Annotated in this window: 89 protein-coding genes, 5 tRNA genes and 1 riboswitch (1 of these 95 cut by a window edge); of the genes, 55 read left to right on the top strand and 39 right to left on the bottom strand. The window is 42.0% G+C overall.

Annotation, left to right across the window (positions count from 1 at the left end; genetic code table 11):
• The first annotated feature begins 191 nt into the window (after positions 1-191).
• The 10 genes from AC19MV_RS13455 (at position 192) to AC19MV_RS13410 (ending at position 7,963) form a co-directional block, all read left to right on the top strand.
• Positions 192-267 (top strand) — tRNA-Glu (locus AC19MV_RS13455).
• Positions 268-575: 308 nt separating this feature from the next.
• Positions 576-651 (top strand) — tRNA-Glu (locus AC19MV_RS13450).
• A 131-nt stretch (positions 652-782) separates the two neighbouring features.
• A tRNA-Glu gene (locus tag AC19MV_RS13445) sits at positions 783-858 on the top strand.
• 130 nt (positions 859-988) lie between these two features.
• Positions 989-1,064, top strand: a tRNA-Glu gene (locus AC19MV_RS13440).
• A gap of 36 nt (positions 1,065-1,100) precedes the next feature.
• Positions 1,101-1,176, top strand: a tRNA-Ala gene (locus tag AC19MV_RS13435).
• Positions 1,177-1,549: 373 nt separating this feature from the next.
• Positions 1,550-2,569, top strand: a complete 1,020-nt coding sequence (locus AC19MV_RS13430) for a TRAP transporter substrate-binding protein (protein WP_432401727.1) — start codon at positions 1,550-1,552, stop codon at positions 2,567-2,569.
• A 72-nt stretch (positions 2,570-2,641) separates the two neighbouring features.
• Positions 2,642-3,295: a TRAP transporter small permease gene (locus AC19MV_RS13425; protein ID WP_432401725.1), complete on the top strand. Its 654-nt coding sequence runs from the start codon at positions 2,642-2,644 to the stop codon at positions 3,293-3,295.
• Complete coding sequence (locus AC19MV_RS13420) at positions 3,295-4,692, top strand: TRAP transporter large permease (protein ID WP_160056885.1); 1,398 nt, start codon at positions 3,295-3,297, stop codon at positions 4,690-4,692. The genes AC19MV_RS13425 and AC19MV_RS13420 overlap by 1 nt, the downstream gene beginning before the upstream one ends.
• A 98-nt stretch (positions 4,693-4,790) precedes the next feature.
• Entirely contained in the window at positions 4,791-6,587 is a 1,797-nt protein-coding gene (locus tag AC19MV_RS13415; RefSeq protein WP_498308162.1) for a sensor histidine kinase, read from the top strand.
• Positions 6,588-6,589: 2 nt separating this feature from the next.
• On the top strand, positions 6,590-7,963 hold the full coding sequence (locus AC19MV_RS13410; protein WP_498308160.1) for a sigma-54-dependent transcriptional regulator: 1,374 nt from the start codon (positions 6,590-6,592) through the stop codon (positions 7,961-7,963).
• On the opposite strand, the gene AC19MV_RS13405 is transcribed toward AC19MV_RS13410, so the two are convergent.
• The 3 genes from AC19MV_RS13405 to tesB all read right to left on the bottom strand — a co-directional run bounded on the left by AC19MV_RS13405 (position 7,960) and on the right by tesB (position 10,586).
• Entirely contained in the window at positions 7,960-9,195 is a 1,236-nt protein-coding gene (locus tag AC19MV_RS13405) for an MFS transporter (protein WP_498308159.1), read from the bottom strand. The genes AC19MV_RS13410 and AC19MV_RS13405 overlap by 4 nt on opposite strands.
• Positions 9,196-9,298: 103 nt before the next feature.
• Entirely contained in the window at positions 9,299-9,700 is a 402-nt protein-coding gene (locus AC19MV_RS13400; protein WP_432401715.1) for a YbaY family lipoprotein, read from the bottom strand.
• A 10-nt stretch (positions 9,701-9,710) separates the two neighbouring features.
• Positions 9,711-10,586, bottom strand: coding sequence for an acyl-CoA thioesterase II (gene tesB, locus AC19MV_RS13395; protein ID WP_498299023.1), 876 nt, complete (start codon positions 10,584-10,586; stop codon positions 9,711-9,713).
• A gap of 210 nt (positions 10,587-10,796) precedes the next feature.
• Between tesB and AC19MV_RS13390 the strand changes: the two genes are divergently transcribed.
• The gene (locus AC19MV_RS13390) at positions 10,797-11,690 is read left to right on the top strand and encodes a 1,4-dihydroxy-2-naphthoate polyprenyltransferase (RefSeq protein ID WP_432401711.1); all 894 of its coding nucleotides are present in this window, start codon (positions 10,797-10,799) and stop codon (positions 11,688-11,690) included.
• 100 nt (positions 11,691-11,790) lie between these two features.
• Here AC19MV_RS13390 and gnd read toward each other — a convergent pair whose 3' ends face one another.
• Together gnd and AC19MV_RS13380 are read right to left on the bottom strand one after the other, a co-directional pair.
• Positions 11,791-13,320, bottom strand: coding sequence for an NADP-dependent phosphogluconate dehydrogenase (gene gnd / locus AC19MV_RS13385; protein ID WP_498308158.1), 1,530 nt, complete (start codon positions 13,318-13,320; stop codon positions 11,791-11,793).
• 245 nt (positions 13,321-13,565) lie between these two features.
• Positions 13,566-15,488 (bottom strand): propionyl-CoA synthetase, encoded by a 1,923-nt coding sequence (locus tag AC19MV_RS13380; protein WP_498308157.1) that lies wholly within the window; start codon positions 15,486-15,488, stop codon positions 13,566-13,568.
• 318 nt (positions 15,489-15,806) lie between these two features.
• On the opposite strand from AC19MV_RS13380, the gene AC19MV_RS13375 reads away from it, so the two are divergent.
• The 8 genes from AC19MV_RS13375 to AC19MV_RS13340 all read left to right on the top strand — a co-directional run bounded on the left by AC19MV_RS13375 (position 15,807) and on the right by AC19MV_RS13340 (position 24,423).
• On the top strand, positions 15,807-16,217 hold the full coding sequence (locus AC19MV_RS13375; RefSeq protein WP_432401869.1) for a MerR family transcriptional regulator: 411 nt from the start codon (positions 15,807-15,809) through the stop codon (positions 16,215-16,217).
• Between the two features lie 123 nt (positions 16,218-16,340).
• The gene (locus tag AC19MV_RS13370; RefSeq protein ID WP_498308156.1) at positions 16,341-17,510 is read left to right on the top strand and encodes an isovaleryl-CoA dehydrogenase; all 1,170 of its coding nucleotides are present in this window, start codon (positions 16,341-16,343) and stop codon (positions 17,508-17,510) included.
• An 88-nt stretch (positions 17,511-17,598) separates the two neighbouring features.
• Positions 17,599-19,206 carry a carboxyl transferase domain-containing protein gene (locus AC19MV_RS13365; RefSeq protein ID WP_498308155.1) on the top strand — a complete coding sequence of 536 codons (1,608 nt, stop codon included), beginning with the start codon at positions 17,599-17,601 and terminating at the stop codon, positions 19,204-19,206.
• Positions 19,207-19,243: 37 nt separating this feature from the next.
• Positions 19,244-20,056, top strand: coding sequence for an enoyl-CoA hydratase-related protein (locus tag AC19MV_RS13360; RefSeq protein WP_498308153.1), 813 nt, complete (start codon positions 19,244-19,246; stop codon positions 20,054-20,056).
• A gap of 2 nt (positions 20,057-20,058) precedes the next feature.
• Positions 20,059-22,089: an acetyl/propionyl/methylcrotonyl-CoA carboxylase subunit alpha gene (locus AC19MV_RS13355; protein ID WP_498308151.1), complete on the top strand. Its 2,031-nt coding sequence runs from the start codon at positions 20,059-20,061 to the stop codon at positions 22,087-22,089.
• Positions 22,090-22,980 carry a hydroxymethylglutaryl-CoA lyase gene (locus tag AC19MV_RS13350; RefSeq protein WP_498308150.1) on the top strand — a complete coding sequence of 297 codons (891 nt, stop codon included), beginning with the start codon at positions 22,090-22,092 and terminating at the stop codon, positions 22,978-22,980.
• 68 nt (positions 22,981-23,048) lie between these two features.
• Positions 23,049-23,753, top strand: coding sequence for a CoA transferase subunit A (locus tag AC19MV_RS13345; RefSeq protein ID WP_160056821.1), 705 nt, complete (start codon positions 23,049-23,051; stop codon positions 23,751-23,753).
• A 13-nt stretch (positions 23,754-23,766) separates the two neighbouring features.
• Positions 23,767-24,423, top strand: a complete 657-nt coding sequence (locus tag AC19MV_RS13340; RefSeq protein ID WP_160056823.1) for a 3-oxoacid CoA-transferase subunit B — start codon at positions 23,767-23,769, stop codon at positions 24,421-24,423.
• 64 nt (positions 24,424-24,487) lie between these two features.
• On the opposite strand, the gene AC19MV_RS13335 is transcribed toward AC19MV_RS13340, so the two are convergent.
• Positions 24,488-25,345: a universal stress protein gene (locus tag AC19MV_RS13335; RefSeq protein WP_498308148.1), complete on the bottom strand. Its 858-nt coding sequence runs from the start codon at positions 25,343-25,345 to the stop codon at positions 24,488-24,490.
• A gap of 332 nt (positions 25,346-25,677) precedes the next feature.
• Here AC19MV_RS13335 and AC19MV_RS13330 point away from each other — a divergent pair, with 332 nt between their 5' ends.
• Complete coding sequence (locus AC19MV_RS13330; protein WP_498308146.1) at positions 25,678-26,871, top strand: cation:proton antiporter; 1,194 nt, start codon at positions 25,678-25,680, stop codon at positions 26,869-26,871.
• Positions 26,872-26,880: 9 nt separating this feature from the next.
• Here the strand turns inward: AC19MV_RS13330 and AC19MV_RS13325 are convergent, their stop codons facing one another.
• Positions 26,881-27,378 carry a TlpA family protein disulfide reductase gene (locus AC19MV_RS13325; RefSeq protein WP_498308144.1) on the bottom strand — a complete coding sequence of 166 codons (498 nt, stop codon included), beginning with the start codon at positions 27,376-27,378 and terminating at the stop codon, positions 26,881-26,883.
• A gap of 327 nt (positions 27,379-27,705) precedes the next feature.
• On the opposite strand from AC19MV_RS13325, the gene AC19MV_RS13320 reads away from it, so the two are divergent.
• On the top strand, positions 27,706-29,496 hold the full coding sequence (locus tag AC19MV_RS13320; protein ID WP_498308143.1) for an acyl-CoA dehydrogenase C-terminal domain-containing protein: 1,791 nt from the start codon (positions 27,706-27,708) through the stop codon (positions 29,494-29,496).
• 96 nt (positions 29,497-29,592) lie between these two features.
• On the opposite strand, the gene AC19MV_RS13315 is transcribed toward AC19MV_RS13320, so the two are convergent.
• From AC19MV_RS13315 to AC19MV_RS13300, 4 genes are all read right to left on the bottom strand, one after another.
• On the bottom strand, positions 29,593-30,171 hold the full coding sequence (locus AC19MV_RS13315; protein WP_498308141.1) for a thymidine kinase: 579 nt from the start codon (positions 30,169-30,171) through the stop codon (positions 29,593-29,595).
• Between the two features lie 154 nt (positions 30,172-30,325).
• Positions 30,326-31,885: a Na+/H+ antiporter NhaC family protein gene (locus AC19MV_RS13310; protein ID WP_498308170.1), complete on the bottom strand. Its 1,560-nt coding sequence runs from the start codon at positions 31,883-31,885 to the stop codon at positions 30,326-30,328.
• A 79-nt stretch (positions 31,886-31,964) separates the two neighbouring features.
• Positions 31,965-32,180, bottom strand: a riboswitch (Lysine riboswitch).
• A gap of 451 nt (positions 32,181-32,631) precedes the next feature.
• Positions 32,632-33,555, bottom strand: a complete 924-nt coding sequence (locus tag AC19MV_RS13305) for an electron transfer flavoprotein subunit alpha/FixB family protein (protein WP_432401683.1) — start codon at positions 33,553-33,555, stop codon at positions 32,632-32,634.
• Between the two features lies 1 nt (position 33,556).
• Positions 33,557-34,306 (bottom strand): electron transfer flavoprotein subunit beta/FixA family protein, encoded by a 750-nt coding sequence (locus AC19MV_RS13300; protein WP_432401681.1) that lies wholly within the window; start codon positions 34,304-34,306, stop codon positions 33,557-33,559.
• Positions 34,307-34,741: 435 nt separating this feature from the next.
• Between AC19MV_RS13300 and AC19MV_RS13295 the strand changes: the two genes are divergently transcribed.
• The 12 genes from AC19MV_RS13295 to AC19MV_RS13240 all read left to right on the top strand — a co-directional run bounded on the left by AC19MV_RS13295 (position 34,742) and on the right by AC19MV_RS13240 (position 44,731).
• Positions 34,742-35,152 (top strand): H-NS histone family protein, encoded by a 411-nt coding sequence (locus AC19MV_RS13295; protein WP_432401679.1) that lies wholly within the window; start codon positions 34,742-34,744, stop codon positions 35,150-35,152.
• A 140-nt stretch (positions 35,153-35,292) separates the two neighbouring features.
• The gene (gene rcsF, locus AC19MV_RS13290) at positions 35,293-35,688 is read left to right on the top strand and encodes an Rcs stress response system protein RcsF (RefSeq protein WP_498299000.1); all 396 of its coding nucleotides are present in this window, start codon (positions 35,293-35,295) and stop codon (positions 35,686-35,688) included.
• A 117-nt stretch (positions 35,689-35,805) separates the two neighbouring features.
• Positions 35,806-36,585 (top strand): tRNA (N6-threonylcarbamoyladenosine(37)-N6)-methyltransferase TrmO, encoded by a 780-nt coding sequence (gene tsaA, locus AC19MV_RS13285; RefSeq protein ID WP_498308138.1) that lies wholly within the window; start codon positions 35,806-35,808, stop codon positions 36,583-36,585.
• Positions 36,586-36,589: 4 nt separating this feature from the next.
• Positions 36,590-37,201 carry an acyltransferase gene (locus AC19MV_RS13280; RefSeq protein WP_498308136.1) on the top strand — a complete coding sequence of 204 codons (612 nt, stop codon included), beginning with the start codon at positions 36,590-36,592 and terminating at the stop codon, positions 37,199-37,201.
• Between the two features lie 117 nt (positions 37,202-37,318).
• Complete coding sequence (locus AC19MV_RS13275; RefSeq protein WP_498308134.1) at positions 37,319-39,034, top strand: proline--tRNA ligase; 1,716 nt, start codon at positions 37,319-37,321, stop codon at positions 39,032-39,034.
• Positions 39,035-39,205: 171 nt separating this feature from the next.
• Positions 39,206-40,339, top strand: a complete 1,134-nt coding sequence (locus tag AC19MV_RS13270) for a patatin-like phospholipase family protein (protein WP_498308132.1) — start codon at positions 39,206-39,208, stop codon at positions 40,337-40,339.
• 189 nt (positions 40,340-40,528) lie between these two features.
• Entirely contained in the window at positions 40,529-40,948 is a 420-nt protein-coding gene (locus tag AC19MV_RS13265) for a copper resistance protein NlpE (protein WP_498308131.1), read from the top strand.
• A gap of 94 nt (positions 40,949-41,042) precedes the next feature.
• The gene (rfbA, locus tag AC19MV_RS13260) at positions 41,043-41,930 is read left to right on the top strand and encodes a glucose-1-phosphate thymidylyltransferase RfbA (RefSeq protein ID WP_498308130.1); all 888 of its coding nucleotides are present in this window, start codon (positions 41,043-41,045) and stop codon (positions 41,928-41,930) included.
• Complete coding sequence (gene rfbC, locus AC19MV_RS13255; protein WP_498298992.1) at positions 41,917-42,480, top strand: dTDP-4-dehydrorhamnose 3,5-epimerase; 564 nt, start codon at positions 41,917-41,919, stop codon at positions 42,478-42,480. The genes rfbA and rfbC overlap by 14 nt, the downstream gene beginning before the upstream one ends.
• 4 nt (positions 42,481-42,484) lie before the next feature.
• Complete coding sequence (gene rfbB / locus AC19MV_RS13250) at positions 42,485-43,513, top strand: dTDP-glucose 4,6-dehydratase (protein WP_498308128.1); 1,029 nt, start codon at positions 42,485-42,487, stop codon at positions 43,511-43,513.
• Positions 43,513-44,415 (top strand): dTDP-4-dehydrorhamnose reductase, encoded by a 903-nt coding sequence (gene rfbD, locus AC19MV_RS13245; RefSeq protein WP_498308126.1) that lies wholly within the window; start codon positions 43,513-43,515, stop codon positions 44,413-44,415. The genes rfbB and rfbD overlap by 1 nt, the downstream gene beginning before the upstream one ends.
• 154 nt (positions 44,416-44,569) lie before the next feature.
• A complete protein-coding gene (locus tag AC19MV_RS13240; protein ID WP_041413129.1) occupies positions 44,570-44,731 on the top strand; it encodes a hypothetical protein in 162 nt (53 codons plus the stop codon).
• A gap of 142 nt (positions 44,732-44,873) precedes the next feature.
• On the opposite strand, the gene AC19MV_RS13235 is transcribed toward AC19MV_RS13240, so the two are convergent.
• Positions 44,874-46,271, bottom strand: coding sequence for a magnesium transporter (locus tag AC19MV_RS13235; protein ID WP_432401657.1), 1,398 nt, complete (start codon positions 46,269-46,271; stop codon positions 44,874-44,876).
• A 151-nt stretch (positions 46,272-46,422) separates the two neighbouring features.
• Between AC19MV_RS13235 and AC19MV_RS13230 the strand changes: the two genes are divergently transcribed.
• Positions 46,423-46,908: a glutathione peroxidase gene (locus AC19MV_RS13230; protein ID WP_432401654.1), complete on the top strand. Its 486-nt coding sequence runs from the start codon at positions 46,423-46,425 to the stop codon at positions 46,906-46,908.
• A 2,076-nt stretch (positions 46,909-48,984) separates the two neighbouring features.
• Here AC19MV_RS13230 and AC19MV_RS13225 read toward each other — a convergent pair.
• The 3 genes from AC19MV_RS13225 to phoR all read right to left on the bottom strand — a co-directional run bounded on the left by AC19MV_RS13225 (position 48,985) and on the right by phoR (position 53,812).
• On the bottom strand, positions 48,985-50,808 hold the full coding sequence (locus tag AC19MV_RS13225; protein WP_498308124.1) for a M1 family metallopeptidase: 1,824 nt from the start codon (positions 50,806-50,808) through the stop codon (positions 48,985-48,987).
• A 398-nt stretch (positions 50,809-51,206) separates the two neighbouring features.
• Positions 51,207-52,178 (bottom strand): PstS family phosphate ABC transporter substrate-binding protein, encoded by a 972-nt coding sequence (locus tag AC19MV_RS13220; RefSeq protein ID WP_432401649.1) that lies wholly within the window; start codon positions 52,176-52,178, stop codon positions 51,207-51,209.
• Positions 52,179-52,516: 338 nt separating this feature from the next.
• On the bottom strand, positions 52,517-53,812 hold the full coding sequence (gene phoR, locus AC19MV_RS13215; protein ID WP_432401647.1) for a phosphate regulon sensor histidine kinase PhoR: 1,296 nt from the start codon (positions 53,810-53,812) through the stop codon (positions 52,517-52,519).
• A 10-nt stretch (positions 53,813-53,822) separates the two neighbouring features.
• On the opposite strand from phoR, the gene AC19MV_RS13210 reads away from it, so the two are divergent.
• Positions 53,823-53,999 (top strand): hypothetical protein, encoded by a 177-nt coding sequence (locus AC19MV_RS13210; protein WP_498308122.1) that lies wholly within the window; start codon positions 53,823-53,825, stop codon positions 53,997-53,999.
• Here the strand turns inward: AC19MV_RS13210 and phoB are convergent.
• Together phoB and AC19MV_RS13200 are read right to left on the bottom strand one after the other, a co-directional pair.
• Positions 53,985-54,674 carry a phosphate regulon transcriptional regulator PhoB gene (phoB, locus tag AC19MV_RS13205; RefSeq protein WP_432401645.1) on the bottom strand — a complete coding sequence of 230 codons (690 nt, stop codon included), beginning with the start codon at positions 54,672-54,674 and terminating at the stop codon, positions 53,985-53,987. The two genes, AC19MV_RS13210 and phoB, sit on opposite strands and share 15 nt — an antisense overlap.
• Before the next feature lie 177 nt (positions 54,675-54,851).
• On the bottom strand, positions 54,852-55,796 hold the full coding sequence (locus AC19MV_RS13200; protein ID WP_498308120.1) for a porin: 945 nt from the start codon (positions 55,794-55,796) through the stop codon (positions 54,852-54,854).
• Positions 55,797-56,122: 326 nt separating this feature from the next.
• On the opposite strand from AC19MV_RS13200, the gene rdgC reads away from it, so the two are divergent.
• Positions 56,123-57,034, top strand: a complete 912-nt coding sequence (rdgC, locus tag AC19MV_RS13195; protein WP_498308118.1) for a recombination-associated protein RdgC — start codon at positions 56,123-56,125, stop codon at positions 57,032-57,034.
• Between the two features lie 15 nt (positions 57,035-57,049).
• Complete coding sequence (locus tag AC19MV_RS13190) at positions 57,050-57,607, top strand: glutathione S-transferase family protein (protein ID WP_498308117.1); 558 nt, start codon at positions 57,050-57,052, stop codon at positions 57,605-57,607.
• A gap of 67 nt (positions 57,608-57,674) precedes the next feature.
• Here the strand turns inward: AC19MV_RS13190 and AC19MV_RS13185 are convergent, their stop codons facing one another.
• Complete coding sequence (locus AC19MV_RS13185) at positions 57,675-59,507, bottom strand: M61 family metallopeptidase (protein WP_498308115.1); 1,833 nt, start codon at positions 59,505-59,507, stop codon at positions 57,675-57,677.
• A 200-nt stretch (positions 59,508-59,707) separates the two neighbouring features.
• On the opposite strand from AC19MV_RS13185, the gene AC19MV_RS13180 reads away from it, so the two are divergent.
• The 4 genes from AC19MV_RS13180 to xni all read left to right on the top strand — a co-directional run bounded on the left by AC19MV_RS13180 (position 59,708) and on the right by xni (position 65,795).
• Positions 59,708-61,864, top strand: a complete 2,157-nt coding sequence (locus AC19MV_RS13180; protein WP_498308113.1) for a tetratricopeptide repeat protein — start codon at positions 59,708-59,710, stop codon at positions 61,862-61,864.
• Between the two features lie 190 nt (positions 61,865-62,054).
• Positions 62,055-63,611 (top strand): sensor domain-containing diguanylate cyclase, encoded by a 1,557-nt coding sequence (locus AC19MV_RS13175; RefSeq protein ID WP_498308111.1) that lies wholly within the window; start codon positions 62,055-62,057, stop codon positions 63,609-63,611.
• Between the two features lie 62 nt (positions 63,612-63,673).
• Positions 63,674-65,038, top strand: a complete 1,365-nt coding sequence (ppnN, locus tag AC19MV_RS13170) for a nucleotide 5'-monophosphate nucleosidase PpnN (RefSeq protein WP_498308109.1) — start codon at positions 63,674-63,676, stop codon at positions 65,036-65,038.
• Entirely contained in the window at positions 65,031-65,795 is a 765-nt protein-coding gene (gene xni, locus AC19MV_RS13165; protein WP_498308107.1) for a flap endonuclease Xni, read from the top strand. Before ppnN ends, xni begins: the two co-directional genes overlap by 8 nt.
• A 124-nt stretch (positions 65,796-65,919) precedes the next feature.
• Here xni and AC19MV_RS13160 read toward each other — a convergent pair whose 3' ends face one another.
• The gene (locus AC19MV_RS13160) at positions 65,920-68,724 is read right to left on the bottom strand and encodes a S9 family peptidase (protein ID WP_498308105.1); all 2,805 of its coding nucleotides are present in this window, start codon (positions 68,722-68,724) and stop codon (positions 65,920-65,922) included.
• 397 nt (positions 68,725-69,121) lie between these two features.
• Between AC19MV_RS13160 and AC19MV_RS13155 the strand changes: the two genes are divergently transcribed.
• A complete protein-coding gene (locus tag AC19MV_RS13155) occupies positions 69,122-70,132 on the top strand; it encodes an isocitrate dehydrogenase (RefSeq protein ID WP_498308103.1) in 1,011 nt (336 codons plus the stop codon).
• 371 nt (positions 70,133-70,503) lie between these two features.
• Here AC19MV_RS13155 and rlmM read toward each other — a convergent pair whose 3' ends face one another.
• The 4 genes from rlmM to AC19MV_RS13135 form a co-directional block, all read right to left on the bottom strand.
• Positions 70,504-71,592, bottom strand: coding sequence for a 23S rRNA (cytidine(2498)-2'-O)-methyltransferase RlmM (gene rlmM, locus AC19MV_RS13150; protein ID WP_432401623.1), 1,089 nt, complete (start codon positions 71,590-71,592; stop codon positions 70,504-70,506).
• A 98-nt stretch (positions 71,593-71,690) separates the two neighbouring features.
• The gene (locus AC19MV_RS13145) at positions 71,691-72,071 is read right to left on the bottom strand and encodes a DUF423 domain-containing protein (protein ID WP_498308101.1); all 381 of its coding nucleotides are present in this window, start codon (positions 72,069-72,071) and stop codon (positions 71,691-71,693) included.
• Between the two features lie 31 nt (positions 72,072-72,102).
• The gene (locus AC19MV_RS13140; RefSeq protein WP_432401619.1) at positions 72,103-72,813 is read right to left on the bottom strand and encodes an alpha/beta family hydrolase; all 711 of its coding nucleotides are present in this window, start codon (positions 72,811-72,813) and stop codon (positions 72,103-72,105) included.
• Positions 72,794-73,705, bottom strand: a complete 912-nt coding sequence (locus tag AC19MV_RS13135) for a transcriptional regulator GcvA (RefSeq protein ID WP_432401617.1) — start codon at positions 73,703-73,705, stop codon at positions 72,794-72,796. Before AC19MV_RS13135 ends, AC19MV_RS13140 begins: the two co-directional genes overlap by 20 nt.
• A gap of 177 nt (positions 73,706-73,882) precedes the next feature.
• Here AC19MV_RS13135 and AC19MV_RS13130 point away from each other — a divergent pair, with 177 nt between their 5' ends.
• Positions 73,883-74,107: a hypothetical protein gene (locus AC19MV_RS13130; RefSeq protein WP_432401615.1), complete on the top strand. Its 225-nt coding sequence runs from the start codon at positions 73,883-73,885 to the stop codon at positions 74,105-74,107.
• A gap of 127 nt (positions 74,108-74,234) precedes the next feature.
• Here AC19MV_RS13130 and thiI read toward each other — a convergent pair whose 3' ends face one another.
• From thiI to pomA, 3 genes are all read right to left on the bottom strand, one after another.
• Positions 74,235-75,689 (bottom strand): tRNA uracil 4-sulfurtransferase ThiI, encoded by a 1,455-nt coding sequence (thiI, locus tag AC19MV_RS13125; protein WP_432401613.1) that lies wholly within the window; start codon positions 75,687-75,689, stop codon positions 74,235-74,237.
• 300 nt (positions 75,690-75,989) lie between these two features.
• Entirely contained in the window at positions 75,990-76,916 is a 927-nt protein-coding gene (locus AC19MV_RS13120; protein WP_498308098.1) for a flagellar motor protein MotB, read from the bottom strand.
• Positions 76,917-76,918: 2 nt separating this feature from the next.
• Positions 76,919-77,686 (bottom strand): flagellar motor protein PomA, encoded by a 768-nt coding sequence (pomA, locus tag AC19MV_RS13115; RefSeq protein ID WP_432401609.1) that lies wholly within the window; start codon positions 77,684-77,686, stop codon positions 76,919-76,921.
• A 387-nt stretch (positions 77,687-78,073) separates the two neighbouring features.
• Here pomA and xseB point away from each other — a divergent pair, with 387 nt between their 5' ends.
• From xseB to dxs, 3 genes are read left to right on the top strand one after another with little or no spacing between them, the layout of a single operon-like run.
• Complete coding sequence (xseB, locus tag AC19MV_RS13110; protein ID WP_432401607.1) at positions 78,074-78,310, top strand: exodeoxyribonuclease VII small subunit; 237 nt, start codon at positions 78,074-78,076, stop codon at positions 78,308-78,310.
• 37 nt (positions 78,311-78,347) lie between these two features.
• Positions 78,348-79,229: a (2E,6E)-farnesyl diphosphate synthase gene (ispA, locus tag AC19MV_RS13105; RefSeq protein ID WP_498298964.1), complete on the top strand. Its 882-nt coding sequence runs from the start codon at positions 78,348-78,350 to the stop codon at positions 79,227-79,229.
• A gap of 21 nt (positions 79,230-79,250) precedes the next feature.
• A complete protein-coding gene (gene dxs / locus AC19MV_RS13100; protein WP_432401603.1) occupies positions 79,251-81,116 on the top strand; it encodes a 1-deoxy-D-xylulose-5-phosphate synthase in 1,866 nt (621 codons plus the stop codon).
• Positions 81,117-81,207: 91 nt separating this feature from the next.
• Here the strand turns inward: dxs and grpE are convergent, their stop codons facing one another.
• Complete coding sequence (gene grpE / locus AC19MV_RS13095) at positions 81,208-81,813, bottom strand: nucleotide exchange factor GrpE (RefSeq protein WP_432401601.1); 606 nt, start codon at positions 81,811-81,813, stop codon at positions 81,208-81,210.
• Positions 81,814-81,967: 154 nt separating this feature from the next.
• Between grpE and nadK the strand changes: the two genes are divergently transcribed.
• From nadK to AC19MV_RS13080, 3 genes are all read left to right on the top strand, one after another.
• On the top strand, positions 81,968-82,846 hold the full coding sequence (gene nadK / locus AC19MV_RS13090) for an NAD(+) kinase (protein ID WP_432401599.1): 879 nt from the start codon (positions 81,968-81,970) through the stop codon (positions 82,844-82,846).
• Positions 82,847-83,177: 331 nt separating this feature from the next.
• Complete coding sequence (locus tag AC19MV_RS13085) at positions 83,178-84,830, top strand: L-lactate permease (RefSeq protein WP_498308097.1); 1,653 nt, start codon at positions 83,178-83,180, stop codon at positions 84,828-84,830.
• Positions 84,831-84,967: 137 nt separating this feature from the next.
• Positions 84,968-87,772: an FAD-binding and (Fe-S)-binding domain-containing protein gene (locus AC19MV_RS13080; protein ID WP_498308095.1), complete on the top strand. Its 2,805-nt coding sequence runs from the start codon at positions 84,968-84,970 to the stop codon at positions 87,770-87,772.
• Between the two features lie 347 nt (positions 87,773-88,119).
• Here the strand turns inward: AC19MV_RS13080 and AC19MV_RS13075 are convergent, their stop codons facing one another.
• From AC19MV_RS13075 to AC19MV_RS13065, 3 genes are all read right to left on the bottom strand, one after another.
• A complete protein-coding gene (locus tag AC19MV_RS13075; RefSeq protein ID WP_498308094.1) occupies positions 88,120-89,196 on the bottom strand; it encodes a CobW family GTP-binding protein in 1,077 nt (358 codons plus the stop codon).
• Positions 89,193-90,467: a DEAD/DEAH box helicase gene (locus AC19MV_RS13070; RefSeq protein ID WP_498308092.1), complete on the bottom strand. Its 1,275-nt coding sequence runs from the start codon at positions 90,465-90,467 to the stop codon at positions 89,193-89,195. Before AC19MV_RS13070 ends, AC19MV_RS13075 begins: the two co-directional genes overlap by 4 nt.
• Before the next feature lie 171 nt (positions 90,468-90,638).
• Positions 90,639-93,707: an EAL domain-containing protein gene (locus tag AC19MV_RS13065; protein WP_498308091.1), complete on the bottom strand. Its 3,069-nt coding sequence runs from the start codon at positions 93,705-93,707 to the stop codon at positions 90,639-90,641.
• 414 nt (positions 93,708-94,121) lie between these two features.
• Between AC19MV_RS13065 and yiaY the strand changes: the two genes are divergently transcribed.
• Positions 94,122-95,270, top strand: a complete 1,149-nt coding sequence (yiaY, locus tag AC19MV_RS13060) for an L-threonine dehydrogenase (protein ID WP_498298952.1) — start codon at positions 94,122-94,124, stop codon at positions 95,268-95,270.
• A gap of 227 nt (positions 95,271-95,497) precedes the next feature.
• Positions 95,498-95,863: a cytoplasmic protein gene (locus AC19MV_RS13055; protein ID WP_498298950.1), complete on the top strand. Its 366-nt coding sequence runs from the start codon at positions 95,498-95,500 to the stop codon at positions 95,861-95,863.
• 94 nt (positions 95,864-95,957) lie between these two features.
• Here AC19MV_RS13055 and AC19MV_RS13050 read toward each other — a convergent pair whose 3' ends face one another.
• The 5 genes from AC19MV_RS13050 to AC19MV_RS13030 form a co-directional block, all read right to left on the bottom strand.
• Entirely contained in the window at positions 95,958-96,326 is a 369-nt protein-coding gene (locus tag AC19MV_RS13050; RefSeq protein WP_160053957.1) for an acyl-CoA thioesterase, read from the bottom strand.
• A 215-nt stretch (positions 96,327-96,541) separates the two neighbouring features.
• Entirely contained in the window at positions 96,542-97,561 is a 1,020-nt protein-coding gene (gene ltaE, locus AC19MV_RS13045; RefSeq protein ID WP_498308090.1) for a low-specificity L-threonine aldolase, read from the bottom strand.
• A 47-nt stretch (positions 97,562-97,608) separates the two neighbouring features.
• The gene (gene tpx / locus AC19MV_RS13040; protein ID WP_498308088.1) at positions 97,609-98,199 is read right to left on the bottom strand and encodes a thiol peroxidase; all 591 of its coding nucleotides are present in this window, start codon (positions 98,197-98,199) and stop codon (positions 97,609-97,611) included.
• A 66-nt stretch (positions 98,200-98,265) separates the two neighbouring features.
• Positions 98,266-99,108 carry a mechanosensitive ion channel family protein gene (locus tag AC19MV_RS13035; RefSeq protein WP_498308087.1) on the bottom strand — a complete coding sequence of 281 codons (843 nt, stop codon included), beginning with the start codon at positions 99,106-99,108 and terminating at the stop codon, positions 98,266-98,268.
• Between the two features lie 25 nt (positions 99,109-99,133).
• The gene (locus AC19MV_RS13030; RefSeq protein ID WP_498308085.1) at positions 99,134-99,781 is read right to left on the bottom strand and encodes an OmpA family protein; all 648 of its coding nucleotides are present in this window, start codon (positions 99,779-99,781) and stop codon (positions 99,134-99,136) included.
• Between the two features lie 547 nt (positions 99,782-100,328).
• On the opposite strand from AC19MV_RS13030, the gene AC19MV_RS13025 reads away from it, so the two are divergent.
• Positions 100,329-101,798 carry a peptide MFS transporter gene (locus tag AC19MV_RS13025; RefSeq protein ID WP_498308083.1) on the top strand — a complete coding sequence of 490 codons (1,470 nt, stop codon included), beginning with the start codon at positions 100,329-100,331 and terminating at the stop codon, positions 101,796-101,798.
• 236 nt (positions 101,799-102,034) lie between these two features.
• Here AC19MV_RS13025 and AC19MV_RS13020 read toward each other — a convergent pair whose 3' ends face one another.
• Together AC19MV_RS13020 and AC19MV_RS13015 are read right to left on the bottom strand one after the other, a co-directional pair.
• Positions 102,035-103,156 (bottom strand): response regulator, encoded by a 1,122-nt coding sequence (locus AC19MV_RS13020; RefSeq protein WP_498308081.1) that lies wholly within the window; start codon positions 103,154-103,156, stop codon positions 102,035-102,037.
• Positions 103,157-103,202: 46 nt separating this feature from the next.
• Positions 103,203-103,982 carry an MlaA family lipoprotein gene (locus tag AC19MV_RS13015; protein WP_498308079.1) on the bottom strand — a complete coding sequence of 260 codons (780 nt, stop codon included), beginning with the start codon at positions 103,980-103,982 and terminating at the stop codon, positions 103,203-103,205.
• Positions 103,983-104,324: 342 nt separating this feature from the next.
• Here AC19MV_RS13015 and AC19MV_RS13010 point away from each other — a divergent pair, with 342 nt between their 5' ends.
• Positions 104,325-106,478 carry a flagellar hook-length control protein FliK gene (locus tag AC19MV_RS13010; protein ID WP_498308077.1) on the top strand — a complete coding sequence of 718 codons (2,154 nt, stop codon included), beginning with the start codon at positions 104,325-104,327 and terminating at the stop codon, positions 106,476-106,478.
• A gap of 51 nt (positions 106,479-106,529) precedes the next feature.
• Positions 106,530-106,841: an EscU/YscU/HrcU family type III secretion system export apparatus switch protein gene (locus AC19MV_RS13005; RefSeq protein ID WP_498308075.1), complete on the top strand. Its 312-nt coding sequence runs from the start codon at positions 106,530-106,532 to the stop codon at positions 106,839-106,841.
• Between the two features lie 31 nt (positions 106,842-106,872).
• On the opposite strand, the gene AC19MV_RS13000 is transcribed toward AC19MV_RS13005, so the two are convergent.
• Positions 106,873-107,211, bottom strand: coding sequence for a hypothetical protein (locus AC19MV_RS13000; protein ID WP_432401583.1), 339 nt, complete (start codon positions 107,209-107,211; stop codon positions 106,873-106,875).
• A gap of 601 nt (positions 107,212-107,812) precedes the next feature.
• On the opposite strand from AC19MV_RS13000, the gene AC19MV_RS12995 reads away from it, so the two are divergent.
• Entirely contained in the window at positions 107,813-108,778 is a 966-nt protein-coding gene (locus AC19MV_RS12995; protein ID WP_498308074.1) for a DUF3187 family protein, read from the top strand.
• Between the two features lie 33 nt (positions 108,779-108,811).
• Here AC19MV_RS12995 and AC19MV_RS12990 read toward each other — a convergent pair whose 3' ends face one another.
• Positions 108,812-109,731, bottom strand: the 3' portion of a protein-coding gene (locus AC19MV_RS12990; protein WP_498308072.1) for a diguanylate cyclase. Its footprint extends 40 nt past the window's final position; only the last 920 of its 960 coding nucleotides appear in the window; its start codon lies beyond the right edge, outside the window; its stop codon occupies positions 108,812-108,814.

The raw sequence follows: 109,731 nt of genomic DNA, 5'->3' as shown, positions 1-109,731 counted from the left end.
ACGTATCAAATGTGTCCCATTCGTCTAGAAATAGAGATTAGGACATCGCCCACTTGGTTTATAAAGAGTCGGCGGTAACAGGGGTTCGAATCCTTAGGGTTTTGTGCTTCATTATAGGTGATTAGCACTGGTGTTTAGCCTACAGACACCAATGAGTATTCACTCGATACAGAGTATAACGTATCAAATGTGTCCCATTCGTCTAGAGGCCTAGGACACCGCCCTTTCACGGCGGTAACAGGGGTTCGAATCCCCTATGGGATACCATATTTAAGATGGTTGAACATAATTCGAAACTATTGTTTTAGAAAAACGTTTAACAATCTAAAAGCACCAATGTTTAGCCTACAGACATTAGTGAGTATTCACTCGATACAGAGTATAACGTGTCAAATGTGTCCCATTCGTCTAGAAATAGAGATTAGGACATCGCCCACTTGGTTTATAAAGAGTCGGCGGTAACAGGGGTTCGAATCCTTAGGGTTTTGTGCTTCATTATAGGTAATTAGCACCAATGTTTAGCCTACAGACATTAGTGAGTATTCACTCGATACAGAGTATAACGTGTCAAATGTGTCCCATTCGTCTAGAGGCCTAGGACACCGCCCTTTCACGGCGGTAACAGGGGTTCGAATCCCCTATGGGATACCATATTTAAGATGGTTGAACATAATTCGAAACTATTGTTTTAGAAAAAGCGTTTAACAGTCTAAAAGCACCAATGTTTAGCCTACAGACATTAGTGAGTATTCACTCGATACAGAGTATAACGTATCAAATGTGTCCCATTCGTCTAGAGGCCTAGGACACCGCCCTTTCACGGCGGTAACAGGGGTTCGAATCCCCTATGGGATACCATATTTAAGATGGTTGAACATAATTCGAAACTATTGTTTTAGAAAAACGTTTAACAATCTAAAAGCACCAATGTTTAGCCTACAGACATTAGTGAGTATTCACTCGATACAGAGTATAACGTATCAAATGTGTCCCATTCGTCTAGAGGCCTAGGACACCGCCCTTTCACGGCGGTAACAGGGGTTCGAATCCCCTATGGGATACCATATTATTCAAATTTTAGTTTAGTAATACTAGAATTTGGGGCTATAGCTCAGCTGGGAGAGCGCTTCGCTGGCAGTGAAGAGGTCCACGGTTCGATCCCGTGTAGCTCCACCATTTAATTGGTACCTAATGCATGTATGTGCATAATAAATTAACCACCGAAAGGTGGTTTTTTTATCTCTTTTATTTATATCCTTACTTTAATGACTCATATCAATCCTAACCTGCATATCACATCCTAATTAAATGTGTGACTTTCCACCCATTAAAATAGGTCTACTGTGTGACAATCCACACACAAAATAGCTTCCGCATAACTCACATTAAATTAAAACTAACAAATTCATAAAGATACAAATAATTAACATTGTGGCCCACTGCTTGCTATGTTTTATACATCCTCATAACGCGTTTATGGTTCACTTGTTCTGGGAACATGTGCCCTCCGTGAGGAATATATAACACTAAAAAAAGGAAGCTAAACCTCATGAAAAAATCGACAAGTACTTTTACACACCCATTAAAATCAATAGCAAAACTGGCAACTATCGCCTCAATTCTTGCGGCGAGCTTTAATGTATTTGCAGAGCCAATAGAAATTAAATTTTCACATGTTGTGGCAGAAAATACGCCTAAAGGGCAAATGGCACTCAAGTTTAAAGAATTAATCGAACAACGTTTACCTGGTGAATATGTTGTTAACGTATTCCCTAACTCACAGTTATTTGGTGACAATAATGAATTAGCCGCGTTGTTATTGAATGACGTACAGTTTGTAGCCCCTTCATTATCTAAATTTGAACGCTATACCAAAAAACTGCAAATCTTTGACTTGCCATTTTTGTTTGAAGATATGGCAGCCGTTGACCGTTTTCAACAATCTGAATCTGGCCAAAAGCTACTCAACTCAATGAACCGCAAAGGAGTCGTTGGCTTAGGTTACCTTCATAACGGTATGAAGCAATTTTCAGCTAACGACCCACTTACGCTACCCAAAGATGCTAATGGTAAAAAATTCCGCATTATGGCATCCGATGTTATTGCCGCTCAGTTTGACGCTGTAGGTGCCATTCCAGTTAAAAAACCTTTCTCTGAAGTCTTTACCTTACTACAAACTCGTGCAATTGATGGTCAGGAAAATACTTGGTCAAATACGTATTCAATGAAGTTTTATGAAGTACAAAGCCACATTACTGAAAGTAATCATGCCGTACTCGATTATATGGTCGTTTCATCAAATACATTTTGGAAAGGCCTTTCAGCTGATAAACGAGCTGTATTTAAAACCTCTCTTGATGAAGCCATTGCTCTTGGTAATAAAATTGCAGCAGAAAAGGACAATGAAGACAGACAGGCAATCATTGATTCTAAGCGCTCTAAGTTAGTGACGTTAACCCAGGCTGAGCGTCAGCAATGGGTTAATGCTATGAAGCCAGTTTGGGCTAAATTTGAAGGCCAAATCGGTAAAGACATGATTGATGCGGCCGTAGCTGCAAACACGAAATAGTCTTAATACTTAACGTGGTACTGAAATCCAGTATGTTTCAGTACCATCCTTTTCTATTCGAGGAGTATAACCGTGATATCGAGACTATTTGGTTATTTTGAAGAGGGTTTTCTCAACCTGCTCATCACTTTGATGACCCTACTTGTATTTGGTGAAGTGATAGCTCGCTTTTTCTTTAATACCGGTTTTTTATGGATCCAAGAACTGACGCTGACCTTATGCGGTTGGTTTGTGTTATTCGGGATGTCTTATGGCGTAAAAGTGGGGGCACACATTGGGGTCGATGCATTTGTTTCCAAGCTATCTGGCAAACCTCAAAAAATTGTGGCCATTTTTGCGTGCTTATGTTGCGTTGTATATTGTGCAATGTTTTTAAAGGGCTCATGGGATTACTTAAGCCAAATGTATCAAATTGGTATTCCAATGGAAGATATCGATTTTCCAGCTTGGTTTATTCATCAATTAGATCCTGATTATGCATGGGAAACATTGCGTATTGATGTAGAAGATGGCGCGGTGCCAATCTGGTTGTCTCAAAGCATCTTATTAATTGGTTTTTCAATGTTAACCTGGCGTTTTGTTGAGTTATTTATTGCCATTTTGAAAAATCAGGCTGTGGGCTTTCAACTGGCAGATGAAGCAAAAGATAGCATGCACCTCATCGACGAAGCAGCGATTTCGGCATCATTAGCACAACAAGAAAAAAATGATAAGGACGCGACATAATGACTATCGCAACGTTATTTATCACTCTGCTTATCTGCATGATGATTGGTATGCCTATTGCGATTGCATTAGGCTTCTCAAGCATGCTGACGATTTTATTATTCTCTAATGACTCACTTGCCTCTATTGTTTTAAAACTTTACGAATCCACATCTGAGCATTACACCTTACTGGCAATTCCATTCTTTATTTTGTCATCAGCGTTTCTGTCAACCGGTGGTGTTGCACGGCGGATCATTGACTTTGCAATGGACAGTGTTGGCCACATTCGTGGTGGTTTAGCCATGGCATCCGTTATGGCTTGTATGCTCTTTGCTGCAGTGTCTGGTTCATCTCCTGCAACCGTAGCCGCCATCGGTTCTATTGTGATTGTCGGGATGGTGCGTGCTGGTTACCCAGAAAAATTTGCTGCGGGTGTTATCACAACCTCAGGCACATTGGGTATTTTAATTCCCCCTTCTATTGTGATGCTCGTGTACGCCGCAGCAACTGAAGTGTCAGCCGCCAGAATGTTCATGGCTGGGCTCATTCCAGGGCTAATGATGGGCTGTATTTTAATGATCGCCATCTATATTGTGGCCCGCATTAAAAAACTGCCTTCACGCCCTTTCCCTGGTGTTAAAGCACTCGCAATATCAAGTGCTAAAGCAATGGGCGGATTAGCGCTCATTCTTATTGTGCTCGGTTCTATTTACGGTGGCGTTGCCAGTCCAACTGAGGCGGCCGCGGTAGCCTGTGTATATGCATACTTTATCGCAGTATTTGGTTATCGCGATATTGGGCCGCTTAAAAATGTGGCGTGGCGAAATCCGCGCGAATCTATCATTGGTGCTTCGCTACGTAATATGGGTTATATGTTACTTGCGGTAATCAAAACCCCGGCAGATAAAGAGATCCGTCATGTAGTGCGTGATGGCGCTAAAGTCAGCATTATGTTGTTGTTTATTATTGCCAACGCCATGTTGTTCGCTCATGTTCTGACAACAGAACGTATCCCACACATTATTGCTGAAGCCATTGTCGGCCTTGGTTTACCCGCATGGGGCTTTTTAATCATTGTTAACTTATTGCTGTTGGCTGCGGGTAACTTTATGGAGCCATCTGCTATTTTGCTCATCATGGCGCCAATTTTGTTCCCTATTGCAACTCAGTTAGGCATTGACCCGATCCATTTAGGGATCATCATGGTGGTTAACATGGAGATAGGTATGCTGACACCGCCGGTGGGGCTCAACCTGTTTGTCACAGCAGGGATAACGGGCAAAAGTATGGGATGGGTTATTCAGTCATGTTTGCCATGGTTAGTTTTACTCCTTGGTTTCTTGATATTAATTACTTACATTCCACAAATTTCATTATTTTTACCTGAATACATCGACAAATTAAACGGCTACTAACTTGATAATTGTCGTATCATAGACGAGCCTTAGGTCACTAAGGCTCGTTTTTATTTAACCCCATTTATAATAATCTGAATCGCCACTTGGGAATTTGCATGTTTTCATTCTCGACTATCAAAAAGCGTAATGTTCTGATGAGCATCTTGTTGATCATTGGATTATTGCTGACCCTGAAAATCACTCATTGGTATTTGCTCGATCAAGGCACAAGAAACATTGCGCAACAGTCCGAAAAACAAATAAATGAATTGGTTATCTTTATCGATAATGCGTTGGCACATTACGAGAACATTCCAGCAGTTTTAGCCAAAAACCCCATTTTAGAGCAAGGCTTACTTGACCAACAAAACTCTAAGACTATAGATGCACTCAATGCCTATTTGTCTGAGCTGCAATTAGTCACAGAATCGTCTGATATTTATTTAACAGATGCATTAGGTGTTGCCATTGCGGCGAGTAATTGGGATCAACCAAACTCGTTTATTAATCACGATTATTCTTTCAGGCCTTATTTTATTGAGGCTATTTCAGGTAAGTCAGGCCGCTATTACGCCGTAGGGACATCATCGAACAAACGCGGATTTTATTTTGCTAACCCGGTTTATCACAAGGGCGTGGTATTAGGCGTTATTGTTGTCAAAGTCGATATTAGTTTGATTGAGCAACAAAGCAGCGGCATTGCTATTGCAAGCCAATATGAATTTATGATCAGCGACCCTGACAATATCGTGTTTTTGTCTAGTGTCAGCGGATGGCGCTTTAATTCTCTAACGCCATTATCACAAGCTAAACGTTTCGCACTAAACTCGTCAAAACGCTATGCTAATCGCCCTATTGGTGAACTGAGCTTTATGCCTGATTTTGCATTAGGCGGATCAAATACCACGCAGGTCTACCAAATATCTTCCTATGAAGGAAAAGAAAAATACTTAGAACGCCATCAATTGATGCCAAACGCCAATTGGAATGTACACATATTAGCGCCAATGAAGCCGTTATATGAATCATTGCCTCCTATTATGCTGCTTGGGGCCACCCTGTACTTGTTGTTTGCCTTATTTGTTATTTACAGTTTAGAGCGCAGAAAAAACCTTCTCAGAATGCGCCAAGCACAGAATCAACTAGAGCAGCGTGTCAAAGAGCGCACGCTTGAATTAGAACAAGCCAATACTCAACTAAAAGACACACAAGATGAACTCATACAGGCCGCTAAACTCACTGTCATTGGCAGTTTGTCTGCCAGTATTAACCACGAGCTAAATCAACCGCTGGCAGCATTGAGAAGTTATGCGCAAAACACCCAAACGTTTATTGGCCGTAATATGATTGATGATGCCAGCAGTAATATCAAAATAATGATAGAACTAACTGACAGGTTAGCCGATATCATTGGTCAATTTAAAAGCTTTACTCGCAAGTCTCAAGGTAAAGACAATGCCACTGAGATCAGTCAATCAATTGAGCAAGCTATTACGATTGTGCAACCAGAAATGGACAAACAAGGTATTAAGTTATCGTTAACACTGTTGAAAGGAAAATGCCAAATATGGGGCGACAGTGTCAGATTACAACAAGTGTTAGTTAACTTAATGAGTAATGCTATTGTTGCCATGCAGCAATCTAAAGACAAGCATTTACACATTGAGGTGTACTGCGACACCAAAGTGAACATTAGCATTCAAGACAGCGGTCCTGGTGTGAGAGAAAGCCAAATGAGTAAAATTTTTGAACCTTACTACACCACAAGTGAGCGCCAAGGGCTTGGATTAGGCTTGTCAATTTCTCAGCGAATCATTGAATCAATGCAAGGTTCAATCACGGTCGAAAATGCACAACAAGGCGGTGCAATTTTTCATATCATCTTACCGCTTTATTTACGTGAGGAAGTGTAAACGTGACCCAAATACAAGACATCAACGACTACCAGGTCATTATTGTTGATGATGAACCCCATATCGGTACCGTATTACAGCAGTTATTTAAACTTGAAAATATCAGTGCACTTGCCATTACCGACCCACAAACCATTGCAAGCTACATTACCCCTAACTGGGCCGGTATTGTTATCTCAGACGTTAATATGCCGCAACTCGATGGTTTAAGCCTGCTTCAACAACTAAAAAAGCAAGATAATGACCTTCCTGTTGTATTGTTAACTGGCTTTGGCGACATTGCTATGGCGGTTGATGCATTAAAAAAAGGCGCCTACGACTTTATTGAAAAACCCTTTAACAATGAACATATTCTTGATGTCACCAAGCGCGCATTAGACAAGCGATCGTTAACCTTAGAAAACCGTAAATTAAAACGAGAGCTTGAATCTCATATCGCTCCTGGGCCACGCATTTTAGGCAGCAGCCCAGGCGTAATGAAAATGCGTCACCTCATCGACCAGGTGCTCGACACACCAGCCGACATCATGCTCGAGGGTGAAACCGGTGCAGGCAAAGAGTTGGTTGCTCGTTATTTACATGACCATAGCTATCGAAACAAGGCCAATTTTGTCGCCATTAATTGCGGTGCAATACCAGAAAACCTAATAGAAAGTGAACTCTTTGGCGCCGAATCTGGAGCATTCACCGGTATCGATAAACGTCGAATTGGGAAATTTGAATACGCCAATGGTGGCACATTATTTTTAGATGAAATAGAAAGCACACCGATGTCTTTGCAGGTTAAATTGCTCAGAGTATTGGAAGACCGCAAAGTCGAACGCTTAGGCTCTAACACACCAATCGATTTAGACATTCGCGTCATTGCCGCCACCAAGTTAAACCTGCAACAGTTATGTGAACAAGGGCAATTTAGACAAGATTTACTCTATCGTCTTAACCTTGTCACGATTGTTATCCCGCCACTGCGAGAGCGCCTAGAAGACATTCCGTTATTGTTTTTACATTTTGCTCGCATTGCATCCGCGCGATACCACAAAGCGTTAATCGCCTTAACACCACAACAAACCATGGTGCTGACTTCGCATGACTGGCCGGGAAATGTTCGCGAGCTACGCAACCTAGCTGAACGTTATGTGCTTTTGGGTGCTGAGGCTGCTTTTGCTGGCAATTTAGATAGTCACACCACAATGCATACCAGTATGTCATTACAGCAACGAGTTGAGTTTTTTGAGCGCCTCTTGATTGAAGAAGCCCTCAGTCACAATAAAGGCAGTATAAAATTAACGATGGAACAACTCGAATTACCGCGTAAAACCTTATATGACAAAATGCGTAAGTTTGATCTTGACCGTAAACAATTTATCGAGAGTTAACTGGCTTTGGATACATCAATAACCTGTTGTTGATGTATCCCTAAACGCCAGATAGCCACTAGAAGCAGTGCTAAAAGACTCATCGATCCGACAACCACTCCATTCCATTCAGCTTCATGCCAAAATAGCATTAAATAAGGCCCTCCCAGAGATGCACCAAGATAGTAGCAACATAAATATAGCGATGTTGCCTTAGCTCGATGGCTGGTTGCACGGATTGCCACAAACGAATTACAACAACTATGAGTTAAGAAAAATCCGCAAGCACTGATCAAAAAGCCCACCACAATTGCAGCCAACGTATCAACCAGAGTCAACAATGTACCCGCGACCATCAAACATAACGCCACTCTAAATAATGGCATAGAGCCATAGCGCATAATCCATTTTGCAGATAAGTATGAAGCAAAGGTGCCACTTGAATAACATAAAAAAATCAATGTCGCATTAAAGCGACTTAACCCATAGGGTTCAGCCATGATGTGCAGCTGAATAAAGCTAAATTGATTCACCATCATCATAAATGCTAAGCCACCAATGGCATAAGCAAGCCGCATCTGAGAGTCTGACAGATGAAACATAAAGCCATTTATGTCTTGCTTTATTTTATGCATCAAAGTGACTTTTTGCTTTACCACTGGAGGCTTTATTTCTTTACGCGGCAATAAATACGTTACCAATGCCACCCCCATTAATGTCACCAAAAACACCAAGCCCATAGACGATTGCCACGATAAATTTTGTGCCATTAGGCCACCAAAAATCCGCCCGACAATGCCGCCCATACTATTGGCCATAATATAAACAGCTGCCGCTTTTAGCATAAAGTTAGGGGCTAATTGCTCTTTGAAATACGCCATCGAAATCGCAGGGACCGCGGCCAACAACACTCCTTGCAGTAACCGCACCCACACTAATTCATCGAATGTTTCGGCAAAAATCAATAATATATTCGACGCAGCAAGTAGCCACAAGCTCACCACGATAGGTGCTAAGCGGCCTATCCGATCAGACAACACAGCATAAAACAATAACGAAAAGGCAAGTGTAAAACTGGTTACTGACAACACTAATGTCGCCTTGGCGCCAGACACGTCAAAATGCTCAGCAATAGAGGGCAGCATGCCTTGCACTGTGTACAAATTAATGTAAATCACTACAGAAGCAATACACAATGCCCAAATTAAGCGGGTTTGTGCATGTGAACGATAAGTTGGCGCTAACTCTGTCATAAGCAACCTAAACAGCACATTAGGAGAGAAAACAGATTATTACCCGTCACAGATAGAGATCAATGACGGATAGGTAAGTTTGTGAAGTCGGTAATTTAATATGCTATTTAACGCGCTTCATCAATACTTCGGTGGTGTACTTATCGTTATTGATCACACGATACTTATCATAGGTTTGAAAAATGGCTTTTCCATTGTAAGTAATCATCGCCACCACGCCATAATCTACGCCGCTACTGATGAGCTCAGCAGGCAAAATAAATTTAAACGGCACTGGCGCCCTGGCCACATCAAAGTTTTTCTGAGAAATAATCACCCCAGGGCGATTAAAATCAATTATCGCGATATTAATTTTACAACCTTGTGGCAAGGCAATTTTTTCTAAATAACCAGCATAGCCATTCACGATTACAGGTTTAGGAGGCTCTACAGTCACACACGCACTCAGCATCACACTCAGTAGCGCAAAAATGCTCAACTTAAGCCATGGAATTAATTTCAGCATAACAGTGTCCTTACTCGTCATTTTGCTTAGTCGTCATTCTTAATAAACCTTCTTGTGTGGCCGAAGCAACAAGACGCCCTTGCCTATCAAAAAACTGGCCTGTCACAAAGCCTCGTCCGCCGCCCGCATTAGGACTTTCAATGCTATAGAGCAACCACTCCCCCATATTAAATGGCCGATGGAACCACATAGCATGATCGATTGTCGCTAAGCGCATTCCAGGTGTTAACACTGACACACTGTGAGGCTGAGCCGCGGTCACTAAAAAATTAAAGTCTGATGCATACGCCAACAGATATTCTTGAATATTATGATTACTCGGCACTTGTCCATTTGCCCGTAACCACACATAACGTTTAGGTTCATTCGTACCAGGTGCTAGCGGGTTAATCGGGTTCACAAGGCGCATTTCAATGGGTGAATCCGCCATAAACTTTTCAAGCATTTGTTTCGGCACTTTATCACGCATGGTCATGGCCAGCTCTTGCTGGTTCAACAATCCTTCTGGGCCGGGAACATCAGGCATTTGAGCTTGATGCTCAAAACCTTCTTCATACTTTTGAAACGAACAGGTCATGTAAAATATTGGCCGACCTTTTTGGATTGCTTTAACCCGGCGAGCACTAAAACTGCCGCCGTCGCGCATATTCTCAACGTCATAAACGATAGGTTGCTTTTCATCGCCTGCGCGCAAAAAGTAAGAATGTAAAGAATGTACATGTCGGTCTGCGCTAACAGTCTGTTTTGCCGCACTTAACGCTTGCCCCATCACCTGGCCACCAAAAACATGGCCAAACCCTAAATCTTGGCTTTGGCCGCGAAACAAACCATCTTCAAGTTTTTCTAGTGATAATAATGACAATAAATCGTTTAATACCTGACTCATAATACCTTCTATACAACAAAAATTAACGCGTTAAGGTTACCTTAGTTAAGCTTACGTTTTCTAGCTTATTTGTTGTTAAACAGTTGAATAAACGTCATCTGAAAGCAATTGGTAAAATAGTGATATAACGCAAAGATTCATATCAGCACCCTAATTGAATATTTGATATGATATTAGACAAGGCTAATCGACTCTGTGTATCACAATATTATGCAATCTAGTTCTATGCAATCATGGTTTATGGCTATTCGCCCACGCACATTACCCGCCGCTATTGGTCCATTACTCGTGGGAAATATGCTCGCTATTGGCTTGAGTCAATTTAGCTTACTCATCGCATTTACCTCAATGTTATGCGCTGTTTTACTGCAAATATCGGTTAATTTAGCCAACGATTACTTCGACTTTAAAAATGGCATCGATACCGAAGAGCGTATTGGGCCTGTTCGTGTCACCCAAAGCGGCATGATAGCACCACATCATGTCCGAAATGCCATGATAGGCTGCTTGTTAACGGCATTAATTGTTGGTTCTCTATTGATTGTGCATGGCGGCTGGCCGATTGCTATCTTAGCTGCTGCCTCTATTTTGGGTGCACTTTGTTACAGTGGTGGCCCTTACCCGCTAGCCTCTCACGGATTAGGCGAAATAGCCGCATTTGTCTTTTTTGGTCTAGTCGCTGTTGTAGGAAGTTATTATTTACAAGCAGGCACAACCACGATGACATCTTGGTTACTCGGCTGTGCTATCGGCTTTTTTAATGCTGCTATCATGCTGGTGAATAACACCCGAGATATTACAACCGACACCAAAGCGGGTAAAAATACCCTTGCGGTGCGCATTGGCGAAGCACAAGCAAAGGTTTTATATCAAAGCTTTGTATACTTACCCTTTGGGATCATTATTGCGGGTTTTTTGTTAGGCTCACTTGATGGTTTACCGGTATTACTGGCTGGCGTGTCCTTAGTCATTGCCCGCAATTTAAGCCGAGAGTTCCATAACAACTCGGGTGAAGCACTTAATCCAATACTTGGGCAAACAGCCAAGCTAACGATGATATTCAGTGTACTGTTTAGTGTGGGTTTATTCTTTTCTTTGCGTTGATAGCGTTAACCCTAGGGCCAGTTATTAACAAACACCATAAACAGCAGAAAGAAAAAAGGCGCCTCATACAATGAGACGCCTTTTTTATTGCTTAATCAGCCTATACTTTAGCTAATGTGCGCTGTTTGGCGCTCCAATCTAAATGGTATTTCTCACCTGCTGGCTTATCGGTACGCTCAAACGTGTGCGATCCAAAAAAGTCACGCTGACCTTGTAACAAGCTTGCCGGTAATGTCTCGCAGCGGTAACTGTCATAATAAGCAATTGCAGAACTAATACACGGTGCAGGAATACCCTGCATAACCGATGCTGCAACAGTTTTACGCCAATTAAGGTGTTTTTGCGACAATGTTTGGCTAAAAGTTTCAGCCATCAACAAGTTAGCAAGGTTTGCATCTTCTTGATAAGCCTGTGTGATTGACTGTAAGAAGGTCGCTCTAATAATACAACCCGCACGCCAAATCTTAGCAATTTCAGCAAAATCTAACGTCCAACTTTGCTCTTTTGCTGCCATCGCCATCAGCTGGAAGCCTTGGGCATAGCAACACACTTTAGCGCAATATAAAGCATCTTCAAGGTTAGCAATAAACTCTGCTTTTTCGGCATCATTAAATGCCACAGGTGCTGGGCCGGCTAACTTGGAACTTAACTGCATGCGCAAGGTTTTCTGGGTGCTAACAGCACGAGCATAAACAGCTTCTGCAATCGTTGGCGCTGGGCAACCAATTTGCAAGCTGCTCACTGCAGTCCATAAACCAGTACCTTTTTGGCCTGCTTTATCTAAAATCATTTCAACTAACGGCTTGCCGGTTAGCGGGTCATCTTGTTGTAAGACTTCAGCACTAATCCCCATAAGGTAACTGTTAAGAATACCTTTATTCCAACCATTGAACACATCACCGATGTCATGGGCAGACATGCCTAAGCCGTCACTGAGTAACTGGTAGGCTTCGCAAATAAGTTGCATATCCGCATATTCAATGCCGTTATGAACCATTTTAACGTAATGACCAGAACCAGCAGGACCAATATAAGTCGTACATGGCTCACCTTCAGTGACTGGATTGCCTGGCTCAAAACGCTCAATCGGTAAACCTGTTACAGGATCCACTTTAGCAGCAATGGCTTTCCAAATAGGTTCGACATAACGCCAAGCTTTTTCATCTCCACTAGGCATTAGCGATGGACCAAAACGTGCACCAACTTCACCTCCAGAAACGGCTGAACTAAAAAAGGTAAACTGACCTTTATACTGCGCTTCACGCGCAACAGTATCAGTCCATAAACTGTTACCCGTATCAATTACAATATCTTTCGCTTCAATACCTGCTTCAATTAATGATTTACAGACACCATCAACTGGCGCGCCAGCTGGAACAGATAAGACGATAACGCGTGGTTCAACCAGATTTTCGAGCATTTCTGAAAGATTATTACAGGCTTGCATACGTACCGCTACGCCCGCTTTTCGTTCACTTTCTTCTTGTGAGATTGCGGCATTGACTTTTTGGGTATCTAAATCAAAAACAGCAACATGATAGCCGTTATCCGCGATGTTTAGTGCAAGGTTCTTGCCCATCACACCAAGGCCAATAACGCCGACGTGAGATTGTTGGGTGTGGTTATTCATAGTGTATGTTTCCACAGGTCACAGAGATTAATCGCGTAGTGCGAATCCATTTGGGTGGCAATTATAGCGATTCTTGTAACTAAATTACCAGTCACAAAACGCGGAAACGCTGTTTTTTACAATGTATGCTCAATCTGTTTATTAGGAGATAACATCTTGTCACAATAGAAAAAACCATAAAAACACTCGGCTTTTATGGTTTTACTTTTAGCATAAAAAGTGGCTTTTTTGTGTTACAAAATGATTTATACCTTGGTTAACTCAGACGTTAACGCATTGGCATAGCCCATTTTTGTCAGCGCATTACGAACAATATCCAAGGTTTGCGGATCTTCAATCGTGGCTGGCATGGTGTATTCTTGGTTATCAGCAATCTTACGCATGGTCGCTCGCAAAATTTTACCCGAACGCGTTTTAGGCAGCTTTTGTACTGCACTGACTAATCTAAACGACGCGACGGGGCCAATTTCATGACGTACTAATGCAAGCAACTCTTTATAAAGCATATCATCGGATAACGTCACGCCATTTTTAAGCACCACTAAACCCAGAGGCACTTGGCCTTTAAGCTTATCTTGCACGCCAATTACCGCAGCCTCAGCAACGGCAGGATGTTGACACAATACTTCTTCAAAACGGCCCGTCGATAAACGGTGTCCGGCAACATTAATGATGTCATCAATACGGCTCATAATGTATAAATAGCCATCTTCATCAATATAACCCGCATCTCCAGTTAAGTAATAACCTGGGTACATCGACAAGTAACTGTCAATATAACGTTTATCATTTTGCCATAATGTCGTAAGCGTACCCGGTGGTAGGGGCTGTTTAATCACCACATTTCCGCTTTCGTTAGTGGCCACTTGTTCTCCCATTGCATCAAGAATTTCTACTTGATACCCAGGAACCGCTCTAGCGGGTGATCCCGCTTTAATCTCAATGGGATCGGTACCCATTAAGTTGGCGGCAACTGGCCAGCCTGTTTCTGTTTGCCACCAATGGTCAACAACAGGTTTGCCCAAATGTTGCTGACTCCAATTTAATGTTTCAGGATCGCAGCGCTCGCCAGCTAAGTACATCTGCTTCAGGCAAGATAAGTCAAACTGTTTAATAAATTCACCGTCTGGATCTTCTCGCTTAATTGCACGAATAGCCGTCGGCGCGGTAAAAAAGCTTCGCACTTGCTTTTGTTCGATAATACGCCAAAAAGCACCAGCATCGGGAGTACCAATAGGCTTCCCTTCGTACATTATGGTCGTCGCACCCACCAGCAATGGCCCATAAACAATATATGAATGCCCTACCACCCAACCCACATCCGATGCAGCCCAAAACACATCACCGACACCAACGTCATAGATGTGCTTCATTGACCATGCTAAGGCAACAGCATGACCACCATTATCACGAACAACGCCTTTAGGTTGCCCTGTTGTTCCCGAGGTATAGAGCACGTACAGAGGGTCTGTAGCATCAAGGGCGACACAATCGGCATCTGGCGCATCTATTAATGCTTCATACCAATCGACATCACGGGGTGCGTTGAGCTCAGCCTGATATTCAGTTCGATTTAAAATAATGCAATGTTTTACTTTATGCTTTGCTTGAGACAAAGCGTCATCTAATAAAGGCTTATAAGGCACTACGCCAGAAGGCTCAATGCCACACGAGGCAGATAAAATTAATGTCGGTTTAGCATCGTTAATACGAGTCGATAATTCATTCGCGGCAAAACCACCAAACACCACAGAATGAATCGCACCAATTCGCGCACACGCCAGCATGGCATAAGCGGTTTCTGGCACCATAGGCATGTAAATGACAACGCGATCGCCCTTAGTCACACCCAATGATGTCATTAATCCCGCAAGGCGTTTAACTTGAGCCAATACAGAGTTATAGCTAATAGAATATTCGTTTTGGGTAACAGGACTAATATAATGAATCGCTGTTTGTTCACCTCGGCCAGCAAGTACATGGCGGTCAACGGCATTAAAACAGGTATTCATTTTGCCATCGGCAAACCAGCGATAAAAAGGCTTGTTACTGTCGTCTAACACTGTCTTGGGTGCGACGTCCCAACTAATAGCCTCTGCAGCTTGTTGCCAAAAGACATCGGGCTCGGCTATCGATTGTGCGTGCATTGATAGTCCTAAATCAGCCATATTGCTCTCCATTAATTAGCTTGTATTGTAATGATTATGAGCAGAATTCATTAAATAGCCCTATTAGACAAAGGGATAATAGCCAAGTCAATCCTTGAAAAAACCTTTAGTTTCAATCAAGTGTTTAACATTCAACAGCAAACTTCACCCCGAGATAAAAACCACAATATAACAGATACTTAATGTATAATACGTTCGTAACTGGCAAGCAAATTTAACACTATTGAACGCCACAAACAGCCAAAAAACACCCCGCAAACTTTACCTTTACGTAAACTTCATATATCTTGCATCAAAAGAAACACTTTTGGTGACATGATGAGCACAACCCACATTCCTCAATCAACATATTCAATCAGTGACTTATCAAAAGAATTTGATATCACCACCCGCAGTATTCGTTTTTACGAAGACCAAGGCTTGATTAAACCTAAGCGTCGCGGGCAAACCCGAATTTATAGCCTGAAAGACCGAGTTCGTTTAAAACTTATTTTACGCGGCAAACGCCTTGGATTTTCGTTAGCAGAAACACGACGTTTATTTGAACTTTACGACGCCGATAAAAGCAGCTCAACTCAACTACAAACTATGCTTGATTTGGTTAACGAGAAAAAATCGTCTCTACAGCAGCAAATGGACGACATTAAAGTCGTGTTAATGGAGCTCAATTCAGCTGAACAGCAATGTAAAGCGGCATTAGAAGATAATTCAGCTAAGAAAAACAAATAATCAAACAATAACAAATGGCTGACTCAATTCGGCCAACGTTTAACCACTGCCAAAAACGCATCCATAACGCGTTGGCAGCCAATATTTTGCAGACAATAATAAAATTCAACAGGACACAAGCAAATGAGCGACTTATATACCAGCTTAAACTTTGGCTTAGGTGAAGATGTAGATATGTTACGTGATGCCGTACGTGGTTTTGCCGCTAACGAAATCGCCCCTATGGCTGCCCAAGTCGATATCGACAATGCCTTTCCTAATCAATTGTGGCCAGTACTTGGCGATATGGGTTTATTAGGTGTCACTGTTGCTGAGCAATATGGCGGCGCTAACATGGGCTATCTTGCTCACGTTGTCGCAATGGAAGAAATCTCCCGCGCATCAGCCTCTATTGGGTTAAGTTATGGTGCTCACTCAAACTTATGTGTCAACCAAATTAACCGTAATGGTAATGACGCGCAAAAAGCTAAATATTTACCCAAGCTTGTCAGTGGCGAACACATTGGTGCCCTTGCCATGAGCGAACCCAACGCGGGTTCGGATGTAGTGTCAATGAAGCTAAACGCACGCAAACAAGGCGATCGTTACATCCTTAACGGCAATAAAATGTGGATCACTAACGGCCCTGATGCCCACACTTATGTGATTTACGCCAAAACCGACATAGAAAAAGGCGCACATGGCATTACCGCGTTTATCGTTGAGCGTGGATCGAAAGGATTTAGCCAGGCGCAAAAACTCGACAAGTTAGGTATGCGCGGATCGAACACTTGTGAATTGGTGTTTGAAGACTGTGAAGTGCCAGAAGAAAACATCTTAGGCGGCCTCAACAATGGCGTAAAAGTGCTGATGAGCGGCCTTGATTATGAACGCGTCGTCTTATCGGGCGGTCCATTAGGCATTATGTCTGCCTGTATGGACATCGTGGTGCCTTACGTTCATGAACGTGAACAGTTTGGTCAATCAATTGGTCAATTCCAACTAGTGCAAGGCAAGTTAGCCGATATGTACACAGGTATGAATGCTGCACGCTCATATGTTTACAGTGTGGCTAAATCTTGTGACCGTGGTGAAACCACTCGCAAAGATGCCGCTGGCGCGATTTTATACAGTGCAGAACTTGCCACTAAAATGGCTTTAGATGCGATTCAATTGCTGGGCGGCAATGGCTATGTTAACGAATACGCCACAGGCCGTTTATTGCGCGACGCTAAGCTTTACGAAATTGGTGCAGGCACCTCAGAAATTCGCCGCATGTTAATTGGTCGCGAATTGTTTAACGAGTCAAAGTAACCAACATTTCAGTACGAAGGCGGCATATCAAGCGTGTCATGTCGCCTTAATCAAGCCCCCTATTTTTTGCTTCATTAAGGATATAGAAATGACGCAACTGAGCAGCCGTATCAATCCTCGCAGTGACGAATTTAAAGCCAAGTCAGACAGCATGGCGTTATTGGTCGATGATCTTCAACAAAAACTAAAAAAAATCGAACAAGGTGGCGGCCCTGTGGCATTAGAACGCCATTTATCTCGTGGTAAATTATTACCGCGCCAGCGGGTTGAAAAACTACTCGACCCAGGTTCACCTTTCTTAGAAATATCGCAATTTGCAGCTTACGAAGTCTATGACGAAGAAGTTCCAGCCGCTGGCGTGATTGCCGGTATTGGCCGCGTCAGCGGTGTTGAGTGCATGATTATCGCTAACGATGCCACCGTAAAAGGCGGCACTTACTACCCTATTACCGTTAAAAAGCATTTGCGTGCGCAAGATATTGCTAGCCGTTGCCACTTACCATGTATCTACCTAGTCGATTCAGGCGGCGCGAATTTACCGCGCCAAGATGAAGTGTTTCCAGACCGCGATCATTTCGGCCGAATTTTCTATAACCAAGCGCAAATGTCAGCCAAAGGCATTCCACAAATTGCCGTGGTGATGGGCTTGTGTACCGCAGGCGGTGCTTATGTGCCTGCAATGGCCGATGAGTCTATTATTGTTAAAGATCAAGGCACCATCTTTTTAGCTGGTCCTCCTTTAGTGAAAGCCGCGACAGGTGAAGAAGTCAGTGCAGAAGAACTTGGCGGTGCAGAAGTTCACACTAAAATATCGGGTGTTGCCGATCATTTAGCCCAAAATGACGACCACGCGCTTGAGCTTGCTCGCCGTGCAGTACTGCATCTAAACCATCAAAAAGAAATCAAAAGCTTATTAAGCCCAGTCAAACCACCTAAGTTCGACATCCATGAATTGTACGGCATTGTCGGTACCGATCTTAAAAAGCCGTTTGATGTAAAAGAAGTGATTGCCCGCGTGGTTGATGACTCTGACTTTGACGAATTTAAAGCCAACTACGGCGCAACTCTCGTATGCGGTTTTGCGCGTATTCACGGTTACCCAGTTGGTATTGTCGCCAATAACGGCATTTTGTTTTCTGAGTCTGCGCAAAAAGGCGCTCACTTCATAGAACTGTGTTGCCAACGTAAAATCCCGCTGTTATTCCTGCAAAATATTACCGGCTTTATGGTGGGTAAAAAGTACGAACACGAAGGCATTGCCAAACATGGCGCCAAAATGGTGACTGCAGTGTCTTGTGCCAATGTGCCTAAATTTACCGTGATTATCGGTGGCAGTTATGGCGCGGGTAACTACGGTATGTGTGGACGCGCATTTGAACCGACCATGATGTGGATGTGGCCAAACGCGCGTATTTCGGTTATGGGTGGCGAACAAGCTGCTGGCGTATTAGCCACAGTGCGCCGTGATGGTTTAGCCCGCAAAGGGGTTGAATGGTCGGCAGAAGATGAGCAAGCCTTCCGTAAACCAATTGTTGATCAATACGAAAAAGAAGGTCATCCGTATCATGCCAGTGCGCGACTTTGGGATGATGGCATTATTGATCCAGCACAAACCCGCGATGTTGTTGGCTTAGCCTTATCGGCAGCATTAAATGCTCCTATTGAAGACACCCGCTTTGGGGTGTTCCGCATGTAATTGTGCGGTTAATTCTGCTAATAAGGAGTAATAAATAATGTTATCAAACCAATATAATTTCATTGAATGCCGCTTAGAACAAGGGGTAGCAGAGCTCATTTTAAACCGAGTTGAAGTGCATAATGCCTTTGATGAAGTGATGATTAGCGAGATGATCCAGGCTATCGAACACTTTGCCAAAGACAGTCAATGCAATATGTTGATATTGCGTGCTAATGGCAAAAATTTCAGTGCTGGCGCCGACCTTAATTGGATGCGCAAACAAGCACAGATGGATTTTGAGCAAAACCTTACGGATGCCCACGAGCTTGCCAAGCTGATGCATGTACTCGACAAGTTTCCTAAACCCACCATTGCCTTGGTACAAGGCGCAGCCTTTGGTGGTGCATTAGGGCTGATTTGCTGCTGCGATATTGCCATTGCTAACACTCGCGCCAGTTTTTGTTTAAGCGAAGTCAAACTCGGGCTTATCCCTGCTGTGATAAGCCCGTATGTGGTTCGTGCTATGGGTAATCGCCAATCACGCCGCTTTATGCTGACCGCTGAACGCTTTAGTGCTGATGTTGCTTTAACACATCAAGTTATTCACGAAATTAACGATGACTTAGATGCTGCGGCGACCCCTTTTATCGCCGCATTTAATGCCAACAGCCCTCAGGGCATGGCATGGGCAAAAAATCTCGTATCGTATTTAGAAAACGGCGTGATAGACGACGCTACGCTCAATTTTACCAGCGAGCAGATTGCTCGTATTCGTGTGTCAGATGAAGGTCAAGAAGGCCTTAATGCTTTCTTTGAAAAACGTACGCCTATATGGCAAGCCGCTAAATCTGATCCACAAGGAGCCTAATAATGTTTACCAAATTACTGATTGCTAATCGTGGTGAAATTGCTTGCCGTATTATTAAAACCGCGCAAACCATGGGTGTTCGCACCATCGCCCTTTATTCCGATGCCGACAAAGATGCCCGCCATGTGGCCATGGCAGATGAATCGTTTTACTTAGGTGGCAGCGCCCCAGCCGACTCATATTTAAAAGCTGATTTAATTATTGAGATAGCTAAAAAATCGGGCGCGGAAGCCATTCATCCTGGTTATGGCTTTTTATCTGAAAATGCTGAATTTGCCCGTAAGTGCGAACAAAACGGTATTGCTTTTGTTGGCCCAGGTAGCGATGCGATTGATGCCATGGGCAGCAAAAGTGCCGCCAAAGACATCATGTCAAAAGCCAATGTGCCCTTAGTGCCGGGTTATCATGGCGACGATCAAACCGATGCCACCTTAATCGCCGAAGCAAAAGCTGTTGGCTTCCCGTTACTGATTAAAGCGGCCTACGGCGGCGGTGGTAAAGGAATGCGCATCGTTGAAAACGACGGTGAAATTCTTGAAGCCATAAAATCTGCACGCCGTGAAGCCAGCTCGTCATTTGGCAATGACAAACTGTTAATGGAGCGCTACTTACGTCAACCTCGTCATGTTGAAGTACAAGTGTTTGCTGACACTCAAGGCAATGCAATTTACTTATCAGACCGTGACTGTTCTATCCAACGTCGCCATCAAAAAGTGGTTGAGGAAGCACCAGCCCCCGGTTTGTCTGATGAGCTTCGTGCACAAATGGGTAATGCTGCAGTGGCTGCAGCTAAAGCCATTGATTATGTTGGCGCGGGCACCGTTGAGTTTTTACTCGATACCGACAACAGCTTTTATTTCATGGAAATGAACACTCGTTTGCAAGTAGAGCATCCGGTTACCGAAATGGTGACAGGCCAAGACTTAGTAAAATGGCAGCTCGTTGTCGCCAGTGGTGGTGAATTACCACTGCGCCAGGATGAAGTGCGTATACATGGGCATTCATTTGAAGTCCGCATTTACGCAGAAGATCCGCAAAACGAATTTTTACCTGCCAGCGGCAAGCTCAACTTTTTACGTGAACCAGAACAAAACCGCCATGTACGGATTGATTCCGGTATTCGTGAAAACGATGTCATCAGTAACTTTTACGACCCGATGATCGCCAAGTTGATTGTGTGGGACGAGTCACGCCCGCGCGCGCTGCAACGTTTAGTCCATGCGCTTGAGTCATACCAAATCAGTGGCCTTAAACATAACATCGAGTTTTTAGCCAACATTGCAGAGCACCCAGCCTTTGCTGCGGTAGACTTCTGTACTGACTTTATTGAGCGCTATGGCGACACCTTAATTGGTGATGCTGCTATTGAAGCAGATACCGCGTTAGCACTAGCAGGACTTTTTCAAGTGCTGTCACGCAAGCAAGCGGCAAAAGCGTTGGCCATAAATAGCGCCGACCCGTATTCACCTTGGGGCCAAGTCAGCGGCTTTAGACTCAACAGTTCAAGCGTACATCATGTGTCATTATTAACAGACGCTGCTAGCGATGTTCAACAACATGATTTGTTACTGACCGCCGTTGGTGAGCAATATCATTTGTGTTTACACGACCAAGTGTTGAGCTTAGCGGGAGAGCTAAAAGCCGATTTACTGCTTGCAGAAATAAACGGTCATAAAAGCAAAATCCCTGTGAGCCATCAAGGCGATGACTTTACGTTATTTTTACCTTCTGGCAGTTATCACTTTAAAGCCATTTTGGCTCAAGTGGTCGAGGAAGTGGTAAACCATGCAGATAAGCTTAAAGCACCAATGAATGGCACGGTTGTGACGCACTTAGTAGAAGTTGGCGAGCAAGTTAAAGCAGGCCAAGGCTTATTAGTGATGGAAGCGATGAAAATGGAATACACCATCGAGGCGCCATTTGATGGCGTGGTCAGTGAGTTTTATTTCCAAAGCGGTGAGCTTGTTAGCGATGGCGCACAACTGTTAAACGTTGAACCATTAGCCTCTGAAGCTAACGTCGAGGAAGCATAAATGTTACCGACTAAAGTGAGCATTTTCGAAGTCGGCGCGCGTGACGGTTTACAAAACGAAGTGCCGGTGACCACTGCAGACAAACTCACGCTAATCACACAACTTGCCGATGCTGGTGTTAAACGTATTGAAGCAGGCAGTTTTGTGTCACCTAAATGGGTGCCACAAATGGCAGACTCGAATGATGTATTGCGTCAAATAAAGCGTAAACCAGGTGTCGTTTACAGTGCATTAACACCTAATCTAAAAGGGTTTGAATTAGCCCTTGCTGCAGGTGCGGATGAAGTGGCTATTTTTGGCGCAGCATCAGAAAGTTTTAGTCAGAAAAATATCAATTGCTCTATCGATGAGTCAATTGCGCGCTTTGCACCACTTATCGAAGCGGCACAAAAGCACAACATCCGGGTTCGTGGTTATGTATCTTGTGTGCTGGGTTGCCCATACGAAGGCGACATTGCTGTTAGTGAGGTTGCGAGAGTCTCTGAGATCCTTTACCAAATGGGTTGTTACGAAATCTCATTAGGCGACACCATCGGCGTGGGTACGCCCATTAAAGCGCGGCAAATGGTAGAAGCTGTCGCCAAATTGGTGCCAATTGACAAATTAGCTCTGCATTTTCATGACACCTACGGTCAAGCGTTAGCCAACATACTTGCCTGCCTTGAAACCGGTGTCAGCGTGTTTGATGCCTCGGTGGCCGGCCTTGGTGGTTGTCCATACGCAAAAGGCGCATCGGGCAATTTAGCCACTGAAGATTTAGTCTACATGCTCCATGGCATGGGGATCGATACCGGCATTGATCTCGCTAAGCTTGCGCTGGCGGGCGACAACATTAGCCGTGCATTAGGGCGTGTTAGTGGGTCTAAAGTGGCAAATGCAATCAGAACATAATCACATATACTCACACTGGTTAGCAGAAAAATACTCACCGTTGTGAACATAACAATAAGGACAACAAGATGGCAGGATTCAATAAAGTCGTCCACAGCTATGAAGAAGCACTAGCAGGACTGAATGACGACATGACCATTATGGTCGGCGGGTTTGGTTTGTGTGGTATTCCAGAAGGCTTAATTAACCACATGGTTAAATTGGGTGTAAAAGGCTTAACCGCGATTTCAAACAATGCTGGGGTTGATGATTTTGGTTTAGGTTTATTGCTAAAACAACATCAAATTTCGACCATGATAGCCTCTTATGTTGGCGAAAATGCCACCTTTGAACAACAAATGTTGTCAGGTGAGCTCAATGTCATACTCACGCCGCAAGGCACATTGGCCGAGAAAATTCGGGCTGGCGGCGCCGGTATTCCGGCATTTTTCACCGCAACTGGTTACGGCACGCCGATAGCTGACGGTAAAGAAACCCGTGAAATTAAAGGTCGTCATTACGTATTAGAAGAATCATTGACGGCAGATTTTGCCTTAGTTCGCGCGTGGAAAGCCGACACTATGGGTAATTTAGTGTTTCGTAAAACCGCCGCTAACTTTAATCCAATGATGGCCACTGCGGGTAAAATTACCGTAGTCGAAGCGGAAGAGATTGTAGAACCAGGCGAGCTCGATCCAGACCATATCCATACACCCGGTATTTATGTTGACCGCGTCATCAAAGCCAGCTTTGAAAAACGTATTGAGCAACGTACCGTCAAAGCTGCGAAATAAGGGAGATAACACCATGGCACTGACCAGAGAACAACTCGCCCAGCGCGTAGCAAAAGAATTACAAGACGGCTTTTACGTTAATTTAGGTATTGGGATCCCTACCCTTGTGGCTAACTATATTCCGCAAGGCATGCAAGTGATGCTGCAATCTGAAAATGGTTTACTCGGCATGGGCGAGTTTCCGACAGAAGAAAACATTGATGCCGACCTTATCAACGCCGGCAAACAAACGGTTACCGCAGTGGCTGGCGCGTCATTCTTTTCATCAGCAGAAAGCTTTGCGATGATCCGTGGCGGTCACGTTGACTTAACGGTACTAGGTGCATTTGAAGTGGATGTTAATGGCTCTATCGCCTCATGGATGATCCCAGGCAAGCTGATTAAAGGCATGGGCGGCGCAATGGATTTAGTCGCTGGTGCTGATAATATTATTGTCACCATGATGCATGCCGACAAACACGGTAATTCGAAATTATTATCTACATGTGAATTGCCATTAACGGGCTACGGTTGCATTAAACGCGTCATTACCGATTTAGCCTTTATGGAAATTAAAGACGGTGCATTCCATCTTTTAGAGCGCGCACCAGGCGTGTCGGTTGAAGAAATTGTCACAAAAACAGCAGGTAAGCTAGTGGTACCAGAGCATGTCCCAGAAATGACGTTTTAAAATTTAAGTGTTATTTGCAATAAGCCCGGTTTTTACCGGGCTTTTTTTTATCGGTCGTTAAACATTATTCTTCGGTTGGGATAACCAATACATTACTGCGCATACGACTTAAAATCTCTTCTGCTGTATTGCCAATAATTCGTCCTAACAACCCTTGGCGCTGCCTTGCTCCTACTACAAAATATTGGCTTTTTAAGCGACAGGCTAATTCAAACAAACACAATTCTGGCTCACCGGTAATGATGTGCATGCAATCAGCATCAACACCTATTTCAGCAATTTTTTGTTTATGCTCGGCATACGCTTTTTTCACCAAAGCATTAATATCAAGCAAATCCATATCGCGCACAATTTGTGGAATTCTGAGTACGTAAGCGACATGTAGCATTGTCCCCGTCGCTTTAGCAAACTGCTTTCCATGGGCAATCACGGCATCATTAAGGCGTTGTTTGGCAGGGTTACTGGTGCCTAAGTCGATTGAGATTAAGGTCGTTTGTCCATTATTGAGTGGATTGTTGGTGAGCAATAATAAAGGCACTGTCGTATGGCGAATAAGCTGCCAGTCGGTAGGTAAATAATGGTCGGCATGGTGAACGGCTTTAACCATTAAATCAAAACCATGACGCTGAGCATGGCTGCAAGCATGTTCAAAAAGGTATTTACTCCAAATCACATGTAATGGCACATCTTCAGCATCAAGCGTATCTAAATGGGCTTGTAATTGTTTTTCTCGTTGAGTCATCAAAGCTTTTTGGGCCACTCCGGCCAACCTTGGGTTGTCACGGTCGGCACCACTTAAATAAGCATAAGTATAAGCAAACACTTCGGCTTGTTTATTTAATTGTTTCGCTAACGCCAACCCATGCGCAACAGCATCTGTGTGCGCGCTTTCCATTTGAGCAATCACAAACATTTTGTTCATTTAAATCTCCTTTATGGGACGTGTTAATGACTCATTTGCATCCTAAACACATTGGCTGATACTGATATCGCTGCGGTGCTATCTCAGTAAAAGTCTGCTCATCATCTAATCAAAATCTGACCGGCTCAATTGTTCAATCACTGAATCAAAAGCCAAGTAAAAATAGCGGCTACATAGACAAAAAACATTCTCAATAAACGTGAGCTAGTAACTATCTTTAGCTTAGCTAATAGCGTAAGTTTGTGCATAAGTATCGGTGTAAAAATTGATCAACATCAACTTTGTTAGACCAAAACTATCAAATACATATTGCCCAACTTAAGGAAAATGAGATGGCAATAGACAGCTTTGTAATGGCACTTTTTCTCATTCTAGTTGGCGGCCGCTTATTTGGTGAGTTGAGTGCACGATTTGGGTTTCCTAGCGTGGTGGGAGAAGTCACCGCTGGGATCATTATTGGCCCGTCACTGCTCAATTGGGTTACCCCACACAGCACTTTAGCCATCATTGCCGAGTTAGGTGTGATATTGCTGTTATTCGATATCGGCTGCGAAACCTCAATCAAACATCTGGCTAATTCTGGCCACAAAGCAATGCGTGTCGCGCTACTCGGCATTGCGATGCCGTTATTGGCTTGTGGTATTGCCAGCATGTATTGGCTTTCGATTCCTCCTTTTACCGCATTATTTTTTGGTTGCGCCCTCACAGCCACCAGCATTGGTATTTCAATGCGGGTATTAAGCTTAAATAATCAAACTCAAAGTGTGGCAGGGCACATTATTCTTGGTGCGGCGGTTATCGACGATATCGTTGGGGTGATTTTATTAAGCGTATTGTTTAACTTTGCCTCATCAGGCGAGTTTGCTATTGGCTCAACTCTAGTGCTATTTGCCATGATTGCAGCGTTTATCATTCTTAGCCCACCGTTAGTGAGAACCATCATTTATTTAACCCGCTGGTTGCATCTTAAAGCCAGTATTCCGGGGTATGAAGTCATGGTCGTTATGGCATTAATTTGCCTCTTCGCTTGGTTAGCCCACTGGTTTGGCACACCCGCCATTTTGGGCGGCTTTGCCGTAGGTATGGGCTTATCGAGACAATTCACCTCCCCCTTTAATCGGTATCTTAAAAACCCTTTTGCTTTTACTCATAAACTCGAAGAGTCTGCCAAACCATTGGTGCAATTATTTAGCCCGGTCTTTTTTGTGTACGTGGGGATTAGCCTTGATCTTAGTCAGCTTGATTTGAGCTTAATGGGAATACTGCTGTTACTTGGATTAACCTTAATTGCAGTCGCAGCCAAGTTTGTTGCAGGTCTAACAGCGAGTTCCGATTGGCGAGAACGGTGTATTGTCGGCTCGGCGATGGTTCCCCGTGGTGAAGTCGGGTTAGTGTTTGCTGAAATGGGCCGACAGCTTGGAGTCATTCACGCTAAAGAATTCGCGATTTTAGTTATGGTGATTGCCTTAACGACCCTTGTTGGACCGCTAATGTTAAAATTGACGTTACGTCGAAAAGCCAAATAAACCGCGCCGTTATTGCAGTATATATTGCAGTGCTTTGTCTAAATTCACATCGTTTGGATCGGCGGTATGCGTAATCCATACAATATGGCCACTACGATCAATAAACACTGTAGTGGGCGTACCTTTGACTTCGTATAGCTCGGCCACTTTATCACCCTTGACTAACGTTATCATCCCGACACCACGGTCAAGCAAACTTTGGGCTGGATTTGCATCAGCATCTTCGTTAAAACTGATGCCTATCATCTGTAAATCGGTATGTTGATATTTAAGTCGAAGTTTTTCTAAACCGGGCTGTAATTTTTTACAATAAGGGCACCAAGTTGCCCAAAAGTGAATGACGACAGGCTTGCCAGCATAGTCACTCAAACTGACGTGCTCGCCATCGGCGGTCGATAACGTAAAGTTAGCGGCAACCGACTCATTAAGCTGCGCCGCGGCATGAGTAACATGCAACGGCAACATTAACAAGATTAACATCCCCAATATTGACCCAAATACCTTCATATCTCGCCCTGTGTTATGCGTTAACTTGCACACTGACTTTATGTCGCATTCAAGTTATTTATTGATTACATCAATAGACCCGACTTAAGCCATTTAGTATTCGCTGACATATGATCTTTTACAGATGAATATGGGTATTAATATTCACAGTCAACAAATCGTGACGTTAACACCCTACAAATAAGTTTACGCTTACGTAAAAATAATACTGAGTTTTTACTCGAAATTGGGTATGTTATATACACTGACACCATCTGATTGGACCAGTAACAATTAACAAGCTAGTTACTGGCAACATTGCGTTAACCATAACCAAGGAATGATCTTATGCCTATTTACCAAGCTCCTCTGCGTGATTATCAATTCATATTGTCTGAATTGCTGAATATCTATCAACAAACTGATTTACGCGGTTTTGATGAAATAGATGCGGATCTCACTGATGCGATTTTGCAAGGTGTTGCCGACTTTACCACCGACATTATGCTGCCACTCAATGCCAGCGGTGACTTAGAAGGCTGTAAACTGGTTGACGGCAAGGTCATTACACCAAAAGGGTTTAAGCAAGCTTACAAACAATATGTAGAAGATGGTTGGGCGACGTTAACTTGCGATCCTGAATTTGGCGGCCAAGGCTTACCTGAAGTGATTGGCACCTTTGCGACTGAAATGAAAACCGCGACGAATATGGCCTTTGCTATGTATCCAGGGTTAACCCATGGCGCTTATTCGGCGATTCATGTGCACGGTAGCGATGCGCTGAAACAAAAGTACTTAGCCAAATTGGTCAGCGGCGAATGGACTGGCACCATGAACTTAACCGAGTCTCATGCCGGTACAGATTTAGCATTATTACGCACAAAAGCGGTGCCTGCGGGTGATGAGTTATTTGCCATTAGTGGTGAGAAAATCTTTATTTCATCGGGCGATCACGATCTTGCCGACAATATTATTCATTTAGTATTAGCTCGCCTACCCGATGCGCCAGAGGGCGTTAAAGGCATTTCGTTGTTTGCAGTGCCTAAATTTTTAGTCAATGCAGATGGCAGCCTAGGCGCAGCAAACACATTAAGTGCTACCGGTTTAGAACATAAAATGGGCATTCACGGTAATTCAACGTGTGTGATGCATTTTGACGGCGCAATCGGTGAGCTCGTTGGCGCGCCACATCAAGGTCTAAAAGCCATGTTTACCATGATGAACCAGGCACGTTTAGGCGTGGGGATTCAAGGTTTAGGCGTATCAGATATTGCGTACCAAAATGCTCTTGTTTATGCCAAAGAGCGTATTCAAGGCCGTGCATTAAGCGGTGTTAAGCAGCCTGAGCAAGCTGCTGATTCATTACTCGTACACGGTGATGTTCGCCGTATGCTGTTATCACAAAAGTCGTTCAATGAAGGTACACGCGCATTAATGGGCCAACAAGCATTATGGCTGGACCAAGCTGAGCGTCATACCGATCCTGCACAAGCAAAACAAGCCTCCGCCCTTGCTGCGCTATTCACTCCCATTGTTAAAGGGTTTGTCACCGATCAAGGCTTTAAAGCTTGTGTTGATGCCCAGCAAGTTTATGGCGGCCATGGTTATATTAATGAATGGGGCATGGAGCAGTTTGTCCGTGATATCCGTATCGCGATGATTTATGAAGGCACTAACGGTGTACAGGCGCTTGATTTAGTCGGTCGTAAATTATTGGCAGACAAAGGTGCGGCATTAACGCTATGGTCTGGCATGGTCAAAGAGCTCGTGCAGCAATATGCCACTAATGATGCAATGAAACCTTATCTTGCAGGGTTAATGGATGCGGCAGGCGATCTTGAAAAAGCCACCGGCTTTATTGTGCAGTCAGCCAGCAAGAACCCTGATTTAATTGGCGCAGCATCAATGGCTTATATGCAGTTGTTTGGTATTACAGCACTAGCGTGGATGTGGACTCGCATTGCAGCAACATCATTAGCCGCATTAGAAGCAGGTACAGAAGAGGCTAGCTTTTACCAAGCTAAACTTAAAACGGCACAATTCTTTATGAGCTATTGGGGTAGCCAAACCCGCAGTTTACGCAAACAAATTGAATCAAGCAGTGCTGATATTGTTGATTTCGCAGAAGCCGATTTTTAATATTCGCCGAAGCCGATTTTAATAAATAGTGACACACAAAAAAGCCGCATCAATTAACTTGAAGCGGCTTTTTTATTTGGTTAAGTTAGGTTTAATTTAATCCCACAAAAACTCACGAAAATGCTTACGACAAACCGACTCGTAACTCTCGTTACCGCCAATGGCAACTTGCTCGCCTTCACGCATTGGTTTACCGTCATGATCAAGACGCACGACCATGTTAGCTTTACGACCACAATGACAAATCGTTTTAAGCTCAACTAATTTGTCGGCCCAGGCTAATAAATATTGGCTACCAGGAAATAATTCTCCTTGGAAGTCATTACGAAGACCGTAACACAATACAGGAATATCCATATTATCGACCACATGGGTAATCTGCCTCACCTGTTCTTTACTTAAAAACTGGCTTTCATCAATCAATACGCAATGAATTTTTTGTTCATTATGAGACGTCGAAATTAACTCTATTAAATTATCAGTACTACCAAATATCTGCGCATCTGTTTCGATACCAATACGTGATGATACTTTGCCAACACCATAACGATTGTCTATCGATGCCGTCATCACTAAAGTATGCATCCCGCGCTCGCGGTAATTATAAGAAGACTGTAGTAATGAAGTCGATTTACCGGCATTCATTGCCGAATAATAAAAGTACAGTTGTGCCAAAATTATGCGTCCTAATAGTTGGTCTGTTTATGTTGCATATAGTAACTGTTTTAACATGACAACGACAAACAAAAATGCCGTATTCGTTATGAGTACGGCATTTTTAACGACAGCAACACAGGCTGTATTTATCGATTAATCTTAGGGCTAACGATTATTTTTTTGCCCAAAAGTGCAATATTACGATGCTAATAACAAACAACACACTACAACTAATTAAACCTGCCACCAATGAGCCCGTAAAACCTAAAACGGTATAACCGACTAAGCTAATAAACGCAGTAATGAGTGCGTAAGGTAATTGAGTCACCACATGGTCAATATGATGGCAACTGGCGCCTGTCGATGACAAGATAGTGGTATCCGATATCGGTGAGCAATGATCGCCAAATACCGCGCCAGACAACACCGCAGCCAACATTGGCAACATCATGGTACTGTCACTTCCCATCGCCATGTCTGCGGCAATAGGCAACATAATGCCAAACGTGCCCCAACTTGTACCCGTCGAAAATGCAGTAATACCCGCTAACAAGAATAACACTGCTGGAAGTAAGGCAAATGGAATATTGTCAGTGGCTAAACTTGCCATGTATTTACCGGTTTCAAGCTGACCAATCACACTCGCAATCGTCCATGCAAACAGTAAGATATAAATAGCCGGCAACATTGAGCGTGCGCCCACTGTCATGCCTTTGACTAACATCGACCATTCGACTTTCTGCTGAATGGCAAGTCCTACGGTAGCAATAAAGCCAACAAGCGAGCCCAAAAATAGTGATGAACTGACATCGGTATTTTCAAATGCACCTAATACGCTAAAGGGTAACTCGCTTGCGGCGAGTGAGTCTGCGCCACTTGATACCATAAAATACACGGTAGCAAACACTAAGATCGCAATCGGTAAAAATAGGCCAATCACTTTACCGGTATCGGCTTCAGGTAAATCCGTTGCCGCGCCAGGAGGTTGGCCTTTAGTTTCGTCAAATAAGTTACCACGAAGCGCATTGAGCTCATGCTGGCGCATCGGGCCAACATCTAGACTAAAAGCGGCAACGCATAGCAATAATAGCAACGAGAACACCGCATAAAAGTTCATTGGGATCATTTGCACAAAGACACTTAAATGACCCGCATCAGCAAAACCGTGTGCCGTTAAAATACCGCCAATGAGTGCAATAATGTATGCGCCCCAGCTTGAGACCGGTGAAATCACACAAACAGGCGCGGCAGTAGAATCGAGAATATAGGCCAATTTAGCGCGCGAAATATGATAACGGTCAGTAATAGGACGTGAAATAGAACCGACAACTAAGCTGTTAAAGTAATCGTCAATAAACACCACGCAGCCCAAAAACATGGTCATTAACTTGGCGTCACGCTTATTACGAATGTGCCGTTTAGCCCAATCAGCAAACGCCCTCGCTGAACCACTTACCGTGATTAATGCTGTGATCATCCCCAATACAATTAAGAAACCAAGGATATACACATTCCAACTATTTAGGGCTGCGTCTTTCCACACTAACTGACTGACTGTATTGGCAAGATATTCACCACTGCCAATCATGGAAAAATCGGTTAGCAATAGCGCACCTAAGAGAATACCTACCCCTAATGACAGCAGCACTTTACGGGTAAAAATAGCCAAGGTAATTGCCACAAGTGGAGGCAAAACTGACAGTGCCGAATCGGCATAACTTATTATCATAATTTAATTATTTCTTCGTTGAATACGAATAAGGAAAAACTAGAAATAAGGCTAAACATACACAGAAAGTATATGCGTTAACGTTACTAGTAGCACTCCACAGTCATACCCATTTAATATGAATATCATTTTTTTATCATGTCGATAAAAACACTATGACAGTGCAGCCCCTTTCGAGAACGGCACCAACAAATGAGGGCGATCAACTCATTTATTTCGGCATGGCATCCTTTTATGCTGAATTATTGGCATCACCCAATTCAACATGACTCTTATGCAATGCACCTCTACTTTTGCTGCTTGTAAAAACACACATTACAAATAGCGCCGACATACAATCATAAATGGCACATTGTGCGCCAGCAATAAGCGCTAAACTGCAGCACAAGCAACAATAACGTTAACTTTCCCTACAATCTAACAGCATTAGTTTAACGTTTTTAAATCAAATGCACACTAGTGTAATGGATACAAAAACAGCAACCAATACCAATCCGCATTAAATAAGTGACTACTCAGAATACGTCAAGCGGTTTTAGATTAAGGTGTCGCTATTGCGCCACGGTTGTCCCCTTTCAAATAGCGAGACCGCAGAACAAAAGCTGATGGGGCATTCTTTATTAATACCAACTCCATGGCAGCATAAAACGGTCAATAAAAAAGGTTTCTACCGATTAAGTAGAAACCTTTTATTATCGAAAGCACACTATCAAGCGATAAGTGACTCTAACTGGAGCAAACTGCCCTGATTAAACTAAATTGTTTAATGCAGGCACAGCCTCAAATAAGTCAGCCACTAGACCATAGTCAGCCACCTGGAATATCGGTGCTTCAGGATCTTTGTTAATGGCCACAATCACTTTTGAATCTTTCATACCGGCAAGATGTTGAATCGCGCCAGAAATACCAACAGCAATGTACAAGTCAGGGGCCACAATTTTACCCGTTTGACCTACCTGTAAATCGTTAGGAACAAAACCAGCATCGACTGCGGCACGTGATGCACCAACAGCGGCGCCTAACTTATCGGCAAGTTGTTCAAGAATACCAAAGTTTTCGCCACTGCCCATGCCACGACCGCCAGAAACGATAATGCCAGCATTACCTAGCTCTGGACGAGCAGATTCTGTTAGGGCTTGCGATACAAATTCAGTCCGAGCGGCAATCACTTGGCTTACGTTGACGGTATCAGCACTGCCTGTAGCAGCAACGGCATCAAACGCACTTGAACGCACTGTCATGACTTTCTTAGCATCTAAACTTTGTACTGTCGCCAATGCATTACCGGCATAAATTGGACGGACAAATGTGTCACTACTGACCACTTCTATCACTTCAGAAATTTGTGCCACATCTAACAGCGCCGCAACGCGAGGTAAAGTATCTTTACCGATACTGGTTGCCGCAGCTAAAACATGTTCGTAATCTGCAGCAAGTTCAACCACGAGTTTCGATACGTTTTCTGCCAGTTGCGCGCTATATTCAACACTGTCTGCAACCAATACTTTACTCACACCAGCAAGGCTTTGTGCTGCAGTAACCGCTGCGCCACAATCTGCGCCAGCAACAAGCACATGAATATCACCACCAATGGCCGCTGCAGCACTCACTACTTTTGCCGTATCTGATTTTAAACTGACGTTATCGTGTTCCGCTAATACTAAAATGGCCATGTTAGATCACCTTCGCTTCGTTTTTTAACTTTTCGACTAACTCTTCAACTGAAGACACCATAATTCCGGCTTTACGGTCCACCGGCGGGGTCACTTTAATGACAGTTTGATGAGCTTTGAGGCTAACACCTAAATCAGCAACCGATAAGGTTTCTAATGGCTTACGTTTAGCTTTCATGATGTTAGGCAATGAAGCATAACGAGGTTCATTTAAACGAAGGTCAACGGTGACAATAGCGGGCAAAGGCATTTTTAAGGTTTGTAAGCCGCCATCAATTTCACGGGTTACTGTAACCATGTCGCCATCAAGCTTAACTTCAGACGCAAATGTTGCTTGAGGCATGTCCGTTAATGCAGCAAGCATTTGACCGGTTTGGTTGTTGTCGCCATCGATAGACTGCTTACCAAATATGATCAATTGAGCTTGTTCTTTTTCTTGTACCGCTTTTAACAGCTTAGCAATTGATAATGGCACCAGCTCTTCATCAGTTTCAATATGAATCGCTCTGTCTGCGCCCAGTGCCATTGCCGTTCTTAACTGCTCTTGAACCACTTTGGCTCCTACACTTACCACAATCACTTCAGTGGCAATGCCAGCTTCTTTTAAACGAACGGCTTCTTCTACTGCAATTTCGCAAAATGGGTTTAACGCCATTTTAAGGTTGGTCGTATCAACATTTGTGTTGTCAGCTTTTACCCTGACTTTCACATTGGCATCGACTACGCGTTTAACAGGCACCAATATTTTCATAGGTTTTCCTTACTACACCTTCAATGTATGTGGACAACACACTGGCGTTTGCCAATGCAAGATGGGATTACTTTACGTCCTGTTAACGTTAACGTCAACAAAAGTCAAACGCTTGTTTAGATTTATTTACCTTCAAGCTGGCAACCAAACTAAACAACATTTAAACAATAGAGGGTTAACAATTAAGATTAAATAAAAAATATTAGACATTAAAGGTAATTTAATTTGATCCTATAACGAATAGTTTCTATTATTACGCTAATATTCAGTATTATTAAACAGTGTATCGGTAACGTTGTGGGATTTAATCTCATCAATATTAATAAAAACGGCCTAAATAAACCATATGCGATACTGAAATTTACCTTGTAAGTTGAACAACTTGTCTTTTAAACATTTTATTTTTAATAATAAATCATTAGGAAACTAAACAACATGAGTGACTTTCTAGATATTTTAACCCACGGTCGTCGTTTTAAAGCAGCAGTAAAAGAATTGTCTCTTGATGATTTACGTGACACTGCAGTTAAGTTAGAAAAAATTATTGCTGACCGCGAAGATGAAGAGAAATTAGAACTTGAAGCCAATGCAGAACGTAATGCACGCATTGCTGAAATTTTAGCGCAAATTGAAAACAGCGGTTTATCAATTGAAGACTTAGGTGATGTGACTTCTGCACCTAAAGCGGCAAAAGCCAAACGCGCTCCACGTCCAGCAAAATATCAAATCACTGTTGACGGTGAATTAGTTCAATGGACTGGTCAAGGCCGTATGCCAACCGTGTTCAAAACCCAAATTGAAAGCGGTAAAGATATCAAAGAATTCTTAATTCCTGGTATGGAATAAGTTTTTCAATAAGCTATTTATTGATTAACCAAAAAAAGGGCTTACTTAGGTAAGCCCTTTTTATTTGACAGCTTTATCATCACCAGAAGACAAGGTAAACTTAGTAGTTGATTCCTACTCTTTCATTAAAGGCTACGGCTATGAATTTTTCTGTTAAACACGCATTGGTTTTTTCGGGCTTCGCACTTTTATTGACTGCCTGTGCAAGTGATTATGTATTCAAAAGTAATTTAGACGGTAAGGCTATTAACGAATATTTTAAAGTGGGTGATGTAGTTTTATATGACGGTGAAGTTCAACCTAAAGGTCATTTTGAAGTATTAGGTTTAGTTGAAGGCGAAGCTTGCCAAGAAACCGCCAAAGATACTCCACCACAGATTTCTGATGCACGCAGTAACGCAAGACGAGCGGCGGCTGACTTAGGAGCCAATGGTTTTGTGGTTAAAAGCTGCTTTGTGATCAACGAACCTGATAATAGCTGCTACAGTCGCGCGCTTTGTGTTGGCCAGGCAATCAAAACAGCTGACGTTAAATAACCCACAACAGGGTAATATCACCTAGCCGCTAGACCATAAATAACATGATTTATCACAATATTACTCATCATGTTATTTATGGACTTTACTCCTACATCAGCTTATTTCAGGTATTGCATGACCCAAGATGCCGAACGCACTCATAAAGACAAATCTCAAACCAATGCTTCTTTTAGCAACCAAATCAGTGCTGTTGCTATTTGCCGGACGCCATATAAACAAAAGTTTGGAATTCCACGTCAACCCGGTTTAGTTAATGCGACAGGGTACATTGAGTTTGAACCCGCGTTTAATCATGTCGATGCGGTTCGAGGAATAGAGCAATATTCTCATTTGTGGTTATTGTTTTGCTTTCATGAGAATTTAGCTCAAGGCTGGAAAACCACAGTGCGCCCTCCTCGCCTTGGCGGTAATGAAAAACTAGGTGTATTTGCTACACGCTCTACATTTAGACCTAATGGCATCGGTCAATCCGTTGTTAAGCTTCACGGCATCGTCACTCGCAAGGGCAAAGTGTGTTTGGCTATCTCTGGCATGGACTTATTAGACGGCACCCCCATTATTGACATTAAGCCCTACATCCCTTTTTCTGATGCCATTTTAGATGCCAAAGGCGGGATAGCCCAGGACGCACCGTTACTGATACCGGTCAGCTATACCGATATTGCAACGACACAAATTGCGCACTATGCAGCGCAAGAGCAATACCTGGGCTTACATGAGCTCATTGAAGGTGTGTTGTCTCAAGATCCTCGCCCTGCCTACAAAAAAGCCAAAGACGACCCTAAGTTATACCAAGTGGCTTTATATGATTTAGATATTTTTTGGCATATCACACCTCATGGAATTGAAGTGTTAGAGCTGAAACCGACTCAAGTTGAACTGCTTAAGGATTAACGTCATGGCAGAGATTGACTATCAAAGTCAGCACAAAAAGCGTTTATCTTGGATGCCTTGGCTGTATTTTTCATTAAAACCTAAACACTTGTTGTGGGCCAAGCCCTGGCAAGATGAAATTCAACAGCAACTGAGTCAACTCGAAACCGTTCATATAGGCGAACATTGTTTTATCGCACCACAGGCACAACTTTTTGCTGAGCCTGGTCGTGATATCACCATTGGTAATCGATGCATGATTGCTGCAGATGTGTTCATGCACGGGCCAATAGTCCTAGGTAATGAGGTAGCGATTAATCATGGTTGTAGCTTAGATGGCGGGCGAAATGGCATTAAAATAGGTCATCAAACGCGTATTGCCAATAATGTCACTGTTTATGCATTCAATCATGGCATGTCTCCTGATACTCCAATATATCAACAACCCGCAAACTCTAAAGGTGTGATTATCGGCGAAGATGTTTGGATTGGTGCCCAAGCAGGCATTGTCGATGGGGTAACCATTGGTCATCATGCCGTAATAGGTATGGGCAGTATTGTCACAAAAAATGTAGCAGACTACGCCATTGTGGCCGGCAATCCCGCTCGAGTGATTGGTGATAGGCGAGATAAATAATCACCTAATACTCATAAAGCACCATAAAGCCTTATTTTGAGTCGAATTAGCAGGTGACATCATTGATGCAGGTGCTAAAATGACGATCATTCATAGCTACTATTTTGGACATCGGTAATGCGAGTTAGTAAGTACCTGCTTTCAACACAAAAAGAAACCCCTGCTAATGCAGAGGTGATTAGTCATCAGTTAATGCTTCGCGCCGGTATGATCCGTCGTAACGCATCAGGTCTTTACAGCTGGTTACCCTCTGGTTTACGTGTTTTGCGTAAAGTAGAAGCCATTGTTCGTGAAGAAATGAACAAAACAGGTGCCATTGAAATCTTAATGCCGCTAGTTCAGCCAGCTGACTTATGGGTTGAAACCGGTCGCTGGGAAAAGTTTGGCCCAGAATTACTGCGTTTTCAAGACCGTCACAACCGTGATTTCGTACTGGGGCCAACCCACGAAGAAGTGATCACTGACTTAGTGCGCAAAGAACTCAGTTCATATAAACAATTACCGCTGACGCTTTATCAAGTACAAACTAAATTCCGTGATGAAGTTCGTCCACGTTTTGGTGTGATGCGTGCTCGTGAGTTCTTAATGAAAGATGCTTATTCTTTCCATTTAGATCAAGAAACCATGGACAGCACGTACCATGCAATGCATACCGCATATTGCAATATCCTTACCCGCATGGGCTTAGAGTTCCGTCCTGTATTAGCTGACACAGGCTCTATCGGTGGCAGCATGTCCCATGAGTTCCATGTGCTTGCAAACAGCGGCGAAGACTTAATTGCTTACTCAACAGGCAGCGATTACGCGGCTAACATTGAAAAGGCTGAATCGCCAATCCCAACTGAAGCTCGTCCAGAACCAACTCAAGCAATGACATTAGTGGATACGCCTAATGCTAAAACTATCGCTGAGCTTGTTGAACAATTCAGTTTAGTGATTACCAAGACAGTCAAAACATTAATCGTTAAAGGTGCAACAGAAGAAGCACCGTTAGTCGCATTGGTTATTCGTGGCGATCACGAACTGAACGAAATCAAAGCGGACAAACTTGAATTAGTTGCTTCGCCATTTGAGTTCGCATCAGAAGCCGAAATTCGTGATGCCGTTGGCGCAGGCCCAGGTTCTATCGGACCTGTTGGGTTAACGATGCCAATTATTATTGATCATAGTGTCACCATCATGAGCGACTTTGCTGCTGGCGCTAATGCAGAAGATAAGCATTATTTTGGTATTAACTGGGAGCGTGACTTACCGCTCGCAACGGTTGCCGATATCCGCAATGTTGTTGAAGGTGAACCGACACCAGATGGCCTTGGCACTTATGCGATGGCTCGTGGTATTGAAGTGGGCCATATTTTCCAACTTGGTACTAACTACTCTAAAGCCATGAATGCCACAGTGTTAGACGAAAATGGTAAGGCACAGGTGTTATTGATGGGTTGTTACGGCGTCGGCGTAAGCCGTATAGTCGCTGCTGCCATTGAGCAAAATTACGATGACCGCGGCATCATTTGGCCAGAAGCCCTTGCCCCGTTCACCGTGGGTATCTTACCGATGAACATGCATAAGTCTCATCGCGTAGCTGACATTGCAGAAAAACTTTACCAAGACCTAGCAGACGCGGGTGTTGAAGTATTAATGGATGACCGTAAGGAGCGTCCAGGCGTGATGTTTGCTGATATGGAATTAATAGGCTTACCTCATGTTGTCGTAATTGGTGATCGCAATATCGATGCGGGTGTATTTGAATACAAAAACCGTCGCACCGGTGAGAAACAAGATATTCCATTCGACCAAATTGTTGAATTTTTGACAAATGCTGCTAAAGGTTAATCGCCGCTAGCCTCATTATCAAACTCAAAAAAACGCACTTTTTAGTGCGTTTTTTTATTGGGCTTGATATAAACTTTCGATGGAATACCGTATTGTACTTTGCTAGCTGGTATGTAATAACAAAAGAATTCATACTAATATCTTCTCCTATTACTCTATTAAGGATATCGATTGGCAGTCTCTACAGCGATAGTTTTAGGTGGCGGTGGCGCTAGAGCGGCATATCAAATTGGTGTGCTTAAAGCGTTAGTGCAATTTTATCCGCGTAATCATCATGTGCCATTTGATATTATTTGCGGTACCTCTGCTGGCGCCATTAACGCCATCTCTTTAGCCACGCATGCATCTTGCTTTCATCTTGCGGTCAAAAAACTCGACTGGGTTTGGCGTCACTTTGAAACAAAACAAGTCTATCGCACCAGTATTGCACAAGTGCTCCGGCATTTAGGGCGAATGGCCATTAAAGGGTTACAAGACGACAAAGTTAACACTGACGCCGGCAGTTTATTAGATAACCAACCACTGCGTGAACTCCTCAATAATCTTATCGACTTTAAACGCATAGACCGAAATATAAGTAATAAAGCGCTAACAGCGATTAGTGTCGATGCCTCTTGCTACAACAACTCGCGCTCGTACAGTTTTTATCAAGGTAACGACAACATTGAAGATTGGCAACGAGCAAGGCGGATAGGATTACGCAGTTTATTGAATACGGAACATTTATTGGCAAGTTCAGCCATTCCTATGGTATTCCCATCAATTAAACTTAATCAGGCTTATTATGGCGATGGCTCGGTACACCAATTATCCCCTCTTTCAAGCCCAATCCATCTAGGCGCCAATAAAATATTTGTGATTAATCTAGACAGCCCGCACAAACATTTTCCTATCGAGTTTGAATACCACCCCAAAACAGCCACTATCGCCGGCCATTTATTAGATACCATTTTCTCCGATACACTCAACAGTGATTTAGAACGCTTACAGCGAGTTAACAACACATTAGCGATGATATCGCCACAAGACAAAGAGGTATTAAATCTTCGGCATATTGACACATTAGTGATAAAGCCAAGTCAAGATCTCAGTCGAATAGCGGCGCGTTTTTATGATGACATGCCATTCGCCATTAGGACGCTGTTAAAGTTTTTTGGGATTAATAGGCAATCAGACTCGAGTATTGTGTCTTATTTATTATTCGAAAAAAGCTACACAACCACGTTAATCGATTTAGGGTATCAAGATGCTATGGATCAAATTGATGAGATAAAACAGTTTTTTGAAATCACAACTAAAGTATAAGGCTGTAAAATTAAAAACTATGGTATAAAAAGTGTAGTTCATTCGCCTAGTTCAGGATTAAGGGATATTAAAACAACCTATATCGGAACGATACACAATAGAACACTGGTGCGTTGTTAACTAAAATCATTAAAAATTCATCCCGACAGTAATAGCAACGCGTCAATACAATGTCTAAAAGGACTTTAGATGAAAAATGCATGGTTAATACTTAGCTTAGTATTGTTTGGATGTGGTCAACAAACTCCCACCGTTGACGATTTAGCAAACAGCAGTATGAATAAAATCCAATGGCAAGGGGTTTATCATGGCGTTTTTCCTTGTCCTAGCTGTGACGGCATGGATACCACCATCGAACTGCTTCCCCCCAATTATTACATTATCCATACTGTAAGATTAGGCAGTGACCCCTATCCATTCCAAGGTCGCGGTACATTTGAGTGGGATAAAACGGGTAACATTATCATATTAGACCGTGGCCATATTTATCAGGTATTGCCAGACCATCTCTATCTACTGGACGTAGAACATAAAAGAATTACTGGACCCGATTCAGAGCGCTATCGGGTTGATAAAATAAAAGGCTTAGATCACCCCATCGGCAGTTAATTACCCCGAACACAGGTTTATTGCACGAATGTGCCATGCTTTATTGACTTTAGCTGTGTTAAAATTATCAGATTAGACACTTGAAGACAGTTAAATGAGAAAAGGTATTTTATTAGCGGGTGGTTCAGGCACACGACTTTATCCCATCACACAAGTTGTCTGTAAACAGTTATTACCCATATACGACAAGCCGATGATTTATTATCCTCTTTGCACCTTAATGCAAGCAGGTATCACTGAAATTTTGGTTATTTGTACTGAAACAGATTTACCTCTTTTTAAATCACTCTTAAAAAATGGTCATCAATGGGGCATCAGTATTGATTATACCATTCAAGCTAAACCAGAAGGCTTAGCTCAAGCACTCATTCTTGCTGAACCTTTTCTTGATGGTAGTCCTAGCGCGCTGATTTTAGGGGATAACCTTTTTTATGGTCATCAGCTGCAAACAACATTACAAGCAGCGAATAACATGACTGGCGCAGCCATATTTGGTTATCATGTTGCTAATCCGCAAGCCTATGGGGTTATTGAGTTTGATCAACAAAGCAAAGTCATATCCATTACAGAAAAGCCCGCAATACCAAAATCAAATTTCGCCATGCCTGGATTATACTTTTTTGATCATAAAGCATGTCAATACGCTAAAAAGGTATTGCCTTCACAAAGAGGTGAACTTGAGATTGTCGATGTTATTCAGCAATATTTAGACAATAACGACCTTAATGTGAGTATTTTAGGCCGTGGCACAGCATGGTTAGATACAGGTACACCTGATGCGATGGCTGAAGCAACTCAATATATCGCTGCAATTGAAAAGCGACAGGGATTAAAAATATCTTGCCCAGAGGAAGTGGCTTTTTCAATGGGGTTAATCGATCAACAACAGTTAACTTTACTTGCGAACCAACTCATCAAAAGTGGCTATGGCCAGTATTTACTGTCATTACTCAATAAGAATTTTCCCAATGAAATGCATTAATACCGAGCTTGATGAAGTCTTCTTGTTTAGCCCACAAAAGTTCGTCGATGAACGTGGATTTTTTATGGAGACATTACGTCAAAATGTGTTTGATGATGCCTTCACTCAAAGAAATCTGAAAATTCCTCAATTAGTACAAGAAAATCAGTCTCGCTCAATGAACAATGTATTAAGAGGGCTTCATTTTCAACAACGTTTCCCTCAAGGTAAGTTAATCCGAGTATCGAGCGGCTGCATATTCGATGTTGCGGTAGATTTAAGACTAGGATCGTCCACCTATGGCAAATGGATAGGTCAACAACTCTCAGATGAAAACGGTTATCAAATGTGGATCCCTGCGGGGTTCGCACATGGCTTTTACGTATTATCAGAGGTCGCTGACATTATCTATAAATGTTCAGAATATTACCGACCGGACGACGAGCACACCATGGCATGGAATGACCCAACACTGAATATTCAATGGCCAATAAAGACTCATATTGCTCCCATTGTGTCCAATAAAGATAACCCTGAAATAAACCCTCACATTATTGCATTTGGTGCTTAACGTAATGACAGAACAAAACGGACACGCACTAAAAATACTCATTTCAGGAGGAAGTGGTTTTATTGGTTCGACGTTGGTACGCCATATCATGGCCCAAACACCGCACAGTGTTATCAATCTCGATAAACTCACCTATGCAGCCAATCCTCTGAGCTTATCTTCAATCAAAGATAGCCAACGATATCATTTTATTAAAGGTGACATCTGCGATGATAAGTTAGTTCAATCCGTGTTTGAACGTCATCAACCCGATGTCGTAATGCATCTAGCGGCTGAAAGTCATGTTGATAGGTCAATAGCAGGCCCAGCATCCTTTATTCAAACCAATATTGTTGGCACGTTCAACTTGCTCGAAGCGAGTCGAACCTTTTTTAATGATTTACCATCACATAAAGCAAAACGTTTTCGATTTCATCATATTTCCACAGACGAAGTCTTTGGCGACTTACCTCAAACCGGTTACTTTAATGAACAAAGTGCTTATGCACCAAGCTCGCCTTATTCTGCGAGTAAAGCGTCGAGCGATCACCTCGTAAAAGCTTGGCATAGAACATATGGACTCCCTACGTTAATCAGTTATTGTTCAAATAATTATGGGCCGTATCAACACCCAGAAAAACTGATCCCGTTAACCATTAATCGTGCAATATTAGGTGAACACATACCGATTTACGGTCATGGTCAACAAATCCGTGATTGGTTGCATGTTGAAGACCATGTCGACGCGCTATTAGCAGTATTAACCCGAGGGCGTATCGGTGAGACCTACACTATTGGTGGCAATAATGAACACACTAACCTTCAAGTTGTTCAGTCAATTTGCAAACATTTGAGTACCTTAATGCCTGAGCATCATCTCGCTACCAATAACGGATTCAAGCTATTAATCCGTCATGTAGAGGATAGATTAGGACATGATCAACGTTATGCTATCGATGCGAGTAAAATAACAACTGAACTCAACTGGACACCGAAACAATCTTTTGAAGATGGTTTACGTAACACCGTGCAATGGTATTTGGCTAATAGCTAATGAGAATACTTACATTTGGCCAAACAGGTCAGTTGGCTAAAGCGTTAAAACGCACCCAACCGGGATATTTTGAGCTGATTCAATTAACTCATCAGCAAGTTAATATCACTCAACCTCAACTCATTGATGAGGCGTTAGCCCGTTATAGGCCAGACATTATTATCAATTGCGCAGCCTATACTGATGTAGAACGTGCTGAATCAAACGTCACGCAAGTCATGCAAACTAATGTTGATGCCGTTAGGTTTATGGCTAAAGCGGCTCGTCAATATGGTATTAGGTTCATCCAATTATCTACAGATTATGTATTTGATGGACTGTCATCACTTCCTTATACCGTTAACCAAACGCCATCTGCCATTAATGTATATGGTCAATCAAAATTACTTGCCGAAAACATTATTTTACAACAGCAATCGAGTCAGTTTTGCATTGTTCGCACTTCTTGGCTCTATCATCATAGCGGCAAAAATTTTGTCACCACGATGTTGAAACTTTTATCGCAAGCACACCATAGCGCAATGTTAACCCAAGGTCTTATTCCCAATATTAATGTGGTAAATGACCAAACAGGTAGCCCGACGATGGTTGATGATCTTGCTCACTTTTTATGGAAACTGTGTTTACAAAAGCAATGGCTCCCAATTTACCATTGGAGTGATGCAGGCATGTGTACTTGGTATGAGTTTGCTAAAGAGATACAGTCACAAGCCGAAGCATTAGGGTTAATCCCCGCAACCATTACATTAACACCTGTGACATCTGAACAATATAACTCTCGCGTTAAGCGCCCTACTTTCAGTGTGTTAGACACCTCACATTCGCAGTCAATCTTAAAACCAAAAACCTGGCAGCAACAATTAGCCCAATGTCTTTATGCGCGCTCTCTCAACAAAGATTGAGACACTAAAGTAAAAATTACACTGTCATTTTGTTGTCATATTTACGTGCAATAATTTTTACCGTCAAGAATGAAATATTTCGCTTTAGCTTATTATTAACTTTAGGTAAAAAGGGGCTGTACCAACAGCGGTACAGTTATCTGGAATGTTGAAAATGTCACACTCATTTGAATTTGATGAAGATGATGCGCCATGGGGCGATAACATCAAGGGAAAACCGAAATCGAAAAAGGTAAAACAACGTCGTCGTGATACCAAACGTCGTTACTTTGACGATAATGCTGAAATGGAGTTCGCACCTGCTAAGTGGAAGTAGTTTAACAGGATTTTCTCATCAAGTTTAAAAAGCAAGTTGCCTGCAACTTGCTTTTTTGTTGCAAAAAAATGGCCTTGAATATTCAAGACCATCTTCATAATACGATGAACGTTGAGCGATATTGATGAGGTAATTTTCCTTTTTACAGGTAGAGTATTGAAGCTAAACCTAAAAAGGTAAAAAATCCTACCACATCGGTCACTGTCGTTAAAATAACAGACCCCGATAATGCCGCATCTTGGTTAAAGCGCTGCAAAATCATGGGTACCATGACACCTGCAATCGCCGCAACCGCCATATTGATCAAAATCGCACAGGCAATAACAATACCCATGACATTATCATCAAACCACCAGCCGGCAATGATGCCGATGACAATAGCCCATAACGTACCATTTAACGCGCCAATACCAAGTTCGTTTTTCATTAACGACATGACGTTACCGGCTGTTATCTGTCCCATTGCCATACCACGGATCATCAGTGTTAATGATTGGCTTCCTGCAATACCGCCCATAGAGGCGACAATTGGCATTAATACTGCTAACGCAACCACCTGGGATAATACATTTTCAAACATGCCGATGGTGGCAGAAGCTAAAAATGCAGTCAGTAAGTTAATTCCTAGCCATACAGCACGGCGTTTAGCACCAACAAAAATCGGTGCGAACAAATCGTCATGCTCATCCATACCTGCCGTTGCCATTAACTGCGCTTCATAATGCTCACGCACTAAAGCCGTTGCGGTTCGCAAGGTCATACGACCAATCAATATACCGTCTTCATCGACCACAGGCAGTTCAAGTTCACGACTGTGCTCAATCGCTTCAGCTGCCTCAATTAACGATGAATCAGCAGAAATTACACGACTATCGTCCCACTTCAACGATTGCAGTGTGGTATCGGTATCCACCGTTTTGAATACATCGTAGCGACGAACTGTACCAAGATATTTATCGTTCACATCAACTAAAAATAAATGATCATTACAGTCTAAGTCGATACGTCTAAAAAAACGCTGACCTTGGGCAACCGTTGATGCAGGACTTAATGCCAACATTTGGTGATCGGCATAACGACCAATTTCATTTTCAGTATATTGGTTATAAAGCTCATAATGCTTACGCTGACGCTCACCCATCTGTGCCAATGCACGATCAGTGATGTTATCGGGAAGCGAGTCACTCCATTCAATGAGATCTTCAGGACTTAATTGCGAAAAGAGTAAATCAAGCTCCTCATCTGGCATTTTCTTTAAAATGCCTAAACGAGGATCTGCACGCATTAAGTTAAGGACATCGACACGTTCTTCTACGTCAACTTGCTGCCAACGTTCATAACGTTCATCAAGCGGTAACGATTCGAGTAATAATGCAATGGTACCGGGTTCAGCATCAATCAAGATTTCACTGAACACTTCGGCTTGCTCGTCCCCTTCGGCTTCGGTTAATTGAAGCACGACTTGGCTAACATCAGCCTGAGGGGATGAGCTCGTTTCGATTTCATCTTCAGAGTTAAGTTCGTTCTTTAAATCACTCATAAGCACGCCCCTAATTCTACTTGTTAAATAAGCGCAAACTATATTGAAATTGTCATTGATAAGCAAATAGATATATTGGATTGCGCGCAATTTAATTGCTAACGAATAGGCTATATATTATAGTTAATTTTTGACAATTTGGAGTTCCCTGATGAGCAGCACAATTTACCCTATCACCGTAAAAGACATTAAAGGCAATGATATCGTCATGGAGACCTTTAAAGATAAAGTATTACTGATCGTTAATACCGCGAGCAAATGTGGGTTTACTCCACAATACCAATCACTTGAAGCATTAAATCAAGAGTATAAAGATAAAGGTTTAGTTATTTTAGGTTTTCCATGCAACCAGTTTGGCAAGCAAGAACAAGGTAATGAAGAAGAAATAAGCCAGTTCTGCGAACTTAACTTTGGAGTGTCATTCCCATTGTTCAGCAAAGTTGAAGTCAATGGTGCTAACGCTCACCCACTGTATCAACAGCTTAAAAAATCAGCAAAAGGTTTGCTTGGTAGCGAGTCTATCAAATGGAATTTTACTAAATTTTTAGTGGATAAAAATGGCAATGTCGTTAACCGTTATGCGCCTACGACCAAACCTGAAGAGCTAAAAGAAGTCATTGAAAAGCTTTTAGCTTAAACACTGAACTCTTAAACATTACCGACTTAACCACTAAACACTTAACCATTGAGCACTTAACCACAGTCTACTTAACCACTGTGCACTTAACTACTGAGCACTTAACCACTGTGCACTTAACCATTGAGCATGATATCGCCAATATTGTTTACATTGTAAGAAAGCACAATAATGGACAAGTAAATATTCATCTAAACATATGATTATTATCAAGTATCAAAAATATCGTTTTTTTTAGCGTAAAATATACACTCATTTTTGAACTTTTTATCTCTTTGCTACTCAAAATAAGTAACAGTTAGATTTATTTTTTTCATCTATTGTTCATCATCTCCCTGGGACTTCTAGCGCGGTCCCCTTGATCGAAAAATCGATCGATAGGCAATCAGTTGATTGCCTTTTTTTATGTCTGACGTTCAACGAGCTTGCCAAGGGCAATAAAACTCACTTTATAAAATAAATTGAGTAAAGTAAGTCACATCACTTGCCTCGCCTATTCACAGGAATCCGTCTCACCGTACTACCAATCAGTGAAAATGAGGTTGCACTTATACTTTACAGGTTTGCTTCGTCTAAGTATTACCGACCAACTATCCTGACACTGGAGTCTATCTTGCCACAGGATCAAAAACCGTTGACCACATCAAGCTAAGCCTCTGTTTTAATTGTAAAAAATTAAATATTTAGCACAAATGCAAAATTTAATGAACTTTGTATCGTTCGCTCAGTCTGAATATAAGTAGCAAGTAGAGCGCAAACGAGAAAATGTCCACCTCCAACTTTTCTGGTTTGTACCAAAGTGAATATCAACGCTTTGAACTGACTTGCCACAACAGATTTATGTTCATTGTTCATCATCATCCCTATTTGGGGAGCATTAACACGCTAGCGCACCGTTAATGACACCCCACAAAGAACGACTTAGGCAACCTTATTGGTTGCCATTTTTTTGCCTGCTATTTCTTTCCAGATGTTAGCTTTCATTGGATTAAAGTGGTGCTAAATAATGCCTGTAAAATAAATTTAAACAATTTCATTATTTCTGTGAACTTTTTTAATAACGCCCAGTCTGATTATATGTAACGAATAAGATGTGGTTGATGTGAGTTGCAGTGTCAGGATTTAGCCTTCTCCCCCGGCGTTAAATCAAACACAGCAAAGTGGTTTACCCTACTCACCTCAGCCTCAGTTAGGATTGAGTTACTGCTACAGATTTATGTTCATTGTTCATCATCATCCCTATTTGGGGAGCATTAACACGCTAGCGCACCGTTAATGACACCCCACAAAGAACGACTTAGGCAACCTTATTGGTTGCCATTTTTTTGCCTGCTATTTCTTTCCAGATGTTAGCTTTCATTGGATTAAAGTGGTGCTAAATAATGCCTATAAAATAAATTTAAACAATTTCATTATTTCTGTGAACTTTTTTAATAACGCCCAGTCTGATTATATGTAACGAATAAGATGTGGTTGATGTGAGTTGCAGTGTCAGGATTTAGCCTTCTCCCCCGGCGTTAAATCAAACACAGCAAAGTGGTTTACCCTACTCACCTCAGCCTCGGTTAGGATTGAGTTACTGCTACAGATTTATGTTCATTGTTCATCATCATCCCTATTTGGGGAGCATTAACACGCTAGCGCACCGTTAATGACACCCCACAAAGAACGACTTAGGCAACCTTATTGGTTGCCATTTTTTTGCCTGCTATTTCTTTCCAGATGTTAGCTTTCATTGGATTAAAGTGGTGCTAAATAATGCCTATAAAATAAATTGAAACAATTTCATTATTTCTGTGAACTTTTTTAATAACGCCCAGTCTGATTATATGTAACGAATAAGATGTGGTTGATGTGAGTTGCAGTGTTTGATTTAGCCTTCTCCCCCGGAGTTAAATCAAACACAGCAAAGTGGTTTACCCTACTCACCTCAGCCTCGGTTAGGATTGAGTTATTGCTACAGGTTTTAATGTTTATTGTTCATCATCATCCCCATTGGGCAGTATTAACACGCTAGCGCACTGTTAATGACAACCCGCAAAGATTTATTTTGGCAGCCAATAGGCTGCCATTTTTTTATGTCTTTTCGTGAGAAGGTTCAACCTGCAGTAGGGTATCTAATTGCACTTGTAATGAAGGGTGATAGCCAAGTCGAGCTCTGGCATAAATATCATTAAGCTCTTGGTGATAACCCGCAATCTGGAGTTCAATGAATAACGGTCTCACAAATTTACCTCTGCCTATTTGGCACAAATACTCCGTTAATGCGGGCAATACTGGATCAAATAGATTACGAATCGCGACCCGATACCAATCACAGGCGATTTCAGCATTGTGATGCCCGGTAAATTTAAATACCTCATCTAAATCTAATAGCATCGCCTGACTAACCATTAACGGTAATTTACTTAAAAAATATTGCCAGTGATGAACACGCCATTGTGTTACGCACAAATCACTTGCAGCAGTGCCGCTAATGAATTGCGCTATCGCGAAGTCAACCTTGTCAAAGCTCGTAGATGTCGGCCCCTCAAACCAAGCAGGTAATCCCTGTCCATAAACCCACTCGTTTAACTCATCTACAGATAACTGATCGTCATGATCAACGAGTATGGTTTGCTTCGCATAGTCAACGAAGTTTTCTGTCGTAATGGCACTAAAAGCAAAGTGATTAACGTACTGAAGTAAAAACGCATCAAACGCGGCACGACCTAACCGGGATTCAAGTTCATGCACAAACATCGATGCTTTGTCATAAGTAAAACGATTAAATGCCAAATTAGGATCGCGATATTGCACATTGGCTGGCAATGTTTGATCGACTAAAGGCATTGATTGAATTTCTTCTTGTAAGCGACCAAACTCAATGACCCACTCTAATTGGGCTTGCTCGGTGCCATACACGGCTTCAACAATTCGATTGGTAAAATAAGTGGTAAAACCTTCGTTGAGCCATAGATCACGCCATGTCGCATTACTGACTAAATTGCCAGTCCAGGAATGAGCTAATTCATGCGCAACCGTTGAAACTAAACTTTTATCGCCAGCAATCAATGTGGGTGTCATAAATGCCAGCATCGGGTTTTCCATACCGCCAAAGGGAAAGCTTGGCGGCAGCACTATCATGTCGTAGCGCCCCCATGCATAAGGTCCAAGCAACGATTCTGCCACCTGAATCATCGACTCAGTATCTTCAAATTCATTCGCCGCAGCCTCAAGCATGCCTGGTTCGGTATAAATACCACTTCGAGGACCTGTAGCTTTAAACGCTAAGTCGCCTACGGCTATGGCTAATAAATGAGTGGGAATGGGCTTATCCATGCTAAAGGTAAATATGCCATCTTCTGGCATGACGGGATTATTATTAGCACTCATTACCGCGCGAAGCCCTAAAGGGACTTTGATTGTGGCATTAAACGTCACTCGCGCTTTAGGGCTATCTTGTAAAGGTAGCCAGCTGCGTGCATTGATGGGTTGTGACTGACTGAACAAATAAGGTAACTGCTTGCCTAATGTTTGTTCTGCATTGAGCCATTGCAGCCCTTGCGCCTTAGGAGAGGTATGATAATGCACAACCACTTGTGTGATCAGTAAACCGACATTAATCAACCATCGCTGTCCTAAAATCGAATTAACGTCTTCACATTCATAGGTTAATGGCAGGCCATTTAAGTCGGTGACCCTATCAATCAATAAATCACGACCATCAATGATCAGTACAGATTGAGCCAGTTTACGATTAAAAAATAACGTTACCGTTCCGCTTAGTTGCTGCGCAACAAAATCCACGTTGAGTGCAATATCAAGATGATGCACGCATAAAGCATCAGTATTCGCACTTGAATGGTAATCCTTGTTTACATCGAAGGTTGTTTCGGTACTTTTCAACACTGTTGTCACATAAACCTCTGCGCTTTCGTTATCATTTTAGAGCATGACAATATCATAGCATTTTCAAGTAAATAGTCAGATTACTCAGGTAGCATATTTAATTTTTATAACCTCACCTCAAAAATAAATAATCTTTTTTAAAAAAATGCGGAACTAAATTGAAATAACCCAGTCTGATTATATGAACCGAATTTGCATTACTTATTTTTTGTAGCTAGTAGCGTTTTTTTGTTCATCATCATTCTCCTAATTAGATAGTTGTTTTACGCTATCAACAGTATTGCCCTTAGCAATAGCAGCAACCTCTTAGTCAGGTTGCTTTTTTTTGTCATTTTTTTGAGCTTTTCAGATTCATAAAAACAAAAAAGGCCTCAAATGAGGCCTTTTAGTCTTGGAGGGTTAAGCGATTAAAGCTTGATACCCACTTTTTCTAAATCTTTAGTCACTACTGCAGTTGGAACAGGAACATAGCCATCTTTCTCAACAATTTGCTGACCTTGCTTAGACAATACAAAGCGTAAGAATTCACGATCCATTGGCGAAAGGTCTTTATTTGGATGCTTGTTCACATAAACATATAAGTAACGTGATAATGGGTAAGTACCGTTGGCAGCATTGGCAGCTGTCGCTTCGATAAACTTATCGCCTTTCTTTGATATTGCCACAGCTTTAACGCCCGCCGTTTTATAACCAATACCTGAATAACCAATTGCATTTAGCGACTGCGATACAGACTGTACTACAGAAGCAGAACCCGGTTGCTCGTTCACGTTTGGACGGAAATCGCCTTTACATAAGGCTTTTTCTTTGAAGTAACCATAAGTACCAGACACTGAGTTACGACCATAAAGCTGAACGTCTTTCGCGCTCCAATTACCTTCTAAACCGGCATCACCCCAACGATTAATCTCTTTACCGCCACACTTGTGTGTTGACGAAAAAATACTGTCGATTTGCTCAATGCTTAATCCCGTGATTGGGTTATCTTTATGTACGAATACCGCTAAGGCGTCAATGGCTACACGTACCGCTGTTGGTTGATAACCATAATGCTTTTCAAAAGCTTCAACTTCATTAGGCTTCATCTTACGGCTCATTGGGCCGAACTGTGAAGTCCCTTCAGTCAGTGCTGGTGGCGCAGTAGAAGAACCAGCAGCTTGAATTTGGATGTTTACGTTTGGATAAATATGTTTGAACTCTTCAGCCCATAACGTCATCATATTCGCTAAAGTATCAGAACCGACAGAAGACAAGTTACCAGATACGCCACTCGTTTTTTCATATACAGGTAACGTTGGGTCAATAGCAGCCATAGATGCTGCTGAGAATACACCAGCGGCTGTAAGGGTAATTGCGCCGACAAGTTTGTTCAGTTTCATTGTATTGCTCCAGAATTAAGCGTACTAGGTTTTTAAAACGTAGTCAGTATCGACCTCATTGATGACAAGTCTATGACTTTGATGTGACAGTTGTATGACATCCATCTTAAAACTGTTTTATTTGTCAAACCCTGCCAACTGTTTATGTATATCAACAACTTAAACTGCGACCAATCACGTCGGCTAAGCCACTCATTGTTAATCGCACCGCCTTAATGCTATCCATTAAGCTGATTTCGTTACCTGCGATGTGGTTTTATGACAATGATATGTCCATTTTTCGACAATAAAAAAAGCAACATAAATGCTGCTTTTTAGATTTGAGGTAACGCGATTATTTAGTGTCTTTCTAATAAGTGCGTCGGAATAATAAAGCTAAATGTACTGCCTTTGCCGTATTCGCTGGTGACATTAAGCTCACTGTGGTGATGGCTCAATGCATGCTTTGCGATGGCGAGTCCTAAACCTGTTCCACCGGTTTTACTTGAGCGTGCATTATCAACGCGATAAAAGCGCTCAGTTAAGCGATTAATATGCTGTGGAGCGATGCCCTCACCCGTGTCTTTTACCGAAAATAATCCCCCAGTAGCAACACTTCTCCAGGTGACAGAGATAATGCCTCCCGGCGCGGTATAACGAATTGCGTTGGAGATAAGATTTGAACAGGCACTGCGAAGTTGGATTTCATTACCGTGGGTGTTTAATCCTGCCTCGCAATGAAACTCTAAGGTATATTCGTCGCCAGCAAGCGCTTTGGCTTCTTCTCGAAGCACGTCCATCATCACTTTCATGTTGACCGTTTTTGATAAGTCGATGTCGGTAGCATCTTCAATCCGCGACAAGGCTAATAGCTGTTCAACCATCGATTGCATGCGAGAGGTTTGTTGTTGCATCAGCGATAATGGCTTTTGGTTTGGAGAATTATCCTCTTCCATTCCTTGCATTATCTCTAAATAGCCTTGCAAAACCGTAAGCGGCGTTTTTAGCTCATGCGACACGTTAGCAACAAAGTCTTTACGCATACCTTCAAGTTGGTGAATACGGGTGATATCGCGAGCCATCAGCAGCAACTGCCTATCACCATAACTCATTAAACGGATTTCAAGTAAACGTTTATCAGACACTGGCGAAGGTATTTCAAGTGGTTCTTTAAATTCGGCTTTTCTAAGATAGGCGGAGAAATCAGGATGGCGTATAAGGTTATCAATTCGCTGGCCACTGTCTTGCGGCCAGACAAAGCCTAAGACTAATTGCGCAAGTTTGTTACACCACAAAATATTATGCTCTGCATCGAGCACGACTGTCGCATCAGGTAGTGCTTCAGCGCCTTGACGAAAACGAGCAAGTAATGTTGCTAATTGCCCAACGCGGCGACGATTTTTACCTTGAAGTCGATATATACCATTAAATACCCCTTCCCAACTTCCTTGCCCTTGGGGCGGGGTTAATTTTTTATCTTTCCATAACCAAAAGTTAAGTCGGGTAATTTGCCGATAATGCCAGACGAGCAAACCTATGGTCCCTAATAATGTGACCAACGCTATCTGATCAACAAAAGCACCAACACAAATAAACAGTATCAGTAGCAGGGCTAAACGAGAAAATAATCGAAATCCAGAATACGAGTTAAGCATAGGTAACCTAATGGCTAAAGTAACGCAGTCAACACTTTCAACTTTTTTAGTGTCGTTACTGATTATTAGGATTAACGAGGAACCACAAGATAGCCTAAATAGACCATTGTGGCTAGGCAGCAAACAAAGAAGCGCTGTTGATTATCACAGTGCTTCATTTGCTGCATACGCATTACATTCTGGTTGAAAAACGATAACCAGCACCACGAACTGTTTGAATCAACTTGTCATGTCCACCTTGCTCTACTGCTTTACGCAGTCGGCGAATGTGTACATCAACAGTACGGTCTTCTACATACACGTTGGTTCCCCAGACGTTATCGAGCAATTGTTCACGGCTGTAAACTCGCTCAGGATGTGTCATGAAGAAATGCAACAACCTAAACTCTGTTGGTCCCATATCAAGCACATCGTCACCTACCGTAACTCGATGACTCACAGGGTCAAGCTGCAGCCCTTGCACGTCTATGGTTTCTTCTAAACGCGTTGGCGCACTTCTACGTAATACGGCTTTTATTCTGGCAACCAACTCTTTAGGCGAAAAAGGTTTGGTAATATAGTCATCTGCACCCACTTCTAGGCCTTTGACTTTATCTTCCTCTTCACCGCGAGCGGTCAGCATAATAATGGGGATTTGGCGCGTAAATTCATCTTGCTTTAAGCGTTTTGCTAATTGAATACCGCTGCCACCAGGGAACATCCAATCCAACAAAATTAAATCTGGATAAGGCTCTTGAAGCAACTCAATTGCTGAATCGAAATCTTCAGCTGCAGCCGTCGTAAAACCATGTTGATCCATCACAAATGTCAGCATCTCACGAATTGCTGATTCATCTTCTACTATTAATATCCTAGCTGTCATATTGGGTTTCTACATTAATTTGCCACAAGGGTATTATTGGACACTTTTGTTACACTTTCATGACCCTGATGTCGATATTGCCATTAAAAACCGTTTTTTGTCATAAAAACTTAATTGCGGTTAACACACAGTAACGAAAAAAGGGCCGAAGCCCTTTTTTATTGTATGCAATTTAGCTTAGAACTTATGTTCAATACCGACACCAACATAGCTGTCATCTTGATCGTTTGAATCAAACGAATTGTCGGTATAAAAAGCAAAAAGTTTAGTCGGCTTACCTAATTTATAATCTGCACCAACCGACCATGAATCACCTTTATTTTCCATATCAGCAAACTGCGTTTTAAGCGTTACATCATTAATATCATACGCCGCGCTCAGTAAGAAACCATTATCGGTAACATCACTGTCTATGGCTTCTTGTTGCTGGTACATACCACCAATCACCACACCAGCCACTTTACCTTGTACAGTAGCGCGTACAGTGTCATAACCTTTTACTTTTGAATCATATGCTATTGCCGCATAAATAGCAGACGTCTTTAAACCAGAGTCGCCATACATCAATGCCATGCTCACGCCATCTTCGCCGGTAGTGTTATCACCGACCACTTGGTCTGAGTCGCCAGAAGCGACATAAGTCACACCCGCTTGGAAATCACCAAACATTGGCGTGTAGTAAGTGGCCGTTTGAGCCATGCGGTTTTCACCTTTAAATAAGGTTTTCACATCGCCAGAAAGGTCATTGAACTGATCCACTTTACCTTGAGAGACTTTCAGAATAGTGTCGTTACGACCTACAGATACCGCACCAAAGTTACCTTTTAAGCCGACAAACTGGTTGCGAGCTAAAAAGTTTTCTTTGTCGTCATCACCCGTGTTGACTTCGTATTCGATTGTGTAGAAAGCTTCTAATGAATTGCTTAACTCAAAATCACCGGTCACACCAAAACGTGATGCATTACTTTGAATAGTTGTTTCAGTTTCGTCTGCAACATCATTTGACTGTGCTGTAACATTTAATTTGCCATACACTGTTAGAGGGTCTGCTGCATATGCACTTGAAACTACAGAGGCGGCCATTGCAGAAGCTAATAGAGTTTTACAAAAAACGTTCATCATTTCATCCTTTTGACGCATATTTCGTCATTGTTATTCTGGGTTAGTTGTATCGGAACGAGCGGAATTCTGCCTTGTGAATGTTTCAAAAATATTTCACTGGTTCATTAATTGCTGATATTCGCGGGGTTAAACCCACTCGCAAAACCTCAAACATAGCTACAACAGTGGTTTCAAGGCCGATAAGAGAAATGTGACAATTTGATGAATTATCATTCCAACTCCATTCTCTATCGTACAAAGGGCATTTTTTTGTAGGTTTACCGCTTTGCATCTATCCCGTAAACTGCGGTATCTGAATTTTTCCTGTTAATTAATGAGAGCATTCTATGTGGTTTAAAAATCTCACCTTGTATCGTTTCAACAAACCGTTTACGACTGATACCGAAACATTAGAAACGGCCCTAGCCGATTTCACCTTCTCTCCTTGCTCTAGCCAAGACATCAGTAAGTTTGGATTTTCAAATGCATTGGGTAAAAAAGGCAATGCATTAGTCCATAGTGCAGAAAACCGTCATTTGATCTGTGTAACCAAAGAAGAAAAGATCCTACCCGGACAGGTGATTAAAGAAGCGCTAGATGAGAAAGTGGCTGAAATAGAAGATCAAGAAAACCGTAAAGTCACTAAAAAAGAAAAAGACACCATAAAAGATGAGATCACCACCACCTTATTGCCCCGTGCATTTTCACGCCGTAGCCAAACTCACGCATTGATCATGCCTGAACTAGAAATGATTTTAGTGGACAGCTCAAGCGCCACGAAAGCAGAAGAGTTACTGGCATTATTACGTAAAGCGGTTGGCAGTTTACCGGTGATCCCATTAAGTTTTGCAACGCCAATTGAAACAACGCTAACGCAGTGGCTGCAAGCTGGCGAAGCGCTTGCTCCTTTTGAGATGCTAGATGAAGCTGAATTGAAGTCTGATTCTGATGAAGGTGGAATTGTTCGCTTTAAACAACAGGTACTGCAAGAAGATGAAGTACTGGCTCATATTGCAACGGGCAAACAGGTTCATAAATTAGCACTACATTTTGGTCAATCTATTGCCTTTTTAATGCAATCTGATGCGAGCGTAAAACGCATTAAGTTTTCAGAAGAATTTAGAGCAGGTAATGATGAAGTCGGCACAGAAGATCCAATAGCACGTCTTGATGCTGACTTTGCCTTAATGGGCAGTGAATTAGTCGCCTTTATCAATGCGCTTAATCAAGCCTTCGGCCCACTCGAGCAAAGCGTATAATACTAAGGACATAATATGAAACTTTACGGCAGTTTTACTTCGCCTTTTGTTCGTCATTGTCGAATTGCACTGTTAGAGACGACACTTGATTACGAATTTATTGAAACGGATCAAGCGGCGAGTGCGACATTGTCGCCCACAAAGCGCGTTCCGTTTTTACAAGATGGCGAGTTAACACTCACCGATTCGAGTGCCATATTACGTTACATTCGCAATAAATCAGCGACACCATTTATTGAAAGTGCCACCCAGTTTGATCAATATTGCATGATCAACACGGCACTCGACAGCACCATTAATTTGTTTTTTTTGGCGAGAGACGGTGTCGATATTGAACGTTTTGATTATACGCTCAGACAAGCACAGCGAGTTGAGTCAATTCTCACTGAATTAGAACAACATAAATGGCCACTTCATGGCCCTTTTGATGATGTTCAGATTAGACTAGCGTGCTTTTTAAGTTGGGCAGTATTTCGTCAACAGATTAATATCGACCGCTATCCTAGAATGAAACTGTTTTTAGCAGCAATAGAGCGAGAACCGTTTTTTACTGAAACAGCGCCACCAGTTTAATCGCGTTAAATCTTGATAAATAAAAAAGCCCTGATATTTCAGGGCTTTTTATTGTTAACAATAAGGGCTATGCCTCGTCGTCAGTCTTAATCCATTCACCGTCTGCATCAAATGGCCAGTCAATGCCAAGCCATGCTTTAAAGAATGCTTTTTGTTCTGTGGTAACAGATTCTAGCGCTTGTATACTTAACTCGCCTTTAGGTTGCTCCCCTAAAACTATGCTGACCTCTTTTAAACGATCGTTACTAAATACCGTTAATTTAACTTTATCTCCCGGTTTGAAATCATCAAATCGTTTAGCAAATGCGTCGGCAGTCACTTTTAAGTCATTAACGGCAAGTAACTCATCACCCGCCGTCAGACCAGCTTTCCACGCTGGGCTGTTTTTCGCCACTGTGGCTAATACCAAATCGCCGTGCAGACCAGATAAGCCAATGCCGGTATTAACTTGAGTTTTTGGCTTATCGCCATAGGTTGTCACTAAACCGGCTTGGGCTAATAACGCATCAAACTCTAAGCTAAACGGTTGGTTAACAAACTTCTGCCACCATGGTTGATAATCTTTACCCGTTAACGTGGTGAGAATATTTTGCACGTCTGCGACGTTATAACCCATAGGGATTTTAAAATGCTGGTATAACGCTTTATGCACATCGCGATATGAATGCGCTAACTCACTGTCCTGGATAACACTGAAATCCAACGCCATGGAGGCAAGATAGCCCTCAGAATAGATATTCACGCTGTGATTAATCGCATAATCTCCCCAAGTGCTACTCCACTGACCTAAACTCGCCTCAGCAACAGATTGAGTGTCACGACCCGGGTTATGCTCATTAAGCACAATTCGCAAACTTAAATCGTCAAAAAACTCTTTTGCGGTTATCACACCAGCCCGCAGTAACAGTTGATTTTGAAAATAACTGGTTGAACCTTCAGCAACCCAAAGTAAATCAGTCATGTTTTCGGACTGATAATCATAAGGTACCAAACCTTGCGGACGATATGATTTCACATTCCAGGTATGAATAAACTCGTGAGATGCCGTGCTAATAAAACGCAAATAATCTTCACGTTCACGAAAATTAAAGCGCGGCAACTGAATCACAGTAGAATTAAGATGTTCGGTAGCACCACGGGCTCCGCTTGTGGCATGCACCATATACACATAACGCTCAAACGGGTAATCATCCCAAATCATTGACGCCTGGCCACTGATTTTACGTAAATCTGTCACAATTTGTTCGGTGTCGTAATTGCCCTCGCCCCAAAAGACTACCTCATATTCACGACCATCAGCGGCAAAACTAAATGACTGGTTAATGCCCGTTTCAATAGGTGAGTCAGCGAGCACATCATAATTAGCGGCTTTGAATGAATGTGAACTACGGCCTTTATCCATGCCAGAAAAGCTCTTCCAGCCCTTAGGCACTTTCATATCAATCGTTATTGGTTGCTGACGAAATTCAGGGCTATACATAAATACGCCACTGGCATCTAAATAAGCATGGCTTTCATCGATATGGCGCAAACGGTCGCCTAATTCATTGGCGTGTAACTGATAGTTCACTTTTACCGCTGTAGGCTGAGCTAAGCTAATGGTCCACTCACCGCTTGCCGTACGCTGCCAAGGTAATACCTTACCCTTGCTGTCGGTGGCTTCAAATAACCTTACCCCATCTGCGACTGGCAATACTTGATAACGGCCTGTGCGCCACACGGGTAAATTGACAATTAATTGTGCAGATTCGGTTTTAGGAAAAGAAACGCTAACTTGCGCTAAATGGTGTATGGGTTGGTTAATATCAATATGGTAATCAACATCTGCCAACGCCGACGTTGTAAAGCACATCGACAAAAACGCGCTTGTGGTTAAAAATGCAAGATTAGTAGGTTTCACTCTAGGTTCCTTCTGGTATGATTCTATTTGTTTTTATTTTAAATTATGAACAATTATAACAATCTACGCTAATTTACAAAGTGGCCATTTACGACTCATTACAAAATGTATGATTAAGTCGGTAAATATGGATGGGGTTTACACGCCATTCTCGTCTGCCCAGCGTTATTTTAAGCAACACACAAAAGGGTTTAACTGCTATGCTGCGACTCGCTCACCTTGCCTTATTCATTTCCCTATTTCTCTGCTCAGTCGCGGACGCAAAAGATCTTGAACAACAAGAAATTGAATTCAAAGAAAACCCCAATAAGCTGTTAATTAAACTCTCTAAATCGACTGAGTTTCCGTTACAGTTCACCAATAAAGAAGAGTTTACTCAAATTGCCAACGAGTTAGGGTTTGATCCGGTTGAGTTACAGCGAGATTTAGAAGTCTTAGCTAGAGTCAATCTTGAAACCAATTTGAGCTCGCCGACTAAATACGACGATGCCAAAATATTAATTGGGCAACTAGACTCAATTGCATCTAACGCCTTCGATGAAGCAATGGTCATTATGCTAAAAGCGAGGTTAAGAGCACGCGAAAATAAAGAATATCAACCGATTGTTGCTCAATACATGGATGCATTAAACAAAGTCAACACAGACATGAGCCTACAAGCAACACTGTTTAAATATATTCTCCACGAACATTTAGGTGGATTAAATATGATGTTGCTACAAGCCACTCCGTCACTATCACATTATAATCGCTATCGAGAAATTGCTTACCAGCTTCACAATGACTACTTTATTGCAGAAGCAGAAACCGCACTGGGTAAATATTACAATCGTAATGGCGACAAGGCAAAATCACTACAGCATTTTAGCGAAGCATTTAGATTAGCTAATGGGGTTAATTACCCTATGTTAAAATCGCAAGCAATGATCAATCTAGCGCGTACCTATCGAGATTTAGAACAATGGGAAGATGCTTTAAAATATGCCCATGAAGCTGCTGAAATTCAGCAACAACTCGGCTTTGAAACCTACCTTGCCGAAACGCTCAATGTCATCGCAATGGTGTATGAAGGCCAAGAGAAATGGAGTAAAGCAGTCGATTATTATTTAAATGCACAACAAGTTAACGAGCGTGTCGGTAATGTTATTGCCGTCGGGATTAACTTTCATAATATTGGTGGTATTTACTCGAAACTCAATAATATTCCAGCCGCGCTCAATGCACTACAACGTGCAAATGATATTTTTAGATCGCTAAAAACCAACCATTATTTAGTCCACAATGAGTTGTTATTCACCCAAATCAATTCACAGCAAGGTAATTGGACAGAAACAATCGACCACGCTAAAAAGACACTTGAACTGGCAAAAAAACTCAAACAAACCGACATTGAAATTGAAACACTAGGTTATTTGTCAAATGCATACCGCAAAACCAATGACCTCAATGCCGCTATCGATACCGTTGAAAATATCATTACATTAACCAATAACCATGACGATGACCCAAAAGACGAAAAAGGCTACTCTGAACTCACTGAGCAAAAGTTAAAATTTGAATTAACGCTGGTCAGTAATAAACTTGAGCTGCAAACCGCAAAAAACAAACATCATCAATTCATTATCATCTTATTAGCATTTGGATTAAGTATTGCGGTGATTATGGTGATTTTTATTTGGCGAAAATTGGCCCATAAAAATACCTTATATCTTGATGCTAAGGTGATGAATCATATTGAGCCGATGTCACAAATAGCAGGATATCGAGCATTTATTGAAAAGTTAGACACAATAGACCCAGCTGAACCTCAAACATTGGCAATGATTAATATCGGTGAGCTGAATAACCTTGATATACAGCTTGGCTTAACTGAATCACGCGCATTAATGCAAAAATTGATTGTGCAAATGAGCCAGCACCTCAACACTGAAGTCTTTATGATCCGTTCAGGGCAGCTAGCATGCTACTTTAATCAACAACGCCATGCCGACGATATTTACGATGCATTAGTCATATGCCTTGAAAAATTAAACACCATACAACCCAATATTCCACATTTTGCTCAATTACATGATGTCCACCAGGCGAGTATTGGCCACATCAATTTACCCTTGTTAGCCAATCCAGACGTTAACATCAGTGCTCAATTACATTTCGAAACATTACAGTATGCATTAGCGGCTGCCATTGGCATTAAAGAGAAACCAGCTTATGTTTCATTAAGGCCACTTAATTTTGCTCCAGCCGCTATTTTTATGCCGCCACTATATTTAAATCTGACCCAAGCATTAAACAGAGGCATCATCCGAGCTGAAAGCAATCGAAATACTTTAGAAATCAATTGGCCAAAAAGCTAATTGATTAATAAACTAGCAGTTATGATTAAATAGTGAATGTTTATTAGCAATTAGATTTGTTGCACAACATTAATGAGATAACATCTATACTATATGGACTAAGAGATCATCCTTAGCACTGGGATTGCAGCACTAGGATTGTGGCACTAGATGGTTTATTACTATCTAATTAATAGTAGGCAATACAATAATGAAAGAGTCTGATACAGCGATTTCGCAAATTACCTTAATGAAGCAAAAGCTTCATGCAGCGAAGCTTGCGCTGGATGATATTAATACCGATCGCAATGACAAATTAAAAACGCTAATCCAGTTTATTAGCCATTTAAGCCTTGCCTGTAAAGGTCAAAACTTAGAGCTAGACAATAAACTGGCTAAGTTGCGTCATCATATGCAAAATTTTGAGCAAATTGATGAAGCCCTTCCTGAATTGGTTGATATAGAACGTCTACTTAAATCACAATACAGCCATACTATGTCACGCTTAGAAGACAGTCGTCTTGGCCTGACACGTGTTATTCGTCAAATTCAACGTATCAACTCAGCACCAGACAAACTCAAAAAAGAAATTAATTACTTTAAACAAGATCTCAATAAGCCTTTCCATACCGTATGGGAATACATTCCCAAGGTTGAAAAGCTCATCTTTTTTTACGAAGAGATTTTAAAACAAGAGATTTCAGGTACTGACAACTACGACATTTTGCCGCAACACATACAATTGGCCAGAGAACTGGCAGCAAAAATAGCAGAAGTCGAGTTTAGAAAAGATCAACGCGATCAAATACTGGTGATTAAAGAGGTATTACTGGGCGATATTCATGTTAATGGTTTACTCGACGCATACCAAACCATCTTAAGCTTACTACTTGATAATATTGCTCGTGAAAAAACCGCTTCACAAGACTTTTTGTTTGCCTTAAATGATGCGCTCAGTATCGTCCGTGACGTGGTTAACAACACTTATAACAACAGCCAACGCAGTGAGCAAATAAAAGGTCAATTAAACAAAGAAATTAACTTACGTGTAAGTAATGCTGATTCATTAGTGGTTGATCTTGATAATATTACCGAGCTAAAAACACAACTTACCGTACAATTATCGTCTCTACGTGATGCCCTATCGCGCAAAGAAGCGCTTGAGCAACGTGAGCAAACCATTTTACGCAAATCGATAGACTCTATGCGAAAAGAGCTTAACGCAATGAGTAACGAAGCCAACACTTACAAAGAAAAGCTGTTCGAACACCAAAAACTGAATCTATTAGATCCACTCACTCAACTGTCAAACCGCACCGCGTTAGAAGACAGAATGGAGCAGGAATACCGCAACCACGTGCGCTTTAAAACGCCATTGTGGATTGCCATAACTGATATCGATCATTTTAAAACCGTTAATGATAATTTTGGCCACAGTACGGGTGATAAAACCCTACAAGTGATTGCTATGGCACTTAAAAACTCATTGCGTGACAGTGAATTTGTGGCACGTTATGGTGGTGAAGAGTTTGTCTTATTATTACCAGGCATTACAGATGAACACATCTCACAGATGCTTAACCGAGTAAGAGAAAAGATTAAAAATATTCCGTTTAAGTTTAAAAATCAGAGAATTACAGTTACATTATCTATAGGTGCTGCACAAGTAATGGAAAATGAGACGCTCGAAGAAGCATTTGAAAGAGCCGACGCAGCATTATACCAAGCAAAAAACAACGGCAGAGACCGAGTCGTTATTGATATCTAGTCCATTGCAAAACAATGTTCTTTGGACTCGATAACAAACATTCGAGTCCAAAGGAGTTGCTTATGATCGTAAAAATTAGTCCACGCGGTAGCCTAGACCAACTGTCTCAATTAGAAGTAGAACGCCTAAAACAAGGTGCCAAAAGCGACCTTTATCAATTATATCGAAATTGCTCACTTGCAGTACTCGCCTCAGGTTTAATCAGCGACAGCTCAGAAGAATTATTTACCCGCTACGAATCTTTTAGCGTCAATATTTTGCAGCGTGAACGCGGCATTCAAATCGAATTAATTAATCCGCCCACTCAAGCATTTGTCGACGGCGAAATTATTGTTGGTATTCAAGAACACTTATTCGCAGTACTGCGAGACATTATCTACATCAGCAATAAATACGATAATTTAAAACACATTGATTTAACCAATGCCAGTCACATTACCAATGTGGTGTTTGATATTTTGCGAAATGCTCAAGCCATATCACCGATGAAAGATCCCAATGTGGTTGTCTGTTGGGGTGGCCACAGTATTAATCCTGTTGAGTATCAATACACGCGCGATGTAGGCTATCAATTAGGGCTGCGTGGTCTCGACATTTGCACCGGTTGTGGACCAGGAGCAATGGAAGGCCCTATGAAAGGCGCCACCATTGGTCATGCAAAACAGCGCATACATAATGCACGTTACATCGGCTTAACAGAGCCCAGCATTATCGCTGCAGAGCCACCAAACCAGATTGTGAATGAACTGGTGATTTTACCGGATATTGAAAAACGACTAGAGGCCTTTGTGCGCCTTGGGCATGGTATTGTTATATTTCCGGGTGGTGCGGGCACGGCTGAAGAACTGCTGTACTTTTTAGGTATTTTATTGCACAAAGATAACTGCGATAGCCCATTTCCATTGATATTAACTGGCCCTGCCCAAAGCGCAGAATACTTTACTGAAATAGATGCCTTTATTGGTGCAACACTCGGTGAAGAGGCTCAAAGTAAATATCAGATCATTATTGATGACCCGGTCCAAGTGGCCCAAATAATGAAACAAGGGATGACTGAGGTCAAAAACTACCGCAAAAATAAAGGTGACGCTTATCAATACCAATGGTCACTCAAAATAGAGCCAGAATTTCAATTACCCTTTGATCCAACCCATGAAGTTATGGCAAATTTAAACTTATACTTTCAAGACAACAAAGCAGAACTTGCCGCTAATTTACGCAAAGCATTTTCGGGCATTGTTGCGGGTAATGTTAAAAGCGACACGATTAAACTTATCCAACAACACGGGCCTTTTAACATACAAGGTGATGTGCAACTCATGCACATGATGGATAACCTGTTAACGGCATTTGTAAAACAACAACGGATGAAATTACCAGGTAGCGCGTATGTGCCCTGCTACAACATAATAAAAACCAATGAATAAACTGCTGATTATCGATGGATTAAACCTTGTGCGCCGTATTCACGCAGCGCTACCAGATGAAAACGACATAGAGAGCGTTCAACAACGCTCTCTGGCTGCATCACAAAAAATGTTGCTGCAACATCAACCTACTCACGTTATCGTCGTGTGGGATGGTAATGAGACGTCTTGGCGCAAGGTTCTGTATGACGATTATAAAAAAGGCCGCAAGCCAATGCCCACCGCATTAAGCGAAGGGCTGGCAAAAATCAAAACGACATTAGCAGACAATGATATTCACTCATTTGATGCACAATCGGAGGCAGACGATGTTATTGCTACGATAGCGACCAAAGTGATAAGCAATCATGGTGAAGTGGTTATCGTGTCAACCGACAAAGGTTTTAGTCAACTCCCTACTAAAAACCTCACCTTGTGGGATCATTTTAATCAGCAAAAGTTTGATATCCATCAATACGAAAAAAAACTCGGGGTTGAACAATATCAGTTCCTCGACTTTATCGCGCTTGCTGGAGACAGTGGTAATAAAATTCCGGGAATTACCGGTATAGGGCCCAAATCGGCTGCCGACTTACTCAACAAATTTAGAACTCTTGCCAACCTATACCAATCGCTTGATAACCTGGGTGCTAAACAGGCACAAAAACTGGCTGAGGGAAAAGAAATGGCGCGAATTAGCTACAAGCTTGCGCAGCTACAAACTGATATCCCACTCAATGTGAACTTAAAACAATTTAGAGCAAAAAACGCTGAGTAATTCATATCACACACGTAAAACAGCTTAACAAAAACGCCTCAGTATCATTGATATTGAGGCGTTTTGTTTTAATATGAACGTTTAATATGAACGTTTAATCTTAAGGTTTTTACCACATTGTGGATTAATCGGCTTTTTTATACTCTTGGTAGGCTTCACCTTGAGATAGCCATTGTGGTGCTGGTTCACCTTTTAAATAATGGTCAAAGTATTGTTTCATTTTAATACTGTAATCCAATTTATTGGGGTATTTTTTCAAATGATGCGGCTCATCTTGATATTGTAAAAACACTACGTCTTTGCCTGCTCGGCGCATCGCTAAATACAATTCCACACCTTGCTCCCAAGGCACTGCATCATCTTTATCACCAAACATAATCATCATCGGTGTTTGAATACGATCGGCATAAAAGATAGGTGAATTTTCAATGTACTTTTGCGGGGCTGCAAATAAACTAGCACCTATGCGGCTTTGACCCGTTTCGTATTGGAATTGACGCGCTAAGCCCGAACCATGACGAATACCGCTATAAGCACTGGTCATATTTGACACTGGAGCGCCAGTGACCACAGCCTTAAATATGTTGGTTTGAGTCACAGCATATGCACTTTGATAACCGCCCCATGAGTGACCCTGGATCCCGACAGCATCGGGATCTGTCACGCCCATCTCAATGAGTTTTTGCACACCTGCGGTTAATGCTTTAACAGACGAAATACCAGGATAACCAATTTCAAAACGGATATCGGGTAAAAAGATGGCATAACCATTGTCTGCATACCAAGCAAAATTAGGACGATGATTCAACTTCATATCAGGGAAAGCATGCAATCTGTCGCTCATAAAACGGTAAAAGTACACCATGGTTGGATACGCTTTACCCGCTTGGTAATGGGTCGGTTTAATTAAGACGCCATCCATTTTTACACCATCGCCATCACGCCAATGCACAAGCTCGGCATTGCCCCAAGCAAAATCGTTACGTTGAGCATCAAGTGTGGTGAGTTGCTTGGCACTTTGTACATTATTGACATCAGCACTGTATAAGTCTGGATACACATCGTAGCGCTGTTTAGAAAAGACCACGGTGTTAGCATCATTAGCGCGGGCTAATACGGTTAACTTACTGTCGCCACTGGTCATTGCACGAACACCTTGTTTACCCACTGTCGCAGCGTAAAAGGTATCGGCTTTAGTTGCATGGCTGTAACCTTGTAACAACAGTTGTTGGCCCTGAGTTATCGTCGCTGGTAGCCGCTTCTTTTTGACTAAACCCACAACTCTAAATTGCGTTTTACTCTTACGTCCCTCTCCATTTGTTAGCATAAAACCGTTATGTGACGATGTATCAAATTGCCACATATCGTATTTATCATAGAAGGTCACACCGCTATCATCTGCTAACCAAGGGCCAAACCCGTATCCTGGTGCTTCAATGGGATAATCATGGTCTTCATCGGCGAATGGCGTGCTGATGTGTTGTGTTAAATTAACCTTACGACCAGACATAATATCGCGTAAATACACACTGCCCTGCTGGTAATAAGCCAGATATTTAGCATTTGGCGACAATGTCGGCATGGCATCACTCGGCTGCTGTATCAATATTGGCTGTTTTTTGCCTGTGTTCAAATTAACCAGATACACATCGCGGTAAAAACCGGCCCAAGTGACCATTTTTTGATACGGTACATCTGAGCTTGCTAACAAATAATCGGCTTGTTCACCATAAGTAACATCTGGCACCGTTTGGTCAGCTAATTGCAGCATTTTATTGGTATCAAGGTGTAAGACGGCCAAATAAGTACGTTTTAGCTCTTTTGCGTATTCTTTAACCTCTTGCGGTTTAATTTTCGCATCGTCGCCATGCCACACTCTCAACTGCTTTTGCGCAGTGATAACCTCGGGGTTGAATACATCTTCAGCGTTAGTGTATTTTGCTTGTTCGACTTGCTGAGCCACACTCGGCACTCGACCAACAAATAAACGTTGATTATCTTTTGAAAACTGCACACTGGAGTATTGGTTGTAGCTCCAACGATTATCTTTACCATATGTACGCTGCTTATTACTGCTAGTATCAAACACTACAAGTTCATGCTCACGGCCATAACGCTCAACAGCGGCGTTACCTTTGGTCAATGCAACAAAACGTCCATCGGGACTAATGGCTAATGATTCAAGTTGCTCGTTATCGCTGTTAAATACGCTTTCGCTGGTCAATGAGTCAAGCTTAACCAAAGTCAGGTTATGCGATGTTGGTTGCTGCTGATTTTGTAGTACCGCTAAGAACTTACCCGCTTTATCAAACGCAAATTGCGTGACGTTGTTTAGCGACAGTTGTTCATTGGTTGCAAGTTTGACCAACGTAATTGAAGTGCCTATATCTTTTTTATCAACAGGCTTTTCGGCTTCGGCTTGCTCAGCAATAACGTTTTTATCTGATTCCACAGCCGATGTTTCAGCTTTTTCATCATCCGCGTCGATAGGTTTGTATTTCACCAATAAATAAGCACCATCGTCACTGAATATAGCGGTATCGACATTATCAAATTGTTGTTGTGTACCATTGTCTGTGGCTAATAACACCACAGAGTGAGGTAAATCGTCGCTTTTCTCTGTTTCTCGTTCAAACAAAGGCGCTTCTATATTCGCAAGCACAAAGCGACCATCTGCACTCACTTTAACATTGCTACCATGCTCAATTTGATATTGCTTATTGCTATCACTAAAGCGCACCAATGCACGGCTATCACCGCGGTCAGGCATTGCTTGTACCGCGATTACCTTGCCATTATCTGACACAACAGGTTGCTGCAGCGTTTCAAACTTCATTATATCGTCAACGGTTAATACCCGAGGCGCCGCAACGCTTGAAGCACTAAAAGACAGGCATATCGCCAATGGAATTAAATTAAATACCTTCACAGTTTCCTCTAATTATTATCATGTTGGATGGTCTGTTTTTTTTAATGGCTGACAAGCAGCGTCATTAAATCGATGATCATTCGACCAAAGTCGTCTATATAAAAACGCTTTAGCGAATAAGCTATTCGTGGTCAATATCTGACTCTGGTTACCAATAGCCATTGTCGTTCTCAGAAAAATCCAAATCGAACTGATTGAAAGTTCATAGTAAAACAAACAGATTAGGATTGACTTAAAAATAACGGAAATAATGTGATAACACTCACTATTTTCTGTAAATAAACGTTAAAAGTCGTTAAAATACGCCGCAGAAAAACGACGGATTTTATCGTCGTCTGACCGTAGCAATGATGCGGTTCAATACTCGCTGTAACCACAACCGTGGAAAGGACTATTCATGTCAAAACGTACAATTACCGTAATCCCAGGTGATGGGATTGGACCTAGCATTATCGATTCAGCCTTAAAAATCCTCGACAAAGCAGGATGTGACTTTGAATACGAATTTGCAGATGCCGGGTTAACTGCACTTGAAAAGCACGGTGAACTATTACCACAACGTACATTAGATCTTATCGAAAAAAACCGTATCGCCTTAAAAGGTCCATTAACGACGCCTGTGGGTGAAGGTTTTACTTCAATCAATGTCAGTCTTCGTAAAAGGTTCAGCTTATACGCTAACGTTCGCCCAGTGAATTCTTTTAAAGGCACGCAAGCACGTTACGAAAACATCGATATCATTACGGTTCGTGAAAATACCGAAGGCATGTATTCAGGTTTAGGCCAAAAAGTATCAGATGACGGCCAAACGGCTGAAGCAACTAGTATTATTACTCGCCAAGGCGCTGAGCAAATCACCACATTTGCTTATGAATTAGCCCGTAAAGAGAACCGTAAAAAAGTCACTATCGTGCATAAAGCAAACATCATGAAATCGACTTCAGGTTTATTTTTGAAAGTCGCGCGTGAAGTGAGCCTTCGTTACCCAGACATTACAACTGAAGAAATGATTGTTGATGCCACCTGCATGAAATTAGTCATGAGCCCAGAAAACTTTGATGTGATTGTGACCACTAACTTATTTGGTGACATCTTATCTGACTTATGTGCTGGTCTGGTTGGCGGTTTAGGCATGGCACCTGGTGCTAACATTGGTCGTGATGCCGCTATTTTTGAAGCCGTACACGGCAGTGCACCTGACATAGCAGGTAAAAACCTTGCGAACCCAACGTCAGTAATTTTAGCATCGATTCAAATGCTAGAATATTTAGGCATGTCAGACAAAGCCATCATGATCCGTGATGCCGTTGCTGCTGTGATTGAAGAAGGCGATCGTACAACTCGCGATTTAGGCGGTACTCACGGTACGACCGACTTTACCCAAGCTGTTCTTGATCGTTTAAGTTAATCATACCACTTCGTATTAATAAGTGACCTCTCAGAATGCGTCCAGCGGTTTTTGATTAAGGCGGCGTTATGTCGTTAATGCTTGTTCCCTTTCAAATAGCGAGAACGCAGAGCAAAAGCGGCTGAGGCATTCCTTTCAGGCGAGTTTTAAAAGGGCTTACACTGCGTTGCATGACTTCGAAAGAGAATAACTATTCATTCAGTCATGCGCCTTATTTAAGCCCTTTTAAATTCTCGCTGAGTCATCACTTATTAACGCGGAATGTTATCACTTCTTTTTCTACAAGTTTTTAAGCTTAACAAAAAGCCCGCTGATAATAATTATCAGCGGGCTTTTTATTGCTTAAGTAAAATCATTAAACGTAACTAAGGTTAAGCGTAACTCACACCCTTTTCAGGGAATAACCATAAGTGTACGGTCACTTCATCACGGTCATGATATAAGTGCTTACACTGCATTTTAAATTCAATTTCGTTCTCAGTTAAAATGGTGCTCATGGTTTCTAAAATGGTGCTGACTTCTTTGTAACGGCTCTTCATTGGCAGTTTAAGATTAAAGATGGCCTCTTTAAACCAGCCATTAATCGCCCATGCTTCCATTAGCTCAGCGACTCGAGCCGGCTTTTCAACCATGTCACACACTAACCAATAAATGTTTTTACGTGGTGGTTCAAAACGAAACCCATCAGCTCGGTAATGTTTAACCTGGCCTGTTTCCATTAATTTAGGATCCATTGGGCCATTATCAATAGCAGCAACCATCATACCGCGGCGAACAAGTTGATATGTCCAACCACCAGGGCAAGCGCCCAAGTCAACAGCATTCAAGCCACTGCGACAACGCGTTTCTTGCTCTTCCTTAGTTAAAAACACACCAAAAGCTTCATCGAGTTTTAAACTAGAGCGGCTCGGTGCATCGTTGGCCATTTTTAAACGTGGAATACCCATAAAGTGTGGAGAACTGTTACTACTTAACGAATAACCCGCATAGGCTTTACCTGGGCCAATAAAACACACATGAATAATAGGACGACGATCATTATCTGCATTGAGTAATGCGCCACTTTTCTTTAAACCTTGACGAAGCGGTACCGTAAATTTACGGCAAAAAGCTGACAGCTCTTTAGCTTCATTGGTGTCTGGAGTTTCAACGCGTAAATCGCCACATTTTGATAACTCTGATAATGCAGCAACCACTGGGCTAACACGATCTTGCTCAGGTAAATCCGACAACAACTCGCCCGCAGCAAACATTTGTCTGGCGAAGACCAATGAACTTAGCGCCAAATCTTTAGCTAAAGTATCCGCCCCATCCTCTTCAAAACACTGATAAATAACATAAGCATCATTAACGTTGGTTTTAACAAAGCCACCAACATTGAGTTCTGCTGCACGTTGTTGAATTTCTGCCGCACAGTCTTTTTCATAGCCTGAACGACAAAATAGGAATAGGTTTTTCATTTGGAGCCTTAACGTAAGGATGGTCGCATAGAATCGCGAGACAATAATCTTGCTATTATACCCAAAAAAACGTCAGGGGGGAGAATTTAGGTGTTCCGTTATTTATCGGTTTTTGATTGCCAGACAGCGACAGCAAATAGCACCCACCCTATTAGTAAACACAAACCCCCCATAGGGGTTATTGGCCCAATCCATTTCGCGCCAGTAAAGGCATATAAATACAACGAGCCTGAAAATAGCACCATACCGGCAATGAAGCTGTAAGCTGCCCAATTGAGTAATTTAGAGGTAATCCAATGACCCGAAAAGGCTAACACGATCAATGCAAAAGTATGATAAAACTGATACTCAACACCGAGTTTAAAAATGTTCACCAACTCTGGTGGTGCGATTGCTTTTAGTCCATGAGCACCAAATGCTCCCAAAGCCACCGCTAAAAATCCACTTAGGGTTGCGACAAGCAACAAGCTTTTATTCATGTCATTATTCCTATCGAATACTTAAAAAGAGTTAACCATTAGAAGCAATAAATTGACTGATACTGTTTATCGCCAGTTGCATATTACCCGCTAAGGTATAACCGGACGACTTTCGGGGTTGTAAGCTGTGATCGCCATCGCTCATCCAGCATAATTGCGTCTTTTCTGTTAGCGTCCAGGCAGGGATTTGTTCACGGCCACCAAACTTATCTCGCTCACCTTGAACGATAAGTATAGGTAATGGATTAGTTTGAATAGGCGCTAAACGAGGTTCGCCACCTTTTAACGGAATAAACGGATAGCCTAAGCAAATCACGGCGCTAATGTGAGCAGCGATATCTTGCGCTTGTGATGACACAAAGGAGTGTTGTTTGCTGGTCAATATAGCCGACATTCGTCCGCCCATTGATTTACCCATAAGTACAATACGTTTAGGCGCAATTAGCCCTTGCTCAATTTTATGTCCAACGTCTATCAACACTTGTTCAAAATGATGCAGCAATTTGGGCGCGCGATCGGGTGGTCGACGTTTACCATCTTGCATATTCGCTTGCATATACAAAAAATTGAATCGATACACTTGAAAGCCCGCTGTGACTAATTGGTCACTCATATTGACCATAAACTCATGGTGCATATTCGCGCCGGCTCCATGAGCAAAAATGATCAAGGTATCACTTTTAGCCCCTTGTAAAACATAATCTTGCGCCAGTTCGGTTTGACTATCCGGTAAGCAACTCACTGCGCGACTCCTCTGCAAACATGTCGACCATCCATTCTCTGAATGCTGAAATTTTGCCAATTTCAGAATGATTTTGCTGGCAAACAAGGTAATACGCGTCTTTACTGACTAACACTTCAGGAAACGGGCAAATTAAGCGCCCCGCTTTAATATCTGGCCTTGCCAATACGCTGTAGCCTAGCGCCACGCCTTGCCCGTGAGCAGCAGCCTGTAGCACTAGTGACGAGTGACTGAATATCGGCCCCTGGTTAACGTTAATGTCGGTAACGCCGCACTGCCTAAACCATGCTTGCCAGTCCTGGCGACTAGAGTCATGCAATAAAGTATGGAACTTTAAATCACTGGGCTGAGATAAAGGCTTCGGGCCATTAAGTAATAATGGAGAACATACAGGAATGAGCACTTCATTACGTAATTTGTCTGCACGTAAGCCAGGCCAGTTACCTTGGCCGTAATAAATCGCCACATCGACATCGTCGGTTAACGAACTTGCGTCACTGTCTACGGCTTTAATACGCACGTCGATATCAGGGTTTTTCTCGCTAAATTTTGCTAAACGAGGCACCAACCATTGGATCGCAAAACTGGGAGACATGCTAACCGTTAATGAGCCAACAGCACTGCGCGCAAGCAAGCGATTTGTCGCTTCACCCAGCTCAATAAAAATATCTTTGATGTCGAGAAAGTAACTTTGACCTTCTTCTGTTAACAATAATGATCGATTCTTACGTCTAAACAGCTTTAGCCCTAAAAAATCTTCTAATGCTTTAATCTGATGACTTACTGCGGCTTGAGTGACGAACAACTCTTCTGCGGCGCGGGTAAAGCTCAGATGCCTTGCTGCGGCCTCAAATGCTTTCACCGCATTTAAGGGGGGCAATCGTCTAGACATAGTGATCAATCTCTCGTTTTATAATTAGTTTTTCTAATGATTATCGTTATTTTTTGTCGCTTGTAAAGAACACTGTGTTTGGTTAAATTAGCATCATTGAAAATACAGTTGGACAATCTCTACGACGTTATCGGGATAGTCCGGCAAATGTGACACATTAGCCTGGAGGCTCACCCAATGTTCAACTTAAAAACGATTGCTGCATTAATTCTGACATCCATCATTGGATTGACTACTGCACAAGCAACAGAGCTAGAACCTATCAACATGATCGATTTGCATGCTGAATTATCTCAAAGCATTGAAGCGATGAAAGTTGACATCAATGATGATGTTAACAGCATTTTAGTTGCAGACAATGAAGAAGCACAAAAAACTTCTGAAGCGACCCAGGCAAACTAATTTTCGCTCAGCGCGCAGACAATAAAAAACCGCATTTAATGCGGTTTTTTATTGTCTGTAAGTTTTTATTGTCTGTAAATCATCTACCAATCAATAACGCCATCAGCATTATTGATTGGCGTTATGTTTATGGACGGTAAACTTTAACGTTCGTATAACCCTGCTCAATTAAATACAACGCTTGCAGTTTACTCATCACACCACGGTCACAATACAGAAGATACGTTTTGCTCTTGTCTAAATCAGCAAACTGAGTCGCTAATTTAAAGAATGGGATCGCTTTCACCATCACGTTGTCCAGCGTTAATGGTTTACGCTCTTCTTCTTCCGGTGCGCGCACATCAATGACAATCTCGCCTGAAGCCACATCTTTCACCGTTTCAGTTTCAGTGACTTGCTTATTCATTTCAGCTTCAATGTCACGGATATCCATCACCACAGCGGCCTCAATAACACGGTCAATTAAATCCTCAGAGAATTTAAGCTCTTCTTTTTCCACTTTAGATAAAATCGCTTTTACGGTTGGTTTTTGTGAAATTACACCACAATATTCAGGGATTGATTTAGCAAAATCTTCAGTGCCAATCACGCGGCTCTGATTAATAATATCTTGCTTGTCCATTGCAATTAGCGGGCGCAAAATCAATAAATCAGTACTGCGATCAATCACATTTAAGTTGGTTAATGTCTGGCTTGATACTTGACCTAAACTTTCACCCGTCACTAACGCTTGGATGCCAAATTTGTCAGCGATACGAGTTGCGGCGCGCATCATCATACGCTTTAACACTACGCCCATCTGGCCATTATCAATACGTTCAAGAATTTCAGCCACTACAGGTTCAAACGGCACAGACACAAAACGTACCTTGTGAGACTCGCCATACGTTTTCCACAAGTGGTAAGCCACTTGCTTTACGCCAATCTCGTGCTGAGCACCACCAAGATTGAAGAAGCAGTAATGAGTACGGGCACCTTTTTTAATAAACTGGAAACTCGATACGCCTGAATCAAAACCACCAGAAATAAGCGATAACACATCTTCTTGAGTCGCCATAGGAAAACCACCTAGACCTGGAATTCGACGTTCAACCATGTATAACTTGTCTTGATCAATTTCAAGATTCACTGTTACGTCTGGATTTTTAAGTTTTACGCCCAGCGCGTCGGTGTGTTGGTTTAATCCGCCGCCAACATACCGTTCAACTTCAATAGAATTAAAATCATGGTTACCTGAACGCTTCACTCGCACACAAAAGGTTTTACCCGCGATTTCATCACGGTATTTAGGCAACACTTGCTGATAAATATGATCGATTGAATCAAAAGCATATTCACTCACCTGCACAACATGAGCAATACCTGGAATACAGCCTAAACGCTCGGCGAACGCATCGACTAATTCAGGTTTATTGACTGGTACTCTCACTAAAATACGATCATATAAACGTTGTACTTTGGCTTCTTCATCAACCTTTTTCAGCACGTTACGAATATTAGTTTCGAGCATTTTGGTAAAACGCATTCTTACCGACTTGCTCTTCATCATTATTTCAGGGTACAGCTTTACAATAAACTTCATGGGGTGTCCGCAGGCATAACTTATCCCTTAGCACAGACAAAGTGTGGCTCGCTAAAAGGAGTTGTAATACGTTGATTATAAATTAAAAAAACAGCTTACAGATTTGATGCATCACAGTTTATTAATAAACCAAAGCCAAAACGTAAGCAATAATTCGCGGATTATACCAAAAGCTGACTATTAACCAAACATATTCACCGGTTAATCATGTATTTTGTGCAGACAACACAGTTAATACACATTCATATAACAAAAAAGCGCAACCTGTTTAGGCTGCGCTTTTTTTGTCAGAAAACCATCTTATTGATCTACGGTTATCTCATCTGATTCTTTTGCTTTACCTTGTTCAATAGAAATCTCCACTCGACGATTACGAGTGCGATTTTCATTGGTATCATTAGGCACAAGCGGTCTATTTGACGCTTCACCCACAACCTTCATCCGCGTTTCATCAAATCCTGATACGCGTCTCAACTCATCCGCTACGGCAACAGCACGTTTGCTTGATAACTCCCAGTTAGAACTATAAAGCTCGTTACTAATATGGGCGCCATCTGTATGGCCAGATACCGTCACAATACCAGGTACATCTTTAAGTAGCTCACCAATGGAGCGAACAATCGGTTTAAATTTAGGCTGTAAAAAACCAGAACCTGAAGCAAACGAGCCTTTTTCACGAATTCGAATAATGATTTGTTGACCTAGCGATTCAATTTCAATGGCGCCGTCAACGATCTCTTCGTTGAGTTTTTCAGCCATTTTTTTCACTTGTTCATTAATGTTTTCTTGTGCAGAAGCGGCATCTTTTTTGACCGCCTCAGCGACTTCCTGAGCCGTTGCTGCAGCATTACCACCACGCTGATCACCACTTTGTTTTTGTGTGCCGCCAGCGCTGTCTTCTTCGCCGGCTTGATATTCAATTGTCGGCTGAGTCATTTCGTTAGTCTGCTGATTAATAATTTCAATCGGCGTGGGATCAGGTCTACCAGGGCGAAACTCAAGCGCAATGACAGATGTTCCTTTGGGAATATCTTTTACTTCAACCTTATTTTGCACCCCAAATGCATACTTCATGGAGCCTGCTATTTGCTTAAACTTTAAAACGTCCATTTCTGCAAATGACAATAACAACACGAAAAAACACATCAACAACGACATTAAGTCAGCAAAGGTTGCTAACCACATCGGGGCGCCAGGAGGTGGACATTGACACTTGGCCTTAGCCATGACTATTCTCCGTCTGTCGTGTTAACTTTGCGTTGTTTCTCCGCGAGGTAGTTTTTGAGGAACCCTTCTATCACACGTGGATTTTGACCATCTTGAATAGCTAATACGGCATCCATAATGAGATTACGATTAAGCATCTCTTCGCCCATGCGCAGAGCAAGCTTATCCGCCATAGGTATTGCCACCATGTTAGCAATCATTGCCCCATAAAGTGTGGTCAATAAGGCAACGGCCATCGAAGGACCAATCGATTTAGGGTCTTCCATGTTAGATAACATCGCAACTAAACCCACGAGTGTACCAATCATACCCATCGCAGGGGCTACATCACCAAATGCCCTAAAAATACTTATCCCTGTTTTATGGCGTTCCTCAGTCAAGGCAATGTCTTTTTCAAGGGCATTACGGACAACATCACCGTCATGACCGTCGACAAGCATATCAACAGCTCTTTGCATAAAAGTATTGGTAATGACCGCTTCTTCTAACGCTAAAAACCCACCTTTACGCGCGGCATCAGCCATAGTAACTGATTGCTCAATCAAATCTTCTGGTTTATCAATTTTGAAAATAAACGTTTTTAGTCCAATTTTTACAGCACCTAGGAATTGGCCTAAGTTAAATTTCATCATCACCACAAAAATAGAGCCGGCTATAACAATTAATATTGAAGCAACGTCAATAAATAGGCCGATACCGCCACTGGTAACCATGGCACCGATAATAAACCCAAACGCGCCGATAATACCTATTAGGGTAGCTAAATCCACAACCTCTCCTCAATCGCAGTGATGACTCTGCTTTATTGTGCGCTTTATTAAGTGCAATTTATAATGACGTTTTAGCACAGCTAACATTGATAACAAGCAATCTTAATCTCAATCGTTATGCATTACTGTAAAAGTTGCAATACTCTCTTTAGATAACATGCCCGTTTTATATTACATGATGGTATCAATCTAACAGCAGTTTACGCTATCGATTTAAAATCTTAACTCTTTATCGGACAAAGTTGGCTCAAGTTTAGCCCGTTTTTAAGGTTTCTAAAAAAAATTCAATAACAAAGCGTGCTGTTGAGCAAATAACCAGCGACTGTATTTGACCGATACGCTGGGCTGATATACCTTGTCACTCGCGCCAAGAGAGGAATATTAACCGTGGCTAAAAAACCAGAAAATCTCAGTTTCGAGCAATCTTTAACAGAACTCGAAACCATTGTAGCTCACTTAGAACAAGGTGAAGTCTCACTAGATGACGCGCTCAAACAATTTGAACGTGGTATTACCTTAGTGCGTCAAAGCCAAACTAAGCTTGAACAAGCTCAACAAAAAGTGTCTATTTTATTAAATGAAAATGATGTTGAATTAGCACCATTTTCAGTCGAAAGTGAATAATCGTCAATCATTTAGGTTGAAATATAGGTCTTAATACGTGTTAGCTGAAGCGATAAAAACTTACCAAAAACGAGTTGATGCTGTTCTGAGTGAACATTTAAATCAACTTGATGATGCCGCGCCTCACCTTAAGGCGGCCATGTTGCATGGTGCGTTATTAGGCGGTAAGCGAATTCGACCGTTTTTGGTTTACAGTGTTGGCGACATGCTCGGGGTCAATATTGACGCCCTTGATAAAGCGGCTGCAGCCATTGAATGTATTCATGCTTACTCATTAATACACGATGATTTACCCGCAATGGACAATGACGCGCTCCGTCGTGGCCAGCCGACCGTTCATATTGCTTTTGATGAAGCTACCGCCATTTTAGCCGGTGATGCCTTGCAAACGCTGGCGTTTGAGATCATTACTGCGCCATGTGAAACACTCACCCCAAGCCAACAATTAGCGATGGTGAGCGCATTAGCCAAAGCCTCGGGTTACCAAGGCATGTGTGGTGGTCAGGCGATTGATCTTAGCGCCACAAATCACAGTATAAATTTACAACGCTTAACTGAATTACATAATAAAAAAACCGGTGCGTTAATTAGTTGCGCCGTTGAACTTGCATTAATTACTGCCAATTTGCCAAAAGTGCAGTACCAACTAATGATGCAATACGCCCAATCATTAGGATTAGCGTTTCAAGTTCAGGACGATATTTTAGATATTACCGCAAGCACGGAAGAGCTTGGAAAACCTCAAGGCAGTGATGAGCAATCCAATAAAAGTACCTTCCCTAAACTACTGGGTCTTGATGGTGCAAAGGCCTGTGCGGAACAACTAATACAAGATGCACTATCAGCGCTGACTAAATTGCCATACAATAGCCAGTTAATTGCAGACTTCGCCCGTTATATTATTGAGCGAAGATTATAATAAGAGTCAGAAAATCTCGCTATGAGTTTCGATATTTCTAAATTCCCAGTACTAGCTCAGGCTAATACACCAGAAGAATTAAGGAAGTTACCGCAAGGTTTACTTCCACAAGTGTCTGATGAACTTAGACAATTCTTACTTCAGTCTGTTGGTATTTCCAGCGGACATTTTGCGTCTGGCTTAGGCACAGTTGAATTAACTGTGGCACTTCATTATGTCTATAACACCCCATTTGACCGTTTGATTTGGGATGTCGGCCATCAAGCCTACCCACATAAAATTTTAACCGATCGCCGTGAGCGCATGCACACCATTAGGCAAAAAAATGGTCTGCATCCTTTTCCGTGGCGTGAAGAAAGTCAATACGATACCTTTAGCGTTGGCCACTCTGGCACATCTGTTAGTGCCGCATTAGCCATGGCAGTCGCCGCAGACAAAGAAGCGGTTGGGCGTAAAGTCGTGGCCGTTATTGGTGACGGTGCGATGACCGGTGGCATGGTATTTGAAGCCATGAACCACGCTGGAGACTTGCATAAAGACATGCTGGTTGTATTGAACGACAATGAAATGTCGATTTCAGAAAATGTGGGTGCATTAAACAATCATTTAGCTCAGTTGATGTCTGGACGTTTTTACACCACCATCCGCGAAAGCAGTAAAAAAGTGCTTAAAGGAATGCCTGTCATTAAAGAAATGGCTAAGCGCACCGAAGAGCACCTTAAAGGCATGGTCGTTCCGGCTACGTTATTTGAAGAACTAGGCTTTAATTACATTGGCCCAATCGATGGCCATGATGTGGACTCGCTGGTAGAAACCTTGCGTAATATGCGCAACCTCAAAGGCCCTCAAATGCTGCATATTATGACCAAAAAAGGTCGTGGTTATGAACCTGCAGAGAAAGATCCTATCGGTTGGCATGCGGTGCCGAAATTTGACCCTAGCCTATTTAAAAAACCAGCGACAAAACCCGGATTACCAACTTTCTCGCAAGTGTTTGGTAAATGGTTGTGCGATGTTGCCGAACAAGATGATAAGTTGATGGCGATAACGCCTGCAATGCGTGAAGGCTCTGGTATGGTTGAGTTTTCACAGCGTTTCCCTACGCAGTATTTTGATGCGGCTATTGCAGAGCAACATGCGGTGACACTCGGTGCTGGATTTGCCTGTGAAGGCCTCAAGCCTGTTGTCGCAATTTACTCCACCTTTTTGCAGCGTGGCTATGACCAATTAATCCACGATGTGGCCTTACAACGTTTACCTGTGCTATTTGCAATAGATCGTGGTGGCATAGTAGGTGCAGATGGCCCGACTCACCAGGGTGCATTCGATTTAAGCTTTATGCGCTGTATTCCGAATATGGTGATTATGGCGCCGTCAGATGAAAACGAATGTCGCCAAATGCTGTACACCGGCTATTGTTACCAAGACGGCCCTACCGCTGTGCGTTATCCTCGAGGTAGTGCGACTGGTGCTGAGCAGGTCGAAAAAATGACAACCTTACCTATTGGTAAAGGGCTGTTAAAGCGTCAAGGTAAAAAAATTGCCATTATTAACTTTGGTACCACATTAGCCGCCGCACTAGAGGCAGCAGATCAACTTGATGCCAGTGTCGCTGATATGCGTTTTGTGAAGCCACTTGATGTTGATTTGCTAGCTGAACTGGCAAACAGCCATGATGTGATTATTACCGTTGAAGAAAATGCGGTCATGGGTGGTGCAGGTTCTGGCGTACTCGAAGCACTACAACAAATGCGCATTGTAAAACCGGTGTTATTAATAGGTTTGCCTGATGAATTTATTAAACACGGTGCACCAGACGAAATCACAGCAGAATTACAGCTTGATTCAGCAGGGATTTTAGCGCAAATCCAGGCGTTTATTGCATAGCTAACGTGAATTTTAGTTCGCTAGATTGAATGGCAACTATAAAAAAAGGACTGAGAATTCAGTCCTTTTTTAATCTGTTAATCCGTTGAATTTATGCTTCAACGTCGACGCTATTACCGCCTTGAGAAACCATTACCATGGCTGGGCGTAATAAACGCTCATTGAGTAAATACCCTTTCTGCATCACCATCATTACCGTGTTCGCTGGGAACTCAGCACTTGGTTGCATGCCAATGGCTTGATGGTGCTCAGGGTTAAATGCATCGCCTTGAGGGTTAACTTGGGTTACACCAAACTTCTCAACTGAAGTCAGGAACCCTTTCATGGTTAATTCAACACCTTCATAAATGGCTTTGGTCGACTCATTCTCAGGGTCTGTTCCCTGCAGAGCGCGTTCCATATTATCAATGACAGGCAATAATTCATTAACAAATTTTTCTAAAGCAAATTTACGTGCTTGCTCAACATCTTTGGCTGCACGAGTGCGGATGTTTTGCGTTTCAGCCGCAGCGCGCATTTCAACATCTTTACGCTCGGTTAGTGCCGCTTGGGTTTCAGCTAATTGCTGTTCTAATTCTTCGATGCGAAAATTTGCGTGGGTCAATTCATCCATCAAACTTGCTTCATCAGCCACGACTTCAGGTGTTACCACTTCTTCCACTTGATCTTGCGGTGCGTTGTTCGATTCGTTGCTCATTTTCACTCCAGCTAAAAAATGCAAAATTGGATATGCTAATAATGTGACTATTTACTGATTAATTAACAGCAATTATCACACTTTTAATAAGTTTGAGTATATTATGGGGATCAATTCATATGTTTCAAGTCCTAAAGGCACAACAAACTCGAATATGACTAAATTGTTCAAAACAATCGGCCTCATCGGCAAACCGCATCACGAAGGGACCAATCAAACCTTACGGCGATTGCTTCATTGGCTCAGTGTTCAGGGCTTTAATGTGATTGTTGAAGAACGTGTCTCTGCAGAGTTAGGCCCTGATGTTTGCTCAATGGACTTACTCGAAATGGGTGAACATTGCGACTTAGCCATCGTTGTGGGTGGTGACGGTAATATGTTAGGTGCCGCTAGAGTATTAGCAAGATTTGATGTTGCCGTTATTGGTGTTAACCGCGGTAATCTAGGTTTTTTAACCGACTTGCCACCAGACAACTTTGAAGACGCGTTATCTAAAGTGTTAGACGGCGAGTTTGAAACAGAACATCGCTTTTTACTTGAAGCAGAAGTGCATCGCCACGGTAAGATCATCGCAAGTAATACAGCCGTAAACGAAGCCGTATTGCACCCAGGAAAAATTGCGCACATGATTCAATTTGAAGTCTATATTGATGAGCAATTTATGTACAGCCAACGCGCTGATGGCATGATCGTTTCAACGCCAACAGGCTCCACAGCTTATTCATTATCAGCTGGCGGTTCTATTTTAACCCCTAATTTACAAGCCATTATTTTGGTGCCGATGTTTCCTCATACCTTATCTTGTCGGCCAATTGTGGTTGATGCCTGTAGCAATATTAAGCTCGTCGTATCACCCAATAATGATGAAAACCTCGAAGTCAGTTGTGACGGCCATGTGCATTTAGCCGTTTTACCAGGTGATGAAATCTTTATTCGCCGCTCCAATGAACGCCTCAGACTAATCCACCCGAAAGGCCATAATTACTTCCATGTACTGCGAAATAAATTAGGCTGGGGAAGTAAACTTTTTTAAATTTGAACTAGCTCACATCTTCTCAAACGTTCACGTGAAGCCCTTCACATTCACAACCGCTAATTAACGTTATCTTAAAGCCAATCGTTTTTAACGCTTGGCTTTATTTTTATGATTATTTTCGCTATCAAAAAACGTGATCTAAAACCGACATTCAAAATACTGCTATTGGATGTAGATCCCACTTCGATAAGCAAAGTCTGTTTCTCGTATGTTAAATGATCTCGATCAACACATTTAACACTTAAATAACGTCTATTACGCCTTAGTTAGCGAAAAACTAACAAATAATAACAATTTAATACCCACTATAAGTGATACAGAGGTATACATGACATTTCTACAGTTACTAGCAAGCTTAACGCCTATTATCAGCGTAATGGTATTTTTAGTACTCATGCGCTTACCGGCATCCAAAGCAATGCCGATATCAATGATTGCGACAGGTCTGGCAGCAATCTTTATTTGGCAAATGGACACGATGCTTCTCGCCGCTTCCGTTGTCGAAGGACTCCTTTCTGCATTAACACCGCTTACCATTATTTTTGGCGCGGTGTTTTTGTTAAATACTTTAAAATATTCTGGCGCGATGGACACCATTCGTTCTGGATTCACCAACATTAGTGCTGATGCACGTGTGCAAGTTGTAATTATTTGTTGGTTATTTGGCTCGTTCATTGAAGGCTCTGCAGGTTTTGGTACCCCAGCGGCTATTGGCGCACCATTACTTGTATTACTCGGTGTGCCTCCAATTGCCGCAGCAATGGTCGCCTTAATCGGTGACTCGACTGCAGTATCATTTGGTGCAATTGGTTTACCCGTTTTATTTGGTATGGAACAGGGTCTAACTGAAGGTGGCGTTAACATGGCTGCAGCACAATTTGCTGAACATGGCGGCACGTTTGTGGGTTATGCGCAGTTTATTGCTAAACACATGATCACTATCGATTTGATTACCGGCTCACTGATCCCATTAGTGATGGTGTGTGTATTAACGGGTTTCTTTGGTCGTAATAAGTCAATTAAAGAAGGTTTGCAAATATGGAAATTCGCTATATTTGCCGGCTTTGCATTCACCATCCCTGCATGGTTAATTAACTACTTTGCTGGCCCTGAGTTCCCTTCTGTTATTGGCTCTCTTGTCGGTATGGCATTAGTCATCCCAGTGGCAAGAAAAGGCTGGTTATTACCTTCACAACCTTGGTGTGATTTTAGCGAAAATGATAACAAGTCAGAAGAAGAGCTAGCCATTGACGAAACACCGGTTAAGTTCTCGCAAATTGCAGCTTGGTCTCCTTATATCATTATGGCTGCGCTGTTGGTGCTATCTCGCGTTGTGGGTCCATTTAAGAGTTGGCTAACGAGCTTTAACATCAGCTGGACAGGCTTGTTAGGTACCGAACTAAAAGCGGGATTTGCCACCTTCTATGCGCCTGGTATTTTCTTTGTTGCTGTGTGTTTGTTTGGTTTTGTGTTATTCAAAATGAAACCAAAAGCGATGAAGCAATCATTGACAGTGTCATGTAAATCAATGTTACCTACCATCATTTCATTAGGCGCATCTGTGCCTATGGTAAAAATCTTCCTGAACTCTGGCGAAAACGGAGCAGGCCTAGCGTCAATGCCAGTTGCACTTGCCGATTTACTCGCAAATAGCATGGGTTCTGTCTGGGCTTGGGTATCACCTGTTGTGGGTATTTTCGGTGCATTCCTTTCAGGTTCTGCCACGTTCTCAAACATGATGTTCTCAGGCTTACAATATTCTGTAGCCGATAACATAGGTATGAACCACGCGTTAGCATTGGCACTACAAGGTATTGGCGCAAACGCCGGTAACATGATGTGTGTGATGAACGTGGTTGCCGCCGCTACAGTGGTTGGCATGGCAGGACGTGAGTCTGAAATCATTCGTAAAACGATGCCTATCGCCCTTGGTTATGCGCTTGTTGCAGGCACCATTGCGGTTATTTGGGGCGGTTTTTAATTACTCAAACTCATATCGATAACGAAATACCCAAACAGATTGGAGTAGTAGCCACTGATGTTACTACTCCAACATTCAGGGTATAAGACAGTAGGCATAACAGCCTACACAACATTACAGTGTTAAGAGAGCATGTTATGACTATAAACTATCAAGTGGTAATGGATATTTTAACGTCTCAATTAGGCAGCAAATGTGTTACCAATGATCCGGTTCGTCGCTTTGCTTGGTCTACCGACGCCAGTTATTTCCGTATCGTTCCTGAAATTGTCGTTCACGCAGATAGCATAGAACAAGTTAAAATCACTTTAAACGTAGCAAGATCGCACAATGTACCGGTAACCTTTCGTGCCGCGGGTACCAGTTTATCGGGCCAGGCTATTGGCGAAGGTATTTTACTTATTCTCGGCCACGATGGTTTTAGAACCATTGAAATCAACGAAGATAAGTCATCTATCTCATTAGGCGCTGCGGTTATTGGGTCTGATGCCAACGCGGCATTAAAACCATTTAACAAAAAAATTGGTCCCGATCCAGCGACCCTCGCCTCAGCCCAAGTGGGTGGTATGGTTGCAAACAATGCCTCTGGTATGTGTTGTGGTACGGCGCAAAACAGCTATCAAACTATCAAGTCGGCAAAGCTGATGTTTGCAGATGGCACCGAGCTAGATACTGGGTGTCCAGATTCTAAAGCCGCATTTAGTCAGTCACATTCAGTGCTTTTGGCTGCCTTAACTGATTTATCGCAATTAACCCAAAATAATCCAACATTATCAGCTCGTATCCGTAAGAAATTCTCGATTAAAAACACGACTGGCTACAGCATTAACTCATTAGTCGATTTTAGTGATCCTTTTGACATCATTAATCACCTCATTGTGGGCTCAGAAGGTACGTTGGCATTTGTTAATGAAATCACTTACCACACGGTAGAAGAAGCGCAATTTAAAGCGTCTGCCATGGCAGTGTTTTTCAATATGGAAGATGCAGCAAGTTCAGTTCCGTTGATTAAAGGTGACAGTGTTGCTGCGGCTGAATTATTGGATTGGGCTTCAATTAAATCAGTGACGGGTAAAACAGGTATGCCTGAATGGCTAAGCCAGTTACCCGAAGGCGCTGCTATTTTATTGATTGAGTCACGCGCAAATGATGCTCAAACACTCGATAACTATACCAATGACGTTATCCAAAAAATTGCCCACATTAAAACCGAACGTCCGATTGAGTTCAGTAAAGATCCTGCAGTATTTGGCCAGTATTGGGCAATGCGCTCAGGCTTGTTCCCCATTATCGGTGGCGCACGCCCTAAAGGGACGTCTGTTATTATTGAAGACGTGGCGTTTGAGCTTGAACATTTAGCGAGCGCAGCGGCAGATCTTACCGCGTTATTCCACAAACATGGCTACCCTGAAGGGGTGATTTACGGCCATGCGCTTGCGGGTAACTTCCACTTTATCATTACCCCTACATTTGCTTCGCAAGGCGATATCGATCGTTTCCATGACTTTATGCAAGATGTCGCAGATATGGTCATCAATAAATACGATGGTTCGATGAAAGCGGAACATGGTACTGGACGTGCTGTTGCCCCCTTTGTGGAAATGGAATGGGGTAGCGATGCTTACACCCTCATGAAGCAAATTAAGCAAATTTTTGACCCGAGCGGCTTGCTCAACCCAGGCGTTATTTTAAATAGCGACGCACAAGTCCATGTTAAAAATATTAAGCCATGCCCGGTAGTGGATGACTTTGTCGATAAATGTATTGAATGTGGTTTCTGCGAAAAAACATGCCCAACATCGGCACTTAACTTCTCACCACGTCAGCGCATTGCAGTATTACGTGAGATTGAACGCCTAGAACAATCTGGCGATAAAAAAGCGGCAGCTGAAATGCGTGCCAGTTCAAAATACGATGTTATCGACACCTGTGCGGCTTGTCAGTTATGTACTATTGCCTGCCCAGTCGATAACAGCATGGGCCAGTTAGTGCGTAAATTACGTACTCCGTATATCACCACCACTGAGCAAAAAGTACTCGACTTCCAAGCGAAGCACTTTGGTGCAGTTAACCAGGTGATCAGTACTGGGTTTGATATTCTTGGCATTCTTCATAAAGTGACCGGTGACACCATCACCAACTCACTGATGAATGCGGGTAGAATGATCACCAAAGAAGTGCCTTATTGGAACCCTGACTTCCCTAAAGGCGGTAAAGTGGCTAAGCCATCTGCTCATAAGCCTGGTCAGCAAACGGTATTATACTTCCCTGCGTGTGGCGGTAGAACCTTTGGTCCTACACCAAAAGATCCTGACAATCGCACGCTACCAGAAGTCGTGATTACGTTACTTGAACGTGCCGGTTACAACGTAATTATCCCTGAAAATACTCGCCATTTGTGCTGCGGCCAAATGTGGGAGTCAAAAGGTGATTTTAAAAATGCCGACGCAAAACGTGATGAACTTATTGATGCGCTAAGCAAGTTGTCTGATAACGGTAAAGTACCGGTTGTAGTTGATGCATTGTCTTGTACTTATCGCACGTTAACTGGTAACCCTAAAGTGGCCATTACCGACCTAGTCGAGTTTATGCACGATAATTTACTGCCCAACATGACCATCACCAAAAAATCTAACGTGACCTTACATCAAGGCTGTAGTGCCCGTAAGTTGAAATTAGAACCTAAACAGCAAGCGATTGCTGATGCGTGTGCGAAGCATGTTGTATTACCAGCAGGTATTTCGTGTTGTGGTTATGCGGGTGAAAAAGGGTTGTACAAACCTGAAATCAACGCCAGTGCCTTACGTAATATCAAAAAACTCATTCCAGCGGAAACCAAAGAAGGGTATTACGCAAACAGAATGTGTGAAGTGGGATTAACCCAACATAGCGGTATTTCGTATCGTCACTTAGCATACTTGTTAGAGGAATGTACTCGCTAACCTGCTGAGTGTTGTTAACGCTGATAAAGTAAAATGGGCATTGATAATTTATCAATGCCCATTTTATATTGGATTATTGCTGATTGATTAGGTAATTAATACCATTGCGCATTAATAAGTTTCCACTCAGAATGCATCCAGCGGTTTTTTGATTAAGGCGTCGCTGTGTAGTAATGGTTGTTCCCTTTCAAATAGCGAGAACGCAGAGCAAAAGCCGCTGGGACATTCCTTTCAGGCGAGTTTTAAAAGGGCTTACACTGCGTTGCATGACTTCGAAAGAGAATAACTATTCATTCAGTCATTCGCCTTGTTTAAGCCCTTTTAAATTCTCGCTGAGAGATCACTTACTAACGTGCAATGGTATAACATTCAAATAGTTGTTGTTGAAGTGTGTCACCATCGAGCGGTTTGTCACTAATGATTTCGATGCGAGAATCAAGTGCATCATCTAATTCGTCGAGAGTTAATTTATCATCGACCATGTTGACACCTAAAATACCGTCAAAGGTAATCACAATGGCTTTCAATCTAAGCACGGGTATCGATTTAACAGACTCCACCCACGTCATAAAACGGCTAAAATCAACACATCGCTGGCTGTCTAAAACCCAGCCGTAACTGAAACAGCCTTCACCTTGATTAGTTTTGTAAATATAGCCCTGCTCAGCAAGCTGTTGCTGTAATTTATCGCCACCTTGAGTTGAGGTTGCCATAGGTAATAACCATTGGTCAGCAGTGCGAGAGAGCAAACTTGTAGGCTGGAGCGTTGATTTGATGTTAGCCGCCCGCCCACTTGGCTTATTTAATAAGGTGATGAGCTGTTGTACTTGTGCCTTTTGGCTAACGTCATCATCACGCTTAATAATCGGTGTATCAGCTCTACCTAATCTGGCCATCAATTCGATTAAGTTTTGCTGTTCTTGCTCACTATATTGCTGAGCTTTGTTAGCAATCACTGTATCGGCAATCTGTAATTGTTGGATAAAAATATCATGGCTGTAATAGCGGCTGTCACTGACCTTACGTGCATCGACTAAACACACAGTAGTTTGCACCTTTATCACCTGTTGCAAATGCGGTGCTTGTAATAATTTGACGATTTCTGCTGGGTGCCCAAGTCCGGTAGGTTCAATCAATAACCTATCAGGTTTAGCCTGTTGAATAATCTGGTTTATCGCAACCTGGGTTGGCACTCCAGCGGCGCAGCAAAGACAGCCACCCGGGATTTCTTTAATCACAACGTTTGCCGTTTCAGAACCAGCATTGAGTAAACCGCCATCAATGCCAATCTCGCCAAACTCATTGACTAAAACAGCCCACACTTCATGTTCAGGTTTATTGGCCAGCAACGCTTTAATGAGCGTGGTTTTACCCACACCCAAAAAACCGGTGATAATATTAGTTTTTATTGGCTTAGTGATCATTTTTTAGCTTTAGCTGCATACTTACCTTTTCGCATGGGTTTTGCAGCGCCTTGAGGCGGCTTTCCACGTTTATGCTTAAAGGCTTTCTTTGGTTTTTCAGGGCTGACATCTCGATATCTAGCGGGCAATGGAGCCCCTTCTTCATAGCCATTTGGGATCAGTGCCGGTAACGTTTGGCCAATTAGCTGTTCAATATCATTGAGTAATTCAAGTTCTTGTGGGCTCACTAAAGAAATAGCTTCACCCGCTAACCCAGCACGCCCTGTTCTGCCAACACGGTGAACATAATCTTCACACTCTTCAGGCAACTCAAAGTTAATCACCCGTGGTAAAGCTTGAATATCGAGGCCTCGAGCCGCTAAATCCGTGGCAATTAACACTCGCAATTGTCCTGCTTTAAATTCTTCTAGGGCACGATTACGTGCGCCTTGGCTCTTATCACCATGGAATACCGCTGATTTAATCCCATCTAAAGACAATTCACGAAATAAATGTTCTGCGGTTTCTTTACGGCTGGTAAAGACCATCACTTGTTGCCAATTGTGCTTACCAATAAGCTCTGACAGTAATTCAGCTTTACGACGAACATCCACTTTATACACTTGCTGAGCGACATTAGCTGCTGTCGTGTGGGTTTCAACGTGGACATATTCAGGTTGGTTAAGCATCTTAGCGGCAAGGCTTTTAACATCGTCTGAAAAGGTAGCAGAAAACATCATGGTTTGATGTTGCTTCGCAATTAACCGTTTGACCTTTTCAATGTCTTTTACAAAACCTAAGTCGAGCATACGGTCCGCTTCATCTATCACCAGATGAGTCACAAATGATAAGTCCAATTCATGTTGACCAATGATGTCAAATAAACGCCCAGGAGTTGCTACTAACACATCAACGCCCTGCTCTAGGGTTTTACGTTGTGGATTAATGCTGGCACCGCCGTAAACGGCTAAGCTGGAAAGGTCGCTAAATTGGCTGTATTTAATCAGGTTTTGTTCGATTTGAATCGCAAGTTCACGAGTCGGCGTCATGATAAGCACGCGCAAACGCTGGCCTGGAATAATATCAGCTATAGGCTGTTGTAATAATTGGTGCAAAAGTGGCAACGCAAATGCCGCCGTTTTACCGGTGCCGGTTTCGGCACTGGCCAACACATCTTGCCCATTGAGCGCTAGTGGGATCACCGCTTGTTGGACAGGTGTTGCGGTGTGATAACCAGATTGATCAATCGCATCTAATAGTAATTGCGATAACCCTAGCGAAGTAAATGACATAACAGACTCAGTAAACAATAAAATAGGGCGCTATTGTATACTAATCTATCGCGCATTCACTATTTCAATTGTGCCGATAATGACGCTAATGAAGAACGCTAATAACAAACATTTATCGCTATCGAAAACGCCTTTGACTCGAAAAAATCATCCATCAAAAACCAACAGGTTCTAGCCTATGACGAGTTTATTCAATCTCATTGGCGCAACATATTGCTGCATATATTTTTTTTCAAAATCCTCGCTACACAAGGCATGCGAAAACAAATAGCCTTGACCATAATCGCATCCCGCAAACTCAAGCAAGCTTCGCTGTTGTTCAGTCTCGATGCCTTCGGCAATCACTTTCATGCCTAATTTGTGGGCCATGACGATAATGGCTTCACACAAACTTAAATCATTGCTGTCTGGGGCTAAATTATTCACAAACGACTTATCAATTTTAAGGTAGTCGATATTGAATTTTCGTAAATAGGATAATGAAGAATACCCAGTGCCAAAATCATCTAACGACACTTCCAGCCCCGCCTCACGGTAAGCTAAAAGCTTGGCTTCGACATTTTGCTCTTTTTCTAGCAGCAAGCCTTCGGTAATTTCAATACAAATATTCTTTGCATCGACGTTTTGCTCAGACATTTGCGATAACCAATCATTTACGTCTGTGGTTTCATCTCTAAATTGTATAGGGGATTTATTAATGCTTATCTGAATGTCCACATCAAACTGTTTTTTCCATTGGGCTGATTGGGCAACCGCCTGACTAAACACCCAGTTACCAATCTCGATAATCATCCCAGTCTCTTCTGCAATAGGAATAAACTCAGCTGGCGAAATGAACCCCATTGTAGGATGCTTCCATCGGATCAGTGCTTCTGCTTTAACGATATGCTCACTGGTTAACTCAACAATAGGCTGGTAATACAATTCAAACTGCTGCTGTAATACGGCATTTTTTAGCTCTTGCACTAATTGCATGCGTTTTTGAGCATCATTTTGCATCGCTGGAGTGAAATAATTAAACCGATTTCGGCCATGAGATTTTGCAGAATACATTGCTTGATCAGCATTTTTAAGCAAGGCTTCTGTGGTGTTGGCATCATCAGGGAATAAGGTGATACCAATACTGCCACTTATGTAGGCCGTCTGTAGTCCTAATGTATAGGGCTCAGCCAGACGTTTCAGTATTTGGCTTGCAACGCGCTCTACTCCGTGATTATCATCAAGGTTGGTTAATACGATGGTAAATTCATCCCCACCTAAACGCGCCACCACATCAGACTCTCGGACACAGCTTTTAAGGCGCTCGGCAGTTTCTAACAACAATACATCGCCCATATCGTGGCCTAATGTGTCGTTAATTTCTTTGAAGTAATCTAAGTCTAAAAACATCAAGGCAAAGTGATTATGCTGTCGGTCACTGTGCATGACTTCTTTAGTTAAAAACTCTAATAACATCCTGCGGTTAGGCAAGCCAGTCAGGGCATCATAATTCGCTTGACGCCAAATGAGCTCTTCGGTTTGTTTTTTCTCGGTAATATCTGAAAATAACGCTACAAAACGTGCTGATTTAGTTTTGGTTTGGCTAATTGAGTTTATCGTTAACAGAATAAGGTAGCTTTCACCATTTTTACGCCGCATCCACACCTCACCTTGCCAACGGCCAAGTTGTTTCAGTTGTTTATCTAGCTGATCGTAAAAGCTCTTTGGCTGTAGCTCAGATTGAAACACTCGTAAACTTTGTCCCTTGATGTCATCTTTATTAAACCCGGTAATCAAAGAAAAGGCAGGGTTTGAGTCGACAATGATGCCATCTGAAGTAAATACACTCATCGCTTCACTGGAATTTTGATACACCGACGCGGCAACACTTAACGATGCTTCGACTTGCTTAATATCGGTTATGTCACTCAATGTGCCACACACCCGCAGAGGTCCACCTCTATCATCGATATCAACGACCTTGCCAGTCTGTAAAATCCACCGAGTTTCCCCTAATAGATTAACCAGTTGATACTCTATCCTTTGGCTGATACAGCGGCCTCTGCGTACATCAATGATAGACCGTAAAAAACGGAACTTATCTTGTGGATGAATCGCATCAACCCAAATTTTGGGTGTTTGATTTAACGCTTCCACGGAACAACCCAAAATATCAGCACTATAACGATTAATCTTCATGGCTTGACGGTCAACATCCCAGTCCCAAACACCTAATTCGCTGCTGTCGAGCACTAAATCCAATTGTTCTTTACTGTGTAATAAGGCTTGTTCCGCTTTTTTCTGTTTAGTGATGTCAAGAAAACCCGCAATGACCAAAAAGCCATTATTGTCGACATTACGCCTGCACGTTATGGTGATGTGGGTATAAATAATGGAACCGTCTTTAGCCACAAAACGCTTGTCCATTTCATACTCATTAATATCGCCCTTAACCATCTTGTCGTATAACAGTAAGTCTTTATTTAAATCATCAGGATAAGTTAATTCCACCCAGGTACGCGCTTTTAACTCGCTTTCACTGTAACCAAACATTTGGCACAAATAAGGGTTAACTTTAAGCCAGTACTTAGCCTTTGACGTAATCGAAATACCAATATTGCCGATGTCGAATTGATTTTTAAACAAAAAGTCTTCTTCAAGTTTTACCTGCTGGTCACGTTCACGAAACACTATTTGGGCCAGTAAATGGCCAATCAACATGGTTAATAGCGGGAAAATAATTAATATTGGCAGTGAGATATGCAACAACGTGTCAATGGCTTGATTTAACGGTAACAATAATAACGATGACAACAAAACAACATTGACTACCATACCGAAGGTATAAAAGGCGCGTTTGCTAATTTGATCAAGGTGGTTTTTACGATAATGGCGCCAAATAACACCTATAAAACCACTGCAAAACAACATTAATATACCAATTAAAGCCCCTTCGCCGCCGAGGTTGTATCTATACAGAGCCATGCAAATAGATGCTATGACAGTAGGAATAAAGCCAAAAAATAATCCTGACAGGCACAGTAGTACTGAACGAGTATCGAACACCAATCCATCTTGAAAAGTTAATGGGTTCATCATAATAATCACACCGATGATACCAATCAGCGCGCCCATGCTAAATTGCCATGCAAACAAGTGAGATTTACGTTGGTGGGAAGGAAAAAGCGAGTACAAGTAAACCAACGCTAATAACAGCGCAGCATTTTCGAAAAAAGAAAAAAAGATATTCAGATTGACCATCTACACATTCCCTTAAGCATCCTTAACAAGCTCATTTGCATCCTAGCAGTCTTTAATTAGTGTAGCAGAATCAAACTAATGACATGATTCTTTTGTTCTTTATACCGTATGAATCGTTATAAATAAATCAAATATACATTTATTATCTAAAACCTGACGGATAATTCAACGCATTGACGCGATTGACACCGCGGCCATCATATCTACCCAAAGTGATAGTCTGCAATTTCATCTCATAAAAGACAAACCGCCCCGAAGTCACAGTTTGCCATCAAAACACTGTCTATGTAGTAAAAGCACCGACATTTAGTGCGTTACCGATCGTTATTTAGAGGTGAATCACACAATGATCATCGTCATGTTGGTATTTTTACTACAGAGAAAATTTAAAATTAAAATACAGGGGTTCTACTTATGGCGACTAAATTCTATATTCCAAGCGTAAACATTCTTGGCCAAGGCAGTGTTGATGAAGCAGTGAATGACATTAAAGCACTCGGCTTTACTAAAGCATTAATTGTAACCGATAAACCACTCGTGAGTATTGGCCTAGTGGCGAAAGTTCAAGACAAACTTAATACTCAAGGTATTGAAGTCGTGATCTTCGACGGCGTACAACCTAACCCTACGACAGGTAATGTTGCTGCGGGTCTTGCATTACTGACCAGCAATCAATGTGACTTTATCATCTCATTAGGTGGCGGTTCACCGCATGATTGCGCCAAAGGCATCGCGCTTGTGGCGACCAATGGCGGCCATATTAAAGATTACGAAGGTGTAGATGTATCTAAAAAACCACAAATGCCACTTGTTGCTATTAACACCACAGCCGGTACTGCAAGTGAAATGACCCGTTTTTGTATTATTACCGACGAAGCAAGGCACATTAAAATGGCCATCGTTGATAAAAATACCACGCCGATTTTATCAGTAAACGATCCTGAACTTATGCTTGAAAAACCTGCCGCATTAACAGCAGCAACGGGAATGGATGCACTGACTCACGCCATTGAAGCTTATGTGTCTATCGCCGCAAACCCAATAACAGATGCCTGTGCAATTAAAGCTATCGAACTCATTAAAGCAAACTTAGTCAATGCAGTTAAAAAAGGCGATGACATAAATGCCAGAGAGCAAATGGCCTATGCGCAATTCCTAGCGGGTATGGCATTCAATAATGCCAGCTTAGGTTATGTACATGCTATGGCGCATCAACTGGGTGGATTTTATGATTTACCACACGGAGTCTGTAACGCGCTCTTGTTACCACATGTCCAAGCATACAATGCTAAAGTGGTCCCACAACGTTTAAGTGATGTTGCGAAAGCGATGGGAGTTGATGTCAGCTCGCTCACTGCAGAGCAAGGCGCCAGTGCAGCAATTGAAGCCATCAAAACATTATCTGTAGCCGTTAATATTCCAGCAAATTTAACCGAACTAGGGGTTAAAGCAGAAGACATTCCAACGCTTGCAGATAACGCCTTAAAAGATGCTTGTGGGTTTACTAACCCTAAACAAGCGACGCATGAGGAAATCTGTCAGATTTTTACTAACGCACTATAGAAACATAAATTAACACTCAATAATAGCGCTATCAGGCATCTGATAGCGCTATTTTTTTAATCGTAAAAAACACAACCATTTAAATTAAATATTCAACGATGACAATAGGTTATTCATAATTTAGTAAAAAGTGATGCATAGATCTAACTTCTCGAAATAAGCGTTGACCAAAACAAAAAATAAGGACTATGATGAACTCACTTAGATAGCGAATAGGTAGGTAAATAATGACAGCAATCACTCATGTATATAATTACACCGTTCGATGCCCGCACTATAAAGAAAATGAACAACCTGCAACATGGCTCAACCATATCGAAGTTAATCAATCTTGTGAAATCGCGTTAGATCGCATTACCAAGTGGCATAACCTTTCAGGTACAAAATCTTTTGAACTCAATGATTTCGTGGTAAGAAAAGCAGATAACGAAGAAGCTTATTTTGCCATGCAAAGTAGTCGTTTAAAGCACGATGGCCATGCATTAGTCACCTTTAAAATATATTTAGATAACTGCTGCCAAGAAGCATCACCAAATACGATCATGGAGCACTTAATCGAAGATTATCAGCACCGTATTGCTAAAGTTGAATAAGCACTGCAGTCTAATTCAATGACACTTTTTACATTGATATAACGAACTCTTAGGAGCAAATAATCCCTTTATTTGCTCCTTTTATTTGGCTAACTTAAGCCGCATTTGCACGCATACCGTGTGGAATAGGCAATCCATTTTCATTGATGTTAACAAAAACCATTTTATCAATAAACGCGATGGGGGCATGATTCACTTTATTACGAATTTTACAACGCACTGTCACCGAGCTTTGTCCAAGGCTAACGAGTTCAAAACCAAATTCAATAATGTCGCCCACATAAGCTGGCGCCATAAAGTTAATTTCGGAAATGACTTTCGCAATATGAAATTGGCTGCGCATTTGGCAACTGGCAAAAATAGTCGCCTCTTCATTCACCCAACTTAATAGCTGTCCACAGCACAAACTTTGACTACTGTTAAGGTTAATTGGCATAACCATATGACGTGTAAAATATTTCATAATGACCTCGCGTGTTAATCCATTCATTTTATGCCTTCAGGCATATACCTCTTAATGAGTAGCAACGTTTAGGCCAATTATTTAATTGTTATTATTCAAAGAGATATTTTTAGATGGTATGGTGCGATATTGAAAATGCTCGAATTAAAGGCAATTACGCACCAAAAAAATACAAAGACCGCATAGCGGCCTTGGTATTTAACCAGTGGCTTATGTTACTTAACAAGGAGAATGGCTTGCTTGAGCTCATGAACAAATGTGTTGATGTCGTGGTGGCTAATATCATTATGCGTCACTAAGCGTAATTGCTGACTACCGCTTATTAATATCCCTTTACGACTTAACGTATGCGCTAAGACACTGGGATTAATATGTTCAGCGAGCTTGGCAAACACCATATTGGTTTGAACGCTTTCAACATCCACATTCAGTTCGGCTATGTCTGCCAATAATATTGCTAAGGTTTTGGCATTGTGATGATCTTCTGCCAAACGCTCTACTTGGTCAGTAATGGCTAACTTAGCCGCTGCGGCAATGATCCCAGCTTGCCTCATTCCACCACCGAGCATTTTGCGCCAGCGCGTCGCTTTTGCGATTAACCGCTCGTCACCTAACAAAATCGAGCCGATAGGCGCACATAAGCCTTTAGACAAGCATATAGACACCGAGTCAAAGTACTGAGTAATATCAGCAATCGCAAGCCCTTGAGCCACAGCAGCATTAGCTACACGGGCACCATCGAGGTGTATTTTAAGGCCACGATTAAATGCCAGCGTTTGCGCTTGTGCTAAGTAATCTTGGTTAAGTACCTTGCCACCGATAGTGTTTTCTAAACTCAATAATCGAGTACGAGCAAAATGGATATCATCGGGTTTAATTGCGGCCTCAATGTCACTCAATAAAATACTGCCATCGGCTTGATTATTGAGTGGTTGAGGTTGAATACTGCCCAGCACTGCCGCGCCACCACCTTCAAATTTATAATTATGTGCTTGCTGGCCACACAAATATTCATCACCACGCTCACAATGAGCCATGAGTGCCAACAAATTAGCCTGGGTGCCTGAACTGACAAATAATGCACCGTCAAAACCAAACATTTCAGCGGCCATATCTTGCAAGCTATTGACCGTGGGGTCATCACCATAAACATCATCACCCACTTCAGCCTGCGCCATCGCAGCACGCATAGCTTGGGTGGGTTTAGTGACGGTATCACTTCGAAAATCAATCATGAGTTACTCTATTTTAGCAAAGGTATATGGTTGAACATTCAAATAGACTATTTGGCCGCGGCTATCTCGGTAAGTGCCGTTAATGCAGCATCATAATCTGGGTGTTCACTCACTTCACTCACCAACTCGTGATATTTTAAAATGCCTTTCGCATCAATAATAAAAATAGAACGTGCAAGCAAACCACGGTCTTTAATTAACAAACCATATTTTTCGCCAAAGTCACGCCATACCGAATCAGACAAGACTTTAATCTTGTCTACATTTTCTGTTTGGCAAAAACGCTTTTGAGCAAATGGTAAGTCTTCGCTTACCGTTAACATCACAACATCGGCGCTAAAATTGGCAAACTCTTTATTAAAACGCTTGGTTTGTAATGCACAAACTCCGGTATCTAGACTGGGTACGGCACTGATGAGTACCGTTTTACCTTTAAAGTCACTTAAGCTAACTGGATTAAACTTCTCGTCGACCACTTTAAACAGTGGCGCTGGAGCTCCTATGTTAGGTATTTGACCTTCAAGTGCGACGGGATGCCCACCCATTGTAATCATGGTCTTTTCGCCCGCAATGGTAAAACTACTTACAATAGACGCTGATACTAAGGTCATTACTGCAAGGGTCGTGATTAATTTCATACAAACTCCTGGTATAAAAAAACCAGCAAATGCTGGTTTTTATTTATAAACATACGTTGCCGTAATTTATTTTGCTGGAACTTCTTTCACATGTAAATCCATTTGTGGGAATGGAATTTCAATTTCAGCAGCATCTAATGCATTCTTGATTTGCTCAAGTAACTCAAAACGAGTTGGCCAATAGTCACCAGTACTAACCCAAGGACGAACCACGAAGTTAATTGATGAATCAGCAAGTTCAGCTAAACCAATTGTGTATCCAGGATCTTTTAATACTGATTGGTTGTTATCAAGCACGTCAGCGATGACTTTCTTGGTTGTTGCGATATCAGCAGTGTAAGACACACCAATGGTTAAATCGATACGACGCTTTTCTAATGCAGAATAGTTCGTGATTGTACCGTTCATAATAGCTGAGTTAGGTGCAATAATGATTTTGTTGTCGCCAGTACGAAGACGAGTAGAGAAAATAGTAATCTCATCTACAACACCTGCAACACCTGCAGCTTCAATAAAATCACCTACACGACATGGACGGAACAATACCATCAACACGCCTGAAGCAAAGTTTGATAAAGAACCTTGAAGCGCTAAACCTACCGCTAAACCTGCAGCACCGATAACAGCAACAAGAGAGGCTGTTTGAACGCCAACTTGGCCCAGAGTGGCAATAATAGTGAATACAAACACTAGTGCCCAGGCTAGATTTCCAACAAATGATACAACTGTTGCATCTACTTTACGGCTATTGAGTACCTTCACGGTTACACGCTTTGCAACACCAGCTAAGTATTTACCGATAATAAAGATAACAATTGCTGCTAAAGCTTTAAGACCATAAGTCATAAAAAACTCTGGTGCTTGCTCTATCAGACCATCTAAACCTTCTAAACCTTCTAGGTTTTCCATTTTTTTCTCCCTTAAATTAGCAGAACTATTCTGCCGAAATGATGAACTCTACACGCCGGTTACGCTGTCGCCCTTCGATTGTGGCATTATCCGCCGCCGGCTTTTTGTTACTCATACCCACAACATCAATTGATGTAGGTTGAAATTGGTATTCATTGATCAATAAATCTTTAATCGCGGCTGCACGCTTAAGTGATAACGCCATATTAATGGCTTCGCCACCAATAATATCGGTGTGCCCTTCTAAACGAACACTCACTTGAGGATGTTGCTCAATATATTGTTGAACTCTAACCAGTGTTGGCCGTTGAGTTAGCAAAACATCTGCTTTATCAAAATCAAAATATACTGGCTGAAGAATTGAACCAAAACAATCTGCAGCAACATTAACATCGGGTTGTTGCCTACATTGCTCTGCAATTAATGCGGCGTTATTGGTAATAGTTGCACCAATTTCGCCTTCATCAAACTCATCGTCATCGTCGCCGTCTTCATCAACAATCAAGATTTCAGTATCGACACAGCCATTGGCCATGACCACGGTATTAACCGGTGTATCTTTACAGGCATCTTTCTTATCAGGGACACCATCAAAATCGGTATCGACCCAAGCAAATGCGCTGTGAATAAAAAAGCTGATAATGATCAATGTCAAAGTGCGAACGATAGTCATAAGAACCCCTTCGACATAGTATCGAGATGCGTTAAGAAATCACATTTTAACTGTTTCTCAACAAAATTAAAAGACAATACTTAATAATCAATACCTTGCAAAATAGCTTTCACAAAACTGTCGTCAAAGTATGTTAGGTTCATCGGCCGCAAGTTAAAAAACATAACCGCTTCGCCGTTCACTTTACACCCGACATTTTACAACTTACTAACAAACAAGCGTTTTATTTTTGCGCACTGACATAATTTCTAACAGGGTGACCTCCCTTGTTCCCCGCATTAACATTGACTTTATTGCCTCTAAAAGGGTATATAAGGTTAGCTTTTTGGTGTTTGGTCAGCTTTTAGCATCAAAATGACATAATTTCTTATAAAAATTAACCAATAAAGTCGCTCAGTAATGAAATCGCCTCAATTTCTTTCTGTTAACATTTCTTGATGTTAACAAGAGTCAATTGAAGTTTTATTGCTAGACGATAAATGCAAACAAATAATTTCTGTGTCGACATTTTCGCACAGGCAATCACAAGCTTAAGGTGGAAGACTTAATGAGTGACGCAAAACCACAAGGAACGATGTTTGGACACCCAAAAGGGCTGTTCTTACTGTTTACAACGGAGTTATGGGAACGCTTTAGCTACTACGCTATGCGCGCAATCCTAGTACTTTATTTAGTGGATAAAGTACAAACAGAAGGCGGTCACGGGCTTGGCTGGAGTCAAGCTGATGCAATTTCACTATATGGTACATTTACCGGTCTAGTGTATTTAACCCCACTGATTGGTGGTTGGTTAGCAGATGCTCATTTAGGTCAACGTAAAGCCATTTATATTGGCGGTTTCTTAATGGCTGCAGGCCAATTTTTATTAGGTACTCCACATGCATGGGTACCTGGTATGGAAATCGAAATGTTTTATTTAGGCTTAGGTACCTTGATCTTAGGTAACGGCCTTTTCAAGCCAAATATCTCAACCATGGTTGGTGACTTATACGAAGAAGGTGATCATCGTCGTGACGGTGCTTTTACCATTTTCTACATGGGTATCAACGTAGGTGCTTTCTTATCAGGTATCATTGTAGGGTCAGTCGTTGCTGCATACGATGGTAACTTCCAAGCAGGCTTCATTTGTGCTGGTATTGGTATGATTGCATCGCTAATCATTCAATTTTTCTTTGCACAAAAATTATTAGGCGATATAGGTACGGTACCGGCCGCTAAAGTAGAACAAAGAAAGAACGAAGCCAAAGGCGAAGTTCGTAAAGAACCATTAACTAAAATTGAACGCGATCGTATTAAAGTCATCATGGTGATGGGTTTGTTTACTATCGTTTTCTGGGCAGGCTTTGAGCAAGCCGGTGGTTTGATGAATTTGTTCACTAACGATTTTACTGACCGTATGATTGGTTCTTGGGAAGTGCCTACAACTTGGTTCCAATCACTCAACGCAATGTTTATTGTTTTATTTGCTCCAGTGATTGCCTCTATTTGGATCAAACTCGGCAAAAATGAACCCAACTCACCGGTAAAATTTGCTTTAGGCTTATTTTTCTTGGCGGTTGGTTTCTTATTCATGATTGGTGCAGTATTAGAAATGGGCGGTGACGCTTCAGTTAAATCAAGCATGTGGTGGTTAGTTGGAGCTTACTTCTTCCACACCATGGGTGAACTATGTTTATCACCAATTGGTTTATCGATGGTCACTAAGCTTGCTCCACTGCGTATTGCTTCATTAATGATGGGAGCATGGTTCTTATTTATTGCTGCGGCAAACAAAATTGGTGGCTTAGTAGGGTCTTTAATCGGTCATGGTGGTACTGTTGAAGACCAATTAGCTAACGCTATGGCCATTTTTGCGGGTATCGCGATTACGTCTGTACTCTCAGGGATTATCCTATATCTAATGGCTGACAAACTGGTTGACTGGATGCATGGCGCTGAAGGTAAACATGATTCTGAAGAGCAAGTATTAGAAGAAGAAATTGCTGTTACTGCTGAGCATGAAGCAATTAAGCGTTAATCCAGTAAATGATTAATTTGATGAATTAGTTTTGATTCATCGCAAATAAAAATCCCCTTTAAGATTTCTTGAAGGGGATTTTTTTATTTAACTTCAACTCGATTCAATATGTGGACTATAGAGCGTAAAATAACAAGATTAGGCTTACGCCATATCAAACTTGTCATTGTTTGCTAGCAAAGGACTGTTTGATAACCCTTTATAACTCGAGCTGAGGCTATTAAGTTATTCCCTACCTAGTGACAAGACAACTGCATAAAACCACCAGCTTGCAGCTCAGACTGATAAGTTAAGCCGGTAAAACGGTTATCAAGTAACTGTTGTTGATGTTGCAGATGAGAAGTACCGATACACAGCCTCTCATGTATTAATAAAGTTCGCCTTTGTATGCCCACTGGATGCCAATTGACATCACCTAACTGAGGCGCACTGGGTAAGACTAATGGCATTAAGTGATTATCATGGCGTAAATAACATCGTAAGCCATTACCCGCTTGACCTACTGACACCAGGTACTGCTGTAAATCAACACACACATAAATAATATCTGCCAAAATATGTAAACCTGAGTTCACCATGCGTTTATTTAAATATGAGAGCATATTTGCAGGTTCAATTAAGGTTGTACTTAGGCCATTTCTAAACAATTTCAGTTTTTGGTTAACGAAACTGCGCAGTAATACACAGCCAAAAGCTGCGCTGTTATCTTCTGGATGAAAATGTGCCATGTACATGACTAAGTGATGCTCTCCGACCATGGTAGAGTCGATAAAGTAAGCACTGACATCATTATTTTTAAATAGACTGTAATCGATGAATGCATGAGGATAATCCACATGAGAAGCGGGAAATAACTGTTGCTGAACACTTTTAGCAGCTTGCGCATTTTGCTCAAGCAACTGTAAATTATCGGTTAACTCTTGGTAAGACAGCTCATTCATTTCATGTAAATGTGACTGTCCGGCGGCATTCATTGGCGTTACCGCAGTGAGCATTGCCTGAATAATAGCGTGTTCAATGATAAATAAATCAGCAATCGGTTTAGTGAGGTAATCACTTGCCCCCACGCGTAAAGCTTCAACCACATCAGACATAATGTCATTACCTGATATGACAATGAATGGAACCGCAGGATTCATGATTTGCATTTGTTTAAGCATAGGCAGCCCGCCCAAACTAGGCAGGCCGAGATCGGCAATCACAATATCAAATATCGTTTGGGAAAAGGCCGTTACGCCCTCAAGGCCGTCACATGCTTGGTGTACCCGAGCCCCCTGCCCTTGCAGAAAATCAGCAACGACTTGACGAAATATCGGATCATCCTCAACAAAGAGGATATCGACATCAGTTAACGCCATACTACAACCCCGCAGATGTTACTGCCGGGGTTGTTACACACCCCGACTATTCTAGTTCATCTAGAAATTCATCAAGTAACTCGTCGTCTTCTTGATTTGACGGCATATCGCCATCGTAAACTTTGTAATCCATATGCTGTAAATAAGCATCTTTAGCAAAAGCATAAGGATCAAGAGCATTATCGAGTAACCTTTCTTGATCAATCGCTTCTGCTCGAGAATGAAGTCCTTTAAGACCCCATTTGAGCACTGACTGCCAGAAGGTCAGTTCTGATAAAGGAAAGTATAGACTATCAACCCAATCTGATGCGATTTCTCTTGTCACAAAAGGACCATAAAAAGGTGCCATAAAATATGGACCATTGGGTACGCCGTAATAGCCCAAGACTTCGTTAAAGTCATCTTGTTTACGAGGCATGCCCATCATGTCAGCAACATCGATTACCCCAAGTAGGCCGATAGTGGTGTTGACGGTAAAGCGTCCACCTGCATTGGCCGCCCAGCCCCATTTACCTTGTAGGGTATTGTTGACCAGCGAACTGGGTTCTTCGAGGTTATAGACAAAGTTAATCACTCCGGTTCTTATCGGGTTTGGCACATAGTTTTTATAACCATGCGCGACCGGCCTAGCGATATATTTATCCAGGAATAAATAGTTAAAGTCCCACATTGTGCGGTTAATTTCTTCAAACGGATCGCGAGGATCGTTGTAAGTAATTTCAATCGCAGGTTGTGGTGTAGTGGCAACTTGAGGTGCTTCACTCTCGGCATACACTGGTACACTAAAAGCAACAATCACCTGAAGTAATATCCATTTATACTTCATAAAAACTCTCATTAAATGACAAAAGGGGGTACTCAACAAACTGCTATTTTTGTCTTTTTATTAAAGCAATTTTTGTTCAAGTCGATATAATTTAACGGGCTGCAGCAAGGCTTTGCCTTGATATTGTATTTCTGCAGCACATTAAGCTTGTTCCTGTTACCAGCAATCATCAACAAAATAGAGATTTTGATGCAATGAATTGCCCCAATATGGGTAACAAGAGCGCTAAGGATACTGTCACTGTTGACAATATCAATCAAAAATTTGTAAAAGATGAATATTCAAATAACGCTTTGATTGATTTTAAAAGATATTTTGTCTTGTTTGCTTAATAGGATATTTATGGTTTTGCCGATAATTAATACAACAACGACAATGACCGCCCCAGCAACACCCAAACTTGCCAGTGCAAGTCAAACCAACACATCCGAAAATCAGCAATCTCAAAATGCCTCTGCGACCACTAAAAACATTGAAGCCAATGTAAAATCCGATCTTTCAGCTTTATTACTGCCGGTTCAAATACAACAAAAACAGACACCCACCAGTAGCCAAGTTAATGTGAGCATTCAAAACCAGCAATATCAACTTAATAAGACCGTCGAACTACAAAAGTTATTGCAGCAAACATCTCAAGTTGTCATTGCAAGTGATCAAGCTAAGCTCGTCGCAAAGCTTGCTGCGACTCAAATAGCAACACCTGCCGAATTAGCTCAACAAACCACACCGCAGCAAGCGACACAACAAACAGCCTCGAGTAACAAACCTATCTCGACTCAAATCATTCTGTTGGCTCAAACCGTACAATTAGCCTTACCTCAACCATTAACAGAATTAGCCAAACAAAATGGTGTATCGACGCAGCAATTAGTGTCTTTAGCATCCAGACCTCAGGGCTATCCTTTACCCACAGCGTTAATAGCCCAGGGTCAACTCACATTTACTGATGGACCCAGCCTTAAACTACCTAACAATATTGTATTAAACGATGGTCAATATCTTGCTAAAGTGGTCTTTAATCAACAGCAATTACAACTCGCGTTAACGCCTGTGATTGGAGAAGTGAAAGTTGACTTGCTTAAGCAAGCTCCCATCCTAGCGTCGTTGCAGCAAGACAATATCGTGATCACCAAAAATGAACCGGCACAGATTTTAAGCCAATTTTTTAAAAAGCTCGAAGCGACCCCGCTCCCTTCTGCAAACACTAATCAAACCTACGCCAATAAGACCGATTCAAGTGCAGTATCGGTGGCGACAACAAACACTGTGAATACACTGACTCAACATTTAAAAACAGGTGAGAATATTCAGCAAGGGCAAATAGCATCGTCACCCAAAGTCGATGCATTAATGGTAAAAGCTGACAACACGAATAGTCTTTTACAACAACCACCCGCGACACAGACGTCATCGCCAGATAAAAACAGTATGGCTCAAGGCTCAAACTCAATAAAAAATCTCAATAATGATGCTGATATCAAAGCCGCGAGCATTCAAACCAACGAAGTCAAAAACAGCACAAATAAGGTATCAGCACAGACAACATTACCACCGACGTTACCTGCTAATCCGTTAGTAGGTAGCAAACAACCCAATGACGTTTCAGCTCAAAACCAACAATCGACTGTCAATAAAGATCCTCAGCCTATCGAAGTGTTAAACAAGGCGTTGTCTAAAGCTGGAGCAATGCCAGTAAAACAACAACTCGCGTTGCAAATCCCTAATAGTCTAGCCACTGAATTACTAAAGCATTTACCGCAGATGAGTCCTCACCCTCTGAGCGCGTTAAGCGACCCTAGCCTATTAAGCCATGAGCTTCTCAGCCTTGCAGGATTAAACCTAGCGCAAACGTCATCTCAGGCTAATAGTTCAATGGCTTCGACCCTCTATTCTGGCGGTGCTATTACGACTCTATTTCAACTATTATTAGGTGTAAAAGCCAAAACGACAGGCTCAGGGATCAGTGCTAAATTGCAAGAACATCTCAATCAGTTACAACAACGCACGCTCGCCAAGCTAACGGGTAACTCAGGCTTGTTAAGTGCACTTGATAAGCTCGGTGGAGCGGATTCTATGGCACAACTTGCCGGCAGTATCGCAATGTACCAACAGGCAAGTGCCGACCCTAATCAAGCTTTGACTTGGTACTTTGCCTTACCCTACTCCATTAACCAGCGAGATGAGCAGTTTGAGGGTAAATTTGAACAAGAAAATGAACAAGATAAAGACAAAGTTAATGGTTGGAAATTACAATTAAAATTTAATTTAGCACAAGGATCGTTACTCATTTGCGCCCACAAACAGGGCGACACACTCGATATACAATTTAAAGGCAACAGCCAAGCACTACTGTCAAAGGTCGATAGTTTTAATGGTGCCTTAGCCAATAAAATTAGCCAAATCGGTTTAACGCCTGGCACGTTTAGCACCCAATTAACCCAGGTCCCCGCAACGTTATTACCTGGGGATCACTTCTTAGTTAAGACAAGGGCATAGTTAAAAACAGCTTAAATAAGACAAGATCAAAATAAAGACAAGGGACTAAATATGAATGACGAATCGAAAAAAATTCAACAAGCTGTCGCACTCAGTTTTGATGGCAAAAGTGCCCCTAAAATTACCGCGTCAGGTAAAGATCTCGTTGCTGAAGAGATCATCGCGATTGCAAAAAGTGCTGGTATACATATCCATCAAGATCCGCACTTGAGTGAATTTTTGCAATTACTAGAACTCGGAGAAGAAATCCCTAAAGAGTTATACTTGTTGATTGCTGAACTCATCGCATTTGTTTATATGCTCGATGGTAAATTTCCTGAGCAGTGGAATAATCTCCACCAAAAAATTGTTGCCCAAGCCTAATGGCCAACATGACGAAGGTATGAACATCGCGCTACAGCAAAAATTGATAGGCAAATTTTGAGATAATAAATACCCCACCTAACCCGAGCCCACCCAAGCACAACTCAGCTAATCGATCTTGGTCAAACTCCAGCCAATCGTTAAATGCGGCATAAAACCGTAATGAAATGCCGTATAACACAATGACAGCCAGTGAAAGAAAACTATACAGATAATGCTCAGGGTAAAAAAACGTTAATAGCGGAATAAACGCCAACAAAAAATCACCACCTTTATGAGTAAAGTTGGTTTTTGATTCAATGGCTATATCTAACAACATTTGCAGAGGGATCACGATAACGAGTAAGCCAAGTAACAGAAAAAAGTCCATGCTACTCCTTTAATCCATGACGCACTTTTATGAAGTGAGCCTGTGTATAAAGAATCCGTATCTTATGAATAAAGGAACCACTAACAAGGGTATTTATTACAGAGTACTTTAGGAGATGGTCACTACAACCAAGTAGAAGTAGGCGCAACTGTGGTACAACATTTTTAAAGTTCACTAGTATTTGGGCACAATAACTCAAGTATGACGCAGAATAATCCATTATAAATTCCATTTAAACCTGTCTATCCATTACAAATTTATGCATCTCATTTACAGACTAAATTTGTTTTCAAACAATTACCTTATACCGTGCTATTAAATAATAATCAACATGTTACGTAAAAATTATCCATTATCATACTTTTATCGTGCCATCAAAGCATACCGCAATACATCACATATTTATCTTAACAATGTGTCTCAATATAATTGTTTTGCATATTATGTTCACTTTTTGTTGTTTAAATTTATATTGCACGCAATCATAATGCCGGCCTTGGCAGTATCAAACGTCATTTATAACAATAAGCCATTCCATTTAATCTGCAAGTCGCTAGCAAACGGTGATGAGCTACGCGAATAACATGAGAACGCTATGCTGATGAAAAAGAATCTATTGTTCACTTTATTAGGACTAACATATTTACCTGCTGCGCAAGCTCAAATGGTCGATTTTGACGATTACGGTCCGCTAAGAGTGTATGCCCAATCACCAATGCAATCGATCAATCACACACCTCTACTTCGCTCAGGTTTTTCATTACCTCAAGGACAGCGCGAATGGTATATCACAGCCAATATCGCGAGCATGTGGTCTGAATCAGATGTACTGCTAGCCGATTATTATCAAAATGCTGTTACTGGTGGCATAAAGTGGCAAATGTCAGATGCATTAATGTTAGATATCAATTATCGATGGGGATTTAGCGCTGATAACCATTTAGATTCACTCACAATGTGGTTCCATGACGCGTTTGGGTTTGATCAAAATGGCAGACAAGACCAAGCCAAACATCAAAACCAAATTCAATCAGAAAAGTATGGTATTCATGTTGATGACTTAAGCGGTGAAACGCTTGAAAATGCCTTAACAGCATACTTAGGTTACCAGCTCATACAAACTGAGCGCCATGGATTATCTGTAGGTGCTAGCCTGTATTTAAAATCTGTCGATAGCGGTCCATTTGCTGAAGATTCATTTGCGCAAAGCATTCAAATAAACTACAGCTACAAAAATGGCCAACATCATGTGAACTCAAGTTTTGGTGTCAGCTTTATTGAAGACACGGAGTCGATATCATCTAATCATTATGACTCTCGTTTCACCACGTTTGGCATCGGTTATGAATATCGTAGCGGACGCCATGGTTGGTTAGCCGAAATACACCGATATGAAGGCTTGGTTAGCTGGGATGAAAACTTCTCTGATGCGTCTAATGAAGCCTTACTAGGCTACCGTTATTACTTAAACACCAGTGCAATAGAATTCACTCTGGTTGAAAACTTTGAAAATATGGATAACAGTGTAGATATTGCTTATACGCTAGGATATCGTCATAAATTTTAACCAACAGGGCAAAATATTGCCCTGTAATATTCGCTAAACAGTAATTAACTCTTCTGTCGTCACCTGCGCGCCTAGCACTCTGTTTCTGCCGCGCTCTTTGGCTAAATAAAGCTGTTTGTCAGCGGCTTCAATTAATAGCTTTTCGGGGATGTCTCTGGTTGGCACTATGGTCGACACGCCCGCACTGACGGTAACAAAATGAGAGACAGCAGAGGTTTCATGCGCAATTTTAAGCGATATAATACTATCGACTATTTGCTGGGCCACATAAGTGCCCCCGATTAAATCGGTATTGGGTAAAATACAAATAAACTCTTCACCGCCAAAACGCGCGACTAAATCGTAAGGGCGATTAACGGTATCTTGAATTTTCTGGGCAACTTGTCGTAAACAAGCATCCCCCTCAGTGTGTCCATAGGTGTCATTAAATAGCTTAAAGAAATCGATATCCAATAAAATGATCGTCAATGGTTGTTGCTCACGGCAACCTTGCAGCCAACTCACAGGTAACACCTGCTCAAATTTACGTCTATTTGCCACACCGGTTAAGCCATCTAGCAGCGCAATAGAACGAAGTATGTCAGATTGCGACTTTAGCTTGAGTTGATTCTTCACCCGTGCTTTCGTGATAACCGGGTTAATGGGCTTATGAATAAAATCGACAGCCCCTAAATTAAAACCTTTAACTTCTTTCTCTTCATCAAAATGTCCGCTGATAAAAATAACCGCAATGTCTTGTGTAACGGGATCATTTTTAAGGTGTGCGCAAACATCAAATCCATTCAATATTGGCATTTCAATGTCTAACAACACCATATCAGGATTGACTTTTTTACACATATCAATCGCTTGATGTCCATCTCTGGCCATATAAATATCGTAATCATTTTGCAGTAACTGGTGCAATATTTTAATGTTGACGACCTGGTCATCAACGATCAGTATTTTGCCTT

It is taken from the genome of Shewanella sp. MF05913 (genome assembly GCF_059758095.1).
This window is presented reverse-complemented; position numbering and strand designations above follow the sequence as displayed.

Excerpts from the sequence above, each read along its gene's own strand:
- AC19MV_RS13180 (WP_498308113.1), top strand. The coding sequence starts at position 59,708 with ATGCTGCGACTCGCTCACCTTGCCTTATTCATTTCCCTATTTCTCTGC.
- AC19MV_RS13355 (WP_498308151.1), top strand. The coding sequence starts at position 20,059 with ATGTTTACCAAATTACTGATTGCTAATCGTGGTGAAATTGCTTGCCGT.
- AC19MV_RS13030 (WP_498308085.1), bottom strand. The coding sequence starts at position 99,781 with ATGACTATCGTTCGCACTTTGACATTGATCATTATCAGCTTTTTTATT.
- AC19MV_RS13070 (WP_498308092.1), bottom strand. The coding sequence starts at position 90,467 with ATGTCATTTACTTCGCTAGGGTTATCGCAATTACTATTAGATGCGATT.
- AC19MV_RS13325 (WP_498308144.1), bottom strand. The coding sequence starts at position 27,378 with ATGAAGGTATTTGGGTCAATATTGGGGATGTTAATCTTGTTAATGTTG.
- AC19MV_RS13370 (WP_498308156.1), top strand. The coding sequence starts at position 16,341 with ATGAGCGACTTATATACCAGCTTAAACTTTGGCTTAGGTGAAGATGTA.
- AC19MV_RS12995 (WP_498308074.1), top strand. The coding sequence starts at position 107,813 with ATGAAAAAGAATCTATTGTTCACTTTATTAGGACTAACATATTTACCT.
- xni (WP_498308107.1), top strand. The coding sequence starts at position 65,031 with ATGAATAAACTGCTGATTATCGATGGATTAAACCTTGTGCGCCGTATT.
- AC19MV_RS13000 (WP_432401583.1), bottom strand. The coding sequence starts at position 107,211 with ATGGACTTTTTTCTGTTACTTGGCTTACTCGTTATCGTGATCCCTCTG.
- AC19MV_RS13175 (WP_498308111.1), top strand. The coding sequence starts at position 62,055 with ATGAAAGAGTCTGATACAGCGATTTCGCAAATTACCTTAATGAAGCAA.
- AC19MV_RS13075 (WP_498308094.1), bottom strand. The coding sequence starts at position 89,196 with ATGATCACTAAGCCAATAAAAACTAATATTATCACCGGTTTTTTGGGT.
- AC19MV_RS13155 (WP_498308103.1), top strand. The coding sequence starts at position 69,122 with ATGTCAAAACGTACAATTACCGTAATCCCAGGTGATGGGATTGGACCT.
- ltaE (WP_498308090.1), bottom strand. The coding sequence starts at position 97,561 with ATGATTGATTTTCGAAGTGATACCGTCACTAAACCCACCCAAGCTATG.
- AC19MV_RS13415 (WP_498308162.1), top strand. The coding sequence starts at position 4,791 with ATGTTTTCATTCTCGACTATCAAAAAGCGTAATGTTCTGATGAGCATC.
- tpx (WP_498308088.1), bottom strand. The coding sequence starts at position 98,199 with ATGAAATTAATCACGACCCTTGCAGTAATGACCTTAGTATCAGCGTCT.
- rdgC (WP_498308118.1), top strand. The coding sequence starts at position 56,123 with ATGTGGTTTAAAAATCTCACCTTGTATCGTTTCAACAAACCGTTTACG.
- AC19MV_RS13295 (WP_432401679.1), top strand. The coding sequence starts at position 34,742 with ATGAGTGACTTTCTAGATATTTTAACCCACGGTCGTCGTTTTAAAGCA.
- AC19MV_RS13200 (WP_498308120.1), bottom strand. The coding sequence starts at position 55,796 with ATGATGAACGTTTTTTGTAAAACTCTATTAGCTTCTGCAATGGCCGCC.
- AC19MV_RS13300 (WP_432401681.1), bottom strand. The coding sequence starts at position 34,306 with ATGAAAATATTGGTGCCTGTTAAACGCGTAGTCGATGCCAATGTGAAA.
- AC19MV_RS13005 (WP_498308075.1), top strand. The coding sequence starts at position 106,530 with ATGAATGACGAATCGAAAAAAATTCAACAAGCTGTCGCACTCAGTTTT.
- phoB (WP_432401645.1), bottom strand. The coding sequence starts at position 54,674 with ATGACAGCTAGGATATTAATAGTAGAAGATGAATCAGCAATTCGTGAG.
- AC19MV_RS13345 (WP_160056821.1), top strand. The coding sequence starts at position 23,049 with ATGGCAGGATTCAATAAAGTCGTCCACAGCTATGAAGAAGCACTAGCA.
- AC19MV_RS13430 (WP_432401727.1), top strand. The coding sequence starts at position 1,550 with ATGAAAAAATCGACAAGTACTTTTACACACCCATTAAAATCAATAGCA.
- dxs (WP_432401603.1), top strand. The coding sequence starts at position 79,251 with ATGAGTTTCGATATTTCTAAATTCCCAGTACTAGCTCAGGCTAATACA.
- AC19MV_RS13305 (WP_432401683.1), bottom strand. The coding sequence starts at position 33,555 with ATGGCCATTTTAGTATTAGCGGAACACGATAACGTCAGTTTAAAATCA.
- AC19MV_RS13050 (WP_160053957.1), bottom strand. The coding sequence starts at position 96,326 with ATGAAATATTTTACACGTCATATGGTTATGCCAATTAACCTTAACAGT.
- AC19MV_RS13275 (WP_498308134.1), top strand. The coding sequence starts at position 37,319 with ATGCGAGTTAGTAAGTACCTGCTTTCAACACAAAAAGAAACCCCTGCT.
- AC19MV_RS13015 (WP_498308079.1), bottom strand. The coding sequence starts at position 103,982 with ATGAAGTATAAATGGATATTACTTCAGGTGATTGTTGCTTTTAGTGTA.
- ppnN (WP_498308109.1), top strand. The coding sequence starts at position 63,674 with ATGATCGTAAAAATTAGTCCACGCGGTAGCCTAGACCAACTGTCTCAA.
- rfbD (WP_498308126.1), top strand. The coding sequence starts at position 43,513 with ATGAGAATACTTACATTTGGCCAAACAGGTCAGTTGGCTAAAGCGTTA.
- rfbA (WP_498308130.1), top strand. The coding sequence starts at position 41,043 with ATGAGAAAAGGTATTTTATTAGCGGGTGGTTCAGGCACACGACTTTAT.
- AC19MV_RS13420 (WP_160056885.1), top strand. The coding sequence starts at position 3,295 with ATGACTATCGCAACGTTATTTATCACTCTGCTTATCTGCATGATGATT.
- AC19MV_RS13145 (WP_498308101.1), bottom strand. The coding sequence starts at position 72,071 with ATGAATAAAAGCTTGTTGCTTGTCGCAACCCTAAGTGGATTTTTAGCG.
- AC19MV_RS13390 (WP_432401711.1), top strand. The coding sequence starts at position 10,797 with ATGCAATCTAGTTCTATGCAATCATGGTTTATGGCTATTCGCCCACGC.
- AC19MV_RS13130 (WP_432401615.1), top strand. The coding sequence starts at position 73,883 with ATGTTCAACTTAAAAACGATTGCTGCATTAATTCTGACATCCATCATT.
- AC19MV_RS13135 (WP_432401617.1), bottom strand. The coding sequence starts at position 73,705 with ATGTCTAGACGATTGCCCCCCTTAAATGCGGTGAAAGCATTTGAGGCC.
- AC19MV_RS13405 (WP_498308159.1), bottom strand. The coding sequence starts at position 9,195 with ATGACAGAGTTAGCGCCAACTTATCGTTCACATGCACAAACCCGCTTA.
- AC19MV_RS13280 (WP_498308136.1), top strand. The coding sequence starts at position 36,590 with ATGGCAGAGATTGACTATCAAAGTCAGCACAAAAAGCGTTTATCTTGG.
- AC19MV_RS13380 (WP_498308157.1), bottom strand. The coding sequence starts at position 15,488 with ATGGCTGATTTAGGACTATCAATGCACGCACAATCGATAGCCGAGCCC.
- AC19MV_RS13210 (WP_498308122.1), top strand. The coding sequence starts at position 53,823 with ATGGCTAAAGTAACGCAGTCAACACTTTCAACTTTTTTAGTGTCGTTA.
- AC19MV_RS13035 (WP_498308087.1), bottom strand. The coding sequence starts at position 99,108 with ATGGAAAACCTAGAAGGTTTAGAAGGTTTAGATGGTCTGATAGAGCAA.
- AC19MV_RS13025 (WP_498308083.1), top strand. The coding sequence starts at position 100,329 with ATGAGTGACGCAAAACCACAAGGAACGATGTTTGGACACCCAAAAGGG.
- AC19MV_RS13085 (WP_498308097.1), top strand. The coding sequence starts at position 83,178 with ATGACATTTCTACAGTTACTAGCAAGCTTAACGCCTATTATCAGCGTA.
- tsaA (WP_498308138.1), top strand. The coding sequence starts at position 35,806 with ATGACCCAAGATGCCGAACGCACTCATAAAGACAAATCTCAAACCAAT.
- rfbB (WP_498308128.1), top strand. The coding sequence starts at position 42,485 with ATGACAGAACAAAACGGACACGCACTAAAAATACTCATTTCAGGAGGA.
- phoR (WP_432401647.1), bottom strand. The coding sequence starts at position 53,812 with ATGCTTAACTCGTATTCTGGATTTCGATTATTTTCTCGTTTAGCCCTG.
- AC19MV_RS13265 (WP_498308131.1), top strand. The coding sequence starts at position 40,529 with ATGAAAAATGCATGGTTAATACTTAGCTTAGTATTGTTTGGATGTGGT.
- tesB (WP_498299023.1), bottom strand. The coding sequence starts at position 10,586 with ATGAGTCAGGTATTAAACGATTTATTGTCATTATTATCACTAGAAAAA.
- AC19MV_RS13190 (WP_498308117.1), top strand. The coding sequence starts at position 57,050 with ATGAAACTTTACGGCAGTTTTACTTCGCCTTTTGTTCGTCATTGTCGA.
- AC19MV_RS13240 (WP_041413129.1), top strand. The coding sequence starts at position 44,570 with ATGTCACACTCATTTGAATTTGATGAAGATGATGCGCCATGGGGCGAT.
- AC19MV_RS13065 (WP_498308091.1), bottom strand. The coding sequence starts at position 93,707 with ATGGTCAATCTGAATATCTTTTTTTCTTTTTTCGAAAATGCTGCGCTG.
- nadK (WP_432401599.1), top strand. The coding sequence starts at position 81,968 with ATGACTAAATTGTTCAAAACAATCGGCCTCATCGGCAAACCGCATCAC.
- yiaY (WP_498298952.1), top strand. The coding sequence starts at position 94,122 with ATGGCGACTAAATTCTATATTCCAAGCGTAAACATTCTTGGCCAAGGC.
- AC19MV_RS13400 (WP_432401715.1), bottom strand. The coding sequence starts at position 9,700 with ATGCTGAAATTAATTCCATGGCTTAAGTTGAGCATTTTTGCGCTACTG.
- AC19MV_RS13335 (WP_498308148.1), bottom strand. The coding sequence starts at position 25,345 with ATGAACAAAATGTTTGTGATTGCTCAAATGGAAAGCGCGCACACAGAT.
- AC19MV_RS13365 (WP_498308155.1), top strand. The coding sequence starts at position 17,599 with ATGACGCAACTGAGCAGCCGTATCAATCCTCGCAGTGACGAATTTAAA.
- AC19MV_RS13220 (WP_432401649.1), bottom strand. The coding sequence starts at position 52,178 with ATGAAACTGAACAAACTTGTCGGCGCAATTACCCTTACAGCCGCTGGT.
- AC19MV_RS13340 (WP_160056823.1), top strand. The coding sequence starts at position 23,767 with ATGGCACTGACCAGAGAACAACTCGCCCAGCGCGTAGCAAAAGAATTA.
- grpE (WP_432401601.1), bottom strand. The coding sequence starts at position 81,813 with ATGAGCAACGAATCGAACAACGCACCGCAAGATCAAGTGGAAGAAGTG.
- AC19MV_RS13235 (WP_432401657.1), bottom strand. The coding sequence starts at position 46,271 with ATGAGTGATTTAAAGAACGAACTTAACTCTGAAGATGAAATCGAAACG.
- AC19MV_RS13055 (WP_498298950.1), top strand. The coding sequence starts at position 95,498 with ATGACAGCAATCACTCATGTATATAATTACACCGTTCGATGCCCGCAC.
- AC19MV_RS13230 (WP_432401654.1), top strand. The coding sequence starts at position 46,423 with ATGAGCAGCACAATTTACCCTATCACCGTAAAAGACATTAAAGGCAAT.
- rlmM (WP_432401623.1), bottom strand. The coding sequence starts at position 71,592 with ATGAAAAACCTATTCCTATTTTGTCGTTCAGGCTATGAAAAAGACTGT.
- rfbC (WP_498298992.1), top strand. The coding sequence starts at position 41,917 with ATGAAATGCATTAATACCGAGCTTGATGAAGTCTTCTTGTTTAGCCCA.
- AC19MV_RS13020 (WP_498308081.1), bottom strand. The coding sequence starts at position 103,156 with ATGGCGTTAACTGATGTCGATATCCTCTTTGTTGAGGATGATCCGATA.
- AC19MV_RS13320 (WP_498308143.1), top strand. The coding sequence starts at position 27,706 with ATGCCTATTTACCAAGCTCCTCTGCGTGATTATCAATTCATATTGTCT.
- AC19MV_RS13350 (WP_498308150.1), top strand. The coding sequence starts at position 22,090 with ATGTTACCGACTAAAGTGAGCATTTTCGAAGTCGGCGCGCGTGACGGT.
- thiI (WP_432401613.1), bottom strand. The coding sequence starts at position 75,689 with ATGAAGTTTATTGTAAAGCTGTACCCTGAAATAATGATGAAGAGCAAG.
- AC19MV_RS13120 (WP_498308098.1), bottom strand. The coding sequence starts at position 76,916 with ATGGCTAAGGCCAAGTGTCAATGTCCACCTCCTGGCGCCCCGATGTGG.
- AC19MV_RS13330 (WP_498308146.1), top strand. The coding sequence starts at position 25,678 with ATGGCAATAGACAGCTTTGTAATGGCACTTTTTCTCATTCTAGTTGGC.
- AC19MV_RS13080 (WP_498308095.1), top strand. The coding sequence starts at position 84,968 with ATGACTATAAACTATCAAGTGGTAATGGATATTTTAACGTCTCAATTA.
- AC19MV_RS13360 (WP_498308153.1), top strand. The coding sequence starts at position 19,244 with ATGTTATCAAACCAATATAATTTCATTGAATGCCGCTTAGAACAAGGG.
- gnd (WP_498308158.1), bottom strand. The coding sequence starts at position 13,320 with ATGAATAACCACACCCAACAATCTCACGTCGGCGTTATTGGCCTTGGT.
- rcsF (WP_498299000.1), top strand. The coding sequence starts at position 35,293 with ATGAATTTTTCTGTTAAACACGCATTGGTTTTTTCGGGCTTCGCACTT.
- AC19MV_RS13375 (WP_432401869.1), top strand. The coding sequence starts at position 15,807 with ATGAGCACAACCCACATTCCTCAATCAACATATTCAATCAGTGACTTA.
- AC19MV_RS13010 (WP_498308077.1), top strand. The coding sequence starts at position 104,325 with ATGGTTTTGCCGATAATTAATACAACAACGACAATGACCGCCCCAGCA.